Annotated in this window: 103 protein-coding genes, 1 other RNA gene and 2 pseudogenes (2 of these 106 cut by a window edge); 48 read left to right on the top strand and 58 right to left on the bottom strand. The window is 61.1% G+C overall.

From position 1 onward, the window contains the following. Positions 1–536, bottom strand: the 5' portion of a protein-coding gene (locus OZ428_RS06460) for a Leu/Phe/Val dehydrogenase (protein ID WP_033902474.1). Its footprint begins 484 nt before the window's first position; 536 of the gene's 1,020 nt are visible here — the first part of the coding sequence; it begins with the start codon at positions 534–536; its stop codon lies beyond the left edge, outside the window. A gap of 187 nt (positions 537–723) precedes the next feature. Between OZ428_RS06460 and OZ428_RS06455 the strand changes: the two genes are divergently transcribed. Further along, the gene (locus tag OZ428_RS06455; RefSeq protein WP_133074572.1) at positions 724–1,527 is read left to right on the top strand and encodes a SirB1 family protein; all 804 of its coding nucleotides are present in this window, start codon (positions 724–726) and stop codon (positions 1,525–1,527) included. On the opposite strand, the gene OZ428_RS06450 is transcribed toward OZ428_RS06455, so the two are convergent. The 4 genes from OZ428_RS06450 to hmgA are packed head-to-tail and all read right to left on the bottom strand — an operon-like array spanning position 1,524 to position 6,160. Continuing rightward, entirely contained in the window at positions 1,524–2,891 is a 1,368-nt protein-coding gene (locus tag OZ428_RS06450) for an MFS transporter (RefSeq protein WP_133074573.1), read from the bottom strand. The two genes, OZ428_RS06455 and OZ428_RS06450, sit on opposite strands and share 4 nt — an antisense overlap. Before the next feature lie 41 nt (positions 2,892–2,932). After that, complete coding sequence (gene maiA, locus OZ428_RS06445; protein WP_133074574.1) at positions 2,933–3,574, bottom strand: maleylacetoacetate isomerase; 642 nt, start codon at positions 3,572–3,574, stop codon at positions 2,933–2,935. Between the two features lie 12 nt (positions 3,575–3,586). Then, positions 3,587–4,873, bottom strand: coding sequence for a fumarylacetoacetase (gene fahA, locus OZ428_RS06440; RefSeq protein WP_133074575.1), 1,287 nt, complete (start codon positions 4,871–4,873; stop codon positions 3,587–3,589). A 3-nt stretch (positions 4,874–4,876) separates the two neighbouring features. Continuing rightward, complete coding sequence (gene hmgA / locus OZ428_RS06435; RefSeq protein WP_269132913.1) at positions 4,877–6,160, bottom strand: homogentisate 1,2-dioxygenase; 1,284 nt, start codon at positions 6,158–6,160, stop codon at positions 4,877–4,879. 120 nt (positions 6,161–6,280) lie between these two features. On the opposite strand from hmgA, the gene OZ428_RS06430 reads away from it, so the two are divergent. Then, complete coding sequence (locus tag OZ428_RS06430; RefSeq protein ID WP_133074577.1) at positions 6,281–7,060, top strand: IclR family transcriptional regulator; 780 nt, start codon at positions 6,281–6,283, stop codon at positions 7,058–7,060. 1 nt (position 7,061) lies between these two features. On the opposite strand, the gene dacB is transcribed toward OZ428_RS06430, so the two are convergent. The 9 genes from dacB to OZ428_RS06385 form a co-directional block, all read right to left on the bottom strand. Further along, positions 7,062–8,519, bottom strand: coding sequence for a D-alanyl-D-alanine carboxypeptidase/D-alanyl-D-alanine endopeptidase (gene dacB, locus OZ428_RS06425; RefSeq protein WP_269132912.1), 1,458 nt, complete (start codon positions 8,517–8,519; stop codon positions 7,062–7,064). A gap of 54 nt (positions 8,520–8,573) precedes the next feature. Further along, entirely contained in the window at positions 8,574–9,614 is a 1,041-nt protein-coding gene (locus OZ428_RS06420; protein ID WP_269132911.1) for a YncE family protein, read from the bottom strand. Then, positions 9,614–12,034, bottom strand: a complete 2,421-nt coding sequence (locus OZ428_RS06415; RefSeq protein ID WP_269132910.1) for a TonB-dependent siderophore receptor — start codon at positions 12,032–12,034, stop codon at positions 9,614–9,616. The genes OZ428_RS06420 and OZ428_RS06415 overlap by 1 nt, the downstream gene beginning before the upstream one ends. A gap of 109 nt (positions 12,035–12,143) precedes the next feature. Then, positions 12,144–13,079: a glutathione S-transferase family protein gene (locus OZ428_RS06410; protein ID WP_269132909.1), complete on the bottom strand. Its 936-nt coding sequence runs from the start codon at positions 13,077–13,079 to the stop codon at positions 12,144–12,146. A gap of 75 nt (positions 13,080–13,154) precedes the next feature. Next, positions 13,155–13,430, bottom strand: coding sequence for a GIY-YIG nuclease family protein (locus OZ428_RS06405; RefSeq protein ID WP_133074582.1), 276 nt, complete (start codon positions 13,428–13,430; stop codon positions 13,155–13,157). A gap of 37 nt (positions 13,431–13,467) precedes the next feature. Further along, entirely contained in the window at positions 13,468–13,938 is a 471-nt protein-coding gene (locus tag OZ428_RS06400) for a nuclear transport factor 2 family protein (protein WP_269132908.1), read from the bottom strand. Between the two features lie 97 nt (positions 13,939–14,035). After that, positions 14,036–14,650: a DUF1120 domain-containing protein gene (locus OZ428_RS06395; protein ID WP_269132907.1), complete on the bottom strand. Its 615-nt coding sequence runs from the start codon at positions 14,648–14,650 to the stop codon at positions 14,036–14,038. Between the two features lie 227 nt (positions 14,651–14,877). Further along, positions 14,878–15,513, bottom strand: coding sequence for a response regulator transcription factor (locus OZ428_RS06390; RefSeq protein ID WP_269134162.1), 636 nt, complete (start codon positions 15,511–15,513; stop codon positions 14,878–14,880). 181 nt (positions 15,514–15,694) lie between these two features. Next, a complete protein-coding gene (locus OZ428_RS06385; protein WP_269132906.1) occupies positions 15,695–16,507 on the bottom strand; it encodes a response regulator in 813 nt (270 codons plus the stop codon). A 362-nt stretch (positions 16,508–16,869) separates the two neighbouring features. On the opposite strand from OZ428_RS06385, the gene OZ428_RS06380 reads away from it, so the two are divergent. From OZ428_RS06380 to OZ428_RS06330, 11 genes are all read left to right on the top strand, one after another. Next, the gene (locus tag OZ428_RS06380; protein ID WP_269132905.1) at positions 16,870–17,499 is read left to right on the top strand and encodes a DUF1120 domain-containing protein; all 630 of its coding nucleotides are present in this window, start codon (positions 16,870–16,872) and stop codon (positions 17,497–17,499) included. 30 nt (positions 17,500–17,529) lie between these two features. Continuing rightward, positions 17,530–18,144: a DUF1120 domain-containing protein gene (locus OZ428_RS06375; RefSeq protein WP_133074587.1), complete on the top strand. Its 615-nt coding sequence runs from the start codon at positions 17,530–17,532 to the stop codon at positions 18,142–18,144. A gap of 33 nt (positions 18,145–18,177) precedes the next feature. Continuing rightward, the gene (locus OZ428_RS06370; RefSeq protein ID WP_133074588.1) at positions 18,178–18,798 is read left to right on the top strand and encodes a DUF1120 domain-containing protein; all 621 of its coding nucleotides are present in this window, start codon (positions 18,178–18,180) and stop codon (positions 18,796–18,798) included. A gap of 81 nt (positions 18,799–18,879) precedes the next feature. Then, on the top strand, positions 18,880–19,506 hold the full coding sequence (locus OZ428_RS06365; RefSeq protein ID WP_269132904.1) for a DUF1120 domain-containing protein: 627 nt from the start codon (positions 18,880–18,882) through the stop codon (positions 19,504–19,506). Positions 19,507–19,508: 2 nt separating this feature from the next. Next, complete coding sequence (locus OZ428_RS06360) at positions 19,509–20,255, top strand: fimbria/pilus chaperone family protein (RefSeq protein WP_269132903.1); 747 nt, start codon at positions 19,509–19,511, stop codon at positions 20,253–20,255. Positions 20,256–20,393: 138 nt separating this feature from the next. After that, positions 20,394–22,820: a fimbria/pilus outer membrane usher protein gene (locus tag OZ428_RS06355; RefSeq protein WP_442964817.1), complete on the top strand. Its 2,427-nt coding sequence runs from the start codon at positions 20,394–20,396 to the stop codon at positions 22,818–22,820. 11 nt (positions 22,821–22,831) lie between these two features. Then, positions 22,832–23,959, top strand: a complete 1,128-nt coding sequence (locus tag OZ428_RS06350) for a DUF1120 domain-containing protein (protein WP_269132901.1) — start codon at positions 22,832–22,834, stop codon at positions 23,957–23,959. A 10-nt stretch (positions 23,960–23,969) separates the two neighbouring features. Then, positions 23,970–24,605, top strand: coding sequence for a DUF1120 domain-containing protein (locus OZ428_RS06345; protein ID WP_133074592.1), 636 nt, complete (start codon positions 23,970–23,972; stop codon positions 24,603–24,605). Positions 24,606–24,615: 10 nt separating this feature from the next. Then, the gene (locus tag OZ428_RS06340; protein WP_133074593.1) at positions 24,616–25,251 is read left to right on the top strand and encodes a DUF1120 domain-containing protein; all 636 of its coding nucleotides are present in this window, start codon (positions 24,616–24,618) and stop codon (positions 25,249–25,251) included. A gap of 39 nt (positions 25,252–25,290) precedes the next feature. Further along, positions 25,291–25,914 (top strand): DUF1120 domain-containing protein, encoded by a 624-nt coding sequence (locus OZ428_RS06335; protein WP_133074594.1) that lies wholly within the window; start codon positions 25,291–25,293, stop codon positions 25,912–25,914. A 101-nt stretch (positions 25,915–26,015) separates the two neighbouring features. Then, complete coding sequence (locus OZ428_RS06330) at positions 26,016–26,636, top strand: DUF1120 domain-containing protein (protein ID WP_269132900.1); 621 nt, start codon at positions 26,016–26,018, stop codon at positions 26,634–26,636. Here the strand turns inward: OZ428_RS06330 and OZ428_RS06325 are convergent. Next, entirely contained in the window at positions 26,633–27,886 is a 1,254-nt protein-coding gene (locus OZ428_RS06325) for a CynX/NimT family MFS transporter (protein ID WP_269132898.1), read from the bottom strand. The two genes, OZ428_RS06330 and OZ428_RS06325, sit on opposite strands and share 4 nt — an antisense overlap. Before the next feature lie 176 nt (positions 27,887–28,062). Here OZ428_RS06325 and OZ428_RS06320 point away from each other — a divergent pair, with 176 nt between their 5' ends. Both OZ428_RS06320 and OZ428_RS06315 read left to right on the top strand, forming a co-directional pair. Beyond that, positions 28,063–28,374, top strand: coding sequence for a type II toxin-antitoxin system MqsR family toxin (locus tag OZ428_RS06320; RefSeq protein WP_269132897.1), 312 nt, complete (start codon positions 28,063–28,065; stop codon positions 28,372–28,374). After that, positions 28,371–28,865, top strand: a complete 495-nt coding sequence (locus OZ428_RS06315) for a type II toxin-antitoxin system MqsA family antitoxin (protein WP_133074597.1) — start codon at positions 28,371–28,373, stop codon at positions 28,863–28,865. The genes OZ428_RS06320 and OZ428_RS06315 overlap by 4 nt, the downstream gene beginning before the upstream one ends. Positions 28,866–28,916: 51 nt before the next feature. Here OZ428_RS06315 and OZ428_RS06310 read toward each other — a convergent pair whose 3' ends face one another. The 4 genes from OZ428_RS06310 to OZ428_RS06295 all read right to left on the bottom strand — a co-directional run bounded on the left by OZ428_RS06310 (position 28,917) and on the right by OZ428_RS06295 (position 33,086). Then, positions 28,917–29,681 (bottom strand): amino acid ABC transporter ATP-binding protein, encoded by a 765-nt coding sequence (locus OZ428_RS06310; protein ID WP_010444394.1) that lies wholly within the window; start codon positions 29,679–29,681, stop codon positions 28,917–28,919. Positions 29,682–29,692: 11 nt separating this feature from the next. Continuing rightward, entirely contained in the window at positions 29,693–30,790 is a 1,098-nt protein-coding gene (locus OZ428_RS06305; protein WP_016978216.1) for an amino acid ABC transporter permease, read from the bottom strand. A gap of 10 nt (positions 30,791–30,800) precedes the next feature. Continuing rightward, positions 30,801–31,982, bottom strand: a complete 1,182-nt coding sequence (locus OZ428_RS06300) for an amino acid ABC transporter permease (RefSeq protein WP_133074599.1) — start codon at positions 31,980–31,982, stop codon at positions 30,801–30,803. Positions 31,983–32,054: 72 nt separating this feature from the next. Then, positions 32,055–33,086, bottom strand: a complete 1,032-nt coding sequence (locus OZ428_RS06295; protein ID WP_016978213.1) for an amino acid ABC transporter substrate-binding protein — start codon at positions 33,084–33,086, stop codon at positions 32,055–32,057. A 345-nt stretch (positions 33,087–33,431) separates the two neighbouring features. On the opposite strand from OZ428_RS06295, the gene OZ428_RS06290 reads away from it, so the two are divergent. Together OZ428_RS06290 and rhlB are read left to right on the top strand one after the other, a co-directional pair. After that, positions 33,432–34,088, top strand: coding sequence for an alpha/beta hydrolase (locus tag OZ428_RS06290; RefSeq protein ID WP_033902501.1), 657 nt, complete (start codon positions 33,432–33,434; stop codon positions 34,086–34,088). A 96-nt stretch (positions 34,089–34,184) separates the two neighbouring features. After that, positions 34,185–35,654, top strand: coding sequence for an ATP-dependent RNA helicase RhlB (gene rhlB, locus OZ428_RS06285; RefSeq protein WP_206542906.1), 1,470 nt, complete (start codon positions 34,185–34,187; stop codon positions 35,652–35,654). Positions 35,655–35,779: 125 nt separating this feature from the next. On the opposite strand, the gene moaE is transcribed toward rhlB, so the two are convergent. The 5 genes from moaE to OZ428_RS06260 form a co-directional block, all read right to left on the bottom strand. Continuing rightward, a complete protein-coding gene (gene moaE, locus OZ428_RS06280) occupies positions 35,780–36,232 on the bottom strand; it encodes a molybdopterin synthase catalytic subunit MoaE (RefSeq protein ID WP_133074601.1) in 453 nt (150 codons plus the stop codon). Between the two features lie 2 nt (positions 36,233–36,234). After that, a complete protein-coding gene (gene moaD / locus OZ428_RS06275) occupies positions 36,235–36,477 on the bottom strand; it encodes a molybdopterin converting factor subunit 1 (protein WP_033899587.1) in 243 nt (80 codons plus the stop codon). After that, positions 36,474–36,947 carry a cyclic pyranopterin monophosphate synthase MoaC gene (gene moaC / locus OZ428_RS06270; protein WP_061435383.1) on the bottom strand — a complete coding sequence of 158 codons (474 nt, stop codon included), beginning with the start codon at positions 36,945–36,947 and terminating at the stop codon, positions 36,474–36,476. The genes moaD and moaC overlap by 4 nt, the downstream gene beginning before the upstream one ends. Positions 36,948–37,035: 88 nt before the next feature. Continuing rightward, positions 37,036–38,430 carry a PhoH family protein gene (locus OZ428_RS06265; RefSeq protein ID WP_016978207.1) on the bottom strand — a complete coding sequence of 465 codons (1,395 nt, stop codon included), beginning with the start codon at positions 38,428–38,430 and terminating at the stop codon, positions 37,036–37,038. A 340-nt stretch (positions 38,431–38,770) separates the two neighbouring features. After that, positions 38,771–39,895, bottom strand: a complete 1,125-nt coding sequence (locus tag OZ428_RS06260; protein WP_269132896.1) for a polysaccharide deacetylase family protein — start codon at positions 39,893–39,895, stop codon at positions 38,771–38,773. Between the two features lie 120 nt (positions 39,896–40,015). On the opposite strand from OZ428_RS06260, the gene yaaA reads away from it, so the two are divergent. From yaaA to OZ428_RS06195, 13 genes are all read left to right on the top strand, one after another. Then, a complete protein-coding gene (gene yaaA / locus OZ428_RS06255) occupies positions 40,016–40,795 on the top strand; it encodes a peroxide stress protein YaaA (protein WP_095014777.1) in 780 nt (259 codons plus the stop codon). 827 nt (positions 40,796–41,622) lie between these two features. After that, positions 41,623–42,939 carry a nucleotide sugar dehydrogenase gene (locus OZ428_RS06250; RefSeq protein WP_269132895.1) on the top strand — a complete coding sequence of 439 codons (1,317 nt, stop codon included), beginning with the start codon at positions 41,623–41,625 and terminating at the stop codon, positions 42,937–42,939. A gap of 83 nt (positions 42,940–43,022) precedes the next feature. Then, entirely contained in the window at positions 43,023–44,504 is a 1,482-nt protein-coding gene (alg8, locus tag OZ428_RS06245; protein ID WP_161630253.1) for a mannuronan synthase, read from the top strand. Positions 44,505–44,540: 36 nt separating this feature from the next. Further along, positions 44,541–45,707, top strand: a complete 1,167-nt coding sequence (locus OZ428_RS06240; RefSeq protein WP_133074604.1) for an alginate biosynthesis protein Alg44 — start codon at positions 44,541–44,543, stop codon at positions 45,705–45,707. Between the two features lie 2 nt (positions 45,708–45,709). After that, positions 45,710–47,104: an alginate biosynthesis TPR repeat lipoprotein AlgK gene (gene algK / locus OZ428_RS06235; RefSeq protein WP_033899571.1), complete on the top strand. Its 1,395-nt coding sequence runs from the start codon at positions 45,710–45,712 to the stop codon at positions 47,102–47,104. After that, complete coding sequence (locus OZ428_RS06230) at positions 47,101–48,588, top strand: alginate export family protein (RefSeq protein ID WP_133074605.1); 1,488 nt, start codon at positions 47,101–47,103, stop codon at positions 48,586–48,588. The genes algK and OZ428_RS06230 overlap by 4 nt, the downstream gene beginning before the upstream one ends. Next, positions 48,588–50,177, top strand: a complete 1,590-nt coding sequence (algG, locus tag OZ428_RS06225; RefSeq protein WP_269132894.1) for a mannuronan 5-epimerase AlgG — start codon at positions 48,588–48,590, stop codon at positions 50,175–50,177. Before OZ428_RS06230 ends, algG begins: the two co-directional genes overlap by 1 nt. 11 nt (positions 50,178–50,188) lie before the next feature. Further along, positions 50,189–51,634: an alginate O-acetyltransferase gene (locus OZ428_RS06220; protein WP_133074874.1), complete on the top strand. Its 1,446-nt coding sequence runs from the start codon at positions 50,189–50,191 to the stop codon at positions 51,632–51,634. A 24-nt stretch (positions 51,635–51,658) separates the two neighbouring features. Then, the gene (locus OZ428_RS06215) at positions 51,659–52,768 is read left to right on the top strand and encodes a mannuronate-specific alginate lyase (RefSeq protein ID WP_095014772.1); all 1,110 of its coding nucleotides are present in this window, start codon (positions 51,659–51,661) and stop codon (positions 52,766–52,768) included. A gap of 236 nt (positions 52,769–53,004) precedes the next feature. After that, entirely contained in the window at positions 53,005–54,546 is a 1,542-nt protein-coding gene (locus tag OZ428_RS06210) for an MBOAT family O-acyltransferase (RefSeq protein ID WP_133074607.1), read from the top strand. An 11-nt stretch (positions 54,547–54,557) separates the two neighbouring features. Further along, entirely contained in the window at positions 54,558–55,727 is a 1,170-nt protein-coding gene (locus tag OZ428_RS06205; RefSeq protein ID WP_269132893.1) for an alginate O-acetyltransferase, read from the top strand. Between the two features lie 16 nt (positions 55,728–55,743). Then, complete coding sequence (locus tag OZ428_RS06200; RefSeq protein ID WP_033899560.1) at positions 55,744–56,400, top strand: alginate O-acetyltransferase AlgF; 657 nt, start codon at positions 55,744–55,746, stop codon at positions 56,398–56,400. 105 nt (positions 56,401–56,505) lie between these two features. Then, positions 56,506–57,957 carry a mannose-1-phosphate guanylyltransferase/mannose-6-phosphate isomerase gene (locus OZ428_RS06195; RefSeq protein ID WP_269132892.1) on the top strand — a complete coding sequence of 484 codons (1,452 nt, stop codon included), beginning with the start codon at positions 56,506–56,508 and terminating at the stop codon, positions 57,955–57,957. 108 nt (positions 57,958–58,065) lie between these two features. Here OZ428_RS06195 and OZ428_RS06190 read toward each other — a convergent pair whose 3' ends face one another. Together OZ428_RS06190 and OZ428_RS06185 are read right to left on the bottom strand one after the other, a co-directional pair. Beyond that, positions 58,066–58,485, bottom strand: a complete 420-nt coding sequence (locus OZ428_RS06190; RefSeq protein WP_133074610.1) for a hypothetical protein — start codon at positions 58,483–58,485, stop codon at positions 58,066–58,068. Between the two features lie 155 nt (positions 58,486–58,640). Beyond that, positions 58,641–59,108 (bottom strand): hypothetical protein, encoded by a 468-nt coding sequence (locus OZ428_RS06185; RefSeq protein WP_269132891.1) that lies wholly within the window; start codon positions 59,106–59,108, stop codon positions 58,641–58,643. 206 nt (positions 59,109–59,314) lie between these two features. On the opposite strand from OZ428_RS06185, the gene OZ428_RS06180 reads away from it, so the two are divergent. Genes OZ428_RS06180 through OZ428_RS06170 form a run of 3 tightly spaced genes read left to right on the top strand, consistent with a single transcriptional unit; the run spans position 59,315 to position 61,007 of the window. Continuing rightward, on the top strand, positions 59,315–59,779 hold the full coding sequence (locus tag OZ428_RS06180; RefSeq protein WP_269132890.1) for a multidrug transporter: 465 nt from the start codon (positions 59,315–59,317) through the stop codon (positions 59,777–59,779). A gap of 14 nt (positions 59,780–59,793) precedes the next feature. Beyond that, positions 59,794–60,606, top strand: coding sequence for an SDR family oxidoreductase (locus OZ428_RS06175; protein ID WP_269132889.1), 813 nt, complete (start codon positions 59,794–59,796; stop codon positions 60,604–60,606). Beyond that, positions 60,606–61,007 carry a hypothetical protein gene (locus OZ428_RS06170; RefSeq protein ID WP_058414244.1) on the top strand — a complete coding sequence of 134 codons (402 nt, stop codon included), beginning with the start codon at positions 60,606–60,608 and terminating at the stop codon, positions 61,005–61,007. The genes OZ428_RS06175 and OZ428_RS06170 overlap by 1 nt, the downstream gene beginning before the upstream one ends. A gap of 7 nt (positions 61,008–61,014) precedes the next feature. Here OZ428_RS06170 and OZ428_RS06165 read toward each other — a convergent pair whose 3' ends face one another. Genes OZ428_RS06165 through OZ428_RS06150 form a run of 4 tightly spaced genes read right to left on the bottom strand, consistent with a single transcriptional unit; the run spans position 61,015 to position 65,775 of the window. Then, positions 61,015–61,875 (bottom strand): efflux RND transporter periplasmic adaptor subunit, encoded by an 861-nt coding sequence (locus OZ428_RS06165; protein ID WP_269132888.1) that lies wholly within the window; start codon positions 61,873–61,875, stop codon positions 61,015–61,017. Positions 61,876–61,885: 10 nt separating this feature from the next. Then, positions 61,886–62,086 (bottom strand): DUF1656 domain-containing protein, encoded by a 201-nt coding sequence (locus tag OZ428_RS06160; protein WP_012722318.1) that lies wholly within the window; start codon positions 62,084–62,086, stop codon positions 61,886–61,888. Next, positions 62,076–64,253: an FUSC family protein gene (locus OZ428_RS06155; protein WP_269132887.1), complete on the bottom strand. Its 2,178-nt coding sequence runs from the start codon at positions 64,251–64,253 to the stop codon at positions 62,076–62,078. The genes OZ428_RS06160 and OZ428_RS06155 overlap by 11 nt, the downstream gene beginning before the upstream one ends. A gap of 10 nt (positions 64,254–64,263) precedes the next feature. Beyond that, positions 64,264–65,775, bottom strand: coding sequence for an efflux transporter outer membrane subunit (locus OZ428_RS06150; RefSeq protein WP_269132886.1), 1,512 nt, complete (start codon positions 65,773–65,775; stop codon positions 64,264–64,266). Positions 65,776–65,957: 182 nt separating this feature from the next. Here OZ428_RS06150 and OZ428_RS06145 point away from each other — a divergent pair, with 182 nt between their 5' ends. The 5 genes from OZ428_RS06145 (at position 65,958) to OZ428_RS06125 (ending at position 70,282) form a co-directional block, all read left to right on the top strand. Further along, complete coding sequence (locus OZ428_RS06145; protein ID WP_016974978.1) at positions 65,958–66,926, top strand: LysR family transcriptional regulator; 969 nt, start codon at positions 65,958–65,960, stop codon at positions 66,924–66,926. A gap of 62 nt (positions 66,927–66,988) precedes the next feature. Then, a complete protein-coding gene (locus OZ428_RS06140) occupies positions 66,989–67,963 on the top strand; it encodes a 2-hydroxyacid dehydrogenase (RefSeq protein ID WP_133074617.1) in 975 nt (324 codons plus the stop codon). Between the two features lie 86 nt (positions 67,964–68,049). Then, a complete protein-coding gene (locus OZ428_RS06135; protein WP_016974976.1) occupies positions 68,050–68,952 on the top strand; it encodes a chemotaxis protein CheV in 903 nt (300 codons plus the stop codon). Beyond that, entirely contained in the window at positions 68,949–69,431 is a 483-nt protein-coding gene (locus tag OZ428_RS06130; RefSeq protein WP_061435364.1) for a GNAT family N-acetyltransferase, read from the top strand. Before OZ428_RS06135 ends, OZ428_RS06130 begins: the two co-directional genes overlap by 4 nt. Positions 69,432–69,538: 107 nt before the next feature. After that, positions 69,539–70,282 (top strand): YkgJ family cysteine cluster protein, encoded by a 744-nt coding sequence (locus OZ428_RS06125; RefSeq protein ID WP_269132885.1) that lies wholly within the window; start codon positions 69,539–69,541, stop codon positions 70,280–70,282. On the opposite strand, the pseudogene OZ428_RS34610 reads toward OZ428_RS06125, so the two are convergent. The 4 genes and pseudogenes from OZ428_RS34610 to OZ428_RS06110 form a co-directional block, all read right to left on the bottom strand. Next, positions 70,260–71,261: pseudogene (locus OZ428_RS34610) on the bottom strand (methyl-accepting chemotaxis protein); the annotation flags it as partial. The gene OZ428_RS06125 and the pseudogene OZ428_RS34610 sit on opposite strands and share 23 nt — an antisense overlap. A gap of 300 nt (positions 71,262–71,561) precedes the next feature. Next, a pseudogene (locus OZ428_RS34605) lies at positions 71,562–71,843 on the bottom strand (PAS domain-containing protein); the annotation flags it as partial. 107 nt (positions 71,844–71,950) lie between these two features. Further along, positions 71,951–72,721 carry a transporter substrate-binding domain-containing protein gene (locus OZ428_RS06115; protein ID WP_269132883.1) on the bottom strand — a complete coding sequence of 257 codons (771 nt, stop codon included), beginning with the start codon at positions 72,719–72,721 and terminating at the stop codon, positions 71,951–71,953. A gap of 164 nt (positions 72,722–72,885) precedes the next feature. After that, positions 72,886–73,119, bottom strand: a complete 234-nt coding sequence (locus tag OZ428_RS06110) for a hypothetical protein (protein WP_033899501.1) — start codon at positions 73,117–73,119, stop codon at positions 72,886–72,888. Positions 73,120–73,333: 214 nt separating this feature from the next. Here OZ428_RS06110 and OZ428_RS06105 point away from each other — a divergent pair, with 214 nt between their 5' ends. From OZ428_RS06105 to OZ428_RS06080, 6 genes are all read left to right on the top strand, one after another. Then, on the top strand, positions 73,334–74,503 hold the full coding sequence (locus OZ428_RS06105; RefSeq protein ID WP_269132882.1) for an efflux RND transporter periplasmic adaptor subunit: 1,170 nt from the start codon (positions 73,334–73,336) through the stop codon (positions 74,501–74,503). Continuing rightward, positions 74,500–77,598, top strand: coding sequence for a multidrug efflux RND transporter permease subunit (locus OZ428_RS06100; protein ID WP_033899497.1), 3,099 nt, complete (start codon positions 74,500–74,502; stop codon positions 77,596–77,598). The genes OZ428_RS06105 and OZ428_RS06100 overlap by 4 nt, the downstream gene beginning before the upstream one ends. Positions 77,599–77,629: 31 nt before the next feature. Next, a complete protein-coding gene (locus OZ428_RS06095) occupies positions 77,630–78,307 on the top strand; it encodes a heavy metal response regulator transcription factor (protein WP_033899495.1) in 678 nt (225 codons plus the stop codon). Beyond that, entirely contained in the window at positions 78,297–79,661 is a 1,365-nt protein-coding gene (locus OZ428_RS06090) for a heavy metal sensor histidine kinase (protein WP_033899492.1), read from the top strand. The genes OZ428_RS06095 and OZ428_RS06090 overlap by 11 nt, the downstream gene beginning before the upstream one ends. A gap of 263 nt (positions 79,662–79,924) precedes the next feature. After that, positions 79,925–81,247 (top strand): OprD family porin, encoded by a 1,323-nt coding sequence (locus OZ428_RS06085; RefSeq protein WP_269132881.1) that lies wholly within the window; start codon positions 79,925–79,927, stop codon positions 81,245–81,247. An 86-nt stretch (positions 81,248–81,333) separates the two neighbouring features. Beyond that, positions 81,334–82,830 (top strand): sensor domain-containing diguanylate cyclase, encoded by a 1,497-nt coding sequence (locus OZ428_RS06080; protein ID WP_061435358.1) that lies wholly within the window; start codon positions 81,334–81,336, stop codon positions 82,828–82,830. A gap of 52 nt (positions 82,831–82,882) precedes the next feature. Here the strand turns inward: OZ428_RS06080 and lpxC are convergent, their stop codons facing one another. The 18 genes from lpxC to rsmI form a co-directional block, all read right to left on the bottom strand. After that, positions 82,883–83,794, bottom strand: coding sequence for a UDP-3-O-acyl-N-acetylglucosamine deacetylase (lpxC, locus tag OZ428_RS06075; protein WP_003171886.1), 912 nt, complete (start codon positions 83,792–83,794; stop codon positions 82,883–82,885). 112 nt (positions 83,795–83,906) lie between these two features. Then, positions 83,907–85,112: a cell division protein FtsZ gene (gene ftsZ / locus OZ428_RS06070; protein ID WP_016974964.1), complete on the bottom strand. Its 1,206-nt coding sequence runs from the start codon at positions 85,110–85,112 to the stop codon at positions 83,907–83,909. A gap of 65 nt (positions 85,113–85,177) precedes the next feature. Continuing rightward, entirely contained in the window at positions 85,178–86,440 is a 1,263-nt protein-coding gene (gene ftsA / locus OZ428_RS06065) for a cell division protein FtsA (RefSeq protein ID WP_010213031.1), read from the bottom strand. 15 nt (positions 86,441–86,455) lie between these two features. After that, on the bottom strand, positions 86,456–87,325 hold the full coding sequence (locus tag OZ428_RS06060; protein WP_016974963.1) for a cell division protein FtsQ/DivIB: 870 nt from the start codon (positions 87,323–87,325) through the stop codon (positions 86,456–86,458). A 4-nt stretch (positions 87,326–87,329) separates the two neighbouring features. Next, the gene (locus OZ428_RS06055) at positions 87,330–88,286 is read right to left on the bottom strand and encodes a D-alanine--D-alanine ligase (RefSeq protein ID WP_269132880.1); all 957 of its coding nucleotides are present in this window, start codon (positions 88,284–88,286) and stop codon (positions 87,330–87,332) included. Then, the gene (gene murC / locus OZ428_RS06050) at positions 88,283–89,728 is read right to left on the bottom strand and encodes a UDP-N-acetylmuramate--L-alanine ligase (protein WP_010213034.1); all 1,446 of its coding nucleotides are present in this window, start codon (positions 89,726–89,728) and stop codon (positions 88,283–88,285) included. The genes OZ428_RS06055 and murC overlap by 4 nt, the downstream gene beginning before the upstream one ends. Then, entirely contained in the window at positions 89,721–90,791 is a 1,071-nt protein-coding gene (gene murG / locus OZ428_RS06045) for an undecaprenyldiphospho-muramoylpentapeptide beta-N-acetylglucosaminyltransferase (RefSeq protein ID WP_269132879.1), read from the bottom strand. The genes murC and murG overlap by 8 nt, the downstream gene beginning before the upstream one ends. Further along, positions 90,781–92,004 carry a putative lipid II flippase FtsW gene (gene ftsW / locus OZ428_RS06040; RefSeq protein ID WP_033899476.1) on the bottom strand — a complete coding sequence of 408 codons (1,224 nt, stop codon included), beginning with the start codon at positions 92,002–92,004 and terminating at the stop codon, positions 90,781–90,783. The genes murG and ftsW overlap by 11 nt, the downstream gene beginning before the upstream one ends. Further along, positions 92,001–93,347 (bottom strand): UDP-N-acetylmuramoyl-L-alanine--D-glutamate ligase, encoded by a 1,347-nt coding sequence (gene murD / locus OZ428_RS06035; RefSeq protein WP_269132878.1) that lies wholly within the window; start codon positions 93,345–93,347, stop codon positions 92,001–92,003. Before murD ends, ftsW begins: the two co-directional genes overlap by 4 nt. A 6-nt stretch (positions 93,348–93,353) precedes the next feature. Next, positions 93,354–94,436: a phospho-N-acetylmuramoyl-pentapeptide-transferase gene (gene mraY / locus OZ428_RS06030; RefSeq protein WP_033899470.1), complete on the bottom strand. Its 1,083-nt coding sequence runs from the start codon at positions 94,434–94,436 to the stop codon at positions 93,354–93,356. Further along, positions 94,436–95,806: a UDP-N-acetylmuramoyl-tripeptide--D-alanyl-D-alanine ligase gene (locus OZ428_RS06025; RefSeq protein WP_269132877.1), complete on the bottom strand. Its 1,371-nt coding sequence runs from the start codon at positions 95,804–95,806 to the stop codon at positions 94,436–94,438. The genes mraY and OZ428_RS06025 overlap by 1 nt, the downstream gene beginning before the upstream one ends. Next, positions 95,799–97,262, bottom strand: coding sequence for a UDP-N-acetylmuramoyl-L-alanyl-D-glutamate--2,6-diaminopimelate ligase (locus tag OZ428_RS06020; RefSeq protein WP_133074629.1), 1,464 nt, complete (start codon positions 97,260–97,262; stop codon positions 95,799–95,801). Before OZ428_RS06020 ends, OZ428_RS06025 begins: the two co-directional genes overlap by 8 nt. Next, positions 97,262–99,004: a peptidoglycan D,D-transpeptidase FtsI family protein gene (locus OZ428_RS06015; RefSeq protein WP_017738701.1), complete on the bottom strand. Its 1,743-nt coding sequence runs from the start codon at positions 99,002–99,004 to the stop codon at positions 97,262–97,264. Before OZ428_RS06015 ends, OZ428_RS06020 begins: the two co-directional genes overlap by 1 nt. Continuing rightward, the gene (ftsL, locus tag OZ428_RS06010) at positions 99,004–99,297 is read right to left on the bottom strand and encodes a cell division protein FtsL (protein ID WP_016974953.1); all 294 of its coding nucleotides are present in this window, start codon (positions 99,295–99,297) and stop codon (positions 99,004–99,006) included. Before ftsL ends, OZ428_RS06015 begins: the two co-directional genes overlap by 1 nt. After that, entirely contained in the window at positions 99,294–100,241 is a 948-nt protein-coding gene (gene rsmH / locus OZ428_RS06005) for a 16S rRNA (cytosine(1402)-N(4))-methyltransferase RsmH (RefSeq protein WP_016974952.1), read from the bottom strand. Before rsmH ends, ftsL begins: the two co-directional genes overlap by 4 nt. Next, positions 100,238–100,693 (bottom strand): division/cell wall cluster transcriptional repressor MraZ, encoded by a 456-nt coding sequence (gene mraZ, locus OZ428_RS06000; RefSeq protein ID WP_003171868.1) that lies wholly within the window; start codon positions 100,691–100,693, stop codon positions 100,238–100,240. The genes rsmH and mraZ overlap by 4 nt, the downstream gene beginning before the upstream one ends. A 354-nt stretch (positions 100,694–101,047) precedes the next feature. After that, positions 101,048–101,401: RNase P RNA component class A (gene rnpB / locus OZ428_RS05995), an RNA gene on the bottom strand. A gap of 96 nt (positions 101,402–101,497) precedes the next feature. After that, a complete protein-coding gene (gene rsmI / locus OZ428_RS05990) occupies positions 101,498–102,403 on the bottom strand; it encodes a 16S rRNA (cytidine(1402)-2'-O)-methyltransferase (protein WP_269132876.1) in 906 nt (301 codons plus the stop codon). 176 nt (positions 102,404–102,579) lie between these two features. On the opposite strand from rsmI, the gene OZ428_RS05985 reads away from it, so the two are divergent. From OZ428_RS05985 to OZ428_RS05970, 4 genes are all read left to right on the top strand, one after another. Then, a complete protein-coding gene (locus tag OZ428_RS05985) occupies positions 102,580–104,391 on the top strand; it encodes a penicillin-binding protein activator (protein ID WP_269132875.1) in 1,812 nt (603 codons plus the stop codon). After that, positions 104,391–104,762 carry a YraN family protein gene (locus OZ428_RS05980; RefSeq protein WP_061435353.1) on the top strand — a complete coding sequence of 124 codons (372 nt, stop codon included), beginning with the start codon at positions 104,391–104,393 and terminating at the stop codon, positions 104,760–104,762. Before OZ428_RS05985 ends, OZ428_RS05980 begins: the two co-directional genes overlap by 1 nt. A 92-nt stretch (positions 104,763–104,854) precedes the next feature. After that, positions 104,855–105,448: a phosphoheptose isomerase gene (locus OZ428_RS05975; protein WP_007904374.1), complete on the top strand. Its 594-nt coding sequence runs from the start codon at positions 104,855–104,857 to the stop codon at positions 105,446–105,448. After that, entirely contained in the window at positions 105,445–106,026 is a 582-nt protein-coding gene (locus OZ428_RS05970; protein WP_033899448.1) for a BON domain-containing protein, read from the top strand. Before OZ428_RS05975 ends, OZ428_RS05970 begins: the two co-directional genes overlap by 4 nt. Positions 106,027–106,084: 58 nt before the next feature. Here OZ428_RS05970 and OZ428_RS05965 read toward each other — a convergent pair whose 3' ends face one another. The 6 genes from OZ428_RS05965 to OZ428_RS05940 all read right to left on the bottom strand — a co-directional run. Continuing rightward, entirely contained in the window at positions 106,085–106,858 is a 774-nt protein-coding gene (locus tag OZ428_RS05965) for an OmpA family lipoprotein (protein ID WP_012722283.1), read from the bottom strand. A 192-nt stretch (positions 106,859–107,050) separates the two neighbouring features. Then, positions 107,051–107,695, bottom strand: coding sequence for an MBL fold metallo-hydrolase (locus tag OZ428_RS05960; RefSeq protein ID WP_028618886.1), 645 nt, complete (start codon positions 107,693–107,695; stop codon positions 107,051–107,053). An 85-nt stretch (positions 107,696–107,780) separates the two neighbouring features. Then, entirely contained in the window at positions 107,781–110,510 is a 2,730-nt protein-coding gene (locus tag OZ428_RS05955; protein ID WP_269132874.1) for a LuxR C-terminal-related transcriptional regulator, read from the bottom strand. 186 nt (positions 110,511–110,696) lie between these two features. Continuing rightward, a complete protein-coding gene (locus OZ428_RS05950; RefSeq protein ID WP_133074634.1) occupies positions 110,697–112,061 on the bottom strand; it encodes a DUF1329 domain-containing protein in 1,365 nt (454 codons plus the stop codon). Between the two features lie 28 nt (positions 112,062–112,089). Next, positions 112,090–113,988, bottom strand: coding sequence for a DUF1302 domain-containing protein (locus OZ428_RS05945; RefSeq protein WP_269132873.1), 1,899 nt, complete (start codon positions 113,986–113,988; stop codon positions 112,090–112,092). A gap of 331 nt (positions 113,989–114,319) precedes the next feature. Then, positions 114,320–115,343 carry the 3' portion of a fatty acid--CoA ligase gene (locus OZ428_RS05940; protein WP_269132872.1) on the bottom strand. 659 nt of this gene lie beyond the right edge of the window, so the window shows 1,024 of its 1,683 coding nt (coding positions 660–1,683); the start codon falls outside the window, past its right edge; its stop codon occupies positions 114,320–114,322.

Raw genomic sequence — 115,343 nt, 5'->3', positions numbered from 1 at the left:
CCGACATTGCCCAGGCCTTGGATCGCCACACGTAAGCCTTCAAGGTTATCGCTGCCCAGGCGCGCCATGGCGGTGGTGCGAATGCCGGCGAACACGCCCATCGCCGCATGGGGCGATGGGTCGCCTGCGGCGGTGGTGCTGGTGACGTAACGGGTGTGCTGGGCGATGCAATCCATGTCGGCCACCGAAGTGCCGCTGTCGGTGGCGGTGATGTAGCGCCCGTCGAGTTGTTCGATGCAACGGCCAAAGGCTTCAAACAATGCCGCGCGGTTTTCCACGTGGCCGGGACGCAGGATCACGGCGGTACCCCCGCCCACCGGCAGACCGGCCAGTGCCGCCTTGTAGCTCATGCCTTGGGCCAGGCGCGCGGCATCGGCCACGGCACTTTCGTCGTCGGGGTAGGAAAGGTAGCGACAGCCACCGAGAGCAGGCCCCAGGCGGCTGTTATGAATGGCGATGACCGCCTTCAGCCCGGTGGCCGGGTCGATGCTCAAGTGCAGCGATTCAAGGCGGGTGCTGTGCATGAGAGCAAACATCGTCAAGCTCCCGAATCACTTCTGGTAGTGGGCCAAGTATAGGCTTGCGGCAGAAAACTGCCGGACCAGGCTGGAATAAGCCGTCCGATTTCGCAGGTCTTGCGACATAAGCACGCAGGATATTTTCCAAGCCACTGGACGAAAATTCCCAGCAAGGCTAAAACGGGGGCATCCGCCGGAGAATGCAATGAATCCCCGCAAAGCCTTTTTCGCCTGCCTGGAACGCTCCCCACCCGCGCTGTTTGAAGCGGCGTTGTGGATTGCTGCCGAGCACGACCCGGCCGTGAAGCCCTCGCAGATCCTGCAGGAACTGACCTTGCTGCAACAACAGGTCAGCCTGGGCATGCCGCTGCTGCCGGCGGATGAACTGGGCCAGCCGCTGTTGCGGCGCTTGAATGACCTCGGGTTTGCCCAGGATGAATTCACGCCCCTGCGCCCCGCCGCCGCCCTGTTGGACAAAGTCTTGCAGCGAAAACGCGGACAACCCCTGGCCATGGGCCTGATTGCCCTTGAGCTGGCGCGGCGCCTGGAGATTCCCATGGTTGGCGTGAATTTCCCCGGCCATTTCCTGTTGCGCGTGCCCGGCGCCGATCATCTGCTGGACCCCTGCGGCGGTCGACGGTTGTACCCCAACGATTGCCGCGACCTGTTGCAGCGCCAATACGGCCCCAACCTCAAGTTGCAGGCCGATCATCTGCACACCGCCGACCCGCGTTCGATCCTGCAACGGTTGTCCCGCAACCTGCGCCAACTGCACCTTTCCAACGACGTTCCGCTCCAGGCCTTGATCGACGCCGAACGCGTGCTGGAATTGGGCAACGCCAGCGCCGCCGATTACCTCGCAAGGGCCAGCCTCTATCAGCGCCTGGACTGCCCCAACGCCGAACGCTTCGATCTGGAACACGCGCTGATGCTCAGCGAAGACCCGATCCAACGCCTGCGCCTGACCGAACGCCTGGGCCACCTGCCACCCAATTCAGTGGTGCATTAAGCCTGCGGTGTCTTGAGAATATCGCCCGGCAGCGGACTCTTCGCCACCTCGGCTCCAGGCGAACGCACCTGAATAATCAACAACGCTGCGATCACCGCCGGTATCGCGCAGAAGAAGAAAATCTGCTGCACCGGAATATGCATCGCCAGCAACATACTGCCAAACAACGGCCCCAGGATTGAACCAAAACGCCCCACGCCCAACGCCCAGCCTGTGCCGGTGGCGCGCACGTGCGCCGGGTAGAAGTTACTGGCGAAGGCATTAAGGGTCAGTTGACCACCGATGATGCAAAACCCGGCCGCAAATACGCAGGCCACCAGATAGCGCGGGTTGTCATGGTTGAGGCCGAGCAGAAGGGTGCATACCGCAGCCGCGGCCAGTACGCAGGACAACAGGCGCACTTTGCTTTTCAAGCGGTCGGCGAACCAGGCCATACCAATGGCGCCCACGGTGCCGGCAAACAGGAACATCGAGGTCACCAGGTTGGCTTCTTTCAACGCCAAGCCACTTTCCAGCAACAGCGACGGCAACCAACTGATCATGAAATACAGCAGGATCAGGCTGACAAAAAACGTCGCCCAGATCAGCAGCGTAGGGCGTGCGTAGCCATTGCGGAACAACTCCACCACCGTCAGCTTGCTGCCCTGTTCCTGCTGGTTTTCGGCCTCGCTCGCTGGCGGCGGTTGCCAGTCCGGCAGCATGCGTGACGTCACTGTCTGCAGCCGCGCATAGGGCGGTGCATCACGCAGCAAACGCGGCAAGGACTCCGGCAGCAGCCACACCAGAAACGGGAACAACAGCAATGGCGTCACGCCCCCCGCCAGAAACACCGCCTGCCAGCCGAAGCCTTCGATAAACCCTGCCGCCACAAACCCGCCCGCTGCGCCACCGAACGAGAAGCCACACGCCGCCAGGGTCACCATCAACGTACGCAGGCGCGGCGGCGAATATTCCGACATCAACGCCATTGCGCTGGGCATCGCGCCGCCCATGCCGATGCCGCAGATAAACCGCGCAGCCATCAGCGTGTTCAGCGAATTGGCGAATACCATCAGCACCGTCAGCGTGGCGTAGATCAGTACGCAGCCAAGCAGGATGCGACGCACACCGAACCGGTCCGCCAGCGGCGTCACCAGCAACGAGCCCAAGGTCAGCCCCAGCAAGTTGGCGCTGAACACCGGGCCGAATGCAGCTTTCTCCAGCCCCCAATCCTGGGCCAGCGCCGGCACCACGTAACCCAGCACCTGGGCGTCGTAGCCGTCGGTCACCAGCAGCAGCGCCAGCAACAGGAGAATCAGCCACTGATAGCGCGACACCGGACGGGCGTCGAGTGCCGCGCGAAAGCTGGCAATCTGATTGTGCATCGCAAGTACCTGTTTTTTTTATTTTTATGGAACAGCAAGCGTCAGGCGGCAGGCGTATCTGGCTGGTTGGCCGGATGTGCCTGCACAAAGGCCGGATGCTGCGCCGCCAACGCCGCTACCCGCCCAATGCGCGGGTACGCCGCCAGCGGCACCTTGAAACGCTCGGCGGCATACAGTTGCGGGATCAGGAAGGTGTCGGCCAACCCCGGCTGTTCGCCGAAGCAAAACCCTTGGTCGCCGATCAACTGCTCCACCGCGCCCAAGCCCTGGCTGATCCAATGGCCAATCCACTCCAACAGTTGCACCTCGTCATGCCCCCATTGGCGCAGCAGATTCTGGGTGCTGGAGTTGTGCAGCGGATGAATATCGCAGCCGATGATCGAGGCCACCGCACGCTCGTGGGCGCGGGTCGCCAGGTCCTTGGAGAGCAGCGGCGCCTGTGGATAACGTTCCTCCAGGTATTCGATGATCGCCGGCGACTGAATCAACAGTTCGCCCTCCTCGGTACGCAAGGCCGGGACGCGACCTTGCGGGTTGATCGCCAGGTACTCGGGCTGACGATTGGCGCCGCCCGCCGGCACCAGCAAGTTGACCGGCACCGCAGTGAAATCCAGGCCCTTGAGCGCCAGGGCAATACGCACCCGGTACGACGAAGTGGAACGGTAGTAGGTGTAGAGTTCCATTACCCTGCCCTCCTAGCGCGCCGCGATCACGGTGCCACGGCATTCGCCGAAACCGATGGAGGCAAACCCCTCACGGTTGCAACGGGCACGCAGGATGATTTCGTCGCCGTCTTCAAGGAACTTGCGCACTTCGCCGGACGGTAATTCAACGGCTTTTTTGCCGCCTTCGGTCATTTCCAGCAGGCTGCCGAATTGACCGGCTTGCGGGCCGGACAAGGTGCCCGAACCAAACAGATCGCCTGCCTGCAACTGGCAGCCGTTGACGCTGTGGTGGGCCACCAATTGCGCAACCGTCCAGTACATGTGCAGGCTGTTGCTCAGGGCCAGGCGATGGGCCGGCAGGTTCTGCTCGCGCATGGCGGCCGTGGTGAGCAGCACTTCCAGCTCGATATCCAGGGCACCTGCGGCCTGGTCACGTTTATCCAGCAGGTACGACAGCGGTTGCGGGTCGCCTTCAGGGCGCGCCGGTTGCGCTTTGCGGAACGGTTCCAGGGCTTCAGCCGTGACGACCCAAGGCGAGATGGTGGTGATGAAGCTTTTCGACAGGAACGGCCCCAACGGCTGGTATTCCCAGGCCTGGATATCCCGTGCCGACCAGTCGTTGAGCAAGCAGAAACCGGCGATGTGATCGGCCGCGTCACCAATGGCAATCGAATCGCCCATCTCGTTGCCCTGGCCGATCCAGATGCCCAGCTCCAGTTCATAGTCCAACCGCGCACACGGGCCGAAAGTCGGCTCGGTCTGCCCGGCCGGCAGGGTCTGGCCTTTGGGGCGGCGCACGTCGGTGCCTGAGGTGCGAATAGTCGAAGCGCGGCCGTGGTAACCAATCGGCACGTACTTGTAGTTCGGCAGCAGAGGATTATCAGGACGGAACAGCTTGCCGACGTTCTGCGCGTGCTCGATGCCGACGTAGAAGTCGGTGTAGTCATTGATCCGCGCCGGTACCTGCATCTGGCAATCGGCGGCGCGGTGCAGCACCTGCGCTTCACGGGTGTGCAGCTTGCTGCCTTCGGCCAGCAGTTCCAGCAGGCGCTCGCGCAAGGCCACGCGCGGGCCGCGACCCAGTTCAAAAAAGGCGTTCAGCTGGCCACCGGCGGTCGCTTCGACGGCGCGACGGGCTTCACCGTCGAATTCATCGATGGCGGCGTGCAGATCCAGGATCGAGTCGCCAATCGCCACGCCCGCGCGCGGGGCCGAGCCGTTGATGCTGAACACGCCCAACGGCAGGTTTTGCAGGGGAAAATCGCTGTGACCATTGGCGGAGGCCACCCAGCTGCGGGTAAGTGTGGACTGAGTCATGGGTTATCTCCGGTTCGGGTTGAAGGTGGCGGGCAACGAGGCCCAGCACGCGTCATAAGTGGTTTGCAGTTGCGAGCAGTCCAGGGCGAACTGGGTGGGACGCAGCACTTGGCTGGTCTCGAACATGAAGGCCATGGTGTTGTCGATCTTGTGCGGCGCCAGGTCCACGTTGATGGCCTTGGTGCAGGTCTCGCCGTCCGGGCCGTGGGCGCTCATGCAGCTGTGCAGCGACGCGCCACCAGGCAGGAAGCCTTCGGCCTTGGCGTCGTAGGCGCCCTGGATCAGGCCCATGTATTCGTTCATCAGATTGCGGTGGAACCACGGCGGACGGAAGGTGTTCTCGGCCACCATCCAACGCGGTGGGAAGATCACGAAGTCGAGGTTGGCCAGGCCGTGGGTGCTGGTGGGCGAGGTCAAGACGGTAAAGATCGACGGGTCCGGATGATCGAAACTCACGGTGCCAAGGGTGTTGAAACGGCGCAGGTCGTATTTGTACGGCACGTTGTTGCCGTGCCAGGCGACTACGTTAAGCGGTGAATGGTCCAGCTCGCAGGCCCACAGTTCGCCGAGGAATTTCTGCACCAGCGTTGTTGGTTTCTTCACGTCTTCGTAGTGAGCGATCGGCGTCAGGAAGTCGCGCGGATTGGCCAGGCCATTGCTGCCGATGGGGCCCAGGTCCGGCAGGCGCAGCGGCGCGCCATGGTTCTCGGCGACGTAACCGCGCGCTTGCTCATCCAGCAGCTCTACGCGGAATTTAAGGCCGCGCGGCAGCACGACGATTTCCAGCGGTTCCACTTCCAGCACGCCCAATTCGGTGGCGATGCGCAGGCGGCCTTGCTCGGGGACAATCAACAGTTCGCCATCAGCGTTGAAGAACACACGTTCCATGGAACGGTTGGCGCGGTAGTTGTAGACGCTGATGCCAGAGGGTTTCTCCGCCGCCGAATTGGCGACCATGCCTACCAGCCCATCAATGAAATCCGTCGGTTCGCTCGGCAAATCCAACGGATTCCAGCGCAAGCGATTGGGCGTCACCGCCCCCAGCGGCCCACCGGCCAATTGCCGTTCCAATTTGATGAAAGCAGGATGATTGGCCGACGGCTGAATGCGGTACAGCCAGGTGCGCCGGGCTTCACTGCGCACCATGGTGAACGCGGTGCCGGAGAACAGTTCGGTGTACAGCCCGTAGGGCGCTTTTTGCGGGGAGTTCTGGCCGACCGGCAGTGCGCCGGGCAAGGCTTCGCTGGCGAATTCATTGCCGAAGCCCGACAGGTATTCGAGGTTCATGGATCGTCCTCTGTGCGGAAGTTGTTTTTATCGTAATCCAGTTACGCATAACGTAATTTGATCACTATCGACCGTCAAGCTATAAAGACGCCCATTCATCTCTCGGATTCTCGCCCCTCCATGGAAAAGCCCCGCGACACCGGTAAACAGAAAGTCCGCTCGGCCGAAGTGGGCACCGATATCCTCAAGGCCCTGGCCGAGTTGTCCCCGGCCACTTCGCTGTCGCGCCTGGCCGAACATGTGCAGATGCCGGCAAGCAAGGTGCACCGCTACCTGCAGGCGCTGATCGCCTCGGGTTTCGCCGAACAGAACACCGCCACCAACCACTACGGGTTGGGCCGCGAAGCCTTGCGCGTGGGCCTGGCGGCGTTGGGCAGCATGGACGTATTGAAAGTCGGCGCGATGCCCCTGGCGGAGCTGCGCGATGAGTTGAATGAAACCTGCTTTCTGGCGGTATGGGGCAACCAGGGCGCGACCGTGGTGCAGATCGAACCCGCCGTGCGCGCCGTCACTGTGGTGACGCAATTGGGTTCGGTGCTGCCGCTGCTCAGTTCGTCCACCGGGTTGGTGTTCAGCGCGTTTCTACCGTCGCGGGAAACCGTGGAACTGCGCGAACGCGAAATCCAGGCCGGCACTGCCCATGCCCTGGCAGACGACCAGGCCTACGCCACCGCCTGCGAACAGATCCGACAGCGTGGCCTGCATTTCGTGCACGGTTTGCTGATGCCCGGCGTCGATGCGTTGTCCGCGCCGGTCTTCAACGCCATCGGCCAAGTGGCGGCGGTGATGACCGTGGTCGGCCCCACCTCGTTGTTCCATGCCGATGAAGACGGCCCGGCGGCGCAGCACTTGCTGGCGGCGAGCCGGGCCGTGAGTTGGCGCATGGGCTATCAGCCCTGAATTAGTCGTGCCACTGCACCAGGGCCAGCGCCACACGGTTTTCCAGGGCGCGGATCGGTGCGGCGCTGCTCAGGTAGTTGTTGCTGATCATTGAAAACACCAGGCGCCGGCCCTGGGCGTCGGTGATGTAGCCGCTCAACGAAGACACGCCGGCCATGGAGCCGGTCTTGGCGTGCAGGTTGTTTTCTGCCGCCGTCCCGCGCAAGCGATAACGCAAGCTGCCGCCGCTCATGCGATCGGTGTTGCCGGCGATCGGCAAGGCGCTGTACCAAGCCTCGAACCAAGGCTGCTTGGCAGTCGCCACCAGCAGATCGGTGAGGTTCTGCGACGACACTAGATTGCGCCGCGACAAGCCCGAACCGTCGACCTGGCTCAGCGTCAGCGGGTCCAAGCCCTGGCGGCGCATGAAGTCCGCCACCGCTGCGACACCGGCCTGCGCCGTCCCTGCATTGGACGCCTTGCGGCCCATGGTCTTTAGCAACGCTTCGGACATGTTGTTGTTCGACAGCTTGAGCAGCGGCGTGATCAGCTCCTGCAACGGCGCCGACTGGTGCTCGGCCAACACCCTGGCCGTTACGGGGCTGACGCCACCGATCACACGTCGCCCAAGTACCTGGATGCCCTGCTGCGCCAACGCCTGCTCAAACAGATTGGCCACCAGTTGCGTCGGCTCCCACACGCTTATCCACTGCCGGCTTTGCTTGCCCGGCGCCAATGCGCCGCTGAGTTGCAGCAGATTAGTGCCGTGCTGGCGAGTGATGCCGTAATTGTTGCCGGGACCGCTGACTGCACGGTTGCTCAGTTGCACGTAGTCGGTAGAAGGGCTCACCACCACGATGACGGGTTGGCCAATCAGCACGGGCGCCTTTGCCGTGACCAGCAGCGTGCCCGCATCAAAATCCGTGTTAGGCGATACAGTCAGCGCGGAAATCTGCGCGCCGTAGTAAGTGCTTTCATCGTCGTGTGCCCAGTCCACGCCCAGGCGTTCGGCGTCGAAGAAGGTATCGTCGAATACCAAGTCGCCCTGGACCTGGCGCACACCCTGGCCCGCAAGCTGTGCCGCCAATGCCTGGTAATCGGCGAGTTGCGTGGTCGGATCACCCAGGCCCTTAAGGTACAGATTGCCGGTGAGGCGCTCGCCCTGCTGCGTGCCGTTACTCAGCAACTGTGTGGAGAAGCGGTATTGCGGCCCCAGCACGTCCATCGCCGCCGCCGTGGTCAGCAGCTTCAGGTTGGAAGCGGGGATCAACCGCGTGCGCGGGTTGTACTGATAAAGCGTGTTGCCGCTGCGGGCGTCACGCACCATCAGGGAGACGGTGGCGCCATTCAGCGCCGGATCCGCCAACAACTGGTCCAGGCTGCGCCCGGTAGAGGTCGTTGAAGGCGTTGCGCAACCACCGAGCAATAGCCCGACACCCAGCACCAGCGCACTGGCGTGTATCCATCGTCCCAACCGCATAAACCTGGCATTCCTGAATCGGTGAAAGTGCGCAGCTTGGTGAATTCACTGCTCTCAATCAAGTGCCAGGGTGGTGAGGGAGAAGGTATCGGCCTGAAATTGTGGGTCAGGCTTGGGCTCGGCCTTGCTGGGCGCGGGTTGGTTGAAGTCCATCGCAGGCAGGTAAACCCGCTGGCGCTGTGGGTCAAACGCCATATTGTAGGCCATCGGCAAGGTGCTGACGGTGGTCGCCAACGCGTAATGATCGGCATCCTGCTGATCAATCACCCTCAGGTTCGCATCCACACCGCTTGGGATCAGCACACGATGGTGCTGCTTGTCGTAAGCGACGGCATTGACGTCACGCCCAATCGGCAGCTTGGCCTTCACCTCCCCCGTTTCACGGTCCGCCACGATCAACACGGGTACATCTCCGCGACAGGCCACAAACAGACGCTGGCGCGCGACATCCTGAGCCAGCGCACTGGGCTTGGGGCAGTCGGCAAATTGCCAGGTATCGAGCACGGCAAAGGTACTGGCGGAATAACGTGCCACCTGGCCTTCATCGCGCATCGGCAAGAAGAAACTGCCGTCGCCCTTGAGCAGCAGCGGGTCGATTTTCTTCACCGCCAGTTCATGGACACCGGTGATGCGCTCCTGCTTGGGATCGAACTCAAACAGCGTGGAACGATCCGCCCGCCGCCCGCTGACGATGATCACTTTACCGGTAGACGGCTCATACACCGCGCTGTTGAGGTTGCTTTGCGCCACCGCAATGCGCTTGAGCGGCTTGAGGGTGGATAACTGCACCACGCCCAGGCTGCCGTCGGTATTGAGCACGAATACCCGGTCCAATTCGGGCACGAACACCACACCGTTGGCGCCCTCGGACTGGGCCACGGTCTTGACCGCACGCTGGTGCTGCACATCAAACACCATCAGGCCGTTTTCGCGACGGGCCACGAACAGGTAGGGCCGTGTCGGATCGAGCCCGACAAAACCCCAGCTGTGGCCGGAACCAGGCAAGGTCATCCGGTGTTCGCGGTGGTACGACAGCCCATCGGCCAGCACCGAGGTGCTGATCAACAGGGCCAAGGCTGCGCCAAGCTTTTTCATCAGAACTCCAGGGTACTGGACACCGACACCTGCCGCGCATCGCCCATGGACACAAACAAGCGGCTGGCCGCCGAGGTGTAGTAGACGCGGTCGAACATGCTTTTCACGTTGAGCTGGAACTTGACCTTTTGCCCATCGATCTTGGTGTCGTAGGTCGCGAAGGCATCCGCCACGGTGTAACCCGGCAAGGTGAAATCGTTGGCCGCGTCGCCTGCACGTTCACCGACGTAACGCGCACCGGTGCCCACGCGCAACTGGTCGCCGCCAAAGATGTTGCCGAAGTCATAAGCCACCGCCAGCGAGCCGGTGTGCTTGGCGACGTTTTGCAGGCGGTTGCCTTCCAGGGTCGGGTCCTTGTCCTTGACGTCCAGCGCATCGGTGTAGGCATAGCTGCCGATCAGGCTGACCTTGTCAGTCAGTTGGCCGGTGGCATCCAGTTCCAGGCCACGGGAACGCACCTGGCCGGCAATGCTGTAGACGGTGTTGGCACCGGAACCAACGGAGACCAGCACGTTGCGTTTGTCGATATTGAACAACGCGGCGCTGGCGGTGATACGTCCCGGAATGTCGAGCTTGGCCCCCAGTTCCCAGGACTTGGATTCCTCAGGGGTGAGGTCGCCGTTCAAGGTGCTGCCATCGGCCAAGGCGGCGATGGTGGAGTTGGGTTTGAACGACTCGGTGTAGCTGCCATAGAACGACAGTTCATCGGTGTAGCGATACACCAGGCCCGCACGCGGCACCCAGGCTTGGCCGTTGCCGTTGGTGTTGGCCTTGAACGGTACGCCTTTGCCGGCGTATTGGTCGTACATCTGGTAGCGCGCACCGGCGACGAAAATCCACTGTTCGTTCAGGTGCAGGGCGTCCTGGAAGAACAGCGAATCGCTGCGCAGCAGGTCGGTCTGGGCGCTGTCCGCGGGGCTGACGGTAGTGCCCGCCACTTCGTTGCCGTACACCGGGTTGTTGTAGTTGAAGCTGGTGGCACGCGAATTCTGGCGAATCAGGTCGGCGCGGTAAATCTTGCGGTACTCGTCATCCAGGCCGAACACCACATCGTTCTGCAGGCCGAACACATTGACCTTACCTTCCAGGCTCGCCGTGGCGAAACGGTCCGTGGTGATTGCCCCTTTGGTGCCGTCCATCTTGCGGGTCAGGGTGCCGTTGGTGTTCACCGCGCTGACGCGCACTTGGCTGGCGTCGTAGGTCTCGCGGTTCCAGCTATAGCCGAAGTGGGCTTTCCAATCATCGTTCAGGTCGTGGTCGGCCTCGAAGCGGTACAGGTCGGAGCGCCCTTCCATGTTGTTGAAGGGTTCATCCAGACGCCGTGAGGCCGGGATGTCCAGCGGGTGGTTGGACTTGTCGATCGCGGTGCCACGGTCGAACGGCGTGAGAAATTCACGGTGTTCGTAGGCAAACAGCAACTGGGTGCTGTCGCCATACCAGGCCAGGGACGGCGCGATCAGGCTCTCACGGTGAGTGCCGAAGTTACGCCAGTAGTCTTCGTCTTCATGGTCGACGATCAGGCGATACGCCAAGCCGGTGTCGCCAATCGGGCCAGTGGTGTCGAGGCTGCCGCCGCTGCCGTTCTTGCCGTCGCCAAAGGTCGAGCCGCGCACGGTCAGGGCAGTGGACTGCACCAGTTCCGGCTTTTTGCTGACGATGTTTACCACGCCGCCCGGATCCTGGATGCCGTACAGCAGCGACGACGGGCCCTTGAGCACTTCCACGCGCTCCGCCGTGGCGTTCAATGCACGCCCCTGCACGATGGGCATGCCGTCGCGCATGATCGAGCCGTTACGGTTATCACCAAAGCCGCGCAGCATGACCGCGTCCTGGGTGCTGGCCAAGGTGTTGGCCTGGGTGATACCGCTGACGTTGGCGAGGGCATCATCCAGATTGCGCGGGGTTTGGTCGCGCAGTACTTGGGCGGGCACCACATTGACGGTTTGCGGGGTTTCCAGCAGCAGCGCGTGGGAGCGCATCACCGAACTGGTGGGCGGTGGCTGGTAGCTGGTGCTGTCCTGGGCCTGGCCGACACCGCTGATGGTGGTGGCGCCGAGGTTGACCGCGCCTTCGGTGGGCAGCGGTTCAAGGGCCAGGGTGCGGGCATCGATCTGACGGAAAGTGAAGCCACTGTTGCCCAGCAGGCGTTGCAGCGCCTGGTTTGCACTCATCTGCCCGCTGACTGCAGGGGCGCTGAGGCCGTAAGGCGCTTCGTCGGTATAGATCACGCTGATGCCGGTGACCCGGCTGAAGTCGCTCAAGGCCTGGGGCAGCGGTTTGGCCGCCAGGGCAAAGTTGAACTGGGCGCTCTGCTGCTCCTGCGCCTGCGCAATGCTCAGGGGCAGCAACGCCAACCCCGATACCGCCAATACCGAGGCTCCCAGCCACTGTTTAACCCAACCGCCCGCCGTCGACTTCATGCTGTGAGAACCCGTGTAGAAAACGCTGTTAATGCGAATAGATCGCAGTTTCAAGCACTACACGGATGGGCGGTGGATTTACCTCACCTTTATTTGCAAAATATTTTATTTATTGCGCCTGGATACGAAACCCCATGCGTGGGAAATGCACATGCACGGTGCCAGCACGTTCGTCGCTGCGGCGCAGGATCAGCTCTTCGCGCCCGGCAAACAGCAGTTCGCCCGCGACCGGGTCGGTGCCGTAGTCGGTGGCGCAAATGGTCACCTGCTGGCCGGCCTTGAAGCCGTTCAAGTCCTCGAAGACTTCTTCGGGCAGGACAGCCGGTGCCGCATTGCGTGATACGTCCAAGGCCTGTTCAGCGCTCATCTGGGTGGACGTACCATGGCCGAAGCCCAGCACGCGATCCAGCCAGGCGGCGACGGCGGGATAGGCGTCCACCAACGGCGACGTCACCGAAGAGCCTTTGAGGAACCATAGTGGGTGGGCCAGGGCAAAGTCGGCAATCGACGGCTCGCCGAACAGGAAATCCCCGGCTTGGTGCTGCAATTGCTGATGGATACGATGGATGATCGTCGGCCATTGGTGCTTGGCCTGCTCCAATTGCACACGGGTTGCGGTGCCACCGCTGAACAATTTGCTGCGGTCCGCCACCAGCACCTGGAGCATTTCCGGTGGCACCTTGGCGAATTTCACCGCCAGGGATTCGGGCTGGAACACCAACGCCACCGCATGGGAAAACACCACCGAGTCGGCCCAGGCGGCGAAGCCTTGGGTGACCAGTTCCAGGCCCTGGGGAAACAGCGCGGGGGCGGCTTTTTCCTGCTCCAGGCGGCGCGCGATCAAGGCGGTGTCGCAGTAGATGTCCGCGCCGACTTGCAGCACCGGGGTCTTGCGATAGCCGCCGGTGAGGGCGGTGAGGTCCGGCTTGGGCATCACCGGCGAGATGTGCACCGAGCGCCAGGACAAGCCCTTGAAGCCCAGCAACAGGCGGGCTTTTTCTGCGAAGGGGGACTGTGGGTAGTGATGAAGAATCAATTCAGACATGCCGGACTCCGCTCTAGAAGTGAGCCGCTAGCTTAGCCTGCAACCACACGAAACGGGGCGATGGGAACCCATCAGTCAAATCAATGAACCACTGGCCGCCAGGCACTCCTTGGCACTCTTCTTCAACTTTTTGATCAGCCGTTCCTGGCGCAACGCCTCGCCCTTGCTCGCGCATTGCTCGGTGTACACCAGCGCCACCGCCGGGCTGGACAGGAAGAACCGCGCGCCCTTGCCACTCTGGTGCATGGCAAAGCGGCGCACCGGGTCATTGCTGATGCCGCAATAGAGCGAGCCATTGGCGGCACGTACCAGGTAGACGAACCAGGGTTTGGGTGCAGAGGGATCAGTCACGGGTCGATTCGGCTAAAACACAGGAGCACCAAGCTTATCAACGACTGGCCTGGAATGCCTTCAAACCACGCAGTGCTTGGCTGCGCACGGCATTTTTGACGACGGGCGTCCAACCCAGCAACAGGCCTTTGGTGCCCAGCGCCTGACGCGACCAGCGCCACAGGTCGAAGCTGTCGTGGTGCTCGCAGATCTTGCCGTCGCGAAACACAAAGCGCGCCTGGATATCGTTGACCACCGTGTTGCCGGTGGCGCTGAACAGGTAGGTCGCCACCCAATGCGCACCGCCGCTGCGTTCATCGCTGCGCACGTTGTCGAAGGTCAGGGAGAAATCCTTGGCGCGGGTGGTGAGCATGCGCCACATATCGCCGGCATCGCGCCCGCGCAGTTCGCCAAAAGCCGGGTCGCTGAACACCACGTCGTCGGTGTAGCAGGCGGCCATGGCTTCGGCGTCCAGGCGCTGGAAGGCCTGGTAGAAATGGTTGATCAGGGCGGTGTGGGCATCACTCATGGGCAGGCTCCGGGCGCTATTGTTATCCGGTTTGCACGATAGTCTGCCCATGGGCGCAAAGCCATGCCCATTTGCCACGTCAATGATGGCAATGGCGTCAGAGGTAGACAACGTCCAGGGTGGCACTGCCATCAATGGGGATTTCCTGGTCTTTGGGCAATTGCATCCGGGACAAGATCGTAGTGCCCACATGAATATCGACTGCCATGGTTTGCACCGGCAGAGGCGACGGGCTGGCGCCGCCCGCCGTCAACGCTCTCATCCAACCGGGTTGCCAAACCTGGTTTGCAGGAGCCGCATCGAACCAGGTACTGCCATCCATTGACTCGATCAACGAACGCTCAACGCCGTCCGCCACGCCATGGCTCATTCTCAAAATATACCAGCCCACTTTTTTATCGCCATTGACCCAGCCCAGACCGAAGTTCTGGTTAAACAGATCTGACTCGGGGGAACTGCCAGCGCGGTTATCGCGGACTTTGACTGCCATCAATGTCTGCGCGGTGCACTCGATGTTCAGACGCAGGCTGGCCACCGGCAACAACGTGGGCAAATGGGTTGCAGGGTTCAGGTCCTTGATGGAGATCTTCCCGTAGTCCACCGCACCACCATTGGTGAGCATTGGTGTACACGCTGCCGGCGTAATACTGCCCTTGACGGTGACATCCACACTGGATGCCGCCACAACCGGGCCCAGGTAGGCCAAGGTCATAGCGGCCCCCATCACACTCAGTAACTTTCTCATTATGTAAATGCTCGCAGGCGTCCGTTGTTATTATTGAACGCCGGGCACATCACTGCGCCAGACGCCTCAACAAATACGGCTCTATCATTTAACTAAGGATTAGTACTCCAGCCTCACACCGCACTAGAGCACACACTAACTTTATCTCGCGACCCGCGCCCACCCAATACAAGTAATACGAATACATAAGCAAACTAAGGCACCATTCCGGTATCCCGTGCGTAGGCAAATAAATCCACATCCGTGGAGATACATAACCGATTCATTGCCGTACTCTTCTGCTTACTGATAGTTGAAATACTGCGATTGACCCGTGCCGCAATCTGGCTGACGGTCATGCCACTGGCCAACATGCGCACGACTTCCTGTTCCTTGCCGGACAATGTAGGCGTCTGGGTGGTTTGTGAAATACACGCTTGGTCCAATTGCACACGCAGGCACTCACTGACAAATTCACGCCCCTGCACCACGGCCTTCAACGCCTGGGGCAGCTCGCGGGCGGACGCACTCTTGGCGATGACACCGCGCGCACCGTGGGCAAAGGCCGCTCGCAGCGTCGCGACATTGGCAAACATCGTCACCAGGATCACAGGGACATCGGGATACTGACGGTTCAATAATCCCAGCAAACCGTAGCCGTCAACTTGATGATTACCGGGCATGGCGAAGTCGGTCACAATGACGTCACACGGTATATGACTGACCAACTCTAGAAGTTGATCAGGACCATCGGCCTCGCCTACTACTTTGCACTTACCACTCGCTTCGATCACCACTTTCTGGCCCACGCGAACAATAGGGTGATCGTCAGCAATAATGATGCGAATCATCGGTTTTTCCATGATGGCAATTTGAGAGCGCCAAAATACCGCGATCATGATCTTGCAACAACAGGAAATAATTCATCGATTAGCTGTTCCACCCCGTATTTAGAGCCCCTCTCACAATGGACTACACAATTAAAAGAAATTACATACAGAAAAGTACTACATTGCAAAAGGATAAATTCCTTCATAGATTCGCCAGATAATTCAGATAACGCCCTACATCAATGCGAAAGGCTTCCAGCGCCGCATGGCTCTCTCCCACACCGGTTGAATGCACCTGCCTGATCAATTGCACCGCCGCCGTCTCCAGGCCGGTTTCTCCCAGAAACGCCACACTCCCCACCAGGCGGTGCAAACACTGTGCGGCCATCGTTGCATCCAGCACGGCCTGGGCATGGGTCAGCACAGCCAAGTCGGCATGGGCCTCCTGGATCAGGCTGGACACCATCGGTGCCACCACCTCCCACGAACCAAAAGCCTCGATCAGACCGGCCCGACTGGGAAAGACAGGCCTGCGTACCGGCGCAGGGCTTGCGGCATTGCCGGCACTGGCGGTGGACGCGAACTGCGGCAGCCAGCAGAGCAGCACCTCGCGCAATTGTGCAAACCCGATGGGCTTGATCAGCCAACCGTCCATTCCGCACGCCACGCACTGGCGAATCTCTTCAGGCCCCAGGCTGCCGGTAAGGCCGAGCACCACGATGGGCGCGCGGCCCTCAGCCTGCTCATGACGGCGCCATTCACGGGTCAGGGTGTAGCCGTCCATCACCGGCATGCGGCAATCAGTGATGACCAGGTCGAAACGCTCGGCAGCCAAGGTCTGCAACGCTTGCTGTCCATCACGGCAACACAGGTGGGCAACGCCGAGTTTTTCCAGGAGAGAGCCGAGCAGCAATCGATAGGTGTAATGGTCATCCACCACCAGCACCCGAGCCTGTGGCCAGGCGACCTCAGGTAACACACCGGGCGAACCTGGGGGTGGGAAGTAACCAGGCATAGAGCCCTCGATGAGGGCGATCAGCTCACCCGAACTTTTCGCAAAAAGACCATCGCCCTAATCCAAACGAGTTAGATCAAGGCCATAAAAGAGCGCGAAAACTATCCGAATGCGTGTTAAACCGCGATACAACAACTACGACAACTCAACCTTGAGCCGCGAAAAACGTGGCTTTCTCACTAAACACCCCCCTTTTGTCATTACCACCCTGTCATTCGTAATAGTTGCATTCCCGTCTTTACCTCTCAGCGATAAATTCCCTCCGCTCTCCCTGAAGTGGCGCGTGCCCCCAACAACCAAAAAACCATGGGCAACTTCACCGCGCCAATCTGTCCCCAAGCCCTTGCATAGGAATACCCGCTGTGTTGAAAGACTCTCTCGCCGCCCTGGCAGGCGCCCTATTGATTGCCCAAGGCGCTGTGGCGCTGGCCGCCAGCACCGTGGACCTGTCGGTAAAAGGCGCGATTACGCCGAGCGCCTGCACCCCCAGCCTCAGCGACGGCGGCGTGGTGGATTACGGCAAGATCGCCGCCAAGGACCTGTCACCCAGCGGCACGACCCTGCTCCCTCGCCTGAGCCTCCAACTGACCGTGGACTGCGAAGCCCAGACCTTGTTTGCCCTCACCGGCCGGGATAACCGTTTGGGTTCTTCCATTTTTCCTGCCCTCAACCATATGTACGGCCTGGGCATGGTCAGCGGCAACGTGAAGCTGGGCGCCTATCAGATAGGCGTGTTCGACCCGGTGGCGGACGAGCCGGTCTATCCGCTGTATTCCTCCGACCAGGGCGCCACCTGGCTCGTGAACTCTTTCGGCAGCTACATGGGCCATTACCACTGGACTGCATTTGGCGACACCCCCACGCCCAAGGCGCTGCGCAACGTAAAGGTTGACCTTCGCTTCCTCACCGAAATCGCACGTGTGCAAGACCTGCCCATCACCGAGGAAATGCCCATCGACGGCAGCGCCACGCTGGACATGATCTACCTGTAACGCCCCCCACATTCACAAGGACCTGTGCCCATGGATAAACCCACCCTCGCCCTGCTGCTCGCAGCCCTGGCGCCCGGCGCCTTTGCCGCCAGCAGCGCCGACTTGAATCTCTCCGGGACGATCACCCCCAGCGCCTGCGCGCCCCAGTTGTCGAATGGCGGCCTGATCGATCACGGCAAGATGACCTCCAAGGATCTTCAACCGGCCTCGCCCACGCGGCTCGACCCGGCAGAGATCCAGCTTGAAGTGCTGTGCGAGGGTGAGACCTTTTTTACCTTGACCACCGTGGACAACCGCGCGGGCACCTCCGCCATCAACCCGCGACACCATGGCCTGGGCCTGACCCCGGAAAAAGAAAAACTGGGCAGTGTGGCGTTCTCGCTGTTCGACCCGGTGGCCGATGACAAGCCGGTCAAGGTCATCACGTCAAGCAATGGCGGCGCCAACTGGTCCGCATCGATCTACCTGGGGCATGAGGCGCTCACCTCGTTCGCGGCCCTCGACGGCCCCAACACGCCCATCGCCCTGAAAACCCTGAACGCCCGCCTGCGTACGTTCGCCATCATCGTGCCCGCCACCGACCTGACGTTGCTTGATGAAGTGCCGATCGATGGCCAGGCCACACTACAACTGAAGTACTGGTAAGCCGTTTTTTCTCAACTAGTTAGGAGCAACACCATGAAAACCCTCAACGCCCTGTTCGCCACCCTGCTGCTCACTGGAGCAGGCAGCGCCGTCGCCGCCTCCAGCGTGGACTTGACCGTGCGCGGGTTGATCACCCCGAGTGCCTGCGAACCGTCGCTGTCCGGCGGCGGCAATGTAGAGATCGGCAAGATTTCCGCCAAGGATCTCAATGCCGACACCCACACCCGTCTGCCCGACCAGACCGTGCAACTGACCGTCACCTGCGACGCTGCGACCCTGATGGCAATCGAGCCCAAAGACAACCGCGCCGGGTCCGCTTTCAATCCCAGCAATACAAACTTTGGCCTGGGTCTGGTCAATGGCAGCGAGAAACTCGGTGCTTTCCAGATGTACTTGCAATCGCCGGTGGGTGACGGCACGGAACTGGGCCCCATTTCTTCCAGTGACGGCGGCCTGACCTGGACCCGCTACATGTACCTGACCAACGACGGCATCACCTCCGTGGCCAATACCACCACCATCGCCCCAGTACCTGTGCAGTCGCTGGTCACCGACGTCGTCATCGTCCCCTTCATTGCTTCGGCCGACAGCCTGACCCTGACCGAAGAAGTGCCCATCGATGGCTCGGCCACCCTGACCGTCAAGTACCTGTAACGCAAAACGGGTGCAACGCACTGCCTTGCGCCCACCGCTGTTCTCACGGATGGCTCCTCAACACGGTTCCAACAACAGACCATGAACACGCTCTCACGCCGCTTGATGTCGCTCTGTCTTTGCCTGACCGCCACCCCCGCCTTGTGCGCCTCATCGGTCGAAGTGACGTTGACCGGCAGCATCACCCCCAGCGCCTGCACACCGATCCTGTCGCCCAGCGGCATCGTCGATCACGGGCGGGTGCCGGCCCGTTCCCTCAACCAGTACGAGTTCACCGAACTGCCCGCCAGGACGCTGGACATGAGCGTGACGTGCAACCAACCGGTGTTGTTCGTGCTGGTGGGCGTGGACAACCGTGCCGCATCGTCCGTGGGACCCGGTTTCTACTATGGCCTGGGCAACAACATCCATGCGCCGACCGAGCGCCTGGGCTCGGTGGCCCTGGCGATTCGCGAAGCAGTGGGCGACGGGCAACGCGCCATTGTGCTGGCCTCCAGCAACAAGGGCCTGACCTGGTTCCCCGAAACCAACGCCTACCCGGATAACTACATGGGCTTTGCGCACCCCGGCACCCTGGTGCCAGACCCGCACCGTGAGCTCAGCGCCAAACTGGAAATCAAGACGTCGATCAACGCCGCCGCCTACCTGACCCTCGACCAAGAGGTGCCGCTGGACGGCTCCATCGTGCTAGACCTGAGGTACTTGTAGTCATGTTCCCCTTCCCTTGCGTTGCCTTAATAACACGGGTGTTCAACCTGGTTCGCTACACCGGTCTCTACTTCGCGGCACTGCTGCTGACGCTGTGGGGCCCAACGCTGGTGCTCGCCGACGGCATGGTGCCGGATACCTCGGTGGTGATCGTCAATGAAGCCGATGGCGAGGCCGCCGTGTCGGTGACCAACACCGACACCAAGCTCGCCCTGCTGCACGTCACCCTTGAAGATATTCCCGAAGACCCGGCATCGTTGCTGTTTGTCACGCCGCCGTTGACTCGCGTAGAGCCAGGCAAGAGCCAACTGATCCGCTTCATCCTGCAAGCCCCCACGCCCTTGACCACCCAGCGCCTCAAGCGCGTGATTTTCGAGGGTATGCCCCAAGGCCGCGCCACTGGCCAGGCCGGCCATGCACGGGTGGGTGTGACGGTGCGCCAGAACCTGCCGGTGATCCTGCATCCCAAAGGGCTCGCGCCAAACCGCACGCCGTGGACCGGCCTGGTCTGGCGCCTGAAAAACCAGCAGTTGAGCGTGAATAACCCGACCCCTTACGTCGTACGCCTGGCGCAGGAACTGACACTGCTGCCCGGCAAAGGCTCGGCCTTGTTGCCGCGTACCTACGTGCTGCCGGGCGAGACCTTGAGTGTCACCGCCAGCCAGGCCCAGGCCAGCACCGTGCAGATGCAACCGGCCACCGTCTACGGGTTTGCGGTCGCGCCCTACGAAGCACCGATCACCCTTTGATCGCAGCGCCGGCGGGAGTAATGCCGGCGCCCTGATAACGAAGTGGCCTCCCATTGAAGGCCACCGGGAGCCTGCCCGCGCCGAAGGATCGGCGTGGCCCTGCCTCCACTTATTCGAGTACCCCTTGTGAGCACAGTTATGACTGATCGCTACGGCAACGCCGTGCCTGGGATTTCATCGCGCCGGTTGCTGGCGGGCCTGGCGCTGGCCGTGGGCACGGCGCTGCCCACGAGTGAACCCCTGGCCGAAGAACTGGCCGGTTCATTCGACCCGCAAACCTTGTCCCAGCGCGGCATTGATCCGCAACTGGCGAACCTGCTGCTGGAAGCACCACGCTTCGCAGCAGGGCGCCACGCCCTCAATCTCAACGTGAACGGCCAACGGCGTGGCCGCGTGGATGTGGTGTTCGACGGGCAAGGCGCACTGTGTTTCAACCAGGCGCTGCTGGACGCGGGCGACTTGCGCATACCGGCCGATGAGGAGGAGTGCCATGCCTTCCTAGGCGCCTACCCACAGACCGTGATCGAGCAAGACCCGGCCACCCTCAGCCTGTCGCTGGTAGTGCCCACCGAGGCGTTGCGCCCCGCCGTGCGCGACGTGTCCGGCTACCAGACCGGTGGGTTTGCCGGGCTGCTCAACTATGACCTGAGCGGCCTGTACAACGAGTACGGCGACGACAACAGCCGCTTCGGTTCGGCCAATACCGAGGTGGGATTCAACGCTGGCGACTGGATCGTGCGCAGCCGCCAGGTGCGCACCTGGCAAGACAAGGTGTCGCGCACCACGCACCTGGACGCCTACGCCCAGCGCACCTTTGCCGAGCAACAAGCGGTGTTCCAGGCCGGGCAGATCAACCTGTACAACCCCGTGCTGGCCGGTACGCAAATCACCGGCGCCCAGGTGCTCACCGAAACCGCCCTGCAAGACCAGAACCAGGGCGCGACCATCACCGGCATCGCCAATAGTCCGGCGCAGGTGGAGATCCGCCAGAACGGCACGTTGATCCATTCCACGGTAGTGCCTGCCGGGCCGTTTTCCCTCACCGATGTACGGCGTTTGAACAGCCGCTCCGATGTGGAAGTCACGGTCAAGGAAACCAGTGGCGAAGAGCGCCGCTTCACGGTTCCTGCAGCCATGCTCGGCCTGGGCTTGCCGGCGCCGGGCTACTCGGTGGCGGCCGGGAGCGTGCGCAAGATCGGCGCCGGTGAAGGGGCCGAGCCGTGGGTGGTCAGCGGCGGCTGGAGTGGCTCGCTGCACCCGCAGGTCAGCGTCGGCGGCGGCGCACTGGCCGCCGAAGATTACCGCGCGGTGGGCGCGAACATCGGCTGGTTGCCGTGGCAGGACAGCCAGTTCCAGGTCTCCAGCCAAGTCGCCCAAGCCACACGCGATGGCAACGAACGCGGCGTGCAAACCGACCTGTCGTGGTCGCAACGCCTGGGCGAACGCTGGGCAATCACCACGGCCGGCTCCTGGCGCAGCCTGGGCTATCGCGACCTGGACGACTCCACTTACACCACCGACACCCGCGAGCAACGCCGCGCCCGTTATCGCGACCAGCAAAGCGCCACCGCATCCTGGTCGCACCCGATGCTCGGTGCGTTCAGTGCCGGGATCTCGCGCGCGTCCTCGTTCACCGGTGACAGCAGCAGCCGCGCACTGGCGTCATGGGGCACCAGCTTCGGGCGCGTGTCGGTGTCGGCCAGCGCCGAGTGGCAAGTCGGCGGGCGCCAGCAAAGTGATGACAGCGTGTACCTGAACATCAGCGTGCCCTTGGGCGAGAACCGTCGCGGCCGTGCCTGGGCGCGCAATGCCGGTGGCGAACATCGCATTGGCGCCGGGATCAGCGAGCAACTCAATGACCAGTTGAGCTATCAGGTCGGCGTAGAGCGCGACAGCCGCGACCGTGAGGTGGAGTCGTCCGTCGGCGTCTCGGCGCTGCCGTATTACAGCCAACTGGACTTCAACTACACCCGCAACAATCAGGAACGCTCCAGCTACCAGGGCGGCGCACGGGGTGGCGTCGTGCTGCACGGCGACGGCCTGACCTTCTCGCCCTACCCAGTGCGCGAGACCTTCGCCGTGATGTCGGTGGGCGACATGGCCGGCATCAAGGTCAGCACCCCCAGCGGCCCGGTGTGGACCGACTGGCAAGGCCAGGCTGTGGTGCCGCAACTGAGCCCCTACGGGCGCAGCCCGGTGGAAGTGCAAACCCGCTCGCTGCCGCGCAACGCCGACATCAGCAACGGGTTGGCGGTGCTGTCGGCCGGGCGTGGGGCGGTGGACAAAGTCGAGTTTGGCGTGGCCCTCACCCGCCGCGCGCTGCTCAACGTCACCACGCCTGGCGGCCAGGCGTTGCCCCGTGGCGCGGCAGTGAGCACCGCCGACGGCGAGTTCGTGACCCTCGTGCAGGAGGGCAGCCAAGTGTTCCTGCCTGACGTGCTCGACCGCCGCGAGCTGTGGGTCAGCGCCCCCGGCCAACCCCGTTGCCGCCTGGACTTCGCGCTGCCCGAACGCGGCGACCCCGAGGTGTATTTCGAAACCGCACCGGCGCGATGCCAACCATGAGGGAGCTAACCATGGGCCTGAAACCGGTCTTGCTGTCACTGAGCCTGTTGCTGGGCACGAACGCCTGGGGCATGGATGAATGCCAACTGAACCTCAGCGAAACCCGCGTGGATTTCGGCCTGATGAACCGGGCGGCCACACAAGGTCCAGCGGCTGAGCGCCTGTTGGGCGAACGCCGCTTGAGCCTGAGCCTCAACTGTCCCAACCCGACCGACATGAGCCTGTTCTATCGCGGTTTGGCGGGGAGCGGCGAGCGCTTCCAGTTCACCCCACGTGGCAGCTATAGCCTGCGGGCCAGCGCTGCTCTACTCGATGGACAGTCCGTGGAATTGGGGCTGTTGCCCGGCATCGGCCAACCGGCCGTCAGCACCGGCGCCACGCTGGGCTGGCGTCCCGAACACGGCATTGTACCGATGCGCGCCGGAGTACCGGTCAGCGGGCGCAGTTTGTCGTTGCAACTGGAAGTCAGCGCCTGGGCTGGGGAGGAAGCTTTACGGGTCAGCGATGCGGTCACCTGGGACACCAGTGGCGTATTCGACGCGATCCACACCGGCCGCTCGCGGGAACTGAGTCTACAAGCCCGCTTTGCCCCAGCGGCCTGCACACCGAGCCTGTCCAACGGCGGCACGGTGGCGTTCGGCAAGTTGTCGGTGATGGACCTGAGCCTCGACCAGGAAACCGCCCTACCCGCGCGCCCGTTGGTGGTCAGCGTGACATGCGATGCGCCCAGCGCCTTCGCCTTGCGCTTGCAGGACAACCGCCAGGGATCGGCCACCGGTCCAGCGGATGAAACCACTTACGGCTTGGGCCTCGACGCCCAGCAGCAAAAAATCGGGCGCTACCGCCTGATCTTCGACCCGCAGCGCACCACCGCCGACAGCGCGGCGCAGGTGTACCGCACCGACTCCGCCACCGGCGCCTTGCCCTGGAGCAGCGCCAGTGCCAGCCCGCTGGCAATCGGCGCCAGCCGCTTCCTCGGGTTCAGCACCAGCGCCGGCAACACCAGCGGCCCCGAACCGATTCAACAACTGAGCGCCACAACAAGCCTGGAAGCGGTGATCGCTCCACTGGGCAGGTTGGACCTGGGCAGCGAAGTGCGGCTGGACGGCGCAGCCACCCTCGAAATCAACTACCTCTGAGAGTACGTCCATGAAAAATCCATTGCTTGTGCTGAGCGCTTTTTGGCTGGCGACCGGCTGCGTATCCGCCCAAGCCGCCTCGACCATCGACCTGAACGTCAACGGAACGATCACCCCCAGCGCCTGCGAGCCGAGCCTGTCCAATGGCGGCGTGTATGAGCTGGGCAAGATCGCCGCCAACGACCTGAATATCGATCAGCCGACCGCGCTTGCCAACCACACCCTGCAACTGGGACTCACCTGCGAAGCACCGACCCTGGTCGCCCTGCAGCCCTCGGATAATCGCTCCGGCAGCCATTTCGATAGCGCCAGTACGCACAAGTTCGGCCTTGGACTGGTCAATGGCAACGAAAAGGTCGGCAGCATGATGCTGAATATGCAGGCCATCGTGGCCGACGGTACCGAGATGTACCCCATCGGTTCTGTGGGCTCAACCGCCGAATGGTCCCCGACATCCATTCTGTCGACGAACTTCCGTACCTCGTTCACCAACAACCGGAGTACGCCGTTCCTGGCGCCAACGCCGATCCAGCGCCTCGTCGCAGACGTGTTGATCGCACCGAGGATCGCCCCGGCCAACACATTGACGTTGACCCGAGAAGTCCCCATCGACGGCTCGGTCACCCTCGAACTCAACTACCTCTAGGAGCCCTGCCATGAAACTCCGTCTGATCGCCTTGGCATTGTTGTCTGGCACCGCGCACGCCGCCTCCACCGTCGACCTGGCCGTCACCGGCCTGATCACCCCCATGGCTTGCACCCCGCTGCTGTCCAGCGGCGGGCTGGTGGACTTCGGCAAGATCTCGCGCAATGACCTCAACCTCACCAACGGCACGCGCCTGCCCCACAAGTACCTGACCCTCACCGTCAACTGTAACGCCCCCGGGCGCTTCGCCCTGCGTATGCGCGATAACCGCGACGGCACGGCCCACGTCAACAGCGAGATTTTCTACGGCCTGGGGCTGGACACCAGCGGCAACAAGATCGGCGTGTATTCGGTGAGTTTCGACCCCAAGCAAACCGTGGTCGATGACCTGGCCGTGGTGTATGGCACCGAGTCCACCACCGGCGGCCTGGCCTGGCGCACCGCCAACCTCAACCCTATCGACGTCGGCTCGCGCAGCCTGCTCGGTTTCACCGATGTGGTCGGCAGCACTGCCGGCCCGTCGGCCATCCAGACGATGACCAGCACCCTCAAGCTGGAAGCCACGCTCAACGCCCGGCAGAACCTGGACCTCAGCGTGGAAACGCCGATGGACGGGTCCGCGACGTTGGAAGTTGTGTACCTGTAACACCCTGAACGATCCACTTCCCTAGATAGGAGCAACACTGTGAGCAAGTCCCTGAATACCCTGATCGCCACCCTGATGATCGCTGGTGCTGGTAATAGCTTTGCGGCATCTAGCATCGATTTGAGCGTGCGTGGGCTGATCACCCCAAGCGCCTGCACGCCTGGACTTGGCAACGGCGGGCAGTTCGAAGTTGGAAAGATTGCCGCCAAGGACTTGAAGGCGAATGACTACACAGTTCTCAGCGACCACTTCACGCAGGTCACCGTCACCTGCGAAGCGCCGACCCTGATGGCCATTGAACCAAGGGACAACCGGGCGGGCTCGGAAGCCATGGGCGAGCCGGTCTACTTTGGCCTTGGTTTGATCAATGGCAACGAAAAACTCGGCTCCCTCTCGATTCTTCTGGAGCAAGTAGTGGCTGATGGCGTGGCCAGCAGGGCCATCGATTCGCTGGATGGTGGCACCACCTGGGAGCGGCACTTCTCCATCGGGCCGGACCGCATCACCTCGGTTGCCAACACCGGGACCTTTACGCCAATTCCTGTTCAAGAGTTTTCCGCCCGAATGAGCCTGACACCGTTGATCGCCCCCACCAGCGGCCTGACCCTCACCGAAGAAGTGCCCATCGACGGCTCGGTCACGCTGACCGTGCGTTACCTATAAGGGCAATTGAGCGCAAGCCTGTCCGCCCGCAGCCCACGTTACCGGGGTAGCCATTGCTTCCCCGCCTAAACGTTCTACTTTCCGTAGCCAGGAACAATACGTTGAAAACCACCCGCAACCTTCTGATTGCAGCACTGCTGACAAGCGCCGCGCATGCTGGCGCCATGTCCAATGTCGACTTGGCCGTCAAAGGCTCAATCACGCCGAGCGCCTGCGCACCCGGCATCTCCAACGGCGGCTTAGCCGATTTCGGCAAAATTTCCGCCAAGGATCTCAAACCCGACAACGAAACAATCCTGAAGGGACACTACTTTCAATTTACGGTGACTTGCGAAGGCGCAACCCTCATGGGACTGCAAGCCAAGGATAATCGTGAAGGCTCGGACTATACCGACAGGGTCGATCAATTCGGCCTGGGCTTGATCAATGGCAGTGAAAAGCTCGGTGCCATGGAGCTTAGCCTTTCGAACCCGGTAGCCGATGGCGTCGCGTCCCGGATGATCCATTCCGAAGATGGCGGCCTGACCTGGAGCAACGGGCGTTATCTGTGGCGCACCAATATTCTTTCGGTCGCCGATGCCAGCATCAACGCGCCAATCCCGGTGCAGCAGTTCAGCTCGACGTTGCGTATCTTCACACTCATCGCCCCCACCAGCGGCCTGAACCTCACTGAGGAAGTGCCCATCGACGGCTCGGTCACCCTGACCGTGCGTTACCTCTAAACCTTCTCGCTGGTCACGCCAACGTACAAGGCCCGACCAGCGCCCAACCCGGCGATGATCGCGCCCAGGCCAATCACGCCGAACACCCAGCCGGTGGCGCCCCAGCCACCGGTCCAGTCATGCAACACACCCACGGCCAGCGGGCCCATGGATGCCAGTGTGTAGCCAATGCCCTGGGCCATGCCCGACAGGTTGGCGGCCACGTGGGAGTCCCGCGAGCGCAACACGATCAGGGTCAGCGCCAGGCTGAACGTACCGCCCTGGCCCAGTCCCAGCAGAATCGCCCAGCCCCACAACCCTTCCAGCGGCGCAAACAGGCAGCCAAACAGCCCGCCGAGGGTGAGCAACATCACCACCACGATGGCCAGGCGCTGGTCCTTGCCGCGGGTGGCCAACCACGGCGCGGTCAGGGCACTGAGCAATTGCACGATGATCGAGCCGGACAGCAGCAAGCCGGCTTCGGTGGCGCTCAGGCCACGGCTGATCAGAATCGACGGCACCCAGCCAAACACGATGTAGGCCAGGGACGATTGCAGGCCCATGTACAGGGTGACTTGCCAGGCCAGTGGATCGCGCAGTAAGCCTTTCACGCGGTAGGCGACTTGATGGACGCCGTGTTTCTGCCTTGTTTGCGGCAACCAGAACAGTGCCGCCAACAGCGCGGGCATGATCCAGAAGCCCAGGCCGAGGGTCCAGCTGTCACCGAAGTAGTGACTCAACGGCACTGTCGCGCCCGCTGCCAATGCCGCGCCCAGGCACAACGCCATGGTGTACACACCCGTCATGGTGCCGGCCTGCTTGGCGAAGTCGCGCTTGACGATGCCGGGGAGCAACACGCCGATGATGCCGATACTGGCGCCTGCGACCAGGCTGCCGGCGAACAGCCCGGCTTCGCCAAACGAGCTGCGAAGGATGATGCCTGCGGCCAGTGTGAGCAGAATCCCCAGCACCACGCGCTCGGCACCAAAGCGCCGCGCGAGGATTGGCGCCAGCGGCGCAAACAGGCCCAGGCACAGCACCGGCAAGGTGGTCAGCAAACCGGCCTTGGCGGCCGACAGTCCCAAACTGGCCGACACGTCGTTGAGCAACGGCGACAGGCTCGACAGCGCCGGGCGCAGGTTCATTGCCACCAACACCAACCCCAAGATCAACAACCACGGGCGGCTTACCACCGGCGGGCAGTGTTGCACCACTTCGTCGTCGGCTTCGGCGTCGATCAAGAGTTCTTCAAGCTTGGTTTCGGAGGTCATTGATCCACTGCCGGCAGAGGGATGGGCGTTTGCCCTGATCACTGGTTGAAAAGTCCCACAGCCTATTCGGACGCGCCTACAAGAGCAACGCACTAGGTTTTTTAGGCAGGAAAAGGAGCAGTATTTTCGATTGGTAAAATTACCCTCTGAGGGTAATTATTGGACTCAGGTGTCTTATGGAAAAGTACACACCTCATTACGATTTGGCGGTGATAAAGGCGGATGTGAGGCGGCTGGGGAGAAGCGCCTTTACACAGACAGCGCAAAAATCCGGTTGGGAACTGCGCTTCAGCATCGAGCAAATGCAGGACGTCATTTACGAGTTACAAAACTGGATGTTGTACAAATCGATGACCACTTATGGAGATCATCGAGTCTGGCAAGACGTGTACTACACCCACTCGAAAGGCAGGGAGATTTACGTCAAGGTGACTTACCGCGCAAACGGTAGACCTCCGGTAATCTCCTTCAAGGAGAAAAACCAATGAAAGAACCCGAGCTGTGCTACATCTGCGGCGCCCCCGACGCACTACACTACTTCGAGGGCCGCAGTGAAACCATTAGTGTCAAAGGCATGGAGCGCCGGGTGGACAATCTCTCTGGCTGGGAATGTCATGTATGTGGAGACGGCTTTTGGGATCCAGATACAGATAGCGCCGACCGTTATGGAGAAGCAGGCGATGAACTCGTCGTCGCCGCCCGAAAAATGATCGGCGCCGAGATAAAACGTACCCGCCGCAAGCTGCACCTTACGCAAAAGGAAGCGGTGGAATTGCTCTCCGGTGGCGGTCACAACGCCTTCTCACGTTACGAACGCGGCGAACTGCTTGCCCCCAAAACCTTGGTGCTACTGATGCGCTTGCTGGATCGTCACCCGCATTTGCTGGCGGATGCAAAAGCCTTGGCAGAAGGCGCCGATATGCGCGGCGCCTTTACCTACACCGTGAACAACGACGCTGAAGCACTCAAAGCGTCCTAGCCCAAAAAAATAAACCCGGCGCCAGGCCGGGTTTATTTATTCACATATCGATCAATGCAAAATCTGGCTCAAGAACAACTTGGTCCGCTCATTCTGCGGGTTGTCGAAGAAGTCATTTGGCGCCGCCTGTTCCACGATCTCGCCCTTGTCCATGAAGATCACGCGGTTGGCCACGGTGCGCGCAAAGCCCATTTCGTGGGTCACGCACAACATGGTCATGCCGTCTTCGGCCAGGCCGATCATGGTGTCGAGTACTTCCTTCACCATCTCCGGGTCGAGTGCCGAGGTCGGCTCATCGAACAGCATGATTTTCGGCTTCATGCACAGCGCCCGGGCAATCGCCACACGCTGTTGCTGCCCACCGGACAGTTGACCCGGAAACTTGTGGGCCTGCTCCGGGATGCGCACGCGCTCCAGGTAGTGCATGGCGATTTCCTCGGCCTTGCGCTTGGGCATCTTGCGCACCCACATCGGCGCCAACGTGCAGTTCTGCAAGATGGTCAGGTGCGGGAACAGGTTGAAGTGCTGGAACACCATGCCGACTTCACGGCGGATCGCTTCGATCTGCTTGAGGTCGTTGGTCAGTTCCACGCCATCCACCACGATGCGGCCCTGCTGGTGTTCTTCCAGGCGGTTGAGGCAGCGAATGGTGGTGGACTTGCCCGAACCCGACGGGCCGCACAGCACGATACGCTCGCCCTGCTTGACGTTGAGGTTGATGTCTTTCAACACGTGGAACTGGCCGTACCACTTGTTGACGCCCTGCATCTGGATAATGCCTTCAGGGCTCACAGGCTGTTTGATCGCTTCGCTCATAACAACAACTCCTAACGCTTGTGGCCTGTGTCGAGCTTGTGTTCCAAATGAATGGAATAGCGCGACATACCAAAACAGAAAATCCAGAACACCAGGGCGGCGAACACGTAGCCTTCGGTGGCCATGCCCAACCATTTAGGGTCGGCGGCGGCTTGCTTGACGCTGTTGAGCAGGTCGAACAGGCCGATGATGATCACAAGGCTAGTGTCCTTGAACAACGCGATAAAGGTGTTGACGATGCCGGGGATTACCATCTTCAGCGCCTGCGGCAGAATCACCAGGCCCATCGAACGCCAGTAACCCAGGCCCATCGCCGCAGCCGCTTCGTACTGACCTTTGGGAATCGCCTGCAAGCCACCGCGCACCACTTCAGCCACGTAGGCCGACTGGAACAGGATCACGCCGATCAGCGCCCGTAGCAGTTTGTCGATGCCCATGCCTTCGGGCAGGAACAACGGCAGCATCACCGAGGACATGAACAGCACGGTGATCAACGGCACGCCGCGCCAGAATTCGATGAAGGTCACGCAGACCACTCGAATCGCCGGCATATTCGAACGCCGCCCGAGCGCGAGCATGATGCCCAGCGGCAAGGCGCCGGCGATGCCGACGGTGGCGATCACCAGGGTCAGCATCAGGCCGCCCCATTGGCTGGTCGCCACGTTGGTCAGGCCAAACGCCCCGCCGTGCAGCAGGAAGAACGCGATGATCGGGTACAGCACCAAAAAGCTCAGCCCGTAGACCGCCTTGCGCTGGAAGCGCGAGATGAACAACGGCGCCACGCCAACGATGGCCAGCCACACGGTGAGGTCCACGCGCCAGCGCAGGTCGCCGGGGTAGTAGCCGTACATGAACTGCCCGAAGCGCTGTTGGATAAACACCCAGCAGGCGCCTTCCTTGGTGCAATCGGCGCGTGTCGTACCGACCCAGTTGGCGTCGATGATCGCCCAGCTCAGGATCGGCGGCACCACCAGGTAGATCAGGTAGAACGCCAGCAGCGTGAGCAAGGTGTTGAGCCAGCTGGAGAACAGGTTGGCGCGCATCCAGGCCATCGGCCCGAACACTTTGTTCGGCGGCGGCATATCCGGTTTGAAAGTATGTGAACTCATGGGCGTTTCCTCACCGCTCGATCAGCGCAATGCGCTTGTTGTACCAGTTCATCAGCAGGGAAATGCTGATGCTGATCGCCAGGTACACGCTCATGGTGATGGCAATAACCTCGATGGCCTGGCCGGTCTGGTTGAGTACCGTGCCGGCAAACAGCGAAACCATTTCCGGGTAACCGATACCGGCCGCCAGGGACGAGTTTTTCGCCAGGTTCAGGTATTGGCTGGTCAGCGGCGGAATGATCACCCGCAGGGCCTGCGGAATGATGACCTTACGCAGCGTCGGCCCAGGGCGCAGGCCCAGGGAGCGCGCGGCTTCGGTCTGGCCGTGGCTGACGGACTTGATGCCCGACCGCACGATCTCGGCGATAAACGCCGCTGTGTAGACGGTCAGCGCCAGGGTCAGTGCCAGCAGTTCGGGGATCAGCACCCAGCCGCCGACAAAGTTGAAGCCTGAAAGCTTTGGCATTTCCCAGTGCAGCGGGGCACCGAAGATCAAGGCGCACAAAGCCGGGATCACGATGAACAGCGCCAGGCCGGCCCAGAACTTGTGGAACGGTACGCCGGTCGCTTCAAAACGCTTGTTGGCCCAACGCGCCATCAGCACGATTGCCACGATGGCGACCAAAATGCTGACCACAAACGGCCAGAAACCGTCGGCGGCAATCGCTGCCGGCATGTTCAGGCCACGGCTGCTGACAAAGAAGGTATCGCCGAAGTTATGACTGTTACGCGGCCCCGGCATGGTCAGGAACACCGCGAAATACCAGAACAGGATTTGCAGCAGCGGCGGAATGTTGCGGAAAACTTCCACATACACGGTCGCCAGCTTGTTGATCATCCAATTCGGCGATAGCCGCGCCACGCCGATGACGAACCCGAGCAGGGTCGCCAGGATCACGCCGATGAAGGTCACCAGCAGGGTGTTGAGCAAACCGATTACAAAGACCCGGGCATAGCTGTCCGATTCGGTGTAGTCGATCAAATGCTGCGCGATGCCGAAGCCGGCACTGCGTTCAAGAAAGTCGAAACCCGAGGTAATGCCCCGGTGTTGAAGGTTGGTCTGGGTATTGTTGAAGAGGTACCAGCCCAGCGAGACCACCGCCACAATCGTGATGATCTGGAAGAGCCACGCACGCACTTTAGGGTCGCTGAAGCTGAGCTTCTGCTTGGGTGCGCCGATTTGTTTTTGCATGAAATGCCCCGAAAATAATGGAACAGAACATCACCCGGCGGTTGGCCCACCGGGTGACAGAACCATCAGCGATCAGCGCACAGGGGGTGCGTATTGAATGCCGCCGTTGTTCCACAGCGCGTTCAGGCCACGGTCGATTTCCAGCGGGGTGCTCTTGCCCAGGTTGCGCTCGAACACTTCACCGTAGTTACCGACTTGCTTGACGATCTGTACAACCCAGTCTTTCTTCACTTTCAGGTCTTTGCCGTATTCGCCGTCGGCACCGAGCAGACGCGCAACGTCCGGGTTCTTGGTGGACTTGGCTTCAGCTTCAACGTTTTTCGAGGTGATACCGGCTTCTTCAGCGTTGAGCATGGCGTAGCCAACCCAGCGCACGATGGCCAGCCACTCGTCATCGCCGTTACGCACGACCGGGCCCAATGGCTCTTTGGAAATGGTTTCCGGCAGAACCACGTAGTCCTTCGGCGCGGCCAGCTTGCTGCGCTGGGCGAACAGTTGGGACTTGTCGGAGGTCAGCACGTCGCAACGCCCGGATTCCAGCGACTTGGCGCTTTCGTCGGAGGTGTCGAAGGTGATCGGGGTGTATTTCAGGTTGTTGCCACGGAAGTAGTCGGAAACGTTCAGCTCAGTGGTGGTACCGGCCTGGATGCAGATGGTTGCACCGTCCAGTTCCTTGGCACTTTTCACGCCCAGCTTGTTGTTTACCAGGAAGCCGATGCCGTCGTAGTAAGTGATGAAGCCTGGGAATTTCAGGCCCATGCCGGCGTCGCGGGAGCTGGTCATGGTGGTGTTGCGGGACAGGATGTCGACTTCGCCGGATTGAAGCGCGGTGAAACGCTCCTTGGCGTTCAACTGGCTGAATTTGACCTTGGTCGCGTCGCCGAAAACGGCAGCGGCCACAGCGCGGCACACGTCAGCGTCGATCCCGAGGATCTTGCCGCTGGCATCCGGCACCGAGAAACCCGGCAGGCCGTCGCTCACGCCACATTGCACAAAGCCTTTCTTCTGCACGGCATCCAGGGTGGCGCCGGCTTGGGCGAAACCGCTGACACCCAGTACAGCCGCCGCAGTGACGATGGCCAGGGTGGATTTCAATACCTTCATTCAAACCTCCAGTTTGCTCTTGTTGTGTCGGAGCTCGAACCTCAGCGCACCCTTATGAGGCGATATCGACCCGTGTTGGCTTTTTTTAGGGTCAAGCAGCATGAGGCTTTCGCGGTAATTCCAGCTGCTTTCCCACAACGGTAGTCACTGATAGTGTTACCGAATCAGGAAAGCTCTGACATCGAACTACACGTAGCAAGGCGCGTACCAGAGTGATGGCTGAGCCGTTTCAGCCCACTATCAAGAGCAAAAGATTCAACCTTGCGACATTCTCTTAACAGATCAACCCGTGACGCACCGTTCAGTCGCACTTAATCGGAGCGCGCGCACATTAATGGAGCAGACATGACCGACCCCTTGATTCTTCAGCCCGCCAAGCCCGCAGACGCCTGCGTCATCTGGTTGCATGGCCTGGGTGCCGATCGCTACGACTTCCTGCCGGTGGCCGAAGCGCTGCAGGAAAGCTTACTGACTACCCGTTTCGTTTTGCCCCAGGCGCCGACCCGTCCGGTGACGATCAACGGTGGCTACGAGATGCCGAGTTGGTACGACATCAAGGCCATGAGCCCGGCGCGCTCCATCAGCCTGGAAGAGCTGGAAGTCTCAGCCAAAATGGTCACGGATTTGATCGAAGCGCAGAAGAGAACCGGAATAGACGCGTCGCGCATTTTCCTCGCCGGTTTCTCCCAAGGCGGCGCCGTGGTTTTCCACACCGCATTCCTGAATTGGGAAGGCCCGTTGGGTGGCGTGATCGCCCTCTCCACTTATGCGCCGACCTTCAGTGATGAACTTGAATTGTCCGCCAGTCAGCAGCGTATTCCGACGCTGTGCCTGCACGGCCAATATGACGACGTGGTGCAAAACGCTATGGGCCGTAGTGCCTATGAGCATTTGAAGACCCGTGGTGTCACCGTGACATGGCAGGAATACCCAATGGGCCACGAAGTGTTACCCGAGGAGATCCGCGATATCGGTGCCTGGTTGACCGCTCGCCTGGGCTGAAAACCACGGTTTATGTAGCCGTATGACAGACGCACTACGCCGCGCCCGATTCTTGCATTACACTGGCCGGCGTACATTCCTTAACCAATTAATGAGATCACCGTGCTCAAAGCACTCAAGAAGATGTTCGGCAAAAGCGAGGCTGAGCCGCTCGCGCCTGATTCCAGTGCTCCTGCCCCGACAGCCGGTAGCCGCAATGACGGCCAACAACCCGCGCGGAACGCACCGGCTGCCCAGCCCAAGAAGCCAGCGGTGACACCGCCTGAACAGGCAAAGCCAGTTGAACCTGCTGCCGCGCCAGTGGCGCCAAAGCCACGTCGCGAACGTGCGCCAAAGCCGCCGGTGATCCCATGGAAACTCGAAGATTTCGTCGTCGAGCCCCAGGAAGGCAAGACGCGTTTCCACGATTTCAAACTGGCGCCTGAACTGATGCACGCCATCCAGGACCTGGGGTTCCCGTACTGCACGCCGATCCAGGCGCAGGTGTTGGGCTTCACCCTGGCCGGCAAAGACGCCATCGGCCGCGCCCAGACCGGCACCGGCAAGACCGCCGCGTTCCTGATCTCGATCATCACCCAGTTGCTGCAGACGCCGCCGCCGAAAGAGCGCTACATGGGTGAGCCGCGCGCACTGATCATCGCCCCGACCCGCGAGCTGGTGGTGCAGATCGCCAAGGACGCCGCCGACCTGACCAAGTACACCGGTCTCAACGTCATGACGTTCGTCGGTGGCATGGATTTCGACAAGCAGCTCAAGCACCTCGAAGCCCGTCACTGCGACATCCTGGTGGCGACACCGGGCCGCCTGCTGGACTTCAACCAGCGCGGCGACGTGCACCTGGACATGGTCGAAGTGATGGTGCTGGACGAAGCCGACCGCATGCTCGACATGGGCTTTATCCCACAAGTGCGTCAGATCATTCGCCAGACCCCGCCGAAATCCGAGCGCCAGACCCTGCTGTTTTCCGCGACCTTCACCGAAGACGTGATGAACCTCGCCAAGCAGTGGACCACCGACCCGTCCATCGTCGAGATCGAAGCGGAAAACGTCGCCAGCGAAAACGTCGAGCAACACATCTATGCCGTGGCCGGTGCCGACAAGTACAAGCTGCTCTACAACCTGGTCAACGACAACGGTTGGGAGCGCGTGATGGTGTTCGCCAACCGCAAGGACGAAGTGCGCCGCATCGAAGAACGCCTGGTGCGCGATGGCGTCAACGCTGCGCAATTGTCGGGTGACGTGCCCCAGCACAAGCGCATCAAGACGTTGGAAGGCTTCCGCGAGGGCAAGATCCGCGTGCTGGTGGCGACCGATGTGGCAGGCCGTGGGATTCACATTGACGGCATCAGCCACGTGATCAACTTCACCCTGCCGGAAGTGCCGGATGACTACGTGCACCGCATTGGCCGTACGGGTCGTGCGGGGGCTGCGGGTGTGTCGATCAGCTTTGCGGGTGAGGATGACTCGTATCAGTTGCCGTCGATCGAGGCGCTGCTGGGGCGCAAGATCAGCTGCGAGACGCCGCCGACGCATTTGCTGCGGGCGGTGGAGCGTAAGCGCCCTTAAGCCTGAAATGCGGCCAAAAATGTGGGAGGTGGCTTGCCTGCGATAGCATCACCTCGGTGTAACTTAAAAACCGAGGTGTTTGCATCGCAGGCAAGCCACCTCCCACATTTGCTTTTGTGTTTGACCTAGGACTTCCAGCGGTCCGCTGCGGCGTGATCGCTACTGCGCCCCTCCACCCAACGCGGCCCCTCACTGGTATTTTCCTTCTTCCAGAACGGCGCCCGTGTCTTCAGGTAGTCCATCACAAACGCGCACGCATCAAACGCCGCCTGCCGATGAGCGCTGGCCGCCGCCACAAACACAATCGGCTCACCCGGCTCCAAAGCGCCAATGCGGTGCAGCACTTCCAGCTTGAGCAACGGCCAGCGCTGCTCGGCTTCCACAGCGATCTTGGCCAGGGCTTTTTCGGTCATGCCGGGGTAGTGTTCCAGGAACATCCCCGACACGTCGCGGCCATCGTTGAAGTCGCGCACGTAGCCGACAAAACTCACCACCGCGCCCACGCCCACATTGGCCGCGTGCATGGCATTCACCTCAAAACCCGGATCAAACGCCTTGGCCTGCACACGAATGGCCATGATCAGCCTCCGGTCACGGGTGGGAAGAATGCCACTTCGTCACCTGCCTGCACCGGCTCATCGAGGCCGCACAGCTCTTCGTTGCGCGCGCACATCAGGCTGGTCTCGTTGAGTACGGCAAACTCCGGGTCACTGGCCAACGCCAGGCGTACAGCGTCGACAGTGGCGAAATCACCTTCCATCTCCAGCGAATCAAACCCCACCGCCTCGGCGTAACGCGCAAAAAACAATACGTTGATGCTCATGCCTGGTCCGCCTTGAAGTGCCCGCTCTTGCCGCCCAGCTTTTCCAGCAGGCGAATGCTTTCGATGGTCATGCCGCGGTCCACGGCCTTGCACATGTCGTAGATCGTCAATGCCGCGACGCTGGCGGCGGTGAGGGCTTCCATTTCCACGCCGGTCTGGCCGGAGAGTTTGCAGCGCGCCAGGATGTGCACCGCGTCAGCGCCATCGGCGCTCAGTTCGACCTTGACGCCCGTCAACATCAACGGGTGGCACAGGGGGATTAAGTCACTGGTTTTTTTCGCCGCCTGGATCCCGGCAATACGGGCCACGGCAAATACGTCGCCCTTGGGATGGGCGCCATCGACAATCATTTGCAGGGTCTCGGGCAACATGCGCACGCGCGCTTCGGCCACCGCCTCGCGGAACGTCACGGACTTGTCGGTGACGTCGACCATATGGGCGCGACCTTGGGAATCGAGGTGAGTCAGCACAGGGATACTCCTGATCAGGAGCACCGATTGTAAACCTTACACACAATAAATGTGGGAGCTGGCTTGCCAGCTCCCACTGTGGCTGTGGTTACAGATGGGATTCGGCGTATTCCGCCAGGATCGAACGTGGAACCCCTTGCAGCGCAATGTGCACGCCGTTCGGGAAGTCTTTGAAGCGTTCCGTCAGGTAAGTCAGCCCGGAGCTGGTCGCGGACAGGTAAGGGGTGTCGATCTGTGCCAGGTTGCCCAGGCACACCACTTTGGAACCAGCGCCGGCACGGGTGATGATGGTTTTCATCTGGTGCGGGGTAAGGTTCTGGCATTCATCGATCAAAATCAGGCTCTGCTGGAAGCTGCGACCTCGGATGTAGTTGAGGGATTTGAACTGCAACGGCACTTTGCTGAGGATGTAGTCGACGCTGCCATGGGTGTTTTCGTCATCCATGTGCAAGGCTTCGAGGTTGTCGGTGATCGCCCCCAGCCACGGTTCCATTTTTTCCGCTTCGGTGCCGGGCAGGAAGCCGATTTCCTGGTCCAGGCCCTGCACGCTGCGGGTGGCGATGATGCGGCGATAGCGCTTGGTCACCATGGTCTGCTCGATCGCGGCAGCCAGGGCGAGGATGGTCTTGCCGGAACCGGCGGCACCGGTCAGGTTGACCAGGTGGATGTCCGGGTCGAGCAGCGCGTACAGCGCCAGGCTCTGGTAGATGTCACGCGGTTTCAGGCCCCAGGCTTCCTGGTGCAACAGGGGTTCCTGATGCAGGTCGAGGATCAGCAGCTTGTCGACCTGGATCTCTTTGATCCAGCCCACGAAGCCCTGTTCGTCGACGATGAATTCATTGATATGCACCGCGGGCAGATTTTCGATCAGCTGCACCTGGTGCCAGGTACGGCCATGGTCCTGGCGGGTTTCGACCTTGCTGACGCGATCCCAGAACGAGCCAGTGATCATGTGATAGCCACGGGACAGCATCGACACGTCGTCGACCAGTTGGTCGGTACTGTAGTCCTCGGCCGCGATCCCACACGCTCGGGCCTTGAGGCGCATATTGATGTCTTTGGTCACCAGCACTACGCGCAGGTCCTTGTCGCGGGCGTGCAGGTCGATCAATTGGTTGATGATTTTGTTGTCGTTCAGATTTTCCGGCAGCAGGCTGTTGGGCTCGCTGCGCTTGCTCATCAGAATCGACAGCAAGCCCTTGGGCCCGCCTTTGCCGCGCTGGATCGGTACGCCGACTTCGACGTCCTCCGGCGACGCTTCGCCCAATGTCTTGTCGATCAGGCGGATGGCCTGGCGACATTCGGCGGCAACGCTGTGGTGCCCGCTTTTGAGTTTGTCGAGTTCCTCAAGCACGATCATCGGGATGGCGACGTGGTGTTCTTCGAAGTTGAGCAGTGCGTTTGGATCGTGGATCAATACGTTGGTATCAAGCACATAAAGGATTGGCTGGTCGGAAGAAGGGTTACGTCCATGATCATCCATACTCGGTCACCTTTTGTGGGAGCCAGTCGACGCAATACCTGGGCGGTGCTGCGCCTCGATTCGACCACCGACTGCACCTGAGTGACGTCAAGCGCAGTGCCCACCTGAGGAGTCTTGGAAGACGCCACCTGTGCTGCAGGTTTCGGCGATCTGACTTCGTAATACCGCAAAACATGTGACAGAAAAAAGCACTTTGACGCTTTTTTGAAGTTTATTTTTCAGGATGACGAATAGCACTAGCCGAGTACCCCGTACCCCGCTAAAGTCGGAAGTCCGCCTGCTTCGAAATGTCGCAAAAAATCACCCCGAAAACGCCTCATCCCCAACAGGGCCGGGCACTTCATCGAAACGCCTCCCGGCAGTCCTGCCAACCCAGACCACTCTGCGCCGTCGCCTGCAACAGCATGGGTAAAGCCACCCGCGCCTTGTCCTGGGTGTCGTGAAACACAATCACGCCTTTGCGCCACAGCAGCATCAAGGTCAGCACCCGTTGCGCCGATTCATCGGCCTTGAGCTTGCCCGGTTCGTCCTGGGAATCGATGTCCCACAGTGCCACCTGCAAGCCCTGGGCTTGAAAGAAGCCCTGGCTGTCCGCACGACGTTGACCATAGGGCGGGCGGAACAGCGGCACGTAGTTTTCCGGCATGAGGTTTTGCGCCAGTGACGCACTGCGGGTGATGGAACTCTGCCAATCCACCCAATGGCTGTGTGAACGGTACTGCCAGCCTTGGGTGCCAACGCACTGGCCCTGGTACAACGCCTGCACATCGGCCACCGAACTGCGCTCGACACGGGTTTGCAGGCTGCTGCCGAGGGCGAAGAACGTGGCGTTCATCTTTTGCTTGCGCAGGTAGTCGGTGAGCCAGTCGGTATTGCCGCTGACCGGCGCGGGGCCGCCGTCAAAGGTAAGCAGGAACAGGCGATCGTTGAATTCATCGCCATTGCGCTCATGGTCGCCGAACCGTGCGATTTCGCTGCTGATCTGCGGGAACAGCGCGGCCTTGCGCAGCAGCTCGTCCAGGTAGCGCTCATGGAACACATGGCTGGGGTTGGCCCAGCCTATATAGAAGGAGTCTTCACTCACCTCGAACTTGCCGGCCTGCTCACGCAGGTCGTCCATGTTCTCTACCAGATAACAGAACGAGGCGTCGACTTCGCAGCTCTGCTGGGCAAACGTGTAATTCTCCAGCAGGCGCTGCCAGAGCTGGCGACGCAGGTCGTCGATGGCGGACAGGTTGATATTCTTCAGGCCCAGCCGCTGTTTGAGCGCGGCGTCGTCCTGATTCTCACTGGCCAGCAGGCTGTGGGCGAACATGAGGATTTCGGCGCGTGAGGCCACGTCGAACAGCGCCGGGCTGCCGAGTTTTTCAGGCCAGATGCCACGGTCCAGGCTCGCCACATCCACGGGCGCTGCCTGGGCGTTCAGGCATAGCAGACATGCCGATAAGAAAAGCGCTATTCGCACACGGGGTCTCCCTCTCCAGAGTCACCGGTCATCATAGCGGATCACGCCTATCGCCATCATAGGTGGAGTCAAAACGCCCCAGCCCCTAGAATCCCTCCCACGATTACAGGAGACGACTTCATGCTGATGGTGATTTCACCCGCCAAGACCCTCGATTTCGAGACTGCGCCTGCGACCCAGCGCTTTACCCAGCCGCAGTACCTGGACCATTCCCAGGAGCTGATCGAGCAACTGCGTGAGTTCAGCCCGGCGCAAATCAGCGAATTGATGCACGTATCCGACAAGATCGGCGGCCTCAACGCCGCGCGTTTCGGCAGCTGGACACCTGCGTTCACGCAGGAAAACGCCAAGCAGGCGCTGCTGGCCTTCAAAGGCGACGTGTACACCGGCCTGAATGCCGAGACGTTCAGCGACGCCGACTTCACCTATGCCCAGGACCACCTGCGCATGCTCTCGGGCCTCTACGGCCTGCTGCGCCCGCTGGACCTGATGATGCCGTATCGCCTGGAAATGGGCACCAAACTGCCCAACGCCCGTGGCAAGGACCTGTACGCCTTCTGGGGTACCCGCATCAGCGAATGGCTTAACGAAGCGCTGGCTGAACAAGGCGATGATGTCCTGCTGAACCTGGCCTCCAACGAGTACTTCTCGGCGGTCAAGCGCACGGCGCTGAACGCGCGGATCATCAACACCGAGTTCAAGGACCTGAAGAACGGTCAGTACAAGATCATCAGCTTCTACGCCAAGAAAGCCCGGGGCATGATGAGCCGCTTTGTGATCGAAGAACGTATCAACGACCCGGCCAAGCTGAAGGAATTCGACGTGCAGGGCTATCGCTTCAATGCGGAGCAGTCGAAGCCGGATAACCTGGTGTTCCTGCGCGATCACGCACCGGAATAAAGCTCTCCAGAACACAGATGTTCAAAGTGGGAGCTGGCTTGCCAGCTCCCACATTTTTGAGTGCATCTCAGCACCATGTTCGTCATTATTTTGGCGTCAAAAAATATCTTGACGCATCTCTAACAATTCTTTCACTCGACATCCGTCGTTTTTTTTCGTAGTGGCACCACTTTTTTTAAACACTAGTGGCACAAAACTATCCCCCTCTCCCAACTCCCCACAACTACTGGCCCAAATAGCAAGTGCTATCAATATAATACCAGTGCCATCTTTCCTAATATTTCAAGAAATTTCCGGAAACAGGATGAGCGGCCCGGAACTTCGTCAAAACGCACGGCTCATACCACCGGTAACGAAATTCTCTGTTTCTGTAAGAGATGACTTACATAACGACCCAAGGAAGTAGCGAAGTTGCCCCATCAACTTTGACTCATGGGTCATATCATCAACTGATATGAGTTGAGGGCGGCGATAAGGATGAATTGCTATCCCCTATAGGCCAAGGCAGCGCTTACCTAGATGTGTCAGTGATGACACCCAAGGTGCTGATAAATAAAGGCTTTAAGCCTCTATCTGCACCCTGCGGCACTGGCGTCGGCACCTTCCCCCAGGAAGGCCGGCTGCATTTCAGGGCAAGCCCCAATAACAAGGCCAAGTTGCGCACAACTTGAGTGCAATAGTTAGTCACTCACTAATTAACATGCCTGTACGCGGTAAGTCGGCGTCTATTCGCCCAACTTTCGTGGCATCAGTGACGCTTGCAAACATGAACTCGCCATCTAATTGGCATGATTAACACCGTCTTCAATGACAAAGAGGTAAATGCGATGCGCATCAGCATATTTGGTTTGGGTTACGTTGGCGCAGTGTGTGCCGGTTGCCTGTCTGCCCGTGGCCACGAAGTGGTGGGCGTAGACATCTCCAAGGACAAGATTGACCTGATCAATGCGGGCAAATCGCCAATCGTTGAACCTGGTCTGGGCGAGCTGTTGAGCCAGGGTATTCAGAACGGCCGGCTGCGCGGTACTACCAACTTCGCCGAAGCCATCCGCGACACCGACCTGTCGATGATCTGCGTCGGTACGCCAAGCAAGAAAAACGGCGACCTGGAACTGGATTACATCGAAGCGGTATGCCGCGAAATCGGCTTGGTCCTGCGTGACAAAACCACCCGCCACACCGTGGTCGTGCGCAGCACCGTGCTGCCAGGCACCGTGGCCAACGTGGTGATCCCGATCCTCGAAGACTGCTCGGGCAAAAAAGCCGGCGTCGACTTCGGTGTCGCGGTCAACCCGGAATTCCTGCGTGAATCCACCGCCATCGCCGACTACGACCTGCCACCGATGACCGTCATCGGTGAATTCGACAAAGCCTCCGGCGATGTCCTGCAGTCGCTGTACGAAGAGCTCGACGCACCGATCATCCGCAAGGACATCGCCGTTGCCGAAATGATCAAGTACACCTGCAACGTATGGCACGCCACCAAGGTGACCTTCGCCAACGAGATCGGCAACATCGCCAAGGCCGTCGGCGTCGACGGTCGCGAAGTGATGGAAGTGGTTTGCCAGGACAAGACCCTCAACCTGTCCCAGTACTACATGCGCCCTGGCTTCGCCTTCGGTGGTTCGTGCCTGCCAAAAGACGTGCGCGCCCTCACCTACCGCGCCAGTTCGCTGGACGTGGAAGCGCCGCTGCTCAACTCGCTGATGCGCAGCAACGAGTCCCAGGTGCAGAACGCCTTCGACATCGTCTCCAGCCACGACAAGCGCAAAGTCGCCCTGCTGGGCCTGAGCTTCAAGGCCGGTACCGATGACCTGCGCGAAAGCCCATTGGTCGAGCTGGCCGAAATGCTGATCGGCAAGGGCTACGACCTGAGCATCTACGACAGCAACGTCGAGTACGCCCGTGTTCACGGCGCGAACAAAGACTACATCGAAGGCAAGATCCCGCACGTGTCGTCCCTGCTCAACTCGGACTTCGACGACGTGATCAACAACTCCGACGTGATCATCCTGGGCAACCGCGATGAGAAATTCCGTGCCCTGGCGCAGAACGCACCGCACGGCAAGCAAGTGATCGACCTGGTGGGCTTCATGTCCAAGGCCACCAGCACGAGCGGTCGTACCGAAGGCATTTGCTGGTAACAGCAACGGCCAGTTCCAAGCTGCCAGCGTACTAATCCCCAGCGCTGGCAGCCTGGAGCCTTCTTCACCTTCGGATGACGCTTATGTCCAAGTTAAAACACATATTGCTCCAATCCGCCGGCTGGCTGTTCTTCCTCAGCCTGCTGATGGGACTCGCCCTGCTGCTACCGGCGAGTACGTTCGACTCCGAGTCGAAGAATTTTATTTTCCTGATTGGCGCCGTCGGCATCTGGCGCTACTCGATGGGTGCTACGCATTTCTTTCGCGGCATGCTGTTCCTGTACGTGGTCTACCCGCACCTGCGCCGCAAAGTGCGCAAGCTGGGCAAGGCTGCCGACCCGTCCCACGTGTTCCTGATGGTCACCAGTTTCCGGATCGATGCGCTGACCACCGCGCAGGTCTACAGCTCGGTGATCCGTGAAGCCATCGAATGCGGCTTCCCGACCACCGTGGTCTGCTCGCTGGTGGAAATGTCCGATGAGCTGCTGGTGAAAAGCCTGTGGGAACGCATGAACCCGCCGGAACACGTGAAGCTCGACTTCGTGCGTATCGCCGGTACCGGCAAGCGCGACGGCCTGGCCTTTGGTTTCCGCGCCATCTCCCGCCACCTGCCGGATGACCGCGCAGTCGTTGCGGTGATCGACGGCGACACCGTGCTCGCCGAAGGCGTGGTACGCAAGACCGTGCCGTGGTTCCAATTGTTCGGCAATGTCGGCGGCCTCACCACCAACGAATTCTGTGAAGTACGCGGCGGCTACATCATGAGCGAGTGGCACAAACTGCGCTTCGCCCAACGCCACATCAACATGTGCTCCATGGCCCTGTCCAAGCGCGTACTGACCATGACCGGTCGTATGTCGGTGTTCCGTGCCAGCGTGGTCACCGACCCCGGCTTTATCGCCGACGTGGAAAGCGACTCGCTGCAACACTGGCGCCTGGGCCGCTTCAAGTTCCTCACCGGTGATGACAAGTCCAGCTGGTTCAGCCTGATGCGCCTGGGCTACGACACGTTCTACGTGCCGGACGCGGCGATCCATACCGTGGAACACCCGCCGGAAAAGAGCTTCATCAAGGCCAGCCGCAAGCTGATGTTCCGCTGGTACGGCAACAACCTGCGCCAGAACTCCCGCGCCTTGGGCCTGGGTGTACGCCGCCTGGGTCTGTTCACCAGCGTGGTGTTGTTCGACCAACGCGTGTCGATGTGGACCTCTCTGCTCGGCCTGACCGTGGCAATCATCGCCACCTTCAAGTATGGCGGCGCGTTCATCCTCGCGTACCTGCTGTGGATCGGCATTACCCGCTTGATTCTCACCCTGTTGCTGTCGTGCTCTGGCCACACCATCGGTCCGGCTTACCCGGCGATTCTCTATTACAACCAGATCATGGGCGCACTGGTGAAGATCTACGTGTTCTTCCGCCTTGATCAACAGTCCTGGACCCGCCAGGACACCAAACTGACCCGCGATTTGGCCAGCTTTCAACGTTGGTTCAACACCTGGTCGTCTCGGACCATGACCTTCTCCGCCGGCAGCATCTTCGTTGCCGTGTTGCTGATGATGGTCTGACCCTGCCAAGCCTGAATTAACTAGGAACTACACACCATGAATAGCCAAGCAAACGTCAACGTTGTCCACGAATCCGAAGCCCAGCGCCAACATGCCCGCGTGAAAATCCCGGCCAAGCTGCGCTTCTTCAACACTGACCGCACGCCGACCGAAGCCCGGGTGATCGACCTGTCCGCCGGCGGCCTGGCCTTCACCTCGACCCAGCCGTTGACCGTCGGCGAAGTACACAAGGGCCGCCTGCAATTCGTGATCGATAACCTGGGCCTGGCCATGGACGTGGAGCTGCAGATCCGCTCCTACGACCGCCAGAGCGGCCGCACCGGTTGCCAGTTCCAGAACCTCGAACCCCAGGATATTTCTACCCTGCGCCACCTGATCACTTCGCACTTGTCCGGCGACATCGTGACCATGGGCGACGTGCTGGCAACCCTGCAACGCGACAACTTCACCAAGGCGCGCAAGGTCAAGGACGGCGGCAGCAACATGACCGCCGCCGGCCGTCTACGTGCCGTGGTGTTCAGCGCAGGCATCTTCATCGTCGGCCTGGCCGCCTTCGGTTTCATCTTCAAATCGGTGTACGGCATGTACTTCGTCAGCCACGCCCAGGCCGGCCTGGTCAGCGTACCCGGCATGAACGTGACCATGCCGCGCGACGGTACGGTGCAAAGCCTGCTCAAAGGTGACGGGATCGCCGCCAAAGGCGCGCCGCTCGCCACCTTCAGCACCAGCATGCTCGACGTGCTCAAGGGCCACCTGGACGAAGACCAACTGCAGCCGGCCAAGGTCGAAGAGCTGTTCGGCAAGCAAATGACCGGCACCCTGACCTCGCCTTGCGATTGCGTGGTAGCCCAGCAAATGGTCGCCGACGGTCAGTACGCCAACAAAGGCGACGTGATCTTCCAACTGGTGCCACGCGGCAGCCTGGCCAATGTGGAAGCGCGCTTCACTTATCGCCAGTTCGCCGATGTTCGCCCAGGCACGCCGGTGAGTTTCCAAGTGGCCGACGAAGAACAGATCCGCACCGGCACTATCGTCAGCAGCACCAGCCTGAACAGCGCCGACCTGTCCTCCGACATCCGCGTGCAGATCAAGCCTGACGCACCGCTGGACAGCACCTACGCCGGTCGCCCGGTAGAAGTGACCAGCGACCGTGGCCCCTCGCTGAACTGGCTGATCGATAAAGCCATGGCTGCGGGTCTTTAATCATGAGCGCCCTTCGAAACCTACCGGTGCCCCTGGCGCTGGCCATCGCCCTCGCCGGTTGCGCCGGCCTGCCCGACCAACGCCTGGCTAACGAAGCTTTGAAACGTGGCGACACCGTCACCGCGCAGCAGAATTACCAGCAACTGGCAGACCTGGGCTACAGCGAGGCCCAGGTGGGCCTGGCTGATATCCAGGTAGGCACCCGCGATCCGGCGCAAATCAAACAGGCCGAAGCCACCTACCGCGCAGCGGCAGATACCTCGCCCCGCGCCCAGGCCCGCCTCGGTCGCCTGCTGGTGGCCAAGCCTGGCAGCACCGAAGCCGAACACCATGAAGCCGAAGGCCTGCTGAAAAAAGCCTTTGCCAATGGCGAAGGCAACACCCTGATCCCGCTGGCGATGCTGTACCTGCAATACCCACACAGCTTCCCGAACGTGAATGCGCAGCAGCAGATCAGCAAATGGCAGGCAGCCGGTTATCCGGAAGCTGGACTGGCCCAGGTCCTGCTGTATCGCACCCAAGACACCTACGACCAGCATCTGGATGACGTAGAGCGCATCTGCAAGGCCGCGCTGAACACCACCGATATCTGCTACGTCGAACTGGCCACGGTCTATCAGAAAAAAGCCGAGCCCGAGAAACAAGCCGAGTTGCTCAAGCAAATGGAAGCCGGCTACAGCCGTGGCACCGTTACTGCACAGCGTGTCGACAGTGTTGCCCGCGTACTCGGCGACGCCACCCTCGGCCAACCGGACGAAAAAACCGCCCAGGCCCTGCTGGAAAAAATCGCCCCTGGCTACCCGGCTTCGTGGGTCAGCCTGGCGCAACTGCTCTACGACTTCCCGGAACTGGGTGACGTCGACCAGATGATGAAGTACCTGGACAACGGCCGCGCCGCCGACCAACCGCGCGCCGAACTGTTGCTGGGCAAGCTCTACTACGAAGGCAAGTGGGTGCCGGCTGACGCCAAGGCCGCCGAAGCGCACTTTGAAAAAGCCGTGGGCAAGGAAGTGGCCGCCGATTACTACCTCGGCCAGATCTATCGCCGTGGCTACCTGGGCAAGGTCTACCCGCAAAAAGCCCTGGACCATTTGCTGACCGCTGCGCGCAACGGCCAGAACAGCGCCGATTTCGCCATCGCCCAATTGTTTTCCCAAGGCAAGGGCACCAAGCCCGACCCATTGAATGCCTATGTCTTCAGCCAGTTGGCCAAAGCCCAGGACACGCCAGAAGCCAACGACTTGGCCACGCAGCTGGAAACCCCGCTGACGCCTGAGCAACGCGCCCAAGGCCAACGCCTGGTGCAACAGGAACTGGCCGCCCGCGGCACCCTGGCCCAGAGCACGCTGCAACTGCACGCCCTGGATGAAGAAGACGACGGCGAGGAATCCCTATGAAGCTCAACCCATTCGTCAAGGCCGGTATCGGCCTGACCTTCGCCCTGCTGTGGTCGTGCCCGACCCTGGCCGCGCTGACCGAAGCCAAGAACTTCGGCCTGGAAGTCAAAGCCACCGCGCAGTCCGAAGACGACCGCGACCTGGGCACGCAGAAAGGCGGCGACGTCAACGGCGTCGGCCTCGACCTGCGCCCGTGGATCTACGGCGAAAGCGGCGCGTGGAGCGCCTACGCCATGGGCCAGGCCGTGGTCTCCAGCGACATCATCGAGACCGACCCGCTGCAACAGTCGGCCGATGACGAAAACCAGCAGACCACCAACAACGACCGCAAGGCCAAGAAAAACTACTTGGCCATGCGTGAGTTCTGGGTCGGCTACAGCGGCTTCACGCCCTACCCTGGCGAGATCCTCAAGCTGGGTCGCCAACGCCTGCGCAACGACGACGGCCAATGGCGCGACACCAACATCGAAGCGCTGAACTGGACCTTCGACACCACCCTGCTCAAGGCCAATGTCGGCGTTGCCGAACGCTTCAGCGAATACCGCACCGACCTCAAGGAACTGTCGCCCAAGGACAAGGACCGCCAGCACCTGTACGCCGACGCCGCCTACCAGTGGACGCCCGGCCAGTGGATCGGCCTGCGCGGCCACCACACCCACGACAACGGCAAGCTCGACTACCCCGAACCCGGCGTGCCGACCGATTCGTTGGACAAGCGTGAGAACGGCGACCTGAGCTGGCTCGGCATCGAAGCCAACAGCGACGCCTACAACTGGCGCAACACCAATACCGTCAACTACTGGGCTAGCGTCACCGGCATGCGTGGCGACCGTGACACCGTCAACGCGCTGAACGCCGATGGCACTCGCCCAACCAATGCCAAGCGCAGCGATGACGTGAGCGGCTGGGCCACCGACCTCGGCGTGCGTCTGCGCCTTGATCCGCAGTGGCAAGTCGGTGCGGCCTACTCCCGCGCCAGCGCCGAGTACGAGCAGAACGGCCTGCAGAGCAACCGTTCGAACTGGACCGGTACCCAGTCCCGCGTGCACCGCTTCGGCGAAGCCTTCCGTGGCGAGATGAACAACATGCAGTCCATGAGCCTGTTCGGTTCCTGGCAGCTGCGCGAGGACTATGACGCCAGCCTGGTGTATCACAAGTTCTGGCGTGTCGACGGCAACAAGCCGGTCGGCAGCAACGGCATCGATGCGGTGCAGAACAACACTGACGACGTGACCGGCGCGATCCTGTCCAGCACGTCCCTGCCGCTTGAAGACGGCAAGAAAGACCTGGGCCAAGAGATGGACTTGGTCGTCACCAAGTACTTCAAGACCGGCCTGTTGCCGGCTGCGCTGAGCCAGTCGATCGACGAGCCGTCGGCCCTGGTGCGTTTCCGTGCCGGTGTGTTCAAGCCGGGTGACGCCTATGGCAGCCAGGTCGATTCGTACATGCATCGCGCCTTTGTCGACGTGATCTGGAAGTTCTGATGGGAGCCTGCGCAATGAACCCTCAAGCCCTCAAAGGCTCGGCCCTGTTGGCGGCAGCGATGCTGCTGGCAAGCGGTGCTGCCCTGGCCGATGTCGCGCCGCAGGCGAAAGCGCCGACCATCGCCAAAGAGCTGCAACAGGCCAAGACTTACACCATCTCCAGCCCGCCGACCGCGCCGCTGGAAATGGCCAAGCCGGCCCTGCCGGATCTGTCGGGCTACACCGATGCGGCGATGGAAAAGAAAATCGTCAGAAGCAAGCCGGGCAAGATCAGCCTGCGCCGCATGATGCAGGAAGACGCCCTCAAGGATTTCATCGGCGGTGATAACAAGATGGCCGAGTGGGTGGTGCGCCAGCACGGCATTCCCCAGGCGATTTTTGTCGACGACGGCTACATGAACCTCAAGGACCTGCTGGGTAAAGTGCCCAAGCAGTACCTGAGCGAGACCTCGCCAGGTGTGATCGTGGCCAGGCTGCCAATCGTGGTTGGCCGCAAGGGCATCCTGGAAATCGACAAGAAGACCCAGGAACTGCGTTTGTCCCAGGAAGCCGGTTCGTTCCTGATCAACGACGGCCAGTTGTTTGTGCGTGACACCAACGTCACCGGCTGGAGCGAAAAGGCCAACGGCCCGGCGCTGTTCAAGTCGCCCAAGGAATTCCGCCCGTTCCTGCTGGCCTGGGGTGGCACCGAGACGTATATCTCCAACACCAAGATGGCCAGTTTCGGTTACGCCAACAGTAAGTCGTACGGGGTGAGTATTTCCCAGTACACGCCGAACATGGCCAAGGTGCTCAAGCGTCCCGAGCCGACCGGCTGGATCATCAACTCCGAGTTCTCGGACATGTGGTACGGCTTCTACTGCTACGAGACCACGAACTTCGTGATCAAGGGCAATACCTACAAAGACAACATCGTCTATGGCATTGACCCCCATGACCGTTCCCACGGCCTGATCATCGCGGACAACACCGTCTACGGCACCAAGAAGAAGCACGGCATCATCATTTCCCGGGAAGTGAACGACAGCTTCATCTTCAACAACCGCAGCTACGACAACAAGCTCTCGGGCCTGGTACTCGACCGTAACAGCGTCAACAACATCGTGGCCGACAACGAGTTCTACCGTAACCACACCGACGGCATCACCCTCTATGAGAGCGGTGACAACCTGCTGTGGGGCAACAAGGTGATTGCCAACCGTCGCCACGGTATCCGCGTGCGTAACAGCGTGAACATCAAGTTGTACGAGAACACCTCGATGGCCAACGGCCTGACCGGGCTGTACGGCCACATCAAGGACTTGACCGACACCGACCGTGACATCGCCCTCGACCCATTCGACGCCAAGGTCTCGCTGATCGTGGTCGGCGGTGAACTGGCGGGTAACGGCAGCGGACCGCTGTCCATCGACTCGCCATTGAGCGTGGAGCTGTACCGCGTGTCGATGCTGGCGCCGACCAAATCCAGCGGTATCAGCTTCAACGGCGTGCTGGGCGATCGCCAGGAAGAGATTCTCGACCTGCTGGTGCGCCAGCAGAAAGCCGTGCTGATCGACCCTGTCGAACGCCAGACCGAATTGCAGGACTGAGGATGACCCTTATGCACCCACACATGATCAAATTGCTGAGCCTCTCGGGTCTGACCCTCGGCCTGCTCGCGGCCAGCCAGGGCGTGCGCGCCGACGAAATCAAGGCGCCGACCTTCACCGCCGAGCCGTGCTGCAGCCTGTGCCCGGCCGCCCACGATGCACGCAACTACACCACGCGCTACCAGCAGAACTTCACCACCCTGGTGCAAGCCCAGGGCGACTGGCTGTTCCGTACCCAGGAAGACCTGCGCACCGAGTTCGACACATCGCCTGCCGGCTACAAACGCATGCAACAGCTGCACGATGCGTTCAAGGCCAAGGGCGTGGAACTGGTGGTGGTCTACCAGCCGACCCGTGGCCTGGTGAACCGCAACAAGCTCAACCCAGAAGAGAAAGCCAAGTTCGATTTCGACAAGGCGCTGGGTAACTACAAAACCATGCTCGGGCGTTTCGCCAAGATGGGCTACGTGGTGCCGGACCTGTCGCCGTTGACCAACGAGCAGTTGCCGGACGAGTTGCCGGCCCACGATTTCTACTTCCGTGGCGACCAACACTGGACCCCGTACGGTGCCCAGCGCACCGCGAAAATCGTCGGTGAGAAAGTGCGCGCCATGCCTGAATTCGCGGATATTCCGAAGCGCGAATTCGAGACCAAACGCTCCGGACGCATGGGCAAGACCGGCACCCTGCACAACATGGCCGGGCAACTCTGCGGCACCAGCTACGCGATCCAGTACATGGACCAGTTCACCACCGAGCCCAAGGGCGAAGCGGGCGACGGCGACCTGTTCGGCGATTCGGGCAACCCGCAGATCACCCTGGTGGGCACCAGCCACAGCGGCAAGAACTACAACTTCGCCGGCTTCCTGGAACAGGAAATCGGCGCCGACATCCTCAACGTCGCCTTTCCTGGCGGTGGCCTCGAAGGCTCGATGATCCAGTACCTGGGCAGCGACGAATTCCAGAAGACCCCGCCAAAAATCCTCATCTGGGAATTTTCGCCGCTGTACCGCCTGGACCAGGAGACCATCTACCGCCAGATGATGTCGCTGCTGGACAACGGCTGCGAAGGCAAGCCGGCACAGATGACCGCCAGCACTTCGTTGAAGCCGGGCAAGAACGAATTGATGGTGAACAGTTCGAACAAAGACCTGCGTAATGCCAATCACCAGGTTGATATCCGCTTCGCCGACCCGTCGGTGAAAACCCTGCAAGCCACCCTCTGGTACATGAACGGGCGCCACGAGGACATCAAGATCGAGAAACCCGAAACATCCGATACAGACGGGCGTTTCGCCTTCGAACTGCGTACCGATGAAGACTGGGCCTCGCAGAACTTGCTGGCCGTGGAAGTCCAAGGCCCGGAAGCGGGCCAGGCTGCGCAGAAGGTTGAAGCGAAAATTTGCACACGCAACGTATTCCCAGCGAGCGGTCAACAGACTGCTTCGACGCCTTGAAATAAGCGTGCAATGAGGTTACCTATGCAGAAGTTATTGATTCCAACGCTGCTGGGCCTGGCGATGTTCGCAGGCTCAGTCAACGCCGCCGCCCCACTGCGTCCACCCCAGGGCTATTTCGCCCCAGTGGAAGCGTTCAAGACCGGCGACTTCAAGAATGACTGCGACGCCATGCCGGCGCCGTACACCGGCTCGCTGCAATTTCGCAGCAAGTACGAAGGTTCGGACAAAGCCCGCGCCACCCTGAATACCCAGTCCGAAAAAGCCTTTCGCGACAGCACCGCCGACATCACCAAGCTGGAAAAAGACACCAGCAAGCGCGTGATGCAGTTCATGCGCGACGGTCGTCCGGAGCAGTTGGAATGCACGCTCAACTGGCTGACCAGCTGGGCCAAGGCAGACGCACTGATGTCCAAGGACTTCAACCACACCGGCAAGTCCATGCGCAAATGGGCGCTGGGCAGCATGGCCTCGGCCTATGTGCGCCTGAAGTTCTCCGACTCGCACCCGCTGGCCAACCACCAGCAGGAATCGCAGCTGATCGAAGCCTGGTTCAACAAACTGGCCGATCAGGTGGTGAGCGACTGGGACAACCTGCCGCTGGAAAAAACCAACAACCACTCTTACTGGGCTGCCTGGTCGGTGATGGCCACGTCCGTCGCCGTCAACCGTCGCGACCTGTTTGATTGGGCCGTGAAGGAATACAAGGTCGGCGTGAACCAGGTCGACGACCAAGGCTTCCTGCCCAACGAATTGAAGCGCCAGCAACGCGCGTTGTCGTACCACAACTACGCGCTGCCGCCGCTGTCGATGATCGCCAGTTTTGCCCTGGTCAACGGTGTGGACCTGCGCCAGGAAAACAACGGCGCGCTCAAGCGCCTGGGCGACAAGGTGCTGGCCGGGGTCAAGGACCCGGAGATCTTCGAGCAGAAGAACGGCAAAGAGCAGGACATGAAGGACTTGAAACAGGACATGAAATTCGCCTGGCTCGAACCCTTCTGCACCCTCTACACCTGCGCGCCGGATGTGCTCGAGCGCAAGCACGGGATGCAGCCGTTCAAGACCTTTCGCCTCGGGGGTGACCTGACCAAGGTCTACGACCCGACGCATGAAAAAGGCAACAAAGGTTCCTAAGGCTGAATGGATTACCTGTAGTGAGCGGGCTTGCCCCGCGCTGGGCTGCGAAGCGGCCCTAATCGATTCGTCGCCGTGTGCCAGGTATACCGCGACGTGGGGTTTTGGGGCTGCTACGCAGCCCAGCGCGGGGCAAGCCCGCTCACCACAAAAAGCTGCATCGCCGTCCATGGAAACCATGGGGGGTTTGGGGGGGCTCTGGCCCTTGACTGTTGGTTAAACATGGAGAGATCGGGATGGTTTTCTCGTCCAATGTGTTCCTGTTTCTGTTCTTGCCGATCTTTCTCGGCTTGTACTACTTGAGCGGGCAACGCTATCGCAATCTGCTGCTGCTGATTGCCAGCTACGTGTTCTACGCCTGGTGGCGAGTGGACTTCCTGGCGCTGTTCGCCGCCGTGACGCTATGGAATTACTGGATCGGCCTCAAGGTCGGTGCAGCTGGCGTGCGCACCAAGCCGGCCCAACGCTGGCTGCTGCTGGGCGTGGCGGTTGACCTGTGCATCCTCGGCTACTTCAAGTACGCCAACTTCGGCGTCGACAGCATCAACGTCATGATGAAGTCGGCCGGCCTGGAGCCGTTCATCCTGACCCACGTGCTGCTGCCGATCGGGATCTCGTTCTACATCTTCGAGTCCATCAGCTACATCATCGACGTGTATCGCGGTGATACCCCGGCGACCCGCAACCTGATCGACTTTGCGGCGTTCGTGGCGATCTTCCCGCACCTGATTGCCGGCCCGGTGCTGCGCTTTCGCGACCTGGCGGACCAGTTCAACAACCGCACCCACACCCTCGACAAGTTCTCCGAGGGCTGCACGCGGTTCATGCAGGGTTTCATCAAGAAGGTGTTCATTGCCGACACCCTGGCAGTGGTGGCCGACCATTGCTTTGCCCTGCAAAACCCGACCACGGGCGATGCCTGGCTTGGCGCGCTGGCCTACACCGCGCAGCTGTACTTCGACTTCTCCGGCTACAGCGACATGGCCATCGGCCTGGGCTTGATGATGGGTTTCCGCTTCATGGAAAACTTCAAGCAGCCGTACATCAGCCAGTCGATCACCGAGTTCTGGCGGCGCTGGCACATCAGCCTGTCCACCTGGCTGCGTGACTACCTGTACATCACCCTGGGCGGCAACCGTAAAGGCACGCTGACCACTTACCGCAACCTGTTCCTGACCATGCTGCTCGGTGGCCTGTGGCACGGCGCGAACATCACCTACATCGTCTGGGGTGCGTGGCACGGCATGTGGCTGGCGATTGAAAAAGCCATCGGCCTCAACACTTCGCCGCGCAGCTTCAACCCGGTGCGTTGGGCCTTCACCTTCCTGCTGGTGGTGATGGGCTGGGTGATCTTCCGCGCCGAGAACCTGCACGTCGCCGGCCGTATGTACGGTGCGATGTTCAGCTTTGGCGAGTGGTCGCTGTCGGAACTCAACCGCGCCAACCTCACCGGCCTGCAAGTGGCAACCCTCGTGGTGGCTTACGTAACCCTAGCGTTCTTTGGCCTGCGCGACTTCTACACCAACCGCCCAGCCGAGAAGACCGAGAAAACCAAGCCAGCCGATCCGAGCCTGATCAAGGCCGTACCGGGCGACAACCCAGGCAGCATCCACGAACCCGGCTTCACCGTGGGCCAGGATGCCGCCGTGCAACCGGCCTACTGGACCGCTGACTGGCCACGCTACGCCATGCGCGCTGCGGTGCTACTGCTGTTCATGGCGTCGATTCTCAAACTGTCGGCGCAGAGTTTCTCGCCGTTCCTTTACTTCCAATTCTGAGGGAGCCGACCATGACCCGTTCATTACGCGTCCTCTATATCGGCCTGTTCCTGGTGGTGCTGCTGGCCCTGGGCGCCTGGTCGCTGCGCAGTTTCTTCGGCTTCAGCACCAATGCCGACGCCACTGTGCTCAACGGTCGCTGGACCAAAGCCGTCGAGACCCACTACGACGACGAGTTCCCGATCAAGCGCATCGGCACCAACCTGTGGGCGGCGCTGGACTACAAGCTGTTCAATGAAGGCCGCCCTGGCGTGGTGCTGGGCCGCGATCACTGGTTGTACAGCGACGAGGAGTTCAACCCCGCCGTCAACGAAGAGCAGAACCTGCAAGGCAACTACGCGCTGGTCGAAGGCGTGCGTCAGAAGCTCAAGGCCCAAGGCATTCAACTGGTGATGGCGATCGTGCCGGCCAAGGTGCGCCTGTACCCGGAACACCTGGGTGAAGTGAAACCGGCGAGCATCCACGCCAACCTCTACGACGACTTCCACGCCCGTGTCGCCGCCGACAAGATCATCGCCCCGGACCTGCTCGGCCCGCTGCAACAGGCCAAGCTCGGCGGCAAGCAAGTGTTCTTGCGTACTGACACCCACTGGACTCCGGACGGTGCTGAAATCGCCGCCAAGCAATTGGCCAAGACCATCGCCGACAAGACGCCACTGAGCGGCGAGCCACAGCGCTTTGTCACCGAAGCGGAAAAAACCGAGCCACATAAAGGCGACCTGCGTCTGTTCCTGCCGCTGGACCCGCTGTTTGAAAACCTGATGCCACCTAAAGAGCCGCTGGAAAAACGCGTGACGCACCTGGCCGAAACCAAAGGTGACGACGCCCTGTTCAGCGACAGCGAAACCCCAGTGGCCCTGGTGGGCACCAGCTACAGCGCCAACCCCAACTGGAACTTCGTCGGTGCCCTCAAGCAAGCCCTGGGCAGCGACGTGGTCAGCTACGCCGAAGACGGCCATGGCCCGATCCTGCCGATGCTCAGCTACCTGAAAAGCGATGATTTCAAGAACAGCCCGCCCCAGGTGCTGATCTGGGAGTTTCCTGAACGTTATCTGCCCGTGAACAACGAAATCGGTGATGCCGACCCCGCGTGGGTTGCGCAGCTTAAACAAGCCGGTTCGCGCCAACAGAACATGGCTATCAACACTCAATCCGAGACGCCCGACCGGGCGCAAAACTGAAAGAGAGGTAACTCACATGACTTTCACTACAACTCCTCGTCGTCTCGCTAAAACTCTGGCTATCGCGGCCGGCCTGAGCTTCGTATCGATGTCCGCCTTCGCCGGTGGCGACGCAGCCCTGTACGGCCCTACCGCGCCAAAAGGCTCGAGCTTCGTGCGGATCTACAACGCCAGCAACCAGGAAGTCAGCGCCACCGTCGGCGCCACCAACCTGAGCGACGTTGCGCCACTGGCCAGCAGCGACTTCAGCTTCATGCCCGGCGGTGACTACAGCGCCAAGGTCGGCAGCCAGACCGTGCCGGTCAAACTCGCCCCGGACCACTACTACACCCTGGTCAACAGCGGCAGCGGCCAGCCACAACTGATCGAAGAGCCACCGTTCAAAAACAAGCAGAAGTCCCTGGTGCGCGTGCAGAACCTCAGCGACAAGGCCCTGACCTTGAAGACGGCTGACGGCAAGACCGATGTGGTCAAGGCAGTCGCTGCCAAAGGCCGTGGCGAGCGTGAAATCAACCCGGTGAAAGTGAGCCTGGCGTTGTATGACGGTGACAAGAAAGTTGGCGATGTGAAGCCCGTAGCCCTGGAGCGTGGTGAGGCAGCGGTGCTGTACGTCACCGGTTCCGGTTCGAGCCTGTCGCCAGTCTGGGTGAAACGCCCCGTGTCGACCCGCTAAACCATTTTCCGGGTTGGTTAAGGCCAACCCGGACCGAGACAAAAACAAGAGTGAAACGACAAACCTTCGTAGCTCTGACCCAAATCGATTCAAGGAGAAACACCCATGATCCCAGTAATCCTTTCCGGTGGTAGCGGCTCACGTCTTTGGCCGCTTTCCCGTAAACAGTTCCCTAAACAATTCCTGGCCCTGACCGGCGAGCACACGCTGTTCCAGCAAACCCTGGAACGCCTGGTGTTCGAAGGCATGGACACCCCGATCGTGGTCTGCAACAAGGACCACCGCTTCATCGTCAATGAGCAACTGGCCGCCCGCAAGCTGGAAAGCCAGCGCATCCTGATGGAGCCGTTCGGCCGCAACACTGCGCCGGCCGTGGCCCTCACTGCGATGATGCTGGTCAATGAAGGCCGCGACGAGTTGATGCTGGTGCTGCCCGCCGACCACGTGATCGACGACCAGAAAGCCCTGCAACGCGCCCTGGCCCTGGCCACCGTGGCCGCCGAGCGTGGCGAGATGGTGCTGTTCGGCGTACCGGCCACCCGTCCGGAAACCGGTTATGGCTACATCAAGTCCACCAACGATTCGCTGCTGCCCGAGGGCGTGAGCCGCGTCGAGCAGTTCGTGGAAAAACCCAATGAAAAGCGCGCCGTGGAGTTTGTCAAAAGCGGCGGTTACTTCTGGAACAGCGGCATGTTCCTGTTCCGCGCCAGCCGCTTCCTCGAAGAACTGAAAAAGCACGACCCGGACATCTACGACACCTGCCTGCTGACCCTGGAACGCAGCGAGCAGACCGCCGACACCGTATCTTTCGACGAAGCCACCTTCGCCTGCTGCCCGGACAATTCCATCGACTACGCCGTGATGGAAAAAACCCAGCGCGCCTGCGTGGTGCCGTTGAGTGCCGGTTGGAGCGACGTGGGTTGCTGGGCGTCGCTGTGGGCCGTCAACGACAAAGACGTGCACGGCAACGTGAGCAAAGGCGACGTGGTGATCCAGGACAGCCGCAACTGCATGATCCACGGCAACGGCAAACTGGTATCGGTGATCGGCCTGGACAATATCGTGGTGGTGGAAACCAAAGACGCGATGATGATTGCCCACAAGGACAAGGTCCAGGGCGTCAAGCAGATGGTCTCGACCCTCAACGACCAGGGCCGCAGCGAAACCCAGAACCACTGCGAAGTCTATCGTCCGTGGGGCTCCTACGACTCGGTGGACATGGGCGGTCGCTTCCAGGTCAAGCACATCTCGGTCAAGCCGGGCGCGTGCCTGTCGCTGCAGATGCACCACCACCGCGCCGAGCACTGGATCGTGGTCAGCGGCACTGCCGAAGTGACCTGCGACGAGAACGTGTTCCTGCTCACCGAGAACCAGTCCACCTACATCCCGATCGCCTCGGTGCACCGCCTGCGCAACCCGGGCAAGATCCCGTTGGAGATCATCGAAGTGCAATCGGGCAGCTATTTGGGTGAAGACGATATCGAGCGCTTTGAAGATATCTACGGTCGCTCGACGCCGGTTGAACGTGACGTGTCGGTGAAAACTATCGCGCAGTAAAAGAGTCGTACAAGAAGCCCCCGTCCAGCCGACTGCGTCCCCTATCCGCAGCCGGTTGGGCGGGGGCTTTTTAATGCCGCGAATACCCCGCAGGCATTGTGAGCGCCGTTAGCGACGGTCAGCATTTTGGATTTTTTCAGCCCCGTACAACTGGGCAACCTGTCCCCCCAAAGCCATCGCCGTACCCAAGACTTTGCCGAGCGTACCGTGACTGTTGGCAATCGTATGTCCAACGTCCTTGACCACAGCACCGCCCATGGCAATCCCGACCCCCTTGGCTTTTTGGGCGTTCACACTGGCGCTGTCAGGGCGCGTCTTCGGGAAACAATTCTGGGACGATTCCAGTATCTGTTGCTGCAAGCTCGTCAGTTTCTGACCTTGTCTTCGATCCAACGGGCGACAGGACGCGTTCGCACTCGTTTGCGCGGACGCGCCAGCATCGGTCGTTCGCTGGGGAAGGATAAGAGAAGATGCCACAGAGGCAAGTGCAGAGGTCACGGCCGGGACAATAATGGCTGATGCGATCATAGTTCGTCTCACTGGGTCAGATTGCGGTGATACCCACTTGGGTAGTCTGTATTTCCCTATGTTCGATCTGTGGAAAAAATGAGTCATCAGGTTCCCTCTCGCCCAGCCGACCGCGTCGTTTACCCGAAGGCGGCTGGGCAGAGGACTCCTTAGTTCTACTTCGCCCAGTTACGCGGGGCAAAGGCGTTGTAACTGCCGCTGCTGTTGTCCTTACCCGCTTCTTTATACTCGGCCTTGCCAATTTTCTCGGCAGTTTTGCCCCCCCACATTAAAGCCGTACCGACGGCTTTTGTGGTTGCCCCCCCCGTTTTCGCCATGTTCTTCCCAACCGTTTTTGCCACTCCCCCAAAGATCGTCATGGCAGCTGCTTGGGCTTCGTCCGAGTTCGGCAGCATGGAAAGCCGCGGAGAGACGTATGAAGCAAGGTGCTCGTTGATGCCTTGCATCAACGTCTGCCGCAGGTTCGTAAGCCCTAGGTTTTGCATACGAGGTACCATGGATGAACTGGCCTCATGTTCAGGATGGGTTGCCCCCGTCTGGGTGGGCGCTGGTGCGGCGGTTGCCAAAGGTGTTGGCGCAATTGGAGACGTCAGTACGGGTGTCGAAATAGTTGAAACGGTCATAAAAATCTCGCTTTGCAAGTTTTAGGTTAAGGACCGTCCTGGTTTTGCAAGTGCTTCCTTCCGTGCCCAACCTCAGTGGAAAAATCTCGAAACCGGTTCCTGTCTCTAAAAAATAAACAGCTGCGCGCCCTCAAGAGCGCAAGCCGCAATAGGCATCAAGCCCAACCCGCAGGTAGGATGTTTTATCCGCATATGAGGTTGTCATCATGTTCTTCGGCGTCCTACTGATCATCACCTGGCTGGTTCTGCTGCTGCGCTACCCAGCCAAAGCCTTGCCGGTGTCGTTGGCTGCCGCCGTCGGCCTGGGGTTCGTGGCGATCTGGGTAGTCTGGCTGGACAACCGCGAAGCCTCCCAACTGGCCCGCCTTGACCTGCGCATCACCTACGCCGCCGACGAATGCCCCGCCGACCGCCCGCTCAAACTGACGCTGAACAACGGCAACGATGTGCCGCTTACCGAACTGCGCTGGCGCGTCGCTGCGTATGCGCCGGGCGATACGGTGAACCTCGCGGACAACGTCTACACCGCCCCACGCTATCGCGGCCCCGGTGAGTTGCAAGCCGGCGCCACCTGGGAAGACTGCCTGCCCACTCCGCCTTTGCGCCCCGGCTACCGCGCGCAAACCCTGGAATTTCGTGCCGAGCACCTGCAAGGCAGTTTCTCGGACTGATTAAGGATCGATCCATGCCCAACGTACTGATCACCGGTTGTTCCAGCGGCATCGGCCGCGCCCTGGCGGACGCATTCAAAGCCGCCGGCTACGCCGTCTGGGCCAGCGCCCGCCGCCCGGAAGATGTCGCCGCCCTCGCCGCGGCAGGCTTCAACGCCGTTGAACTGGATGTCAACGACAGCGCCGCCCTGCAACGCCTGGCCGAGCCATTGGGCGAATTGGATGTACTGGTCAACAACGCCGGTTATGGCGCCATGGGTCCGTTGCTCGACGGCGGCACCGAAGCGATGCAACGTCAATTCGAAACCAACGTGTTCTCCATCGTCGGCGTGACCCAGGCGTTGTTCCCGGCCCTGCGCCGCAGCCAGGGATTGGTAGTGAATATCGGCAGTGTTTCCGGTGTGCTGGTAACGCCGTTTGCGGGCGCCTACTGCGCGTCGAAAGCGGCCGTGCACGCCTTGAGCGATGCGCTGCGCATGGAACTGGCACCCTTTGGCGTGCGGGTGATGGAGGTGCAGCCAGGAGCTATTGATACGAGCTTCGCCAAAAACGCCGGGGCCCAGGCCGAACTGTTGATCAACGAACAGTCCCCCTGGTGGCCGCTGCGCGACGGCATCCGCGCCCGCTCCCAGGCCTCGCAAGACAACCCTACCCCGGCCCACCGGTTTGCCGCGCAAGTGCTCAAGGGCGTACAGCAACCCGCGCCACCGCGTTTGCTGCGCGCCGGAAATGGCAGCCGAGCGTTACCGTTGATGGCCGCGTTACTGCCCAAAGGTTTATTGGAGCGCGTTTTGAAGAAACGCTTTGGATTGGAACGGAGTTTGTGATGATCGACTACAGCGACTTTTTTGAAGAAGTGATCCAGACGCACGTCGAGATCGAGCAATGGTTTGCCGGGGTTGCACCCGAGGGCACCTTGCAGAACTTGCTAGCCCGTTTCTCCCCGGAATTCAGCATGGTCGCCCCGGCGACCGGTACACGGGTCAACGCGGCCGGAGTCAACGCCCTGTTTACACGGTTGGGCGGCATGCGCCCGGGGTTGAAAATAACCTTGAGCGAAATGGCCGGCATCGATCGCCATGCGCGTGGCGCCACGGTGACCTATCGCGAACATCAGGTGGATGCCAGCGGTACACAGACGGACCGCCGTGCCACGGTGGTGTTCGAGAAGCAGGCCAGTGGCGCGTTGCTGTGGCGCCATTTGCATGAAACGTTTATCAAGGCTTAACGCCGTTTCAGTTTTGTGTCTGATCGACGATGACGGTGCAAGTAATCCCCGCCGCCAACAACACCCCTTCCGGTACTTCATCGATATGAATCCGCACCGGCACCCGCTGGGCCAGGCGCACCCAGTTGAAGGTCGGGTTCACATCGGCGATCAGCTCGCGGCTTTCGGGGTTGTCGCGGTCGTAGATGCCACGCGAGATGCTTTCTACGTGGCCCTTCAGGGTTTCGCCGCTCATCAATTGCATATCGGCTTTATCACCGACCTTGACGTGGGGCAGCTTGGTTTCTTCGAAGAAGCCATACACCCAGAACGAGTTCATATCCACCACGGCCATCTTGGCCTCACCGATGCGCGCATAGTCGCCGCGATGCACATTGAGGTTGGTGACATAACCATCGACGGCCGCCACCACTTGGGTGCGTTTCAAATTGAGTTCGGCGGCTTCCAGCTGCGCAAGCGCGTGTTGGTAATCGGCCAGCGCCGAGTCGGCGATGTTGCTGGCGTCGTCGCGGTTTTCCTTGGAGATCACCAGCGCATCGAGGTCGGCGCGGCGATGGGCATTGACCTTGCGCATTTCCCAGGTGGCTTTGCGCGACGCCACCAGCGATTGCGCCTGCTTGACGGCAATGCGGTAGTGCTCGGGGTCGATCTGCATCAGCAGGTCACCCTTTTTCACCAGTTGGTTGTCACGCACCGGTACGTCAACCACCTCACCGGTGACGTCGGCGGCGACGTTGATGATATCGGCACGCACACGCCCGTCGCGGGTCCACGGGGTTTGCATGTAGTGCACCCACAACGTGCGGCCAATCCAGATGGCCAAGGCCAACACCAGCAAGGTCGCGAGCAGGCTGAAAAACTTTTTCATCGGGGCATTCTCAACGGTAGACGGTCAGCGCCAGGGCGCCGAACAGGCAAACGAACAGGCTCAGGCGCAGCAACGCCGGATGCCAGAAAAAACGGTACAGGTCGAACCCGGCCAGGAAGCGATCAAGCGCCCAGGCCAATACGGCTGCGATCAGGAACATCAGGGTCATGGTCGGCATGTACACGCCGTGGAAGGCGATTTCACGGGGCATGCGGGGATCCTTTAAGGGCAGCCAGCGGCGATTGCGGGTCCAGCAGCGAGGTGCGGATAAAGTGCAGATAGCTTTTCACCCGGCGCAGGGCCGAGGTGTCGAAGTGCGGGGCGAAGGGTTCGTCGGTGGCCTGCACGCGGCTGATCGCATGGTCGACCGCGATCAGGCCACGCTCCAGGTTGCTCGCGCTCGGTTGCAGGAACAGCCGCACCAGCGAGCGGCCCATCACGCGGATCGCCTGGCGCCACGGCTGGGATTCGGCGTACGCCGGATGCACTGGCAGAATCGCCTGTTCCTTGCGCAACTCGATGATCGCGTGGCCGACTTCCAGCACCACGAACATCCAGCGCAGCAGGTCGCGCTGCACTTGTGGCTGGCCGACGGCAAGACCGTAGGCCTGGTGCAGCAAGTCACGGGTGCGGCTTTCGAAACTCGACGCCAAGCCCTTGAGCTTGCCGCTAATCGCATACACCACTTGCTCGCGCAGGTCCTGCTCCAACCGCCGCCACAACCAGCGGCTGTTGGGCGGCAGGATGATCGCCCCCGCCGCCGCGCACACCAGCATGCCGATGACCATGGCGATGTAGTCGTTGATGAAGGTGTAGGGGTTGTAGACCGTCAGGTTGTCTGGCACCGAGCCGGTGCTGAAGAAAATCAGCAGCCCCACGCCGACACCCGCGTATTGCGGGCGCGAGGCGAGGAACGCGCCAAAGATGATCACCGGCGCAAGCATCACGCACAGCAGTGGGAAACCGTCGATCCAGGGGAACACGAAGAACATTTCGACAAAGCCCACCAGGGCCCCGATCAAGGTTCCGCACGCCATCTGGAACGCCATGCGTTTCGGGTTCGGCGTGGCGGCGGACAAGCCCACCGTAGCGGCTGCGATCAAGGTCATGGTCGCGCCGCTGGGCCAGGCGGTGGCCACCCAATAGCTGCCCAAGACGATGAGAATGAATGACGCGCGAATCCCCGAGGCGGCGCAGGCCAGCCAGTTGGTCTTGGGGATGAAGGTTTCGTCCCACTGCTCGCGCTCATGGCTGTGGTCAGCCAGGGACGCGTGGGTTTGCGCGTAGTTGTGCACATCATCAACGAAGCGATAAAGCAGCTCGTAGGCGGTGTGGAAATCCAGCTGTTCGGCTTCGCTCGGGTGCTCTTCCTGAAAGGCCGCACGCAGGCTGCGGACCTTGGCGGGCAGGCCGTCCTTGTAGGCGCTCAGTTGGTTGACCAAGCGTGCCGCGTCCGGGCTGGTGAGCGCGCGGTCGGAGAAGCCATCGAGCAGTTCGGCAAGATCCTGCAGGCCGGGTTTGATGGCCGCGACCACATGGTCCGCCTCATCCGTGCGCAAGCGCTCCAGCAATTGGTGCAAGGCATTGAAGCGTGTGGTGATGCTCATGAACTCGCTATTGAGGCGACTGAGCCGGCCGTTGCGCCGACGCATGTGCGGGTCTTCAAACACCGTGATGCTGCGCAGCCCCTCCAGGCCCACCGCTTCGGCGATAAACCGCACGTTGCTGGCCTCGAAACCCTCACGCTGGCTGCGCCCACGCAGGCCGTCGGTGACGAACAGCGCAAACACGCCGAAGCGCTGGTACAAGGCGTTGCGCATGGCGGCACTGCTGGTTTGCGGCAGGATCGCGGCACTTACCAGGGTGGAACACAGAATCCCCAGGGAGATTTCCAGCACCCGCCACACCGCCGCCATGAAGGCGCCGTCCGGATGCGCCAGGGCCGGCAACCCGACCATCGCCGCCGTATAACCGGCCAGCACAAAACCATAGGCGCGAAAGTTGCGATTGCGCGTGGCACCGGCGGTGCAGATGCCGACCCAGATCGCCAAGGCGCCGAGGAACAACTCGGTGTTCTGCGCAAACAAGGCAATCAACAACACCATCACCGCCGACCCCGCCAAGGTGCCAAGGAAGCGATAAAAACTCTTGGCAAACACCTGGCCGCTTTGCGGCTGCATGACGATAAATACGGTGATCATCGCTGTGCGCGGTTGCGGCAGTTCCAGGCGCATGGCCAGCCACAACGTCAGAAACGCGGCGACCAGTACCTTGAAGATATACACCCAGGTCACGCCGTCGCTGCGTGCCCAGTCGAAAAAGCCACGGCGCCACTCAAGGGCATGCAGCCAGCGCAGCGGTGCAGGCAAGGGAGTCATCGCATCCTACTCAGTGATCAAATACGGCCAGCGCCGCTGGGGTCTTGCTCGGAAGGGTCTTGGCGTCTTGCGGCACATCGTTGCCAGCGCCGAGGCCGCCGCCCAGGGCCGTCACCAGTTCGGCGTGGGCGCTCAGGCGAGCGGCCTGCACCTGTTGCTCGATCTGTTGCTGATGAAACAGCAAGGTCTGCGCATTCAGCACATTCAGGTAATCGGTGAGGCCACGTTGATAGGCGATCATCGCGATGTCGTAGGTCTTCTGCGCCGAGGCCACCGACTGCGCGGCGAAGGCGGCTTGCTTGTCCATCGATTCGCGGCGGATCAATTGGTCGCTGATGCCCTTGAGCGCATTGACCAGGGTCTGGTTGTACTGGGCGACGGCGATGTCATAACCGGCGCTGGCCTCGCCCAGCTCCGCACGCAGGCGGCCACCGTCGAAGATCGGCAAGGTGATCGCAGGTCCCACGTTGTAGTTGAATTTCTTGCCCGCCAGGAATTCCAGCATGCCGCCACCGGTGGCCATGTAGCCGAGGCTGCCGACCAGGTCGACGTTGGGGTAGAAACCGGCGTGGGCCACATCGATACCACGGGCCTGGGCCGCGACTTGCCAGCGGCGGGCAACCACGTCCGGGCGTTGGCCGAGCAACTGCGCGGGCAGGCTCGACGGCAATTTCAACGGTGCGGCCAGGGACAGGCGCGGGCGTTGCAACTGCGCGCCTTCCCCCGGGCCTTTGCCCGCCAGGGCCGCCAGCTGGTTACGGCTCAGGGCGATCTCTTCGTCGAGGGCGTCCAGTTGGCGATGGGTTTCCGGCAACGGGGTTTCGGCCTGGCTGACGTCGAAGTGGGTGCCGATCCCGGCATTCAGGCGCTTGTTGGCCAGGTCGAGGATCTGCTGCTGTTGTGCCAGGGTCGCTGCGGCGATATCGCGGTTGGCGTAATGCAACGACAACTGGATATAGGCGCGCACTATGTTGTTCTGCAATTCGAGCTGGGCCTGACGCGCTTCGGCGGCGCTCATGTGCGCCAGGTCGACCGCGCGCTCGGTGGCATTGCTTTCGCGGCCCCACAGGTCGAGGGCGTAACTCAGGCCCAGGGACGCATTGTTATCCCAGGTGTTGGCACCGCTCAGCTCGCCGGGACCATAGAACTGATCCTTCGGCCAGTTGTGGCGCTTGAGGGTGGTGTCGCTGTTGATCTGCAGCGACTCGGCCGACTCGGCAACCCCAGCCATGGCCCGCGCTTCACGCACTCGCGCGGCGGCCATGGCCAGGCTCGGGCTGTGTTGCGTGGCCAGCTCGACCCAGCGATTGAGTTGCGGGTCGCCGTAGGCTTGCCACCATTGCCCGGTGGGCCAGCGGGCGTCCTGGGCGGCACTCTGGATGGCTTCGTCGGTGGCCAGGTGGTTGGCGTCGAGAGATTGGCCTTGTGGGGCGATTCCTCCGGTTCCGATGCAGCCGCTGATTGCTAACGATAGAGCCCAAACACTGAGAGTCTTCAGCTCTCTGTTGATGCGACGCGGCACGGCAGGCGACTTCCTGAGGTGGTGGTGCGGGGTAGGTGGCGCAATTCTAGGGGGCGGCATGAAGGACGATAAGCTGGTATTCCTGTGAATCTTTGTTACCGTTCAGGCGATAATCCGTTGGTAGGGATCACTGGACGGCGTAACTTTCTGTCACAATTTGTTATCTCCCCTGAGAACACTCCATGGACACTTTGCAAAACATGCGCGCCTTCAGTTGCGTGGCCGAAGCTGGCAGCTTCACCGCCGCCGCCGTGCAACTGGATACCACCACGGCCAATGTGTCGCGCGCGGTCTCCAACCTTGAGGCCCACCTGCAAACCCGCTTGCTCAACCGCACCACCCGCCGCATCGCGCTGACCGAGGCCGGCAAACGTTATCTGCTGCGCTGCGAACAGATCCTGGCCTACGTCGAGGAAGCCGAGGCCGAAGCCAGCGACGCCCACGCGCGCCCCGCCGGGCAGTTGAAAGTGCACACCATGACCGGTATCGGCCAGCACTTCGTCATTGATGCGATTGCGCGCTACCGCCGCACCCATCCGGACGTGACCTTCGACCTGACCCTGGCCAACCGCGTGCCGGACCTGCTCGATGAGGGCTACGACGTCTCCATCGTGCTGGCCAGCGAGCTGCCGGACTCGGGTTTTGTGTCCCAGCGCCTGGGCATCACCTACAGCATCGCGTGTGCCTCGCCGGATTACGTCAAGGCCAAAGGTTGCGCCCAGCGCCCACAGGACTTGCTCAACCACGCCTGCCTGCGCCTGGTCAGCCCGGTGATCCAGTTGGATAAATGGACCTTCAACGGCCCCGAAGGCCAGGAAAGCGTAGCGATCAACACCTCGCCGTTCCTGGTGAATTCGGCCGATGCAATGAAAACCGCGATCACCAGCGGCATGGGCGTCGGCCTGTTGCCTGTGTACGCGGCCATCGAAGGCCTGCGCAACGGCACCCTGGTGCGGGTGATGCCCAACTACCGTTCCCAGGAACTGAACCTGTACGCCATCTATCCGTCGCGCCAATACCTGGATGCGAAGATCAAGACCTGGGTGGAATACTTGCGCGGCTCGCTGCCGGAGATTCTGGCGGCACACCAGGCGGAACTGGTGGCGTATGAGTTGAGTGGCAGCCTCAGCGGCGTGCGGATGGCGAACTGACAATCCGCAACAGGAATGTTAGCGTGCTTGGCATTCTTCCGTAGTCGATGAGCCCGCCTGCAATGAAAAAGACTGTCCTCGCCTTCAGCCGCGTCACCCCGGAAATGATCGAACGCCTGCAACAGGATTTCGAGGTGATCGCGCCCAACCCCAAGCTGGGCGACCTCAACGCTCAATTCAATGAAGCCCTGCCCCACGCCCACGGCCTGATCGGCGTGGGCCGCAAGCTGGGGCGCGAACAGTTGCAGGGCGCGAGCAAGTTGGAAGTGGTGTCCAGCGTGTCGGTAGGCTACGACAACTACGATGTGGCGTACTTCAACGAACGCGGGATCATGCTCACCAACACCCCCGACGTGCTCACCGAAAGCACCGCCGACCTGGCCTTCGCCCTGCTCATGAGCAGCGCCCGCCGGGTGGCCGAGCTGGACGCCTGGACCAAGGCCGGCCAGTGGAAAGCCAGCGTCGGCGCGCCGTTATTCGGTTGCGACGTGCATGGCAAAACGCTGGGCATCGTCGGCATGGGCAACATCGGTGCGGCCGTGGCGCGGCGTGGGCGCCTGGGTTTCAACATGCCGATCCTGTACAGCGGCAACAGCCGCAAGCTGGCACTGGAGCAGGAACTGGGCGCACAGTTTCGCAGCCTGGATCAGTTGCTGGCCGAGGCGGATTTCGTCTGCCTGGTGGTGCCGTTGAGCGACAAGACCCGTCACCTGATCAGCACCCGCGAGCTGGGCTTGATGAAGTCCAGCGCGATCCTGATCAACATCTCCCGTGGCCCGGTAGTCGACGAGCCGGCGCTGATCGAAGCCCTGCAAAACCAGACAATCCGTGGCGCCGGGCTGGATGTGTATGAGCAGGAGCCTCTGGCCGAGTCGCCGCTGTTCCAACTGAGCAATGCCGTGACCTTGCCGCACATCGGCTCGGCCACCCACGAAACCCGCGAAGCCATGGCCAACCGCGCCCTGGAAAACCTGCGCAGCGCCCTGCTGGGCCAACGTCCGCAGGACCTGGTGAACCCGCAGGTGTGGAAGGGCTGACTTTAAGGGCCCATGCCCCTAAAGCATGGGCCCCTCAAGTCGATAACCTTCCATAGATCGTCATCCCTGATCCACAGAAGGTTTTTATGTCCACCACCAAAGCCCGCGCAGACTCACTCTCGCTTCTGCTCTTTACCTTGCGCAGCGGCAAGCTGATGGCGATCAACCTGCTGAAAGTCAGCGAAATCATTCCCTGCCCGCCGCTGACCAAGCTGCCGGAGTCCCACCCACACGTCAAAGGCATCGCCACCCTGCGCGGTAACTCGCTGGCGGTGATCGACCTGAGCCGCGCCCTCGGCGAAATGCCGTTGGCAGACCCCGACGGCGGCTGCCTGATCGTCACCGACGTGAGCCGCTCCAAGCAAGGGTTGCACGTGCAGGCGGTGAGTAAGATCGTGCATTGCCTGACCACCGACATCCGCCCACCGCCCTATGGTTCTGGCGGCAACCGCGCTTTCATCACCGGGGTCACCCAGGTGGAAGGCGGCCTGGTGCAGGTGCTGGATATCGAGAAAGTCATCCACGGCATCGCGCCGGCACCAATCGAAGCGGCGCCAACCGACCTGACCATGGAAGAAGCCGAAGTACTCGGCAACGCGCGCATCCTGGTGGTGGACGACAGTCAGGTCGCCCTGCAGCAATCGGTGCACACTCTGCGTAACCTCGGCCTCACCTGCCACACCGCGCGCAGTGCCAAGGAAGCCATCGATGTGTTGCTGGAGCTGCAAGGCACGGTCGAGCAGATCAATGTGGTGGTGTCGGACATCGAAATGTCGGAAATGGATGGCTACGCCCTGACCCGTACCCTGCGCGAAACCCCGGATTTCCAACACCTCTATGTACTGCTGCACACCTCCCTGGACAGTGCGATGAACAGCGAAAAAGCCCGCTTGGCCGGCGCCGACGCAGTACTGACCAAATTCTCATCGCCAGAGCTGACCAAGTGCCTGGTGGTGGCCGCGCAAACGGTGGCGCAAAAAGGCCTGTGAGCGATTATTTCCAACTGCTGCGGCGCGACCTCACTGGCAGCCTGCCCGCCCCGCAATGGCCCGCCGGGGTGCAGCTGGACCACTACCGAGACGACCTGGCGCCAGCGATTCATGCCGTGTTGTGCCTGACCCAGGAACAGGGCGGCGGTCGCGTGCCCAACCTGGAAACCTGGCGACACCAATTCACCACCGATGCCGAGTTCGATCCCACCCTGTGCCTGGTGGTCAGCAACAACGACGGCATTCTCGGCGTGGCCCAATGCTGGACCAGTGCCTTTATCAAGAACCTCTCCATTCACCCTTGCGCCCAAGGCCAAGGGCTGGGGCGTGCCCTGTTGCTGCACAGCTTCCAGGTGTTCAAGCAACGCGGTGAGCCCTATGTGGACCTCAAGGTGCTGGAGAGCAATGGGCGTGCTCGCCAGCTGTATGAAAGCGCGGGGATGACATTTGTCCTACGCGACTTAGTCAGCCAGGACTGACACGCACTGGCGTGTAACTTGCTTCCAGAGAGCGAATCGGTGAACAGAGGTAAAAACCCGTCACCGTTCTTGCGTGCCCTCTGACCTAGCCTGGTGACAGATCCGCCATGAATACTCAATTTTCCTGCGTTGGTTGCGGCAAATGCTGCTCCGACCACCACGTGCCCCTGACCCTCGCAGAAGCCCGGATGTGGGCGGCGGACGGCGGTAACGTCATCGTTCTGGTGGAAGGTTTCCTGGGCAATGGCCTGGGCCTGCCCCAGCAGCAACGCGAACATGCCGAGCGCCGTTCGGTGGTGGTGCCCAGCGGCAATACCGAGGCGTTTGTGGCAATCACCTTTGCCGCCTACAACGCCGGACGCTGCCGGAATCTTGACGAAGACAACCTGTGCCGCATCTATGAGCGCCGCCCATTGGTGTGCCGCATCTACCCGATGGAAATCAACCCGCATATCCCGTTGAACCCCGCCGCCAAGGATTGCCCGCCAGAATCCTGGGAACAGGGGCCGGCGCTGATCGCCGGCGGTGAGCTGATGGACCAGGAACTGGCTGAACTGATCCGCCGCTCGCGCCAGGCCGACCGCGACGATGTGCAGACCAAAGAGGCGGTGTGCGCTTTGCTGGGCATTCGCACCACGGCGCTCAAGGGTGATGGATTTACCGCTTACTTGCCGGACATGGGCGCCTTCGCCCAGGCGATTGAGTTGGCGATGAATCAGCCGTCCGTGGCCAATGAATGGGTGTTCCATGTGTCGGGAATGGATATCGCCGAACAGGTGTTGGGTGCCGGGGCGCAGATTGCCACCGAGGTGCCGGCCAACTATGCGTTTATCCCGCTACGCGCGGCTTAGACCAGAACTCTCGCGCCAACTGACGCAAATCCTCCGCCAACGCCGCCACATCGCTTGAGCTGAGCTGGCTCTGCTGCCCGGCGCTGACGGTGGCCTCCCCGGCGTTTCGGATGCCGACGATATTGCGGTTGATGTCTTCGCTCACCGCGCTCTGCTCCTCCACAGCTGTTGCGATCTGCTGGCTCATGGCGGTGATTTGCGTGACGCGCTGGCTGATGCCATCCAGCGCGGCGGCGGCCCGTTGCGCTTGTTCGACACTGGCCTCGACATGCTCACTGCTTTGCGCCATGGCCTGCACCGCGTCCCGCGCGCCGCCTTGCAGGGTGCTGATCATGCGCTGGATTTCATCGGTCGATTGCTGGGTGCGCTGGGCCAGGCCGCGTACTTCATCGGCCACCACGGCAAACCCGCGCCCCTGCTCTCCCGCGCGCGCAGCCTCGATAGCGGCATTCAGCGCCAGCAGGTTGGTCTGCTCGGCAATCGTGCGGATCACTTCCAGCACGCTGCTGATCTCTTCGCTGTGGCTTTCCAACTGGTGGATCACCTCAGTCGCCCGCGCCAGTTCCTGGGACAGGCGCAACACGGCATCACGGCTTTGATCCACCCGCTGATGGCCTTCGCGGGTTTCGGTGCCAGCCTGGTCGGCAGCCTTGGACGCCTGCTGCGCATGATTGGCCATTTCGGCCACACTGGCGGCCATCTGGTGGATCGCCGCCGCCACTTGGTCGGTCTGGGTTTGCTGCCCCAAGCTACTGGCGTGGCTGCTGTCGAGGTGCCGCACCAATTGCGCGGCATGGCCGGACAGGCGCTGGGACGCATCGCCGATACGGCCCACCACAGCGCCCACCTGGGCTTCGAGCATATGCAAGGCAAACTCGACCTGCCCGCACTCGTCGCGGCGTCCGGTGTAGATCGCCTGGCTCAAGGGGTTGTCGGCGATACGGCGCGCCCGCGTTTGCAACTGGGCCAGGGGCCGCAGGATCACTTGCACACCCACAACTCCGACCGCACAGCCCACCAACAGCGCCAGTAATTGCCAAGGCAACGCGTATTCCACCAAGCCCAGGCCCAGCGCCCAGGTCCCACCACAGGTGACGGCGACCCACGCCACCAGTTTCATGCCCATGCCGATGGCCGGCCACGCCGGGCGCTTGCCGGTTCGCAAGCGTGCGTAGGCCCGCTCTGCCAGGGCAATCCTGCGGGCATCCGGCTTGGTACGCACCGATTGATACTCCACCGTCGCTCCGTCACGGGTGACCGGCGTGGCATAGGCGCTGACCCAATAGTGATCGCCGTTCTTGCAACGGTTTTTCACCATGCCCATCCACGACCGCCCGCCCTTGAGGGTTTGCCACATATGGGCAAATGCCTCGGGTGGCATATCCGGGTGACGCAGCACGTTATGCGGCATGCCCAGCAACTCGTCACGGCTATAGCCGCTGATGTCGATGAAATCCTGGTTGGCGTAGGTTATCGCGCTGGTCAGGTCGGTGGTCGAAAGGATGTTGGCGTCGGGGGCAAAGTCCACATTCCGACCGGTGACCGGCAGATTGATCTTCATGGAGAAGCGCGCTCGTGATTGTTGGAGGAGTCGGCAGGGCGTCGACTCTAAGCGCACCGAGAGGGCAAATACTGATCCAGCTCATGTTCCGCGCAATTAATTAGCCATCATTGTGGGGCCAATCGATAAGGCGCAAGGATCCGTTGGTATTCGCCATTGTGCTTGAGCTGTTCGAGGGCGCGGTTGAGCTCCGTGCGTAAGGCCGTGTCGGTATTGCGCAGCGCAATCGATACGCCATCACCCAACATCTCGGCGGATACGGCGGCGCCCATGAAGTCGAAATCCTCGCCGGCTGCTGTGTCGAGCAACGCGCTGCGCATTTCGACGGTGCCCTGCAAGGTTGCATCGATATCGCCTGCCACCAGGCTGCGGATCAATTCGTCGTTGAGCCAGAAGCTTTTGATGATCACCCCTTTTCCGGCCCACTGAGTCCGAACGAAGGCTTCGCGATTACTGCCCAGCAACACACCGACCCGCTTGCCTTTGAGGGACGTTGTGGTTGGCGTCAGCCCTGAGTCTCGGCGTGCCACCAGCCGTGTCGTGAAGGGATAGAGGATATCGGTGAAACTCACCCAGCGCCGCCGCTTCGGGGTTGGCGCGATCCCCATGATTGCGTCGAATTGGCGGGCTTCAAGGTCTGTGAAGTTCTCCACCAGCACCTGGTCGACCCAGGTACAGCGCACATTCAACTGCTGGCAAAGGGCATTTCCCAACTCGATATTCAGGCCGACCAACTGCCCTTGCGGATTGCGGCTCTGGAAAGGCGGAAATAGAGCGGCGACGGCGAAACGGATTTCACGTCGCGGTTGATCCAGGCCCGCGACGGCATCCACTGCAAGTAACAGGGCAAGCGCTACACACAGGCGTACAAAGGCCACAGGATACGTCCTTTTCCGGAAAGAGCTCCCTCCTGCCCAGCCGGGTAAAAAATCAGGGCTGGACAGAAACTGTGCAAGCTTTCAAGAAAGGATCGCAGGCCTACAAGCAGAAAGTTCGGCGATCAGCGTAGGCAACGTCCGCGAAATATTGCAGCGAATTATTCTTAACGTTTACCCATGGAGCGGCGAGTGCCCGGCGGTGCCATGCCTGGAGTCTTGGTATGACCGTTCTTGGCGCCATTCTTGTACCAGGGCTGGGCGTTATTCTTGCTCCCCTCCAGCTCACCCGGCTTGAAAGGAAACTTGAACGCCGGGATCTCGGCTTTTTCAACGCCATCGGCGCTGGCCGAATCGACGAGATCGGTCGCTTCAACAGGGGATTGTGTCGGGGATGTCATGAAAGCTCCGGGGCGTGCAGGAAGTGATGCGGGCACACATTAAGGGCCACGTATGTAGGAAGTATACCTGCGCAACGCAAATCTTTGACCTGCGTCGTACGAGTGGTCAGGCCTTTACTGACGCGGCTGTCAGATAGCGGTCACTTTACTGACCGGGTCCGCAGGCTATAAATACTCACCCCATCTCTTTCCCTTCGTCCTGGCGCCTTACCGCATGCACATTCCTAGAAGAAAAACTGCAGTGATCGTGGGAGTCCTCATCCTACTGGCCGTGGCGGCCTGGGCGCTGACCCGGCCCGCCAAGACCAAGCTGGTCGCCTCCACGGCCGTGCCGGTCCGCGTGATGAAAGTGGTGGAACAGGATTTGCCACGCTACGTCACGGGCATCGGCTCGGTGCTGTCGTTGCACAGCGTGGTCATCCGCCCGCAAATCGACGGCATCCTCACGCGATTGCTGGTCAAGGAAGGGCAACTGGTCAAGGCTGGCGATCTATTGGCGACCATCGATGACCGCTCGATCCGCGCCAGCCTCGACCAGGCCAAGGCGCAACTGGGCGAGAGCCAGGCGCAGCTGCAAGTGGCCGTGGTCAACCTCAAGCGCTACAAGGAACTGAGCGTTGATGACGGCATCTCCAAGCAGACCTATGACCAGCAACAGGCGCTGGTCAACCAGTTGAAAGCCACGATACAAGGTAATCAGGCCGCTATCGACGCGGCCCAGGTACAGCTGTCATACACGCAGATTCGCTCGCCCGTCACCGGCCGCGTCGGCATCCGCAGTGTGGATGAAGGCAACTTCCTGCGCATGAGCGATGCCCAGGGGCTGTTCTCGGTCACCCAGATCGACCCGATTGCCATCGAATTCTCCCTGCCGCAGCAGATGCTACCGACGCTGCAAGGCCTGATCGCGGCCGCTTATCCAGCACGCGTGGACGCCTACCTCGGTGCCGATACCGAAAGTGAAAACTCCGACCTGCTGGGCCAGGGCCGCTTGAGTCTGATCGACAACCAGATCAGCGGCACCACCGGCACCATCCGCGCCAAGGCCGAATTCAGCAACAGCACGCAGAAACTCTGGCCGGGCCAACTGGTGACGATCAAGATCCAGACCGCCCTCGACCGCAACGCCCTGGCAGTGCCGCCCAGCGTGGTGCAACGCGGCCTGGACTCGCACTTCGTGTACCGCGTCAACGGCGACAAGGTCGACATCGTGCCGGTGCAAGTGGTGTATCAGGACAGCGACCGCAATATCCTCAAAGGTATCCAGGTTGGCGATGTGCTGGTCAGCGATGGTCAGTCGCGGCTCAAGGCCGGCGCCAAGGTCGACATTCTCAAAGAGCCACCCCAGGCGATCCAGACCGCTGACGCCAAGGTGCAGCCATGACGACATCGCGGGGATCAATTTCCGCCTGGTGTATCGACCGCCCGGTCGCCACCCTGTTGCTGACCTTCGCCCTGGTGCTGCTCGGGCTGATTGCCTTTCCCAAGCTGCCTATCGCCCCTTTGCCGGAAGCGGAATTCCCGACGATCCAAGTGACCGCGCAACTGCCCGGCGCCAGCCCCGACACCATGGCATCGTCGATTGCGACCCCGCTGGAGGTGCAGTTCAGCGCCATCCCCGGCATGACCCAGATGACGTCCAGCAGTGCTTTGGGCTCCACCCTGCTGACCCTGCAATTCACCCTCGATAAGAGCATCGACACCGCTGCACAGGAAGTGCAGGCCGCCATCAACACCGCCGCCGGCAAACTGCCGAGCGACATGCCGAGCCTGCCGACCTGGCGCAAGGTCAACCCGGCAGACAGCCCGGTGCTGATCGTCAGTGTCAGCTCCCATGACATGCCCGGCACCGAACTGAGCGATCTGGTGGAAACCCTGCTGGCCCGGCAGATCAGCCAGATCGACGGCGTCGGGCAGATCAACATTACCGGCCAGCAACGCCCGGCGATTCGCGTGCAGGCGTCTCCCGACAAGCTCGCCGCCATCGGCTTGACCCTGGCCGACATCCGCCTGGCGATCCAGCAATCGAGCCTGAACCTGGCCAAAGGTGCGTTGTACGGCAAGAACAGCGTGTCGACCCTGGCAACCAACGACCAACTGTTCCACCCGGATGAATACGGCGACCTGATCGTTTCCTACAAGAACGGCGCCCCTGTTCAACTGCGCGACGTGGCCAAGGTGGTTGATGGCTCGGAAAACGCCTACGTTCAGGCCTGGGCCGTGGACACGCCCGGCGTCAACCTGGTGATCACCCGCCAGCCTGGCGCCAACATTGTCGAGACCGTGGAGCGCATCCAGGCCGAACTGCCGCGCCTGGAGGCCATGCTGCCGGCCTCGGTGCAGGTCAGCGTGTTGATGGACCGCACCACCACCATCCGCGCCTCGCTGCACGAAGTGGAGATGACCCTGTTGATCGCCGTGTTACTGGTGATCGGCGTCATGGCGATTTTCCTGCGCCAGTGGTCGGCAACCGTGATTGTGTCCAGCGTACTGGGGGTGTCGTTGATCGCCAGTTTTGCCTTGATGTACGTGATGGGCTTCAGTCTGAACAACCTGACCCTGGTCGCCATCGTGGTGGCCGTGGGGTTTGTGGTGGACGATGCGATTGTGGTGGTGGAGAACATCCATCGCCACCTTGAGACAGGGCTGGACAAACGCGAGGCGGCAATCAAGGGCTCCAGCGAAATTGGCTTTACGGTGGTGTCCATCAGCGTGTCCCTGGTGGCGGCGTTCATCCCGCTGCTGTTCATGGGCGGCGTGGTCGGCAGGCTGTTCAAGGAGTTTGCCTTGACCGCCACCTCGACCATCCTGATTTCCGTGGTGGTGTCCCTGACACTCGCGCCGACCCTGGCCGCATTGTTCATGAATGCGCCCAGCCATCGTCCCCATGACAAACCCGGCTTTGGTGAAAGGCTGCTGGCAGCCTACGAAAGAACCCTGCGCCGCGCCCTGGCCCACCAACGCACCATGGCCGGCATTTTCATGCTGACCCTGGCGCTGGCCGTGGCCGGCTATGTGTTTATCCCCAAGGGATTCTTCCCGGTACAGGACACCGGTTTCATCCTTGGCACCAGCGAGGCGGCTGCGGACGTGTCTTACCCGGACATGGTCGAAAAGCACAAGGCGCTGGCTGAGATCATGAAGGCTGATCCGGCTGTGCGCGCGTTCTCCCACTCCGTCGGCGTGACCGGTAGCAACCAGACCATCGCCAACGGTCGCTTCTGGATTTCCCTTGTTCCCCGAGGCGACCGGGATGTGTCCGCCAGCCAATTCATCGATCGCATCCGCCCCAAGCTGGCCAAAGTGCCGGGCATCGTGCTGTACCTGCGTGCGGGCCAGGACATCAACCTAAGCTCGGGCCCCAGCCGTAGCCAATACCAGTACGTACTCAAGAGTAACGACGGCGCGACGCTGAACACCTGGACCCAGCGCCTGACCGAAAAATTGCGCTCCATACCCGCGTTCCGCGATATCTCCAACGACCTGCAACTGGGCGGCAGCATTACCCACATCACCATCGACCGCCGCGCCGCCGCACGTTTCGGCCTGACCGCCACCGACGTCGACCAGGCGCTCTACGATGCCTTCGGCCAACGCCAGGTCAATGAGTTCCAGACCGAAATCAACCAGTACCAGGTGGTGCTGGAACTGGACACCCAGCAGCGCGGCAAGGCCGAAAGCCTGAATTACTTCTACCTGCGTTCGCCGCTGACCAATGAAATGGTGCCGTTGTCGGCGGTCGCCAGCGTCGATGCGCCTACGGTCGGCCCGCTGTCCATCAGCCACGACGGCATGTTCCCGGCCGCCAACCTGTCGTTCAACCTGGCGCCCGGTGTGGCGTTGGGCGACGCGGTGATCCTGCTCAACCAGGCGAAAAACGAAATCGGCATGCCCGCCTCGATCATCGGCAACTTCCAGGGGGCGGCGCAGGCGTTCCAGAGTTCGCTGGCCAGCCAACCATGGTTGATCCTTGCGGCGCTGGTGGCGGTCTACATCATTCTCGGTGTGCTGTATGAAAGCTTCGTGCATCCGCTGACGATCATCTCGACGTTGCCCTCTGCCGGCCTGGGAGCCCTGATCATGTTGTGGCTGTTGGGCCAGGACTTCTCGATCATGGCGCTGATCGGCCTGGTGCTGTTGATCGGTATCGTCAAGAAAAACGGTATCCTGCTGATCGACTTCGCCCTGGACGCCCAGCGCACACGGGGGCTGTCGCCCCATGATGCGATCTTCGAAGCGTGCATCACACGGTTCCGGCCAATCATCATGACCTCATTGGCCGCATTGCTCGGCGCCTTGCCCCTGATGCTCGGCTATGGCGCCGGTGCGGAACTGCGCCAGCCGCTGGGTATCTCGGTGGTCGGCGGCCTGCTGGTGAGCCAGGCGCTGACGCTGTTCACCACGCCGGTCATATACTTGTACCTTGAGAAGTTTTTCCACAAGCCCAAACCAACGCCTGCGTTGGCGGCCACACAATGAGGCTGAGGCCCCGGCCTGGAGCAAAAGGCTCATGCGCGTCCTGATTATTGAAGATGAAGAAAAAACCGCGGACTACCTGCACCGCGGCCTGACGGAGCAAGGCTACACCGTCGACGTGGCGCGCGAAGGCGTCGAAGGCCTGCACCTTGCGCTGGAAAACGACTACGCGGTAATCGTGCTCGACGTAATGCTGCCCGGCCTTGATGGCTTTGGCGTGTTGCGAGCGCTGCGCGCGCGCAAGCAAACGCCGGTGATAATGCTGACTGCCCGCGAACGCGTGGAAGACCGCATTCGTGGCCTGCGCGAAGGCGCCGACGATTACCTGGGCAAGCCGTTTTCCTTCCTGGAACTAGTGGCCCGCCTGCAAGCCCTGACCCGCCGAAGCGGTGGGCATGAACCGGTGCAGGTGACCGTCGCGGACCTGTGGATCGACCTGATCAGCCGCAAGGCCAGCCGCAACGGCCTGCGCCTGGATCTGACTGCCAAGGAGTTCTCGCTGCTCAGCGTATTGGCGCGGCGCCAAGGCGAAATCCTGTCCAAGACCGCGATTGCGGAAATGGTCTGGGACATCAATTTCGACAGCGACGCCAACGTGGTGGAAGTGGCGATCAAGCGCCTGCGCGCCAAGCTCGATGGGCCGTTTGACACCAAACTGCTGCACACCATCCGGGGCATGGGGTATGTGCTGGAGAGTCGTAGTGTCGGCTAACTCCATCGCCCTGCGCCTCAGCAGCCTGTTCACGCTGGTAGCGGCGTTGATCTTCCTGTTGATCGGCGGCGCGCTGTATCAGCAGGTGGACCGCAGCCTGGGTTTGTTGCCGGGCGCCGAGTTGGACGCGCGCTATAGCGTGTTGGAGTCTTCGGTCAACCGCTTCGGCACGCCGGACCATTGGGTGAAGATGCAAGCCAAGCTCAAGTTGCTGGGCGAGGAAGACAAACGCATCCGTTTCTGGGTGGTAAGCAGTGATCCGAACTACGAATACGGCAACCCCGATGCGCAGATCCGCGCCTTTGCCGAGGGGCCGACGGGCAAGCGCGACTTGCGCTTGCCGGGGCGCAAATACCCGTTCAAGGTGCTGGTGAGCCAGTTCCCGGCCAAGGATCAGCGCCCGCCGCTGCGTTTCATGATCGCCATCGACACCGAGAATTTCCGGGCCACCCAGCACCACCTGTTGGTCGCGTTGGTCAGCCTCGCATTGGTCGGCGTGGTACTCGCTTCGTTATTGGGTTTCTGGGTCGCGCGCATCGGCCTCAAACCGTTGGGCAAGCTCTCGGATGAGGCACAGAAACTCGCACCACCCAAGCTCTCCGGTCGTCTGCAGCTGTCGCCATTGCCGCCGGAACTGAGCCAGTTCGTCAACTCGTTCAACTCCACCCTGGATCGCGTCGAGCAGGCCTATTCGCGCCTGGAATCGTTCAACGCCGATGTGGCCCACGAACTGCGCTCGCCGCTGACCAACCTGATCGGCCAGACCCAGGTCGCCCTGACCCGCGGGCGGTCGGCCGAGCATTACTTCGAAGTGCTGCAATCCAACCTCGAAGAACTGGAGCGCCTGCGTTCAATCATCAATGACATGTTGTTCCTCGCCAGCGCCGACCAGGGCAGCAAGGCCACCAAGCTGATCGAAAGCTCCCTGGCCGATGAAGTGGCCACCACCCTCGACTACCTGGACTTCATCCTCGAAGACGCGCAAGTCGAGGTGCAGGTACGCGGCGATGCCACGGTGCAGATCGAAAAAGCCCACCTGCGCCGTGCCTTGATCAACCTGTTGAGCAATGCGGTACAACACACCGCGCCCGGACAGGTCATCGTTGTGAACATTGAGGTGCAGGAGCACCAGGTGGCCATCGGCGTGACCAACCCCGGTGACGCGATTGCCAGCGAGCACCTGCCACGCCTGTTCGAACGGTTCTATCGGGTGGACGCGTCGCGCAGCAACAGCGGGGCCAATCACGGCCTGGGACTGGCCATCGTCAAGGCGATTGCCTTGATGCACGGCGGTGATGTGTTCGTGCGCAGCGAGGGCGGTGGGAATACGTTTGGCATCACCCTGCCGGTCTAACCTCTGACTGTTGCGATTTGGGCAACAGTCATTATCTTGTTACACTCTGTATCGTACCGCTCGCCTGCGTTAATTTGACGCATCGATGAGCGCGACGGCAAAGGCAGTCTCCGCTTACCCGAATTTCCCTCGACTTTTTTCCAGGGCTCTACACTGGGAATCTGTCTTAAAGCCGCTGACTTCAGCGGCTTTTTTTTGCCGTAAAAAAGGCCAGGCACACCCACGACATTGGCCGTTTTCGATTGACCAAAGGAGCTCCACCGGTGAAGAACTCGCTGACGTTCACCCCGTTATTCCTCGCGATTGCAGCAACGATTGCCCCCCTTGCCCACGCGGCAGACACCACCCCCGCCGACGGTTTCGTCGAGGGCGCCCACCTCAACATCAACACCCGCAACTACTACATGAACCGCGACCGTCGCGACATTCACACCGATGACAGCAAGGAATGGGGCCAGGGTTTTCTCGGCACCTTCGAGTCCGGTTACACCCAGGGCACGGTCGGTTTCGGCCTGGACGCCCACGCCATGGTCGGCCTCAAGCTGGACGGCGGTGGCGGCACCGATGGTTCCAGCATCCTTCCGTACGGCAGTGGCAACGGCAAGGCGCCCGGCTCGTTCTCCACCGCCGGCGGAACCCTGAAAATGCGCGCGTTCGATACCGAACTGAAGGCCGGCGACCTGTTCCTCAACAACCCAGTGATCGCCGGCGGCATGACCCGCATGCTGCCGCAGACCTTCCGCGGTGTGAGCCTGACCAACCACAGCTTCGACGGCTGGATGTTCGAAGGCGGCCAGGCCAGTTTCACCAAGCTCTACAACCAGAGCGGCCATCGCCGCATCGGCACCAGCTACGGCGCTCTGCCAAACAACACCGATAGCCAGCACATGAACTGGGCCGGTGTATCGTTCAGCGGCATTGAAGGGCTGACCAGCAACCTCTACGCCTCCGAACTCAAGGACGTGTGGAACCAGTACTACTACGACCTGGATTACACCTACGCGCTGAATGACCTGATCAGCCTCAACCCGGGCCTGCACTACTATCACACCCAGGACACCGGTCAGTCCCTGCTCGGGGATATCGACAACAACACCTACAGCCTGCACTTCACCGTCGGCGTGGGAAACCATAGCGTCACGGCCACCTACCAGCGGGTCAACGGCAACACGCCGTTCGACTACATTGCCCAGGGCGACAGCATCTACCTGGACAACTCCCAGCAGTATTCCGATTTCAACGGCCCCAACGAACGCTCGTGGAAGCTCAAGTACGCCTACGACTTCGCCGGCCTCGGCATGCCCGGCTTGACCTCGGCCGTGTCCTACATCAGCGGTAAGACCGACCTGACCAAGGTCGACCCGCAAAGCCGTGGCTACAGCGCCTGGTACAGTGCCGATGGCAAAGATGCCAAGCACTGGGAACGGGATATCGACCTCAAGTACGTGGTACAGGGCGGCAAGGCCAAGGACTTGGCCGTGCGCCTGCAATGGGCGACCAATCGCGGCAGTAACGGCTACTCGGCGGTGGATCGCGACGTGGATGAATACCGGGTGATCGTCGATTACCCGATCAACGTGTTCTGACGGACAGATCTTTCTTTTTAACCAAGTATTTAATTTTCATCGGGTAGAACTAAACTGCCAGCATCCTCACCGCTGAAGTCTGCCCGATGAGTCAATCCAGTTCTCGCACCCTGCCGGCACGCCCGGAGCTGTTTCTGATGCTGGGCAGTGGCCTCACTGTCGTCCTGATTGTGGTGATCGTCGCGGCGCTGCTGATCCGCGAACATGCCAGCACCTTGCAGGCCGCCAAGCGCGCCACCAGCAACATCACCCAACTGATCAATGCCGATGTGCTGCGCAACGTCGAACTCTACGACTTGGCGCTGCAAGGGCTTATCGCTGCCACTACGCGGCAGGACTTGAGCCAGGTTTCGCCGGACATCCGGCATCTGGTGCAGTTTGATCAATCCACAGCGGCCCCCTTCAAAGGTGAAGTGCTGTTACTGGACGCCAACGGTGCGGTGATTGCCGACTCTTCGACGCTGTGGCCGACGCCGCGCAACTTTGCCAATCGCGATTACTTCCAGGCCCATCAACGTACATCCCAGGCCGGGTTGTTCATCAGTCGCCCATTCAAGATCCACTGTGCCTGCGACCAGGTGTGGCGCATTGCATTCAGCCGCCGGGTCTCCGGCCCCAACGGTGAGTTTGCCGGTGTGGCCGTGGCGACCATGCGCTTGGCGTATTTCGATCAACTGTTCAACCGCCTGGCCATCGGCAATGGCAGCTCTGTCAATCTGCTGAATACCCACGGCATCCTCCTGGCCCAGCAGCCGTTGCTGGAACGCGACATGATCGACAAAGACCTGAGCGATCGCCCCAACTTCAAACGCATGCTGCGCGAGGGCGAAGGGAGTTTCCGGGCGATCTCCGCCCTTTCCGGCCAGGAACGCCTGTATACGTTCAGCAACGTCGGTGAGTTGCCGCTGATTGTGGTGGTGGCGCTCTCCGCCGATGACGTATTTGCGCCCTGGCAACGCGCCGCGCTGCTGGTCAGCAGTGCCACCGGCATCCTCTGTGTCGGCTTGCTCTGGCTGACCTGGATGCTGCGCCGGGAATTGCGCCGCCGTTATCGCACCGAACGCGTACTGTCAGAACTGGCAGCCACCGACGCCCTCACCGGCCTGGCCAACCGTCGTATCCTGGACGAACGCCTGCGCCTGGAATGGGATCGCGCGCAACGTTCGACCGAGCCGCTGACGGTGCTGATGATCGATGTGGACCACTTCAAGGCGTTCAACGACCGCCACGGCCATCACGGCGGCGATGAAGCATTACGCACTGTCGCTCAGGTGATCGGTACCAATATCCGCCGCCCGGCCGACCTGGCCGCGCGCTATGGCGGCGAAGAGTTTGCGGTGGTGCTGCCGGTGACCGATGCCAAGGGCGCCTGGGTGATTGCCGAGCATATCCGCAGCGGTATCGAGCACTTGCCGAGGGTGGGAGGAGATGAACAGCCGATTACGGTGAGCATCGGCATGAGTACTTGGGACAAGCGCAGCCGTCAGTCGCTGGAGGCGTTGTTGCTGAGTGCGGATCAGGCGCTCTACGAAGCCAAGCACACCGGGCGTAACCGTATTGTGGATGCGAACAACCAGGCATAAAAAAAGGCCACCCAAAGGCAGCCTTTCAAAACTAAAGAAAGAGAGTTGTTACTTACACCGCCGCAACGGGACGCATGTAAGAGATCGGTGCGGTGCTGGCATCTTCGAAGGTCACGACTTCCCAAGCGTCTGTCTGCTCAATCAACTTGCGCAGCAGCTGGTTGTTAAGGGCGTGGCCCGACTTGAAGCCTTTGAACTCGCCTATCAGGCTATTGCCCAGCAGGTAGAGGTCACCGATTGCATCGAGGATCTTGTGCTTCACGAATTCGTCTTCGTAGCGAAGGCCGTCTTCGTTCAGTACACCATCCGCGTCGACCACAATGGCGTTTTCAACGCTGCCGCCGAGTGCGAGATTGTGCTTGCGCAGGTACTCGATGTCACTCATGAAACCAAAGGTACGGGCGCGGCTGACTTCTTTTACGAACGAAGTGCTGGAAAAATCCACGCTTGCACTTTGGGTGCGGTCACGGAATACCGGGTGATCGAAATCGATCTCAAAGCTCACTTTAAAGCCTTCGAACGGGACGAAGGTGGCGCGCTTGTCGCCGTCTTCTACTGTCACTTCCCGCAGAATGCGAATGAACTTCTTGGCTGCGTCCTGTTCTTCCAGGCCGGCAGATTGAATCAAGAATACGAAGGGTCCAGCGCTGCCATCCATGATCGGGACTTCGGACGCGGAGAGCTCGACGTAGGCGTTATCGATGCCCAGGCCAGCCATGGCCGAGAGCAAGTGCTCCACCGTGTCCACTTTGACGTCACCGTTGACCAATGTGGTCGACATCGTGGTTTCGCCAACGTTTTCCGCGCGAGCAGGAATCTGCACCACAGGGTCCAGGTCGGCACGAACAAACACGATGCCGGTGTCGACAGGTGCGGGCTTGAGGGTCAGGTATACCTTCTCCCCGGAGTGCAGACCTACACCTGTGGCACGGATAATATTCTTCAGGGTGCGTTGTTTAATCATGGCTTGGACCGCTTGAGCGCAAATTGCGAACTGGTATCAACAAAGGCTGGCGATAATAGCAGACCAGACCTTTGCTGAACACCAATCACCTTCATAGCCCTGATACATTCCATTAATCGGCCTGACGACGCAGGAATGCCGGGATGTCCAAGTAGTCCAGATCATCTTGCGGATTCGGGCTACGGGACGCCGCAGCACCGGCCTGAGCCTGGTTGCGCATCACGGTCGGACGGTCCAGGTCACGGTAGTTCACCGACGGCAGTTCCTGGCGCGAAGGCGCTGGAGCGGCAGCCGCTTGGCTCGCGTGGCTGGCTTGGGCGTTGTGCAGGGTGTTGTCGATCACCTTCACAGGCTTCTCGATTTTTGCACCCAGGCCGGTCGCAACCACGGTCACATGCAGCTCGTCGCGCATGTCCGGATCGATCACGGTGCCGACTTTGACCATCGCGTGTTCAGAAGCGAAGGCTTCGATGATGCTACCCACGTCGGAGTACTCACCCAGGGACAGGTCAGGACCGGCGGTGATGTTCACCAGGATGCCGCGTGCACCTTGCAGGTTCACGTCTTCCAGCAACGGGTTGCGGATGGCCGCTTCAGTAGCTTCACGTGCACGGTTCGGACCGCTGGCGCAGCCAGTGCCCATCATCGCCATGCCCATTTCGCTCATCACGGTACGCACGTCGGCAAAGTCGACGTTGATCATGCCTGGGCGCTTGATGATGTCGGAGATACCGCGAACGGCACCGGCCAGTACATCGTCAGCCTTGGCGAACGCGGACAGCAGGCTGGCGTCCTTGCCCAGGATGGTCAGCAGTTTCTCGTTGGGGATGGTGATCAACGAGTCGACGCTTTCAGACAGCAGACGGATGCCTTCGTCGGCGATCTGCATACGCTTGCGACCTTCGAACGGGAACGGACGGGTCACGACTGCAACCGTCAGAATGCCCATTTCCTTGGCCACTTCGGCGATGATCGGCGCAGCACCAGTACCGGTACCGCCGCCCATGCCGGTGGTGATGAACACCATGTTGGTGCCTTGCAGCACTTCGGCAATACGCTCGCGGTCTTCCAGGGCGGCTTGACGGCCGACTTCCGGATTGGCGCCAGCGCCGAGGCCCTTGGTCACGGCTGTGCCCAATTGCAGGATGGTCCGCGCGCCGATGCTTTTCAGCGCCTGGGCATCAGTGTTGGCGCAGATGAATTCAACGCCTTCAATGTTGCTCTTGACCATGTGGTTGACAGCGTTGCCGCCGCCACCGCCGACACCGATTACTTTGATAACCGGGCTTGCGGGGATGTTGTCTACGAGTTCGAACATGTTCCCTCTCCTTTCATTTCTCTAGTTTTTTCGCCTACTGCTTACAACGGTGTCGCGGTAAATCTTTAAAAATTGCCTTTGACCCATGCCTGCAACCGCTCGAACAACGGCGCTTTCGCCTCGTCGTCACTGCGGTAGCTGTCACGATTGCTCGGGCCCGACAGGGAAATGCCGTCGGTCTGCTTTTGCAGCCCGTACAACAGCAAGCCCACACCGGTGGAGTAAATCGGGTTGCGCACCACGTCGCCCAGGCCTTTGACGCCATGGGGCACGCCCAGGCGGACGGGCATGTGGAAGATTTCCTCGGCCAATTCGACCGCGCCTTCCATCTTCGAGGTGCCACCGGTCAGCACGATGCCGGCCGGGATCAGATCTTCGTAGCCGCTGCGGCGCAGTTCAGCCTGGATCAGGGTGAACAGTTCGTCGTAGCGCGGCTCGACCACTTCGGCCAGGGCCTGGCGCGACAGTTCGCGCGGTGGACGGTCGCCCACGCTCGGCACCTTGATGGTCTCGCCGGCACCGGCCAGTTTGGCCAGGGCGCAGGCGTAGCGAATCTTGATTTCTTCGGCGTACTGGGTCGGTGTACGCAGCGCCATGGCGATGTCGTTGGTCACCTGGTCACCGGCAATCGGGATCACGGCGGTGTGACGGATCGCACCCTCGGTGAAGATCGCGATGTCGGTGGTGCCGCCGCCGATGTCGACCAGGCATACGCCCAGTTCTTTTTCGTCGTCAGTCAGCACCGAATAGGCCGAGGCCAGTTGCTCAAGAATGATGTCGTCGATTTCCAGGCCGCAGCGGCGCACGCATTTTTCAATGTTCTGTGCGGCGTTGACGGCGCAGGTCACCACGTGGACCTTGGCTTCCAGACGTACGCCCGACATGCCCAGCGGCTCGCGAACGCCTTCCTGGTTGTCGATCACGTAATCCTGCGGCAGCGTGTGCAGCACGCGCTGGTCAGCCGGGATCGCCACGGCCTGGGCGGCGTCGAGCACGCGTTCAAGGTCGGCGGAGCTGACTTCGCGGTCGCGGATCGCCACGATGCCGTGGGAGTTCAGGCTGCGGATATGGTTGCCCGCCACGCCAACGAACGCCGAGTGGATCCGGCAACCGGCCATCAGCTGCGCTTCTTCGATGGCGCGCTGGATCGATTGCACGGTGGACTCGATGTTCACCACCACGCCCTTCTTCAGGCCCCGGGACGGATGCGTGCCAATACCGACGATTTCGATAACGCCGTCTTCCCCGACCTCGCCCACCAGCGCCACCACTTTGGAGGTGCCGATATCGAGACCGACGATCATTTTGCCGCTTTGCACGTTTGCCATGGGTCCTGCCTCTTCTTAATTCTTCGCGACAGCGGGTTGCGCTGCCGTGGGCGCTGCCGGTTCACGCCAGCCGACGGCCAGGCCGTTGGCGTAACGCAGGTCGACGCTCGCAATGTTCGTAATCTGTTCTTTCAAGGTCTTGTCATAGATGGCAATGAAGCGGCGCATCTTTTCCACCAAGCGGTCGCGTCCCAGCAACAACTGGATGCCCGGGCCGGAACTGCCTGCCCCGGTCGTCAAAAACCAGCTACCCCGTTCACGCAGTTCCAGGCGTGCAATGGAGAAGCCCATGGGACGCAGCATCTGGCTCAAGGCCTGGTACTGCTGCATCACTTGTTGCTGCGCCCGCTGCGGCCCGAACAGCTGCGGCAGGTGCTCATAGTTGGCCAGCTCACGCGGGGTGAACGCCTGGCCCTGGTTGTTCAACAGCGCTTCGTCGCCCCAACGGGCCACGGGCAGTTGTTCTTCCAGGCGGATCGTCACCTGGTCCGGCCATACTCGTCGGACTTCGGCGTGGGCGATCCACGGCATCTGTTCCAGCTCCGCGCGCATTCCGGCCAGGTCGATGGTAAAGAAACTCGCCGCCAGGTACGGGCCGATGCGCTGCTGTACCGCTTGCTGGCTGATGTAGCTCAAGTCGCCCTGCACGCTGATCTTGGTGATCGGCCGGTCGGCATACGGCAACAGACGCTGCGCGCCTTCGTAGGTTCCGAAACCCAGCACCACCAGCAACACCGGCCAGAACAGCGCCTTGAGGAAACCAAAGTTGGCTTTCGGCAGGCGCGCCGACATCGGCTCTTTAGCCACCATTCGGCTGGCACCCCGTGGCACCGGCTTGCGGCTCGGTGCTTGTGGGGGCTGATGACGAAGCGATGCGCCTTTCATGTCCTTAGCCTCTTGGCTCAATGCTGTCGGCCAGGATCGCCAGCACCAACTGCTGGAAGTCCAGACCGGCCGCACGGGCTGCCATGGGAACCAGGCTGTGGTCGGTCATGCCCGGTGCGGTGTTGACTTCCAGGAACCAGAAATTCCCTTGGTCATCCTGCATCACGTCTGCCCGCGCCCAACCGGCGATACCCAGCGCCTCACAGGCTTTCGCCGTGAGGTCCATCAATTCCTGTTCTTTGCTTGCGTCAAGGCCGCACGGGATCCGGTACTGGGTATCGGAAGCCAGGTACTTGGCGTCGTAGTCGTAAAAGGTGTGGGGCGTGCCCAATGCGATAGGCGGCAAAACCTGACCACGCAGGGTGGCGATGGTGTACTCGGGACCCTGGATCCACTGTTCCACCAACACTTGCGAATCGTAGGTACTTGCCGCTTTCCATGCGTCGATCAATTCGGCGGCCGAGTTCACTTTAGCCATGCCGATACTGGAGCCTTCATGGGCAGGTTTGACGATCAAAGGCAGGCCCAGTTCCTTGGCTGCAGAAATACAATCGTCTTCGCTGCACAGAACGCTGTGACGCGGGGTGGGAATGCCCAGGCTGTGCCACACCTGCTTGGTGCGCAACTTGTCCATCGCCAGCGCGGAAGCGAGGATGCGGCTGCCGGTGTAAGGGATGCCGGCGCACTCCAGCAGGCCCTGCATGCTGCCGTCTTCACCGCCACGGCCGTGGAGAATAATGAAGGCGCGGTCGATCTTCTCGGCCAGCAGGCGGGCGAGGAAATCATCGCCCACGTCGATACCGAAGGCATTCACGCCGGCGCTTTGCAGGGCTTCGAGCACAGCGTTGCCCGACTTGAGCGACACTTCGCGCTCAGCGCTTTTACCGCCGAACAACACCGCGACGCGGCCGAAGTCAGCGGGTGCGATTGTGGAAAACAGGGAGCCGTAGTCGTTGATCATTTCGACTTCCCCTTCGCAGCAGCAAACAGCGGGCTCGCCAGCAACTTAGGCGCAAGACCACCAATGTCGCCGGCACCCTGGCACAGCAAAATGTCACCAGCGCGCAGCAGCGGCTTGACGATTGGCGCCAGGTCCACACCACGCTCGATGTAGATCGGGTCCAACTGGCCACGCTGACGGATGCTGTTGCACAGCTTGCGGCTGTCGGCGCCCGGGATCGGCTCTTCACCGGCCGGGTACACCTCCATCAGCAACAGCACGTTGGCATCGGCCAATACATTGACGAAATCGTCGTACAGGTCGCGGGTACGGCTGTAGCGGTGCGGCTGGTACACCATCACCAGGCGGCGCTCCGGCCAGCCACCGCGCACGGCCTTGATCACGGCAGCGACTTCGGTCGGGTGGTGACCGTAGTCGTCCACCAGCATCACGTCACCGCCGTCTACCGGCAACTGGCCGTAGACCTGGAAGCGACGGCCCACGCCGGCAAAGCGCGACAGGCCTTCGACGATGGCTTCATCGCTGACGCCCTCGTCGGTGGCGATACAGATGGTCGCCAGGGAATTGAGTACGTTGTGGTTGCCCGGCATGTTCACCGAAACATCCAGCGGCTCGCGGTCGGGACGCAGCACGGTGAAGAAGGTTTGCATGCCTTCCTGGCGCACATTGATGGCGCGCACGTCGGCGTCTTCGCTGAAGCCGTAGGTCACGGTCGGACGCTTGACCAGTGGCAGGATTTCGCGCACCACCGGATCGTCCAGGCACACCACGGCCAGGCCGTAGAACGGCAGGTTGTGCAGGAACTCGACGAAGGTTTTCTTCAACTTGTTGAAGTCACCGTCGTAGGTTGCCATGTGGTCTTCGTCGATATTGGTGACGACGGCGACCAGTGGTTGCAGGTGCAGGAAGCTCGCGTCGCTTTCATCGGCTTCGGCGATCAGGTAACGGCTGGTGCCCAGTTGTGCATTGGTGCCGGCTGCATTCAGGCGGCCACCGATGACGAACGTCGGGTCCAGGCCACCGGCCGCGAACACCGAGGCGATCAGGCTGGTGGTGGTGGTTTTGCCGTGGGTACCGGCGACGGCGATGCCGTGGCGATAACGCATCAGCTCGGCCAGCATCTCGGCGCGCGGCACCACGGGAATGCGACGCTCCAGGGCGGTGGCCACTTCCGGGTTGGAGGTGTTCACGGCGCTGGATACCACCAGCACGTCAGCCTCGGCGGCGTTCTCCGCACGGTGGCCGATGAAGATCTGTGCGCCAAAGGTTTTCAGGCGTTCGGTGACCGGCGACTCTTTCAAGTCGGAGCCGGACACCTGGTAGCCCAGGTTCAGCAACACTTCAGCGATGCCGCACATGCCCACGCCACCGATACCAACGAAGTGGATACGACGGATGCGGCGCATTTCCGGTTGTGGCATGGCTTTCTGATTCTCAACCATGGGCCACCTCCAGGCAGATATCGACCACGGTGCGGGTTGCGTCAGGTTTGGCCAGGCGGCTTGCGGTGCTCGCCATGCTATTGAGTCGTTCCGGTTGCATCAAAACCTCAGTCAGGCGTGCGGCCAAATCGGCGGCGCCAGTCGTTCTTTGCGGCAGCAGGAAGGCAGCGCCCTCCCCGGCCAAATATTCGGCGTTGCGGGTCTGGTGATCGTCGATCGCGTGGGGCAAAGGCACCAGCAAGGACGGCAGACCGGCGGCAGCCAGTTCACTGACAGTCAGCGCACCGGAGCGGCAGACCACCAGGTCGGCCCAGCCATAGGCGTGGGCCATGTCTTTGATGAAGGGCTGTACGTTTGCCTCGACACCGGCTTCGCGATAACGCGCGGCGGTGACTTCACCATGATCTTTGCCAGCCTGATGGAAGACTTCCGGGCGCAATTCCACAGGGAGTTGCGCCAGGGCTTCCGGCAGCAGTTTGTTCAAAGGCTCGGAGCCCAGGCTGCCGCCCATGACCAGCAGGTGCGGCTTGCGCCCTTGCAGTGCTTCACGGGCGATGTCCATAAACAGTTCGGTACGCACCGGGTTGCCGGTGGTGCGCAGCTTGTCCGAGGCACCAAAGGTTCTCGGAAATGCTTCACACACCCGCGCAGCCAACGGCACCAGCAGACGGTTGGCGGTACCGGCGACGGCGTTCTGCTCGTGCACGATCACCGGCACACCGGCGAGCTTGGCGGCAACACCACCAGGACCGGTCACATACCCACCAAAACCGAGCACACATACCGGCTTCAGTTCACGAATGACTTTGCGCGCCTGCCACACCGCTTTGAGCAACACGAACGGCGCCTTGAGCAGGGACAACTTGCCCTTGCCACGCAGGCCCGTGACGTTGATCAGATGCAGTGGCAAGCCGGCATTCGGCACCAATTCGTTTTCGATGCCACGCGGCGTGCCCAACCAGTGCACGGTGTAGCCACGGTTCTGGAATTCCCGCGCACAGGCCAAGGCCGGGAACACATGGCCCCCGGTGCCGCCCGCCATGATCAGCACGTTAGCGCCCATGGGTCGGCTCCTCGGCAAAATCGCTCTCGCTGAATTCCATCTCTTCGCTGCCCAAGTGGGTTCGACTCTCCCACTCGATGCGCAGCAACAAGCCCAGGCACGCGCAGCAGATCACCAACGAACTGCCGCCGTAGCTGAGGAACGGCAGGGTCAGGCCCTTGGTCGGCAGCAGGCCGACGTTCACCCCGATGTTGATCAGGAACTGGCCGATCCACAGGAACGACAAGCCGTACGCCACATAAGCAGCGAAATACTGTTTGGCCTTTTCGGCCCACAAGCCGATGTACATGCCGCGTACACACACGAACACGAACAACGCGACGGTGCACAGCGAACCCACCACGCCCAACTCTTCGGCAAGTACCGAGAACACGAAGTCGGTGTGCGCTTCCGGCAGGTAGAACTGCTTCTGCACACTGTTGCCCAGGCCCACGCCCAGCCACTCGCCGCGACCGAAGGCGATCAACGCCTGGGTCAACTGGTAGCCGGAACCGAACTGGTCGGACCACGGATCGGTAAAGGTGATCAGACGCGCCATCCGGTAGGGTTGCGCCTGTACCAGAATGGTCACGGCGGCCACGGCCAACACCACCATCAAGGTAAAGCGGAACAGGCCCACACCGCCAAGGAACAGCATCGCCGCCGCAGCCCCCATCATCACGACGGTGGCGCCGAAGTCGGGCTCCATCAGCAACAGGCCGGCCATCGGCAGCAGCACGATGAACGGCTTGAAGAAGCCCATCCAGCTTTCGCGCACTTCTTTCTGGCGACGTACCAGGTAACCGGCCAGGTAAATCACCACGAACACCTTGGCGATTTCCGACGGTTGCACGTTGAACGCGCCGAAGCCGATCCAGCGCATCGAACCGTTCACCTCGCGGCCAATGCCGGGCAGGATCACCATGATCAGCAAGCCGAACGCACCGATCAGCATCAGCCAACCCAGGCGTTGCCAGGTGGCGATAGGGATCATCATGGTGACGATGCACGCGCCAAGACCGATCACCAGGTACACCAGGTGACGGATCATCATGTACAGCGTGTTACCCGACTGCACGGCGGCCACTTCGGACGACGCCGAGGTGATCATCACCAGGCCCAGGCCCAACAGCGCCAGGCAACCGGCAAGCATCGGGAAGTCGAGGTCGATACCGCGCCCGGTGATGATCGGCGACGGGTACGGCTTGATGATGTTCCGCAAGTTGATACTCATGCCAAGGCCTCCACGGCGGCGGCGAACAGCTGGCCGCGCTCTTCGTAGTTCTTGAACATGTCGAAACTGGCGCACGCCGGCGACAGCAGCACCGCATCGCCCGGCTGGGCCAGGGCTTTGCATTGCGCGATGGCGTCGTCCAAGGAGTTGGCGCGCACTTGCGGCACCGCATCGCCGAGGGCGGCGGCGATCAGGTCTGAGTCGCGGCCCATCAGCACCACGGCGCGACAGTGTTCAGCCACTGGGCCTTTAAGGTCCTTGAAGTCGGCACCCTTGCCGTCGCCACCGGCGATCAGCACCAGCTTGCCTTCGATATCGGCGCCAAGGCCTTCGATAGCCGCCAGGGCCGCACCGACGTTGGTGGCCTTGGAATCGTTGTAATAGCTGACACCGTCGAGATCGCGAACCCACTGGCAGCGATGTTCCAGGCCGCCGAAAGTACGCAGGGCCGACAGCATGGCGTCGAACGGCAGGCCAACGGCATGCCCCAGCGCCAGAGCCGCCAGGGCGTTGGACTGGTTATGGGCGCCACGGATTTTCAGCTCACGCACCGGCATCAGGTTCTGGAATTCGAAGGCCAGGTGTTTCTCGCCGTTCTCTTCGCGAATACCGAAGGCTTTGAAATCAGGTTTGCTCAGGCCGAAGGTCCAGCATGGCAGGCCCTCGCCCATCAGCGGACGGCTCAACGCGTCCTGACGATTGACCACCACTTGCTTGGCGCCACGGAAGATCCGGTGCTTGGCCAGGTGGTACGCCGGCAGCCCGCTGTAGCGATCCATGTGGTCTTCACTCACGTTCAACACGGTCGCCACTTCGGCACCGAGGTCGTGGGTGGTTTCCAGCTGAAAGCTCGACAGTTCCATCACGTACAGTTCGACGTCGTCGCTGAGCAAATCCAGCGCCGGCGTGCCAAGGTTGCCGCCCACGGCCACGCGCTTGCCGGCCGCAGCCGCCATCTCGCCGACCAGGGTGGTCACGGTGCTTTTCGCGTTGGAACCGCTGATGGCCACGATCGGCGCCTGCGCGTTACGCGCGAACAGGTCGATATCGCCCGACAGCTTCACGCCACGGGCGGCGGCAGCTTGCAGGGCCGGCGTCGCGATGGCCAGGCCGGGGCTCACGTAGAGCTCGTCGGCACGGCACAGAAACTCGACATCCAGCTCGCCACAACGCACTTCCACGTGCGGGTAGTCACGGCGCAGCGTGACCAGCTCCGGTGGATTTTCCCGCGTATCGGCCACGGCAAACGGCTTGCCCCGGTTCGCCAGGAAGCGAACCAGGGACATGCCGCTCTTGCCGAGGCCGACAACGATGCGGAAGTGGTCTGAAGCGATCAGGGACACTCGTTTCTACCTCAGTTTCAGGGTGGCAAGGCCGATCAGCACCAGAATCACGGTGATGATCCAGAAACGGACGATCACACGTGGCTCAGGCCAGCCCTTGAGTTCAAAGTGGTGGTGAATCGGCGCCATGCGGAACACGCGGCGCCCGGTCAACTTGAAGGACGCCACCTGGATGACCACCGACAGGGTTTCCATCACGAACACGCCGCCCATGATGAACAGCACGATTTCCTGGCGAACGATCACGGCAATGGTGCCGAGGGCCGCGCCCAGCGCCAGTGCGCCGACGTCACCCATGAAGACTTGTGCGGGATAGGTGTTGAACCACAGGAAGCCCAGGCCGGCACCGATCAGCGCACCGCAGAACACAATTAATTCACCTGCGCCCGGCACATAGGGGATCAGCAGGTATTCAGCGAATTTCACGTTACCCGACAGGTAGCAGAAGATGCCGAGCGCGCCGCCCACCATCACCGTTGGCATGATCGCCAGGCCGTCGAGGCCGTCAGTCAGGTTGACCGCGTTGCTGGAGCCGACGATCACGAAGTAGGTCAGCACCACGAAGCCGATGCCCAGGGGAATGCTGGCGTCCTTGAGCATCGGGATGATCAAGGTGGTTTCCACGGCGCTTGGCGCGGTGGTGTAAAGGAAGATCGCTGCGCCGAGGCCGAACACCGACTGCCAGAAATACTTCCAGCGGCTTGGCAGCCCTTTCGAATTTTTCTCGATCACTTTGCGGTAGTCATCCACCCAGCCGATGGCGCCAAACAGCAGCGTCACCAACAGAACGGTCCATACATAACGGTTGTGCAGGTCGGCCCACAGCAACGTGCTGATGCCGATGGACGACAGGATCAGCGCGCCGCCCATGGTCGGGGTGCCGGATTTGGACAGGTGCGACTGCGGGCCGTCATTACGAACCGATTGACCAATTTGCAGGTTCTGCAGGGTGCGGATCATCCACGGCCCCAGGAACAGCGACAAACACAACGCGGTCAGCACACCCAGGATCCCGCGCAGGGTCAGGTACTGAAAGACCGCGAAGCCTTTGTGGAACTGTTGCAGATACTCAGCCAGCAGCAGCAGCATTAATGTTTCTCCGTACTTGAGCCACACAAGGCCGCGACGACGTTTTCCATCACCGCGCTGCGCGATCCCTTGATCAAAATGGTTGTATGTTTGTCGTGTTCAGCCGCCGTCAGCGCCTGGATCAGCTCGGCCTGGGTCGCGAAATGGCGAGCGCCGGGGCCAAACACGCTGACAGCGTGAGCCATGTGCGGGCCGACGGCGTAAAGCGCGTCGACTTTGCCAGCGGCATAGGCGCCGACGTCGCGGTGGGACTGTTCGGCCCACTCACCCAGCTCGGCGATATCACCCAGCACCAACACCTTGCGGCCGTCGAAGCTTTTGAGCAGGTCGATGGCGGCGCAGATGGAGGACTGGTTGGCGTTATAGGTGTCGTCGATCACGCGCATGCCGTTGCTGGCCAACTGCGCCACGGTGCGCCCCTTGACCGGCTGCACCGCACCCAAACCTGTGGCGATACCGAACAGCGACACGCCCAGGGCGTACGCGGCAGCGGCAGCGGCCAAGGCATTGGCGACGTTATGGTTGCCCAGCAGATTCAGCTGCACGTGTTCATTGCCTTGTGGGGTGTGCAAGGTAAAGGACGGGCAGCCACGCGCATCAACGGTAATGTTGGAGGCGTGGAAATCGGCCGCGGCGTTGAGCACGGCAAACGTCAGGACCTTGCGACCCGCGGCGCGTACACGCCAGGTTTCGAAGGCCTTGTCGTCGAGATTCAACACAGCGGTGCCCGAGGCATCGAGGCCTTCAAGGATTTCGCCCTTGGCTTCGACGATTTTCTCCGGGCCACCGAACTCGCCAACGTGGGCGGTACCGGCATTATTGATGATCGCCACGTGGGGCTTGGTCAGCGCCACGGTGTAGGCAATTTCGCCAACGCGCGATGCGCCCAACTCGATCACGGCAGCGGTGTGTTCCGGGGCCAATTCAAGCAGGGTCAACGGAGCGCCGAAATCATTATTCAGGTTGCCACGGGTCGCGAGAACCGGGCCGCGTGTACGCAACACACCGGCGAGCAGTTCCTTGACCGTGGTCTTGCCGCTGGAGCCGGTGATGGCTGCAACAGGCTTGTCAAAGGCCGCACGGTTCAGCGCACCCAGTTGACCCAAGGCCAAACGGGTATCGGCAACCAGCAGTTGTGGCAGTGTGGAATCCGCCACTTCGCGTTGCACCAAGGCACCGACGGCACCTTTGGCGGCGACGTCATTCAGGTAGTCGTGACCATCAAAACGCGGGCCCGCCAGGGCGACAAACAATTGCCCTGGCTTGATGGCGCGGCTGTCGATACTGACGCCGTCGAAACTGCAATCGCTCGACAACACGCGGGCCGACAGGGCCTCGGTCAGTTCGCTGAATTTCATTGCTTTAAGCATGGGCGACCTCCCAGGCGGTCAAGGCGTGATCGGCCTCGACCAGATCGGAAAAGGCGTGGCGCTCACCGTTGATTTCCTGATAGTCCTCGTGACCTTTACCTGCCAGCACCACCACATCGTCAGCACCAGCGCTGGCGATCAATTGGGCGATGGCTGCACCGCGACCGGCGACAAAGGTGGCCTTGGACACGTCTTTGAAGCCGACACGAATGTCGTCGAAAATCTGGCTCGGGTCTTCGCTGCGCGGGTTGTCGTCGGTGACGAGCACGCCATCGGCCAAGCGCTCGACGATCTCGGCCATCAACGGGCGTTTGCCGCGATCACGGTCACCGCCGCAACCGAACAGGCACAACAGCTTGCCCTTGGCGTGTGGGCGCAGGGCCACCAGGACTTTTTCCAGGGCATCCGGCGTATGGGCGTAGTCGACCACCACCAACGGCTGCTTGCCGCCACCCAGGCGCTGCATGCGACCGACCGGGCCTTCCAGCTTCGGCAGTACACGCAGGATTTCATCGAGTGCGTAATCCAGGCCGAGCAACGCACCGACGGCCGCCAGGGTGTTGCTCAGGTTGAAGCGACCGAGCAGGCTGCTGCGCAGATGATGCTCGCCCTGCGGCGTTACCAGTGTGGCGCGCACACCTTCGTCATTGAACTGGGCTTCGCGGCAGTACAGGTACGCGCTGGAATCCTCCAGGCTGTAGCTGATCAGGCGCGATTCACGGTCTTCGGCGGCCAGTTGGCGGCCGAATGCGTCATCCAGGTTTACCACGCGGCACTTGAGGTCGTTCCAGGCAAACAGCTTGGCCTTCTCGGCAGCGTAGGCTTCCATTGTGCCGTGGTAGTCGAGGTGATCACGGGACAGGTTGGTCATCACCGCCACATCAAACGCCAGCGCAGCCACGCGGCCTTGATGCAAACCGTGGGACGACACTTCCATGGCAACCGCCTTGGCACCGGCCTTTTTCAGGTCGGCCAGGGTCGCTTGCACGGCGATTGGATTCGGCGTGGTGTGCAGGCCACTTTGCAACGCGCCGTAGAAACCGGTGCCCAGTGTGCCGACGATGCCGCAGTGCTGACCCAGCAGGTCAAGCGCCTGGGCAATCAGTTGGGTCACGCTGGTCTTGCCGTTGGTGCCGGTGACGCCGACCAGATTGACGTGTCGACTTGGGTCACCATAAAAACGCCCGGCGATGTCCGAGAGCTGCTTGGCCAGACCTTTGACCGGAATCAACGGCACGTCGGTGATCGGCAGCACGGTGGCGCCTTCCACCTCATAAGCCACGGCGGCCGCACCGCGTTGCAACGCATCCGCGATATGCGCTCGGCCATCGAATTTACCGCCAGGCACGGCCAGGAACAGGTCACCGGCACGCACATTACGGCTATCCAGGCTCAACTCGCGAATCAGCAGATCGCGACCGGCGTGGGCAAAAATCTTGTTCAGGCTAAGAGACATCAGCCGCGCCCTCCATTGGCTTTTACGGCAGCGGCCGGTGGTCCGGCGTTCGCTTGTTGGGTCGGCGGCAGGTTGTCCGGCGTGATGTTCATCAGGCGCAGGGTGCCGGACATCACTTTGCTGAACACCGGCGCCGATACCAGGCCACCGAAGTAACCGGCTTTGCTCGGCTCATCGATCACCACGACGATGGCGTAGCGTGGATCGCTCATCGGGCCGAAACCGGCGAACAGCGAACGGTAGGAGTTTTCGGCGTAGCCCTTGGTGCCCACCGAGGTTTTACGCGCAGTACCCGACTTGCCGGCCACGTGATACGCCGGCACCTGGGCACGGAATACGCCGCGCGGTGCTTCGATCACTTGTTGCAGCATGCCTTGCATGGTCTTGGCGACGTTTTCCGGAATCACCTGAGTGGCTTTAGGTGCTTCGTCGACGTGGATCAGGCTCAGCGGAACCATCCGGCCATTATTCGCCAATACAGAGAAAGCGTGGGCCAGTTGGATCGCCGTCACCGACAGGCCGTAACCGTAGGAAAGCGTGGCGGTCTCGGCCTTTTTCCAGTCGCGATAGTTCGGCAGGTTGCCCACGCGCTCGCCTGGGAAGTCGAGGCCAGTGGGCTGGCCCAGACCGATCTTCTGCGCCAGGTGGTAGATGGTTTCACCGCCGATATCGAAGGCGACCTTACTCATGCCCACGTTACTGGAGTTGATCAGGATACCTGTCAAATCCAGCACAGGGCCTTCAGTGCGCGATACGTCACGAATGGTGTATTTGCCCAACTGCAAGGTGCCTGGATACACCTCGACCTTGTCGCTGGGCTTCCAGCGTCCGGTTTCGAGGGCGGCACTCATGGAGATGGCTTTCATGGTCGAACCCGGCTCGAACACGTCGATCATCGCGCGGTTGCGCATCATCGCCGGTTGCAGGTTGCGACGGTTGTTCGGGTTGTAGGTCGGCTGGTTGACCATGGCGAGGATCTCGCCGGTCTTCACGTCCATGATCACCAGGCTGCCAGCCTTGGCGCCGTTTTCGATGATCGCGTTACGCAGCTCGCGGTTGGCCAGGTATTGCAGGCGCAGGTCAATCGACAACGCCAAGGGCTTACCGGCCTTGGCGTTTTTGGTGACTTGGACATCCTTGATCAGTCTGCCACGCCGATCCTTGATGACTTGTCGTTTGCCGGGAACCCCGGCGAGCCATTCATCGTAGGCGAGTTCCACGCCTTCGCGGCCATGGTCATCGATGTCGGTGAAGCCGACCATATGCGCAGTGGTTTCACCCGCCGGGTAGAAACGACGGAATTCCTCGATGCCGTAGACACCGGGGACTTTAAGGTCGAGCACTTGCTGGCCTTGTTCAGGGGTCAGCCCGCGAACCAGGTAGATAAACTCTTTATTGGCCTGGGCTTCCAGGCGCTCAGCCAAGGCTTTCGGGTCCTGTCCCAACGCAGAGGCAAGGGCCGGCCAACGATCCTTGGCGACCTGCAATTCCTTTGCGTTCGCCCACAGGGTGGTCACCGGGGTACTAACGGCCAAGGGCTCGCCGTTGCGGTCGGTGATCAGGCCGCGGTGTGCAGGAATAGGGATATGACGCAAGCTACGGGCGTTACCCTCGCCGATCAGGAAGTCGCGATCGACCACTTGCAGGTCGATGATCCGCCAGGCAATCGCACCCACCATCAATGCCAGCAAGCCGAGCATCAGGCGGAAGCGCCAGGGGTAGAGTGCGCCCTCGAGTTTCATCATGGCGCCACCATGCGGACTTCAGCCGCGCCAGGAATATGCATTTTCAGCTGTTCGGTGGCCAGCACTTCGATACGGCTATGGGCCGTCCAGGTGCTTTGCTCCAGGATCAACCGGCCCCACTCCGCTTGTGCCTTGTCACGCACACTCAGCTCCCCGTACAGGGTATTGAGCAGTTGACGGTTGTAGTGGGCGCTGTAGGACACCGCAATCGCGGAAACCAGTACACCGACAAACAGCAGCATCATAAAGAAGCTACCGCCCGGGAGGGGCTTGGCAAAAAGCTTGCTCACCGCAGCTTCTCGGCAACGCGCATGACGGCGCTGCGGGAACGTGGGTTGGCCTTGAGTTCGGCTTCGGAAGCGAACTGCGCTTTGCCATGGATTTTGATTTTCGGCACAAAGGCTTCGAAACGCACCGGCAGGTTGCGCGGCAGGTTGTCGGACTCACCCTTGACCAGGCGACGCATGAACAGTTTGACGATACGGTCTTCCAGGGAGTGGAAGCTGATCACGACAAGGCGACCGCCCACTTCCAGCGCCTCGAGGGCAGCCTCAAGGCCGGCCTCCAGGTCGCCCAATTCGTTGTTGACGTGAATGCGCAGGCCTTGGAACGCACGGGTCGCCGGGTTCTTGCCTTTTTCCCACGCGGGGTTGGCGACCTTCAGCACTTCGGCCAGGTCGGCGGTGCGTTCGAACGGCTGGATTTCACGGCGCTCGACCACGGCACGGGCCATGCGACCGGCGAAACGTTCTTCACCGTATTCCTTGAACACGCGGGTGATTTCTTCATGGGGCGCGGTCGCAATGAACTCCGCTGCGCTGATGCCCCGAGTCGGGTCCATGCGCATATCGAGCGGGCCATCGTTCATGAAACTGAAGCCGCGCTCCGGGTCGTCGAGCTGTGGCGAAGACACGCCCAGGTCGAGCAAAACCCCGGCCACCTTGCCCGCCATGCCACGTTCGGCGACTTCAGCGCCTAGTTCGGCAAAGCTGCGCTGCACAACGACAAAGCGGCCGTCTTCGGCCGCTAGCGCTTGCCCGGTGGCAATCGCTTGAGGGTCTTTATCAAACCCGAGGAGTTTGCCGTCGGACCCGAGCTGGCTGAGTATCAACCGGCTATGCCCGCCCCTGCCGAAGGTGCCATCCAGATAGCAGCCATCCGCGCGTACGGCGAGAGCCTCAACGGCTTCGTCAAGCAGTACGGTGATGTGGTTAAAGCCGCTATCAATAGTCACAGGATCAAATCACGCAGTTCATCAGGCATAGCGCCCGGTTGTTGAATAGCAGCCAGGTCAGCTGCAGAAACAGCATCCCAGGCATCTTCGTCCCACAATTGGAACTTGTTCAGTTGGCCGACCAGCATTGCGCGCTTATCCAGCTTGGCGTACTCGCGCAGACGCGGAGGCACTAGGAAGCGACCGCTGCCATCCAACTCAAGGTCGACGGCGTTACCAATCAGCAAACGCTGCAGGCGACGGTTCTCTTCACGCAATGAAGGCAGGGCGCGCAGTTTGGTTTCAATCAACTCCCACTCATCGAGGGGGTAAACACATAAACAAGGGTCAACAGCATCGATCGTGATAATCAACTGTCCAGAACTTCGCGAAATCAGCTCGTCACGATACCGGCTCGGCATGGCGAGACGGCCTTTTGCATCGAGACTGATAGCGTTAGCTCCGCGAAACACAGATGCGTTTCTCCAAATTTTAGCGTTTTACGTTCAAAAAACCCACTTTGTGCCACTTTCCGCCACTTGCGCACACTATAGGAATGCGCCCACCACACCGTCAAGGCGCGGATTCAAGGAAAAGCCTTACAGAACGGAGATTTAGGAGCGTAAAAGGAGGAGAAACCAGAGTTCGGCGATGTTTTTGGCCCAACAAGCGCAAATAGCTCAAAGAGCTATAGCTCGAAGTTAAAGTAATTTATTAAGAGTAAGATTTTTTTGGTATTACGAAGATGCATCTGCCAATGATTCGGCAGGGAGGGATTCTTGCGTTACTACCGGTTTTCTGCCCGAGATTCGGACAGAAGGAAAAAGGTGGAGAGTCGATCTGTAAGCCGGGTTCTGTCTTGAACAGTCATTCGTCTACGATGGCCATCACTGGACATCTTTAGCAACCTACCCGGTCCCAGCGCGGGCCACGCCTTGGGACCCTATTTGGTCTTGCTCCAAGTGGGGTTTACCTAGCCACGAACTGTTGCCAGTCGTGCGGTGCGCTCTTACCGCACCTTTTCACCCTTACCGGCACCGAAGTGCTTAGGCGGTTATTTTCTGTGGCACTTTCCGTAGGCTCACGCCTCCCAGGCATTACCTGGCACTTCGCCCTATGGAGCCCGGACTTTCCTCCCCCCCCTAATTTTCATAGAGGGCAGCGACTGTCCAATCGACTCTCCGCCGCGCAGGTTAACGGCACGGCGGACTTAGGACAAGTAATAAAAGTTCAGAATTGCCATCACGTTCAGACGCAATACCGGTTTAACACCGGAACTATTCGGCTTTCTGCTTATCCAGCGCCGCTTGATATAAGAGGTTCTTGCGCACGCCGGTAATTTCCGCCGCCAGGGCTGCGGCTCGCTTGAGCGGCATCTCCTTGAGCAGCAAGTCCAGGACGCGCATGGCCTCGCTGCCCACGGCGTCTTCGTCCTCTGGCGCGGTCCAGCCCGCCACCAGCACCACGCACTCGCCGCGCTGTTGGTTGCTGTCGCCCTCGACGAACGCACGTAGCTCTTCCAATGGCAGGCCCTTGAGGGTTTCGAAGGTCTTGGTCAGCTCGCGGGCCAGCAGCGCCAGGCGTTCGCCGCCAAATACCAGCTCCATGTCCTGCAAGCATTCAAGGATGCGATGCGGGGCCTCATAGAAGATCAAGGTGCGGGGTTCTTCCTTCAAGGCTTGAAGGCGCGCACGACGCCCAACAGCCTTGGCCGGCAGAAAACCTTCAAAGATGAAACGGTCGGACGGCAACCCCGCCGCCGACAATGCAGCAATCAGCGCGCACGCACCCGGAACAGGCACTACATTGATACCAGCGGCCCGCGCCTGGCGCACCAGGTGGTAGCCAGGGTCGGAGATCAGCGGCGTGCCCGCGTCGGAGATCAGCGCCACATCGTCGCCGGCCAGCAGGCGCACGATAAAGCGACTGCCTTCCTCGCGCTCGTTGTGCTCATGGCAAGCCGCTAATGGCGTGCTGATACCAAAATGCTGCATCAACCGCTGGGAGTGACGGGTGTCTTCAGCCGCGATCAATTTAACCTCGCGCAACACTTTCAATGCTCGCGCACTGATGTCGTCCAGGTTGCCAATGGGCGTCGCCACGACAAAAAGCGAGCCTGCAGTGGAATTCAAAGGACCTGGAGCAGTCAAAACGCACACCTCGATGGTTAGCAAAAGCGACATTGTAGCGCGTAGGCGCCTGGAAAATATGCCATCACGGCCGATGCCTTTTCAGCCGTTTAAAGCCAACTGCAACATTTGCACGACCTAAATCGACGGTTTCACGCCAGTAACATCGCGCCTGGGCCAGTGCTTGGGTACAATTCCACGCTAATTTGATCGGTATCAGGAACACTTACATGATCGCTTGCCTGCGGCTGCTCTCCGCCCTCTGCCTCGCTGCCTTGTTGGCCGCGTGTGCCAGCTCGCCCTCGTCCAGCCTTGGCGACCTTCCACGGACCCCGGACGCCAGTATCGAGCAACTGCTCGAACAGGCCACCACCGCCAAGACGCCAGAAAAGGCCGCATTGCTGCGCCTGAGTGCGGCAGACATGGCCTACAAGCAGAACAACCCTGGCCGCTCGTCGCAGATTCTTGCGCAGGTGCCCCTGGACGTCCTCAAGCCCGCCGCGCAAGTGTTTGCCAGCACCCTGGCCGCCGAATTGGCCATGGCGCGCAACCAGCCCAAGGCCGCGTTGACCGCCCTGAACCACCCGAGCCTGCAAAGCCTGAAGGACCTGCCACCTGAACAGCAGGTCCGCACCGGCAGCGTGCACGCCCGTGCCTATGAAGCCGATGGCCAGACCCTGGCCGCCGCCCGCGAACGTGTGGCCATGGCCCCGCTGCTCACAGGCGATGCCGCCAAAAGCAACCATGAAGCCATCTGGGTATTGATCGCCGCCCTGCCGGCTGAACAGCTGCAAGCCAGCGGCAACCCGACGCTCGACGGCTGGATCACCCTGGCCCAGGCGGTCAAGGGCGCCGGCACGCTGGAGCAACAACAAGCCGCTATCGACACTTGGCGTGCGCAAAACCCGGGTCACCCGGCGGCTGTGCAACTGCCAACGCCACTGACCAAGCTCAAGGAGCTGGCCAGCCAGCCACTGACCAAGATTGCCCTGCTGCTGCCACAGGACGGCCCGCTGGCTTCCGTCGGCAAGGCGCTGCGTGAAGGCTTCATGGCGGCGCACTACCAGGCTGAACAAGCCGGGCAGAAGCCGCCGGTCATCGAGTTCTATGACAGCTCGCGCCTCAGCTCCCTCGACGACTTCTACGCCAAGGCCCAGGCTGCTGGCGTGCAACTGGTGGTCGGCCCGCTGGAAAAACCGCTGGTCAAACAGCTCAGCGCACGTCCGCAGTTACCGATCACCACCCTGGCGCTGAACTACAGCGAGACTGATCGCAGCCCGGCGCAACTGTTCCAGTTCGGTTTGGCCGCAGAAGACGAAGCCCGCGAAGTCTCGCGCCGCGCCCGTGCCGATGGCCTGCATCGCGCGGCTGCAATGGTGCCCCGTGGCGAATGGGGCGAGCGTGTCTACAAGGCCTTCCGCCAGGACTGGGAAGCCAATGGCGGCCAGGTCATGGGGGTCGAGTATGTCGATCAGCCAGTCGCCCTCGCCCAGCAAATTGCCGACCTGTTCCAACTACGTAAAAGCGAAGGCCGCGCCAAGAGCCTGCAAAGCACCGTCGGCACCGACGTCGCCGCGCAACCTTCGCGTCGCCAGGACATCGAGTTCATCTTCCTGGCCGTGACGCCGCAACTGGCCCAACAGATCAAGCCAACCCTGAACTTCCAATATGCTGGTGATGTGCCGGTGTACGCCACGTCCCACGTGTTCAGCGCCAGCGGCGACAAGAACCAGTACCTGGACATGACCAACGTGATGTTCTGCGAAACCCCTTGGCTGCTCAACACCACCGACCCACTGCGCAACCAGGTTGCCGCGCAATGGCCGCAAGCCAATGGCAGCCTCGGCCGACTGTACGCGATGGGCGTCGATGCCTACCGCCTGGCGCCGCGCCTGGGGCAACTCAAGGCGCTGCCGGACACCCGTGTTGAAGGCCTGTCGGGCAACCTGGGCATCAGCGCCAACCAGCGCGTTGATCGCCAGATGCCATGGGCCAAGTTTGTCGGCGGCGAGATCCAGCGCCTGCCGGACACCCCGCGCTGATGCCTGAGCGGTCCAGCGCACAAAGCGGCAAGGATGCCGAACTACAAGCTCTGAAACACTTGCAACAACAGGGTCTGCGCCTACTGGCGCAGAACTGGTTGTGTAAACGCGGCGAGCTTGATCTGGTCATGCTTGACGGCGATACAGTAGTATTCGTCGAAGTCCGCTACAGAAAACACGCACAATGGGGTGGCGCGCTCGCCAGTATTGACGGGCGCAAGCGTCAAAAGCTGATACTCGCCGCGCAGTTTTTCCTGCAAAAAGAGCATCGCTGGGCCGACGCCCCCTGCCGTTTCGATGTGGTTGCCATAGAAAGCACACCGTCTGGTCAGGCTGATCTGAACTGGCTGAAAAATGCCTTCGACAGCTGATTCGCCGGACATCTTCACCACACACTTTTGCTCTTTGCTTTGCGGGCTGCACATTCCTGTGCCAAACAGCCGCGCTACTTAAGGTCACACAGATGGACATGCAATCCCGAATTCGCCAGCTTTTCCAGGCCAGCATCGACACCAAGCAACAGGCGATGGACGTACTTGCACCGCACATCGAGCAAGCCAGTCAGGTTATGGTCAATGCCTTGCTCAACGAGGGCAAAATGCTTTCGTGCGGCAATGGCGGTTCGGCCGGCGATGCCCAGCATTTCTCGTCCGAGTTGCTCAACCGCTTCGAGCGTGAGCGCCCTAGCCTGCCGGCCATTGCCTTGACCACCGACTCGTCGACGATCACCTCGATCGCCAACGACTACAGCTACAACGAGATCTTTTCCAAGCAGATCCGCGCCCTGGGCCAACCCGGCGATGTATTGCTGGCGATTTCCACCAGCGGCAACTCGGCGAATATTATTCAGGCGATCCAGGCCGCACATGATCGCGAAATGATTGTCGTAGCATTGACCGGACGCGATGGCGGCGGCATGGCTTCGCTGCTGTTGCCTGAAGACGTGGAGATTCGCGTCCCGGCCAATGTCACCGCACGTATCCAGGAAGTCCACCTGCTGGCGATCCACTGCCTGTGCGATCTGATCGACAGCCAACTGTTTGGGAGTGAAGAATGACCGTTAACCGCCTGAGCCTTTTGGCCATGACCCTGTGCCTCGCTATCAGCGGCTGCAGCACGGCCATCACTGCAACACGCGACACCCCTATTCAGGATGACAAGGGCACCCGCACCTTCGGCAGCAAGATTGATGACTCGCTGATCGAAACCAAGGTTGAAGTCAACGTCGCCAAGGCCGCCACCGACCTGGGCAACGGCGCCTCGCGCATTGTGGTCACCAGCTTCAATGGCGTCGTGCTGCTCGCCGGCCAGACGCCCCGCGCCGACCTCAAGGCCCAGGCCGAACAAGCAGCCGCCGCTGTACAGCGCGTGAAGAAGGTGCACAACGAATTGCAGGTGATGGACCCGATCACCCTGCTGGCCATCAGCAACGACGCGTTGCTGACCACCAAGATCAAGGCGCAGATGCTGACCGATAACGCGATCCCTGGCTCGCGCATCAAGGTCGTGACCGACAACGGCATCGTCTACCTGATGGGCCTGCTCACCCAGGCCGAAGCCACTCGCGCAGCCAACTTGGTGCAGGGCGTGTCCGGGGTACAGAAAATCGTCAAGGTGTTCGAGTACATCGACTGACCGAAACGACAGCCACAAAAAAGGGCGCCGCATGGCGCCCTTTTTTATTAGCAAGTGTTTACTGGTACTGCGAGTACGGGTTGCCCTGGAACTGATTGTTCTGTTGTGGTGCCTGTTGCTGGGCGCCTGGCTGGCCATACTGCTGGCCTGGGATCGGGCCGAGGTTGACTTCTACGCGACGGTTCTGAGCACGGCCGTTGACGTCGGCGTTGCTGGCAATCGGGTTATCCGGACCGGCACCGCGGGCGCTCAGGTTGGCGCCGTTGACGCCCTGGGACGTCAGGTAGTTGGCCACGCTCTGGGCACGACGCTGGGACAGGTCCATGTTCAATTGACGGCTACCCGTGCTGTCGGTGTAGCCAACGATCTGGATAGTGTTCTGGTTGAACTGCTTGAGCGAGTTGGCCAGGTTGTTCAGCGGCTGGTAGAAGCTGCTGGAGATCGCGTCCGAGTTGGTCGCAAAGGTAATGTTGCCCGGCATGATCAGCTTGATCTGGTCACCCTGGCGCTGAACTTCAACACCGGTATTAGCCATGCTTTCACGCAGTTTCTTTTCCTGCTGGTCGGCGTAGTAGCCATAACCCGCAGCACCGGCACCCGCAACGACCGCACCGATCAGTGCGCCCTTGCCACGGTTGTTGTGGTCGATGGCCGCACCCGCCAATGCACCGGCCAGGGCACCCAGGCCACCGTACTTGGCGGTCTTGCTCATACCGCCGGATTCATTACTCGCCTGTCCCTGGCTGCTGCCGTCATAAGGATTAGGTGATGCGCAGCCGGACAACAGGGCTACGACGGTAGCGACAACAAGCAGACGACGCGAAGTGAACATGAAGGGAGCTCCTACTTTTGCATTCTATGGTGCAAAGGACATTGGCAATGGACCTGTGCGGAGTTTGGAACGCGACAAACGGTAAAAATTCCGTGGCTACAGAAACCGTAGCAGACGCACGCTGAACACGACCTGAGTTTTTGCGACAAGGCTTGCCTGTTATAGAACGCGTGCTTCTCGGAAATTATTCCTTTACGCCCGCACAAAAGGGTTCTCACGCATTTCATCGCCCAGTCGGGTATCCGGCCCATGACCGGTCACCACCGTCGCGCCCTCGTCCAGGGTGTACAGGCGCTGCTTGATCGAACGCACGATGGTCGCCTGGTCGCCGCCCCATAAATCCGTACGCCCGATACCGCGACGAAACAACGTGTCGCCGGCAATCAGCAGCTTGGCATCGGCAAACCAGAAGCTCATCGACCCCGGCGTATGGCCTGGGGTGTGCAACGCCACGCCACAGCCGCAGGCCAACTCCTCATCATGCTCCAGCCAACGATCTGGCGAAGGCACCGGGATGTAGGGCACACGAAACATCTGGCATTGCATTTCCAGATTGTCCCAAAGGAATTGATCTTCTTTGTGCAGGTGCAAGGTGGCACCGGTCTTCTCTTTCAACTGGCCGGACGCCAGGAAATGATCCAGATGGGCATGGGTGTGGATGATGCTTACCACCTTCAGGCCCAAGGCATCGAGTCGCGCCAGGATCAGCTCATGATTGCCGCCCGGGTCGACCACGATGGCCTTTTTGCTGATCGGATCACCGATGATGGTGCAGTTGCACTGCAAAGGGCCGACGGGAAAAGTTTCGCGGATGAGGGTCGGCTTGGCGGTTTCCATTCAGGGTCCTGTCGTGCAAGTGAAATGTCGATTCCGGGCAGGTATCGCCAGAATAATTGCACCATTAAAACAGACTGGGGCGTCCCTAGCCGATCAACCTCAGCTCCTGTGCCCTCGCCACGGCCTGGGTACGCCGCTCCACACCCAGCTTGCTGTTGATGTGGCTGGCGTGAGTCTTGACCGTGTGCAGAGAGATGAACAGCCGGTTGCTAATCTCCTGGTTCGAACAGCCCTGGGCGATCAATTGCAACACCGCCAGCTCCCGCGTGCTCAACGTCTCATGGGTTGAAACGGCCTCCACCACCACGACCGACGGCAACAACGCCAGCAGGCTCTGATTCAGCAGCCCATGGGGATCTTTGGCAAGCTGCTCACGCATCCAGTCTGGATGAGTCTCCAGCAAACGCTGGAAGGGTTGCAGCGCGCCACCCATGCCGGCCTCCAGGGCCTGGGCAAACACCGGGCGCGCCTTGGCCTCCTGGCCGTCCTCCAGCAGCAGTTGCACCCGCTGGGTCAGGGCCATCAGCGCGATCATCTGACGCCCGCTGTTGTGCGCCTGTTGCGCCAGTTCTTCAAGGCGCTGCAACGCCGCAGCAGGTTGATGGCGAGTCGCGTCCAACGCAGCCTGTTGCAGCCCGATATGCTGCGGCAGGTGTGGGTGGAACTCCGGCGCGGCAGCAGCGTGTTCGCCGTTGTAGGTTTGCCCCAGGCGCGTCAACCAGGCATCGGCCAGGTCGGTGCGGCCCTGGGCCAGCCACAGCTCGCACTTGATCAGGGTGATCATTGCCAGGTAGTAGATCGGCGGCACGTCCCAGATATGCATCAGGCGTTCGGCCTCGGCCAGTTCGGCGAAAGCTTTGGCAAAGTCACCCCGGCGACCCTCGAAATTGGCGATCACACAATGGCCGATCAACACACTTATATCGCGGCAAGCGCGGGCTTCAGCAAGACCGGTGCGCAAACGGGCAAGGCCCGCTTCGGGCTGGAGCCGCACCAGCAACAAAAAACCCTCGTAAAGCGATAACCGTGCACGCACCGCGTACAAGCGCTGCGGCGCCAGGCCGTGCAGGCGTTGCAGGCCCTGGCGCACTTCATCCAGGGAACGCAGGATCTCGCCGCGCGCCTGCAATACCCGCGCACGGTCGTAATGGGCCAGGGCTTCGAACAAGGGGTTGCCGACGCGCTGCGCCAGTTCCAGGGATTCACGATTCAAGCCCCGTGCACGCCACAGGTCGGCATCGACAATGGCCAGGTTGGACAAGGTCGACAAACACATCAACCGTTGGCCATAACGCCGTTGCGGCAAGCTTTCCAGCGCCTCGCTGCAATAGCGCTGGGTCAGTTCGCGATCGCCCCGACCACGGGCGATGATCCCGCTCAACGCGAGCCACTGGGCCAGCATCGATTTTTGCGCAGTGGCCGACGGCGCCGGCAGGAAGCGGCTGAGGTAGCTGGACAGCTCCTCCGCCGCATCCAGTTGGCAGGCCAGGCCCAAGGCCCAGCTGTAGAGCACGATCAAGCGCGGCGTGCTGATCAATAGGCTGTCAGGCAAGTCCATTTTCCAGCGCAGCAACATGCCCACGTTCTGCTCGGCCAACAGTTGTTCTTCGGAAAGGTTTTGTACCAGATTCGCAGCCACATCCAGGTGACCGGCGCGCAACGCCTGCTCCACCGCCTCGTCGATCAAACCTTGGGCATTGAACCAGCGACACGCACGCAGGTGCAGGCTGGCCGCCGGCAGCACGTTGCTGCTGGCGCGCCGCGTGCGCAGCAAGTCTGAAAATAGATGGTGATAACGGTACCAATGCCCCTGCTCGTCAAGCGGCACCAGGAACACTTGGTGCGCCTGCAGGTAATGCAGGATTTCGGCGCTGTCGTGGGCTTCACGCACCGCGTCGCAGAGTTCGCTGCAAAAACGGTCCTGAGGGGCGGTGTCGTACAAAAATGCCTGCACTTCGGTCGGCAGGCAGTCGATGACTTCTTCCAGCAGGTAATCGCGGATCAGCCCTTCGCCGCCGTGCAGGCTCTGCGGCAAGGCGCCATCGCTGCCAGCCTCGGAGGCGGCCAGTAGCCAGAAACGCAGGCCGGCGACCCAGCCTTCGCTGCGGCGGATCAGGTTGTCGAGGGCTTCGCCGCGCAAGGAACTGCTGTGGCGATCCAGCACGGCCAGTGATTCCTCGTGCGTCAGACGCAGATCCTGTTCGTGCAGTTCCAGCAGGTGACGCGACAACCGCAGCCGCGCGAGATGCCAGTCCGGCCGCTGGCGGCTGGTGACCAATACCACCAAACCATCAGGCAAATGATTGAGGAAAAACTGCAGGCAACGGTCAAGCACCGGCCCCTGGGCCAGATGGTAATCATCCAGCACCAGCAATAACGGCGCGCGGGTGGACAACTGCACCGCCAGCTCGTCGAGCAGGCCATCGAGCCATTCTTCAAAGGCAAAGGGTTGATGACGCTGACGCATTTTCAGCAGGCCCAGGGATTGGGCGCCGAGTTGCGGGAAGAATTGCTGCAAACCGTCGAGCAGGCGTTCGAGGAAACGCCCAGGGTCGTTGTCTCGTGGGCTGAGGCCCAGCCACAGGCTTTGCCAATGGGCCGGCAAGCTCTGGCAGAACTCCACCGCCAATGAACTCTTGCCGAAACCAGCCGGTGCACTGACCAGTAACAGTCGCCCTTCCAGCCCGGCGCTCAGGCGTTCGCACAGGCGCGGGCGCAGGACGTAGCCGTCAGGCAGCGGTGGCCTGTAGAAGCGACCTTCCAGGGTCGGGATTACCGCACTGGCAGGCCCTTGGATTCGGGACAGATCAGTCATCGCCGGGCTCTTGTAGAAGGCTGTTGTCGGCATTGCAGATGTCCGCAGACTAGCGGTAAAAGCCGCCGGTTTGTAGATCTTTGCTACAAATGACTGAAAAAGAACTGCGACAAAAAAATACGCGCACAAAAAAGCCCCGAACCGGTCGGGGCTTCTTTGCGAGGATGCGGCCTCGGTTAACGCACGTTAGCGAACACCATCCTGGCGCAGGGCCGCCGGGGTGAAGTCGCTGGTGGTGGCGGTGAAGCCAAAGTCATACGCCTGTTTCTCTTCGTTCTTCATGCCCAGCGCCAGGTAACGGCCGGACTGCAGGTCGTAGAGGGTTTCCAGGGCGTACCACGGCACTTGCTTGTCGTAGTAGTTCTCGGCATGGGCTTCCGCCACGCGCCACAGTTGGCCACGACCGTCGTAGTGGTCGATGACCGCTGCTTGCCAGGTGTCTTCGTCGATGAAGAAGTCACGCTTGGCATAGATGTGGCGCTGGCCTTCCTTCAAGGTGGCGACCACGTGCCAGACGCGACGCAACTCGTAGCGGGTCAGGTCCTGGTTGATGTGGCCGGCCTTGATGATGTCGGCGTACTTGAGCTTCGGATCATCGATCTTGTAGCTGTTGGAGGCGATGTAGATTTCTTTCTTGCCGTCCAGCTTCCAGTCGTAGCGATCCGGCGCACCGTTGTACATGTCGAGGTTGTCGGAGGTACGCAGGCCGTCGGCTGCGGTGCCTGGCCCGTCATAGGACACTTGCGGCGCCCGGCGCACACGGCGCTGGCCGGCGTTGTAGACCCAGGCCGAACGCGGCTCCTTCACCTGGTCCAGGGTTTCGTGCACCAGCAGCACACCACCGGCCAGACGTGCCGGCGCGGTCACTTGCTGCTTGAAGTAGAACAGCACGTTGCCCGGATTTTTCGGGTCGAAGTCTTTCATCTTGTCGCGGAATACGAACTGGTCGCGGAAGTACACCAGGCTGTACGAGCCGTTGGTTTGCGGTGTGGCCTGAGTCACCAGGCGGGTCACGCTGCCGCCGCGATAACGGGTGATGTGGTTCCAGATCACTTCTACGCCGCTTTTCGGGATCGGAAATGGCACGGCGGTTTCGAAATTTTCCAGGCCATTGCCGCCAGACACCAGGTTGGTGGTGGTGGCGTTCTTCTTGATGGCTGCGAACACATCCGCCGGCACGGTAGCGCCACGATGGGTCGGATAGACCGGCATCTTGAAGGTGTCCGGGTAGCGCTTGAACATCGCGTACTGCCCCGGCGCCAGCTTGTCCTTGTACTGCTCGACGTTGGCCGCGGTGATGGTGAATTGCGGTTGTTCACTGGCGTACGGGTTGGCCAGGAATCCACGGGCGTCGACAGCGCCGGCGTTGGTGGGCAGCGGTGACCATTTAGGAATGGTGCCTGCGGCGTTACCGGCCATTTCAGCGCCCATCGGCGTCAGGGTCGTGCCCAGCTTGGCGGCTTCATCCGCCGACACTGCCGCCATGACGTTGCTCGCCAGGATCGACAGCCCAAGCACACCCACGTGCAACAGACTTTTAGTTATTTTCATGTTCTGGTCTTCCTGAAATGCAGTGTGCTTAGAAGTTGGCGCCGAAGCTCAAAGCGACGAAGTCGCGGTCATCCACCGTACTGAACTTGCCACCAAAGAAGTTGGTGTAGGCCAGGCTGGCGGTGTAGGTGTTCTGATACTCGGCATCCAGGCCCAGGCTGACCGCCTTGCGACCTTCTTCGAAGTTACCGCCAGGGCCTGGCGAATAACCTTTTACGTCGTGAGACCACGCAACGTTAGGCTTGAGGTTCACACCCGCGAAGACGTCCGGGTATTCCCAGATTGCACGACCACGGTAGCCCCAAGAGGTGGCTGTGGTGAAACCATCGTTGTCGCAGTACTTGGACATATTGCTCGCATCGGTACCGGGCCCTGCGCCGCCGATAGTCGATGGGTTGAGAATCTGTGAGCAGGTATTACGCGCGCCTGTCGAAGGCAATGCACCAGGACCAAAGACCGGGTCTCGACCATAACGGACATCCGATTTACTTTCGAGGCCACCGACATGGGTGACTCCCAACTCACCCACCAGGGTTAAGCGACTGGCGCCCATCACTTGATCGAAGAAGTGCGTCAAGGTGGTCTGGAACTGAGTGATTTCTTTACGACGGTAGCCGTTCAAGTCCTGGCCAGGACTGCCTTTGAGCAAAGAGGCATTGCTCAAGCCAAACGCAGCAGGCAGGTCCCGGACGCCGGCATACAGGATGTCCGTGGTGTTCAGTTGCACAGGCGCGTTAGGACGATAGCTGATCTCGCCACTCCAGGCGGTGCCAGTAGGCAGCGTGGTCGAAAAGCTCAGACCGTACAGGCGGATATCTTCCGGGTATTCAACGAAATACTTGGAGTTACCCGCAATAAATACCGGGGCCAGAGCGCCAAAGGCCGGCGCCCTTGCGTAGGCGGATGCCGGAGCCGCCGTCGCGCTGAAAATCGGTGCACGGCTGTGGTAGTTCATGAAGTAGGCGCCGAATTCAGTGTCCAGCGGCTCGAAGTTGTAGTGCATGGCCACGCCGAATTGGCCGCCGTCGCGCGCCTCGCGATCTTTGGTGCGACGAACCAGTGTGCCCTCTTCGTTGGTATCAATCCCCAGAGCGTTGAACGCTGCCAATGCCCCCGGGCCACCTGGTTGTCCAGCGATGGTCGAGCGCTTGGCAAGCAGGCGCAGATTGTCATCACAGCCTTTGGAGACCACATCTGGCTGCGAGAAGAACGTCCCGCAGTTATCCGTCACCGTCTGCTGCCAATCCAATTGGTAAAACGCTTCTGCCGATAGATTATCGGTCAGCGTTTGCGACACGTAGAACATGTTGACTGGAATCAGGCCTTCCTTGATTTCGGCCCCTGGGCGTCGGAACGCCGAAACGTCAATCGGGTTGACCGAGTTGATGCCGCCACCAATGAAGGTGCTTTCACCCCAGCTCACAACTTGCTTGCCAAACCGCACAGACCCTGGCTCATCGGCGATTGAGTAGTTGTGATAAATGAATGCGTCGAGTATCTGCCCGCCAGACGAGCGAGCGCCCTGCTGGCGGCCTTTGTCGCTGATATCCTTGAACTCGCGGCTTTCGTCCTTGAGTTCAAAGTCATACCAATACTTACCTCGCACAAACACACCGGTATCGCCGTACTTCAGTTCCAGATCATGGATGCCCTTGAAGATCTTCGAGAAGGTCTCCCCACGCTTGAAGTTCAAGTGGCCGTCATCGGAAGTCTGGGACAAACCCCTGCCACCGTTGTTGACACCGATCAGATCGCGGTTGGCCTTCGCTGTCGACCAACTGGCCCCCACGGAAAGCGACGAGTCAAAACTCCCTTCGATTTCACCAATGTTGAAACTGACGCCGAATGCGGGCCCGGCGAGCGTAGAAGCGAGACTGACGGCCAGGGGCAGTCTTGCCCGGCGCCAGAACTGGTTTACTGAGGTCATCGACGCTACTCCATGTGCATTATTGTTATGGCAGTGAGTTCTTTCTGTGATGCATGTAACGGCCGGAATACAACGATTCCAATGCCGCTCGGCAGCCGAGCCCCCATGGCCCGTAGCGGAACATCCTTGAAAAACTCTGGAAGGGACTATAGCCAGCAGGGGGTAGTGCTTGATCCCTCTAAAGTGTGATTTGCATCACCGACCCGTCTGCCACGACCCTTTCGCCACGTCGGCGGAAGCCGACGCGGCAAGGATGGCTGAAAATTGGCAAATCACAAGTAAAGGCGCCAGATAGAGCATTGCCGTGCCCGAACGGGCACGGCGAGGGGCGTCAGAGGGTGGACAGGAAGGTGCTGTTATTGGCCTGCCATTCGATGATGTCGATGCGGATACGTTTTTTGTCGAGCTTGCCGACACTGGTCTTGGGAATTTCCGTAACAACGGCAATCTGGCTCGGAATCGCCCACTTGCTCAAGTGGCCGAGTTCCACGAACGGCTTGAGGTGTTCCTTGAGCTCACGGGCCCCTATCACATGGCCATCACGCACCACCAGCAAGGCAAACGGGCGCTCGCCCCACTGCGGGTCGGCGATGCCCACCACCGCTACTTCGCGTACCGCCGGGTGACGGCTGACCAGGTCTTCGAGGGCCAGGGAGGAGATCCACTCGCCGCCGGTCTTGATCACATCCTTGATGCGGTCGCGGATGTCGATCACGCCGAAGGCATCCAGCGTGGCGACGTCGCCGGTGTGCATCCAGCCGCCTTCCCACAGCTCGGCGCCTTTTTGCGGCTCGTTGAAATAGCCTTCGCTGAGCCATGGCGCGCGCAGCACCAGCTCACCCTGGGACTCGCCGTCAGCGGGCAAGAAGTTTCCATCACCGTCGATGATCGCCGCCTCCACCAACGGCCCGGGCACGCCAGCCTTGATGCGGTAAGTGGTGCGTTCATCCTCGCTGCCAGCCATCAGTTCTTCGTTGAGGTGGGCGCAGGACACCAATGGCCCGGTCTCGGACATGCCGTAGGCGGCGGTCAACTGAATGCCACGGGCCTTGGACGCTTCGTACAGCGAACGGTTAAGCGCACTGCCGCCGATGACGATTTTCCAGCCACCGAAATCCACGTCCTGAGCCGCCTTGGCGTTGAGCACCATTTGCAGGATGGTCGGTACGCAGTGGGAGAAGGTGACCTTTTCCTTGCGCCACAACTCCACCAGATATTCCGGGTCGTAGCGGCCAGGATAGACCTGCTTCAGGCCCAACATGGTCGCCACGTACGGCAAGCCCCAGGCGTGCACGTGGAACATCGGCGTGATCGGCATATACACGTCATTGGTGCCCAGCAACCGCACGCTGTCG

Source organism: Pseudomonas sp. GXZC, assembly GCF_026967615.1.
In the GTDB taxonomy this organism is placed as follows: domain Bacteria; phylum Pseudomonadota; class Gammaproteobacteria; order Pseudomonadales; family Pseudomonadaceae; genus Aquipseudomonas; species Aquipseudomonas azotoformans_A.
Note: the sequence above shows the minus strand (reverse complement) of the source record. Positions and strands in the feature narration are given on the sequence as shown.

Coding starts and splice junctions, on each gene's coding strand:
- OZ428_RS06455 (WP_133074572.1), top strand. CDS start 724: ATGAATCCCCGCAAAGCCTTTTTCGCCTGCCTGGAACGCTCCCCACCC.
- OZ428_RS06450 (WP_133074573.1), bottom strand. CDS start 2,891: ATGCACAATCAGATTGCCAGCTTTCGCGCGGCACTCGACGCCCGTCCG.
- maiA (WP_133074574.1), bottom strand. CDS start 3,574: ATGGAACTCTACACCTACTACCGTTCCACTTCGTCGTACCGGGTGCGT.
- fahA (WP_133074575.1), bottom strand. CDS start 4,873: ATGACTCAGTCCACACTTACCCGCAGCTGGGTGGCCTCCGCCAATGGT.
- hmgA (WP_269132913.1), bottom strand. CDS start 6,160: ATGAACCTCGAATACCTGTCGGGCTTCGGCAATGAATTCGCCAGCGAA.
- OZ428_RS06430 (WP_133074577.1), top strand. CDS start 6,281: ATGGAAAAGCCCCGCGACACCGGTAAACAGAAAGTCCGCTCGGCCGAA.
- dacB (WP_269132912.1), bottom strand. CDS start 8,519: ATGCGGTTGGGACGATGGATACACGCCAGTGCGCTGGTGCTGGGTGTC.
- OZ428_RS06420 (WP_269132911.1), bottom strand. CDS start 9,614: ATGAAAAAGCTTGGCGCAGCCTTGGCCCTGTTGATCAGCACCTCGGTG.
- OZ428_RS06415 (WP_269132910.1), bottom strand. CDS start 12,034: ATGAAGTCGACGGCGGGCGGTTGGGTTAAACAGTGGCTGGGAGCCTCG.
- OZ428_RS06410 (WP_269132909.1), bottom strand. CDS start 13,079: ATGTCTGAATTGATTCTTCATCACTACCCACAGTCCCCCTTCGCAGAA.
- OZ428_RS06400 (WP_269132908.1), bottom strand. CDS start 13,938: ATGAGTGATGCCCACACCGCCCTGATCAACCATTTCTACCAGGCCTTC.
- OZ428_RS06395 (WP_269132907.1), bottom strand. CDS start 14,650: ATGACCTTGGCCTACCTGGGCCCGGTTGTGGCGGCATCCAGTGTGGAT.
- OZ428_RS06390 (WP_269134162.1), bottom strand. CDS start 15,513: ATGATTCGCATCATTATTGCTGACGATCACCCTATTGTTCGCGTGGGC.
- OZ428_RS06385 (WP_269132906.1), bottom strand. CDS start 16,507: ATGCCTGGTTACTTCCCACCCCCAGGTTCGCCCGGTGTGTTACCTGAG.
- OZ428_RS06375 (WP_133074587.1), top strand. CDS start 17,530: ATGGATAAACCCACCCTCGCCCTGCTGCTCGCAGCCCTGGCGCCCGGC.
- OZ428_RS06370 (WP_133074588.1), top strand. CDS start 18,178: ATGAAAACCCTCAACGCCCTGTTCGCCACCCTGCTGCTCACTGGAGCA.
- OZ428_RS06365 (WP_269132904.1), top strand. CDS start 18,880: ATGAACACGCTCTCACGCCGCTTGATGTCGCTCTGTCTTTGCCTGACC.
- OZ428_RS06360 (WP_269132903.1), top strand. CDS start 19,509: ATGTTCCCCTTCCCTTGCGTTGCCTTAATAACACGGGTGTTCAACCTG.
- OZ428_RS06355 (WP_442964817.1), top strand. CDS start 20,394: ATGACTGATCGCTACGGCAACGCCGTGCCTGGGATTTCATCGCGCCGG.
- OZ428_RS06350 (WP_269132901.1), top strand. CDS start 22,832: ATGGGCCTGAAACCGGTCTTGCTGTCACTGAGCCTGTTGCTGGGCACG.
- OZ428_RS06345 (WP_133074592.1), top strand. CDS start 23,970: ATGAAAAATCCATTGCTTGTGCTGAGCGCTTTTTGGCTGGCGACCGGC.
- OZ428_RS06340 (WP_133074593.1), top strand. CDS start 24,616: ATGAAACTCCGTCTGATCGCCTTGGCATTGTTGTCTGGCACCGCGCAC.
- OZ428_RS06325 (WP_269132898.1), bottom strand. CDS start 27,886: ATGACCTCCGAAACCAAGCTTGAAGAACTCTTGATCGACGCCGAAGCC.
- OZ428_RS06320 (WP_269132897.1), top strand. CDS start 28,063: ATGGAAAAGTACACACCTCATTACGATTTGGCGGTGATAAAGGCGGAT.
- OZ428_RS06315 (WP_133074597.1), top strand. CDS start 28,371: ATGAAAGAACCCGAGCTGTGCTACATCTGCGGCGCCCCCGACGCACTA.
- OZ428_RS06310 (WP_010444394.1), bottom strand. CDS start 29,681: ATGAGCGAAGCGATCAAACAGCCTGTGAGCCCTGAAGGCATTATCCAG.
- OZ428_RS06305 (WP_016978216.1), bottom strand. CDS start 30,790: ATGAGTTCACATACTTTCAAACCGGATATGCCGCCGCCGAACAAAGTG.
- OZ428_RS06300 (WP_133074599.1), bottom strand. CDS start 31,982: ATGCAAAAACAAATCGGCGCACCCAAGCAGAAGCTCAGCTTCAGCGAC.
- OZ428_RS06295 (WP_016978213.1), bottom strand. CDS start 33,086: ATGAAGGTATTGAAATCCACCCTGGCCATCGTCACTGCGGCGGCTGTA.
- OZ428_RS06290 (WP_033902501.1), top strand. CDS start 33,432: ATGACCGACCCCTTGATTCTTCAGCCCGCCAAGCCCGCAGACGCCTGC.
- moaE (WP_133074601.1), bottom strand. CDS start 36,232: ATGGCCATTCGTGTGCAGGCCAAGGCGTTTGATCCGGGTTTTGAGGTG.
- moaD (WP_033899587.1), bottom strand. CDS start 36,477: ATGAGCATCAACGTATTGTTTTTTGCGCGTTACGCCGAGGCGGTGGGG.
- OZ428_RS06265 (WP_016978207.1), bottom strand. CDS start 38,430: ATGGATGATCATGGACGTAACCCTTCTTCCGACCAGCCAATCCTTTAT.
- yaaA (WP_095014777.1), top strand. CDS start 40,016: ATGCTGATGGTGATTTCACCCGCCAAGACCCTCGATTTCGAGACTGCG.
- OZ428_RS06250 (WP_269132895.1), top strand. CDS start 41,623: ATGCGCATCAGCATATTTGGTTTGGGTTACGTTGGCGCAGTGTGTGCC.
- alg8 (WP_161630253.1), top strand. CDS start 43,023: ATGTCCAAGTTAAAACACATATTGCTCCAATCCGCCGGCTGGCTGTTC.
- OZ428_RS06240 (WP_133074604.1), top strand. CDS start 44,541: ATGAATAGCCAAGCAAACGTCAACGTTGTCCACGAATCCGAAGCCCAG.
- algK (WP_033899571.1), top strand. CDS start 45,710: ATGAGCGCCCTTCGAAACCTACCGGTGCCCCTGGCGCTGGCCATCGCC.
- OZ428_RS06230 (WP_133074605.1), top strand. CDS start 47,101: ATGAAGCTCAACCCATTCGTCAAGGCCGGTATCGGCCTGACCTTCGCC.
- algG (WP_269132894.1), top strand. CDS start 48,588: ATGGGAGCCTGCGCAATGAACCCTCAAGCCCTCAAAGGCTCGGCCCTG.
- OZ428_RS06220 (WP_133074874.1), top strand. CDS start 50,189: ATGCACCCACACATGATCAAATTGCTGAGCCTCTCGGGTCTGACCCTC.
- OZ428_RS06215 (WP_095014772.1), top strand. CDS start 51,659: ATGCAGAAGTTATTGATTCCAACGCTGCTGGGCCTGGCGATGTTCGCA.
- OZ428_RS06210 (WP_133074607.1), top strand. CDS start 53,005: ATGGTTTTCTCGTCCAATGTGTTCCTGTTTCTGTTCTTGCCGATCTTT.
- OZ428_RS06205 (WP_269132893.1), top strand. CDS start 54,558: ATGACCCGTTCATTACGCGTCCTCTATATCGGCCTGTTCCTGGTGGTG.
- OZ428_RS06200 (WP_033899560.1), top strand. CDS start 55,744: ATGACTTTCACTACAACTCCTCGTCGTCTCGCTAAAACTCTGGCTATC.
- OZ428_RS06195 (WP_269132892.1), top strand. CDS start 56,506: ATGATCCCAGTAATCCTTTCCGGTGGTAGCGGCTCACGTCTTTGGCCG.
- OZ428_RS06190 (WP_133074610.1), bottom strand. CDS start 58,485: ATGATCGCATCAGCCATTATTGTCCCGGCCGTGACCTCTGCACTTGCC.
- OZ428_RS06185 (WP_269132891.1), bottom strand. CDS start 59,108: ATGACCGTTTCAACTATTTCGACACCCGTACTGACGTCTCCAATTGCG.
- OZ428_RS06180 (WP_269132890.1), top strand. CDS start 59,315: ATGTTCTTCGGCGTCCTACTGATCATCACCTGGCTGGTTCTGCTGCTG.
- OZ428_RS06175 (WP_269132889.1), top strand. CDS start 59,794: ATGCCCAACGTACTGATCACCGGTTGTTCCAGCGGCATCGGCCGCGCC.
- OZ428_RS06170 (WP_058414244.1), top strand. CDS start 60,606: ATGATCGACTACAGCGACTTTTTTGAAGAAGTGATCCAGACGCACGTC.
- OZ428_RS06165 (WP_269132888.1), bottom strand. CDS start 61,875: ATGAAAAAGTTTTTCAGCCTGCTCGCGACCTTGCTGGTGTTGGCCTTG.
- OZ428_RS06160 (WP_012722318.1), bottom strand. CDS start 62,086: ATGCCCCGTGAAATCGCCTTCCACGGCGTGTACATGCCGACCATGACC.
- OZ428_RS06155 (WP_269132887.1), bottom strand. CDS start 64,253: ATGACTCCCTTGCCTGCACCGCTGCGCTGGCTGCATGCCCTTGAGTGG.
- OZ428_RS06145 (WP_016974978.1), top strand. CDS start 65,958: ATGGACACTTTGCAAAACATGCGCGCCTTCAGTTGCGTGGCCGAAGCT.
- OZ428_RS06140 (WP_133074617.1), top strand. CDS start 66,989: ATGAAAAAGACTGTCCTCGCCTTCAGCCGCGTCACCCCGGAAATGATC.
- OZ428_RS06135 (WP_016974976.1), top strand. CDS start 68,050: ATGTCCACCACCAAAGCCCGCGCAGACTCACTCTCGCTTCTGCTCTTT.
- OZ428_RS06125 (WP_269132885.1), top strand. CDS start 69,539: ATGAATACTCAATTTTCCTGCGTTGGTTGCGGCAAATGCTGCTCCGAC.
- OZ428_RS06110 (WP_033899501.1), bottom strand. CDS start 73,119: ATGACATCCCCGACACAATCCCCTGTTGAAGCGACCGATCTCGTCGAT.
- OZ428_RS06105 (WP_269132882.1), top strand. CDS start 73,334: ATGCACATTCCTAGAAGAAAAACTGCAGTGATCGTGGGAGTCCTCATC.
- OZ428_RS06100 (WP_033899497.1), top strand. CDS start 74,500: ATGACGACATCGCGGGGATCAATTTCCGCCTGGTGTATCGACCGCCCG.
- OZ428_RS06095 (WP_033899495.1), top strand. CDS start 77,630: ATGCGCGTCCTGATTATTGAAGATGAAGAAAAAACCGCGGACTACCTG.
- OZ428_RS06080 (WP_061435358.1), top strand. CDS start 81,334: ATGAGTCAATCCAGTTCTCGCACCCTGCCGGCACGCCCGGAGCTGTTT.
- lpxC (WP_003171886.1), bottom strand. CDS start 83,794: ATGATTAAACAACGCACCCTGAAGAATATTATCCGTGCCACAGGTGTA.
- ftsZ (WP_016974964.1), bottom strand. CDS start 85,112: ATGTTCGAACTCGTAGACAACATCCCCGCAAGCCCGGTTATCAAAGTA.
- ftsA (WP_010213031.1), bottom strand. CDS start 86,440: ATGGCAAACGTGCAAAGCGGCAAAATGATCGTCGGTCTCGATATCGGC.
- OZ428_RS06060 (WP_016974963.1), bottom strand. CDS start 87,325: ATGAAAGGCGCATCGCTTCGTCATCAGCCCCCACAAGCACCGAGCCGC.
- OZ428_RS06055 (WP_269132880.1), bottom strand. CDS start 88,286: ATGATCAACGACTACGGCTCCCTGTTTTCCACAATCGCACCCGCTGAC.
- murC (WP_010213034.1), bottom strand. CDS start 89,728: ATGGTTGAGAATCAGAAAGCCATGCCACAACCGGAAATGCGCCGCATC.
- murG (WP_269132879.1), bottom strand. CDS start 90,791: ATGGGCGCTAACGTGCTGATCATGGCGGGCGGCACCGGGGGCCATGTG.
- ftsW (WP_033899476.1), bottom strand. CDS start 92,004: ATGAGTATCAACTTGCGGAACATCATCAAGCCGTACCCGTCGCCGATC.
- mraY (WP_033899470.1), bottom strand. CDS start 94,436: ATGCTGCTGCTGCTGGCTGAGTATCTGCAACAGTTCCACAAAGGCTTC.
- OZ428_RS06025 (WP_269132877.1), bottom strand. CDS start 95,806: ATGCTTAAAGCAATGAAATTCAGCGAACTGACCGAGGCCCTGTCGGCC.
- OZ428_RS06020 (WP_133074629.1), bottom strand. CDS start 97,262: ATGTCTCTTAGCCTGAACAAGATTTTTGCCCACGCCGGTCGCGATCTG.
- OZ428_RS06015 (WP_017738701.1), bottom strand. CDS start 99,004: ATGAAACTCGAGGGCGCACTCTACCCCTGGCGCTTCCGCCTGATGCTC.
- rsmI (WP_269132876.1), bottom strand. CDS start 102,403: ATGTCGCTTTTGCTAACCATCGAGGTGTGCGTTTTGACTGCTCCAGGT.
- OZ428_RS05985 (WP_269132875.1), top strand. CDS start 102,580: ATGATCGCTTGCCTGCGGCTGCTCTCCGCCCTCTGCCTCGCTGCCTTG.
- OZ428_RS05980 (WP_061435353.1), top strand. CDS start 104,391: ATGCCTGAGCGGTCCAGCGCACAAAGCGGCAAGGATGCCGAACTACAA.
- OZ428_RS05975 (WP_007904374.1), top strand. CDS start 104,855: ATGGACATGCAATCCCGAATTCGCCAGCTTTTCCAGGCCAGCATCGAC.
- OZ428_RS05970 (WP_033899448.1), top strand. CDS start 105,445: ATGACCGTTAACCGCCTGAGCCTTTTGGCCATGACCCTGTGCCTCGCT.
- OZ428_RS05965 (WP_012722283.1), bottom strand. CDS start 106,858: ATGTTCACTTCGCGTCGTCTGCTTGTTGTCGCTACCGTCGTAGCCCTG.
- OZ428_RS05960 (WP_028618886.1), bottom strand. CDS start 107,695: ATGGAAACCGCCAAGCCGACCCTCATCCGCGAAACTTTTCCCGTCGGC.
- OZ428_RS05955 (WP_269132874.1), bottom strand. CDS start 110,510: ATGACTGATCTGTCCCGAATCCAAGGGCCTGCCAGTGCGGTAATCCCG.
- OZ428_RS05950 (WP_133074634.1), bottom strand. CDS start 112,061: ATGAAAATAACTAAAAGTCTGTTGCACGTGGGTGTGCTTGGGCTGTCG.
- OZ428_RS05945 (WP_269132873.1), bottom strand. CDS start 113,988: ATGACCTCAGTAAACCAGTTCTGGCGCCGGGCAAGACTGCCCCTGGCC.